This window comes from Bradyrhizobium sp. USDA 4461 (assembly GCF_054055655.1).
In genome coordinates this window covers 845305-955902 of record NZ_JBSRXM010000001.1, presented here as the reverse complement: position 1 = coordinate 955902, position 110598 = coordinate 845305, and the positions used below count along the sequence as shown (strand labels likewise).

General features: G+C 65.3%; 106 protein-coding genes, 2 pseudogenes and 1 riboswitch (2 of these 109 cut by a window edge). Of the genes and pseudogenes, 44 read left to right on the top strand and 64 right to left on the bottom strand.

From position 1 onward, the window contains the following. Together ACVINW_RS04560 and ACVINW_RS04555 are read left to right on the top strand one after the other, a co-directional pair. Window positions 1–649: the 3' portion of an acyltransferase family protein gene (locus ACVINW_RS04560; RefSeq protein WP_456750201.1), read on the top strand. It extends 521 nt beyond the left edge of the window; 649 of the gene's 1170 nt are visible here — the last part of the coding sequence; its start codon lies off the left edge, out of view; the stop codon is at window positions 647–649. A gap of 129 nt (window positions 650–778) precedes the next feature. After that, on the top strand, window positions 779–1921 hold the full coding sequence (locus ACVINW_RS04555; protein ID WP_456750200.1) for an acyltransferase family protein: 1143 nt from the start codon (window positions 779–781) through the stop codon (window positions 1919–1921). A 53-nt stretch (window positions 1922–1974) separates the two neighbouring features. Here ACVINW_RS04555 and ACVINW_RS04550 read toward each other — a convergent pair whose 3' ends face one another. After that, window positions 1975–2460, bottom strand: coding sequence for a putative quinol monooxygenase (locus tag ACVINW_RS04550; protein WP_456750199.1), 486 nt, complete (start codon window positions 2458–2460; stop codon window positions 1975–1977). Window positions 2461–2860: 400 nt separating this feature from the next. Here ACVINW_RS04550 and ACVINW_RS04545 point away from each other — a divergent pair, with 400 nt between their 5' ends. From ACVINW_RS04545 to ACVINW_RS04530, 4 genes are all read left to right on the top strand, one after another. Further along, window positions 2861–4099: an FAD-binding protein gene (locus ACVINW_RS04545; RefSeq protein ID WP_456750198.1), complete on the top strand. Its 1239-nt coding sequence runs from the start codon at window positions 2861–2863 to the stop codon at window positions 4097–4099. After that, on the top strand, window positions 4096–5412 hold the full coding sequence (glcF, locus tag ACVINW_RS04540) for a glycolate oxidase subunit GlcF (protein WP_456750197.1): 1317 nt from the start codon (window positions 4096–4098) through the stop codon (window positions 5410–5412). Before ACVINW_RS04545 ends, glcF begins: the two co-directional genes overlap by 4 nt. Window positions 5413–5640: 228 nt before the next feature. Beyond that, on the top strand, window positions 5641–6018 hold the full coding sequence (locus ACVINW_RS04535) for a histone (protein WP_456750196.1): 378 nt from the start codon (window positions 5641–5643) through the stop codon (window positions 6016–6018). A gap of 399 nt (window positions 6019–6417) precedes the next feature. Next, a complete protein-coding gene (locus ACVINW_RS04530) occupies window positions 6418–7407 on the top strand; it encodes a TorF family putative porin (protein WP_456750195.1) in 990 nt (329 codons plus the stop codon). A gap of 265 nt (window positions 7408–7672) precedes the next feature. Here the strand turns inward: ACVINW_RS04530 and ACVINW_RS04525 are convergent. Beyond that, window positions 7673–9419, bottom strand: a pseudogene (locus tag ACVINW_RS04525) (ABC transporter ATP-binding protein/permease). A gap of 307 nt (window positions 9420–9726) precedes the next feature. On the opposite strand from ACVINW_RS04525, the gene ACVINW_RS04520 reads away from it, so the two are divergent. Together ACVINW_RS04520 and ACVINW_RS04515 are read left to right on the top strand one after the other, a co-directional pair. Further along, window positions 9727–11397 carry an L-lactate permease gene (locus tag ACVINW_RS04520; RefSeq protein ID WP_456750194.1) on the top strand — a complete coding sequence of 557 codons (1671 nt, stop codon included), beginning with the start codon at window positions 9727–9729 and terminating at the stop codon, window positions 11395–11397. 147 nt (window positions 11398–11544) lie between these two features. Then, entirely contained in the window at window positions 11545–11961 is a 417-nt protein-coding gene (locus ACVINW_RS04515; protein ID WP_456750193.1) for an META domain-containing protein, read from the top strand. 16 nt (window positions 11962–11977) lie between these two features. Here ACVINW_RS04515 and ACVINW_RS04510 read toward each other — a convergent pair whose 3' ends face one another. Then, on the bottom strand, window positions 11978–12619 hold the full coding sequence (locus ACVINW_RS04510) for a hypothetical protein (protein WP_456750192.1): 642 nt from the start codon (window positions 12617–12619) through the stop codon (window positions 11978–11980). Between the two features lie 231 nt (window positions 12620–12850). On the opposite strand from ACVINW_RS04510, the gene ACVINW_RS04505 reads away from it, so the two are divergent. Continuing rightward, the gene (locus tag ACVINW_RS04505; RefSeq protein WP_456756297.1) at window positions 12851–13315 is read left to right on the top strand and encodes a GNAT family N-acetyltransferase; all 465 of its coding nucleotides are present in this window, start codon (window positions 12851–12853) and stop codon (window positions 13313–13315) included. 111 nt (window positions 13316–13426) lie between these two features. Here ACVINW_RS04505 and ACVINW_RS04500 read toward each other — a convergent pair whose 3' ends face one another. The 3 genes from ACVINW_RS04500 to ACVINW_RS04490 all read right to left on the bottom strand — a co-directional run bounded on the left by ACVINW_RS04500 (window position 13427) and on the right by ACVINW_RS04490 (window position 15954). After that, window positions 13427–13891 (bottom strand): ester cyclase, encoded by a 465-nt coding sequence (locus ACVINW_RS04500; RefSeq protein WP_456750191.1) that lies wholly within the window; start codon window positions 13889–13891, stop codon window positions 13427–13429. A gap of 198 nt (window positions 13892–14089) precedes the next feature. Then, entirely contained in the window at window positions 14090–15289 is a 1200-nt protein-coding gene (locus ACVINW_RS04495; protein WP_456750190.1) for a hypothetical protein, read from the bottom strand. Between the two features lie 188 nt (window positions 15290–15477). Continuing rightward, window positions 15478–15954, bottom strand: a complete 477-nt coding sequence (locus ACVINW_RS04490; RefSeq protein WP_456750189.1) for a MarR family winged helix-turn-helix transcriptional regulator — start codon at window positions 15952–15954, stop codon at window positions 15478–15480. A 97-nt stretch (window positions 15955–16051) separates the two neighbouring features. Here ACVINW_RS04490 and ACVINW_RS04485 point away from each other — a divergent pair, with 97 nt between their 5' ends. Continuing rightward, complete coding sequence (locus tag ACVINW_RS04485; protein WP_456750188.1) at window positions 16052–16420, top strand: antibiotic biosynthesis monooxygenase family protein; 369 nt, start codon at window positions 16052–16054, stop codon at window positions 16418–16420. 158 nt (window positions 16421–16578) lie between these two features. Here the strand turns inward: ACVINW_RS04485 and ACVINW_RS04480 are convergent, their stop codons facing one another. The 3 genes and pseudogenes from ACVINW_RS04480 to ACVINW_RS04470 form a co-directional block, all read right to left on the bottom strand. Beyond that, complete coding sequence (locus ACVINW_RS04480) at window positions 16579–16869, bottom strand: hypothetical protein (RefSeq protein WP_456750187.1); 291 nt, start codon at window positions 16867–16869, stop codon at window positions 16579–16581. 91 nt (window positions 16870–16960) lie between these two features. Continuing rightward, window positions 16961–18609 (bottom strand): annotated as a pseudogene (gene groL, locus ACVINW_RS04475) (chaperonin GroEL). A 162-nt stretch (window positions 18610–18771) separates the two neighbouring features. Continuing rightward, on the bottom strand, window positions 18772–19068 hold the full coding sequence (locus ACVINW_RS04470; RefSeq protein ID WP_456750186.1) for a co-chaperone GroES: 297 nt from the start codon (window positions 19066–19068) through the stop codon (window positions 18772–18774). Between the two features lie 330 nt (window positions 19069–19398). On the opposite strand from ACVINW_RS04470, the gene ACVINW_RS04465 reads away from it, so the two are divergent. After that, the gene (locus ACVINW_RS04465) at window positions 19399–19917 is read left to right on the top strand and encodes a hypothetical protein (protein ID WP_456750185.1); all 519 of its coding nucleotides are present in this window, start codon (window positions 19399–19401) and stop codon (window positions 19915–19917) included. Between the two features lie 184 nt (window positions 19918–20101). Here ACVINW_RS04465 and ACVINW_RS04460 read toward each other — a convergent pair whose 3' ends face one another. Together ACVINW_RS04460 and ACVINW_RS04455 are read right to left on the bottom strand one after the other, a co-directional pair. Beyond that, on the bottom strand, window positions 20102–20878 hold the full coding sequence (locus tag ACVINW_RS04460) for a protein phosphatase CheZ (RefSeq protein WP_456750184.1): 777 nt from the start codon (window positions 20876–20878) through the stop codon (window positions 20102–20104). A gap of 61 nt (window positions 20879–20939) precedes the next feature. Continuing rightward, on the bottom strand, window positions 20940–21203 hold the full coding sequence (locus tag ACVINW_RS04455; protein ID WP_456750183.1) for a hypothetical protein: 264 nt from the start codon (window positions 21201–21203) through the stop codon (window positions 20940–20942). Here ACVINW_RS04455 and ACVINW_RS04450 point away from each other — a divergent pair. Continuing rightward, entirely contained in the window at window positions 21187–21987 is an 801-nt protein-coding gene (locus tag ACVINW_RS04450) for a L,D-transpeptidase (protein WP_456750182.1), read from the top strand. The two genes, ACVINW_RS04455 and ACVINW_RS04450, sit on opposite strands and share 17 nt — an antisense overlap. Before the next feature lie 167 nt (window positions 21988–22154). Here the strand turns inward: ACVINW_RS04450 and ACVINW_RS04445 are convergent, their stop codons facing one another. The 6 genes from ACVINW_RS04445 to ACVINW_RS04420 form a co-directional block, all read right to left on the bottom strand. After that, window positions 22155–22991 (bottom strand): DUF2076 domain-containing protein, encoded by an 837-nt coding sequence (locus ACVINW_RS04445; protein WP_456750181.1) that lies wholly within the window; start codon window positions 22989–22991, stop codon window positions 22155–22157. Between the two features lie 227 nt (window positions 22992–23218). Beyond that, complete coding sequence (locus ACVINW_RS04440; RefSeq protein ID WP_456750180.1) at window positions 23219–24061, bottom strand: ChbG/HpnK family deacetylase; 843 nt, start codon at window positions 24059–24061, stop codon at window positions 23219–23221. Further along, complete coding sequence (locus ACVINW_RS04435) at window positions 24058–25104, bottom strand: glycosyltransferase family 2 protein (protein ID WP_456750179.1); 1047 nt, start codon at window positions 25102–25104, stop codon at window positions 24058–24060. Before ACVINW_RS04435 ends, ACVINW_RS04440 begins: the two co-directional genes overlap by 4 nt. A gap of 139 nt (window positions 25105–25243) precedes the next feature. Continuing rightward, a complete protein-coding gene (hisG, locus tag ACVINW_RS04430; RefSeq protein WP_456750178.1) occupies window positions 25244–26221 on the bottom strand; it encodes an ATP phosphoribosyltransferase in 978 nt (325 codons plus the stop codon). Further along, window positions 26218–27381 carry an ATP phosphoribosyltransferase regulatory subunit gene (locus tag ACVINW_RS04425; protein ID WP_456750177.1) on the bottom strand — a complete coding sequence of 388 codons (1164 nt, stop codon included), beginning with the start codon at window positions 27379–27381 and terminating at the stop codon, window positions 26218–26220. The genes hisG and ACVINW_RS04425 overlap by 4 nt, the downstream gene beginning before the upstream one ends. 300 nt (window positions 27382–27681) lie before the next feature. Beyond that, a complete protein-coding gene (locus tag ACVINW_RS04420; RefSeq protein WP_456750176.1) occupies window positions 27682–28458 on the bottom strand; it encodes a 16S rRNA (uracil(1498)-N(3))-methyltransferase in 777 nt (258 codons plus the stop codon). A 446-nt stretch (window positions 28459–28904) separates the two neighbouring features. Here ACVINW_RS04420 and ACVINW_RS04415 point away from each other — a divergent pair, with 446 nt between their 5' ends. After that, a complete protein-coding gene (locus tag ACVINW_RS04415; protein WP_456750175.1) occupies window positions 28905–29645 on the top strand; it encodes a hypothetical protein in 741 nt (246 codons plus the stop codon). A 10-nt stretch (window positions 29646–29655) separates the two neighbouring features. Continuing rightward, a complete protein-coding gene (ubiA, locus tag ACVINW_RS04410; protein WP_456750174.1) occupies window positions 29656–30588 on the top strand; it encodes a 4-hydroxybenzoate octaprenyltransferase in 933 nt (310 codons plus the stop codon). A 178-nt stretch (window positions 30589–30766) separates the two neighbouring features. On the opposite strand, the gene ACVINW_RS04405 is transcribed toward ubiA, so the two are convergent. Next, window positions 30767–31291 carry a DUF6101 family protein gene (locus tag ACVINW_RS04405; protein WP_456750173.1) on the bottom strand — a complete coding sequence of 175 codons (525 nt, stop codon included), beginning with the start codon at window positions 31289–31291 and terminating at the stop codon, window positions 30767–30769. Window positions 31292–31565: 274 nt separating this feature from the next. On the opposite strand from ACVINW_RS04405, the gene ACVINW_RS04400 reads away from it, so the two are divergent. From ACVINW_RS04400 to lpxK, 6 genes are all read left to right on the top strand, one after another. Then, window positions 31566–32954, top strand: a complete 1389-nt coding sequence (locus ACVINW_RS04400; RefSeq protein WP_456750172.1) for a TldD/PmbA family protein — start codon at window positions 31566–31568, stop codon at window positions 32952–32954. Further along, entirely contained in the window at window positions 32941–33750 is an 810-nt protein-coding gene (locus ACVINW_RS04395; protein ID WP_456750171.1) for an inositol monophosphatase family protein, read from the top strand. Before ACVINW_RS04400 ends, ACVINW_RS04395 begins: the two co-directional genes overlap by 14 nt. A 160-nt stretch (window positions 33751–33910) precedes the next feature. Then, window positions 33911–34159, top strand: coding sequence for a DUF4170 domain-containing protein (locus ACVINW_RS04390; RefSeq protein WP_050628541.1), 249 nt, complete (start codon window positions 33911–33913; stop codon window positions 34157–34159). Then, complete coding sequence (locus tag ACVINW_RS04385; protein WP_456750170.1) at window positions 34156–34869, top strand: lysophospholipid acyltransferase family protein; 714 nt, start codon at window positions 34156–34158, stop codon at window positions 34867–34869. Before ACVINW_RS04390 ends, ACVINW_RS04385 begins: the two co-directional genes overlap by 4 nt. Further along, entirely contained in the window at window positions 34832–36166 is a 1335-nt protein-coding gene (locus ACVINW_RS04380; RefSeq protein ID WP_456750169.1) for a 3-deoxy-D-manno-octulosonic acid transferase, read from the top strand. The genes ACVINW_RS04385 and ACVINW_RS04380 overlap by 38 nt, the downstream gene beginning before the upstream one ends. Further along, window positions 36159–37181 (top strand): tetraacyldisaccharide 4'-kinase, encoded by a 1023-nt coding sequence (gene lpxK, locus ACVINW_RS04375; protein ID WP_456750168.1) that lies wholly within the window; start codon window positions 36159–36161, stop codon window positions 37179–37181. The genes ACVINW_RS04380 and lpxK overlap by 8 nt, the downstream gene beginning before the upstream one ends. Before the next feature lie 14 nt (window positions 37182–37195). Here the strand turns inward: lpxK and ACVINW_RS04370 are convergent, their stop codons facing one another. Further along, window positions 37196–37417 (bottom strand): DUF2093 domain-containing protein, encoded by a 222-nt coding sequence (locus ACVINW_RS04370; RefSeq protein WP_456750167.1) that lies wholly within the window; start codon window positions 37415–37417, stop codon window positions 37196–37198. A 229-nt stretch (window positions 37418–37646) separates the two neighbouring features. Here ACVINW_RS04370 and ACVINW_RS04365 point away from each other — a divergent pair, with 229 nt between their 5' ends. Next, window positions 37647–38435, top strand: coding sequence for a dienelactone hydrolase family protein (locus ACVINW_RS04365; protein WP_456750166.1), 789 nt, complete (start codon window positions 37647–37649; stop codon window positions 38433–38435). On the opposite strand, the gene xseA is transcribed toward ACVINW_RS04365, so the two are convergent. Beyond that, the gene (gene xseA, locus ACVINW_RS04360; RefSeq protein WP_456750165.1) at window positions 38432–40051 is read right to left on the bottom strand and encodes an exodeoxyribonuclease VII large subunit; all 1620 of its coding nucleotides are present in this window, start codon (window positions 40049–40051) and stop codon (window positions 38432–38434) included. The genes ACVINW_RS04365 and xseA overlap by 4 nt on opposite strands. Before the next feature lie 165 nt (window positions 40052–40216). Between xseA and purD the strand changes: the two genes are divergently transcribed. Further along, window positions 40217–41500 carry a phosphoribosylamine--glycine ligase gene (gene purD / locus ACVINW_RS04355; RefSeq protein ID WP_456750164.1) on the top strand — a complete coding sequence of 428 codons (1284 nt, stop codon included), beginning with the start codon at window positions 40217–40219 and terminating at the stop codon, window positions 41498–41500. 95 nt (window positions 41501–41595) lie between these two features. On the opposite strand, the gene ACVINW_RS04350 is transcribed toward purD, so the two are convergent. Next, window positions 41596–42828 (bottom strand): acyl-CoA dehydrogenase family protein, encoded by a 1233-nt coding sequence (locus ACVINW_RS04350; protein WP_456750163.1) that lies wholly within the window; start codon window positions 42826–42828, stop codon window positions 41596–41598. A 116-nt stretch (window positions 42829–42944) separates the two neighbouring features. On the opposite strand from ACVINW_RS04350, the gene ACVINW_RS04345 reads away from it, so the two are divergent. After that, the gene (locus ACVINW_RS04345; protein ID WP_456750162.1) at window positions 42945–43850 is read left to right on the top strand and encodes an alpha/beta fold hydrolase; all 906 of its coding nucleotides are present in this window, start codon (window positions 42945–42947) and stop codon (window positions 43848–43850) included. Between the two features lie 216 nt (window positions 43851–44066). On the opposite strand, the gene ACVINW_RS04340 is transcribed toward ACVINW_RS04345, so the two are convergent. After that, entirely contained in the window at window positions 44067–44525 is a 459-nt protein-coding gene (locus ACVINW_RS04340) for a nucleoside deaminase (RefSeq protein ID WP_456756296.1), read from the bottom strand. A gap of 129 nt (window positions 44526–44654) precedes the next feature. Between ACVINW_RS04340 and ACVINW_RS04335 the strand changes: the two genes are divergently transcribed. Further along, window positions 44655–46739 carry a pseudouridine synthase gene (locus ACVINW_RS04335; RefSeq protein WP_456750161.1) on the top strand — a complete coding sequence of 695 codons (2085 nt, stop codon included), beginning with the start codon at window positions 44655–44657 and terminating at the stop codon, window positions 46737–46739. A gap of 6 nt (window positions 46740–46745) precedes the next feature. Next, window positions 46746–47300 carry a 16S rRNA (guanine(966)-N(2))-methyltransferase RsmD gene (gene rsmD, locus ACVINW_RS04330; RefSeq protein ID WP_456750160.1) on the top strand — a complete coding sequence of 185 codons (555 nt, stop codon included), beginning with the start codon at window positions 46746–46748 and terminating at the stop codon, window positions 47298–47300. Window positions 47301–47437: 137 nt separating this feature from the next. Here the strand turns inward: rsmD and mutL are convergent, their stop codons facing one another. After that, window positions 47438–49249 (bottom strand): DNA mismatch repair endonuclease MutL, encoded by a 1812-nt coding sequence (gene mutL / locus ACVINW_RS04325; RefSeq protein WP_456750159.1) that lies wholly within the window; start codon window positions 49247–49249, stop codon window positions 47438–47440. A gap of 232 nt (window positions 49250–49481) precedes the next feature. Here mutL and ACVINW_RS04320 point away from each other — a divergent pair, with 232 nt between their 5' ends. Next, a complete protein-coding gene (locus ACVINW_RS04320) occupies window positions 49482–49793 on the top strand; it encodes a ribbon-helix-helix domain-containing protein (protein WP_456750158.1) in 312 nt (103 codons plus the stop codon). Window positions 49794–49864: 71 nt separating this feature from the next. Here the strand turns inward: ACVINW_RS04320 and ACVINW_RS04315 are convergent, their stop codons facing one another. Genes ACVINW_RS04315 through ACVINW_RS04300 form a run of 4 tightly spaced genes read right to left on the bottom strand, consistent with a single transcriptional unit; the run spans window position 49865 to window position 52755 of the window. Next, window positions 49865–51433, bottom strand: coding sequence for a GMC family oxidoreductase (locus ACVINW_RS04315; protein ID WP_456750157.1), 1569 nt, complete (start codon window positions 51431–51433; stop codon window positions 49865–49867). 23 nt (window positions 51434–51456) lie between these two features. Then, window positions 51457–52005: a gluconate 2-dehydrogenase subunit 3 family protein gene (locus ACVINW_RS04310; RefSeq protein WP_456750156.1), complete on the bottom strand. Its 549-nt coding sequence runs from the start codon at window positions 52003–52005 to the stop codon at window positions 51457–51459. 33 nt (window positions 52006–52038) lie between these two features. Then, window positions 52039–52434, bottom strand: coding sequence for a VOC family protein (locus tag ACVINW_RS04305; RefSeq protein ID WP_456750155.1), 396 nt, complete (start codon window positions 52432–52434; stop codon window positions 52039–52041). After that, a complete protein-coding gene (locus tag ACVINW_RS04300; RefSeq protein ID WP_456756295.1) occupies window positions 52435–52755 on the bottom strand; it encodes a c-type cytochrome in 321 nt (106 codons plus the stop codon). Between the two features lie 415 nt (window positions 52756–53170). Here ACVINW_RS04300 and ACVINW_RS04295 point away from each other — a divergent pair, with 415 nt between their 5' ends. Further along, window positions 53171–53485 carry a hypothetical protein gene (locus ACVINW_RS04295; protein WP_456750154.1) on the top strand — a complete coding sequence of 105 codons (315 nt, stop codon included), beginning with the start codon at window positions 53171–53173 and terminating at the stop codon, window positions 53483–53485. Window positions 53486–53536: 51 nt separating this feature from the next. Here the strand turns inward: ACVINW_RS04295 and arfB are convergent, their stop codons facing one another. From arfB to ACVINW_RS04255, 8 genes are all read right to left on the bottom strand, one after another. After that, window positions 53537–53956, bottom strand: coding sequence for an alternative ribosome rescue aminoacyl-tRNA hydrolase ArfB (gene arfB / locus ACVINW_RS04290; RefSeq protein WP_456750153.1), 420 nt, complete (start codon window positions 53954–53956; stop codon window positions 53537–53539). A gap of 202 nt (window positions 53957–54158) precedes the next feature. After that, window positions 54159–55526, bottom strand: coding sequence for a M16 family metallopeptidase (locus ACVINW_RS04285; protein ID WP_456750152.1), 1368 nt, complete (start codon window positions 55524–55526; stop codon window positions 54159–54161). After that, on the bottom strand, window positions 55523–56911 hold the full coding sequence (locus ACVINW_RS04280) for a M16 family metallopeptidase (protein ID WP_456750151.1): 1389 nt from the start codon (window positions 56909–56911) through the stop codon (window positions 55523–55525). Before ACVINW_RS04280 ends, ACVINW_RS04285 begins: the two co-directional genes overlap by 4 nt. Window positions 56912–57066: 155 nt before the next feature. Beyond that, complete coding sequence (locus ACVINW_RS04275) at window positions 57067–57798, bottom strand: hypothetical protein (RefSeq protein ID WP_456750150.1); 732 nt, start codon at window positions 57796–57798, stop codon at window positions 57067–57069. A gap of 100 nt (window positions 57799–57898) precedes the next feature. Then, window positions 57899–58396: a signal peptidase II gene (gene lspA / locus ACVINW_RS04270; RefSeq protein WP_456750149.1), complete on the bottom strand. Its 498-nt coding sequence runs from the start codon at window positions 58394–58396 to the stop codon at window positions 57899–57901. A gap of 162 nt (window positions 58397–58558) precedes the next feature. After that, on the bottom strand, window positions 58559–61594 hold the full coding sequence (gene ileS / locus ACVINW_RS04265; protein ID WP_456750148.1) for an isoleucine--tRNA ligase: 3036 nt from the start codon (window positions 61592–61594) through the stop codon (window positions 58559–58561). A gap of 389 nt (window positions 61595–61983) precedes the next feature. Beyond that, window positions 61984–62511 (bottom strand): sugar O-acetyltransferase, encoded by a 528-nt coding sequence (locus ACVINW_RS04260; protein WP_456756294.1) that lies wholly within the window; start codon window positions 62509–62511, stop codon window positions 61984–61986. 17 nt (window positions 62512–62528) lie between these two features. Continuing rightward, window positions 62529–63524: a bifunctional riboflavin kinase/FAD synthetase gene (locus ACVINW_RS04255; protein ID WP_456750147.1), complete on the bottom strand. Its 996-nt coding sequence runs from the start codon at window positions 63522–63524 to the stop codon at window positions 62529–62531. Window positions 63525–63737: 213 nt separating this feature from the next. Here ACVINW_RS04255 and ACVINW_RS04250 point away from each other — a divergent pair, with 213 nt between their 5' ends. Beyond that, window positions 63738–64133, top strand: coding sequence for a response regulator (locus ACVINW_RS04250; RefSeq protein WP_050402761.1), 396 nt, complete (start codon window positions 63738–63740; stop codon window positions 64131–64133). Between the two features lie 676 nt (window positions 64134–64809). Here ACVINW_RS04250 and ACVINW_RS04245 read toward each other — a convergent pair. The 7 genes from ACVINW_RS04245 to uvrC form a co-directional block, all read right to left on the bottom strand. Next, window positions 64810–65664: a TIGR01459 family HAD-type hydrolase gene (locus tag ACVINW_RS04245; protein ID WP_456750146.1), complete on the bottom strand. Its 855-nt coding sequence runs from the start codon at window positions 65662–65664 to the stop codon at window positions 64810–64812. Window positions 65665–65778: 114 nt separating this feature from the next. Further along, entirely contained in the window at window positions 65779–67191 is a 1413-nt protein-coding gene (locus ACVINW_RS04240; RefSeq protein ID WP_456750145.1) for an EAL domain-containing protein, read from the bottom strand. A gap of 153 nt (window positions 67192–67344) precedes the next feature. Continuing rightward, the gene (gene prmB / locus ACVINW_RS04235; protein ID WP_456750144.1) at window positions 67345–68304 is read right to left on the bottom strand and encodes a 50S ribosomal protein L3 N(5)-glutamine methyltransferase; all 960 of its coding nucleotides are present in this window, start codon (window positions 68302–68304) and stop codon (window positions 67345–67347) included. Continuing rightward, window positions 68304–68771: a molybdenum cofactor biosynthesis protein MoaE gene (locus tag ACVINW_RS04230; RefSeq protein ID WP_456750143.1), complete on the bottom strand. Its 468-nt coding sequence runs from the start codon at window positions 68769–68771 to the stop codon at window positions 68304–68306. The genes prmB and ACVINW_RS04230 overlap by 1 nt, the downstream gene beginning before the upstream one ends. Before the next feature lie 8 nt (window positions 68772–68779). Then, entirely contained in the window at window positions 68780–69031 is a 252-nt protein-coding gene (moaD, locus tag ACVINW_RS04225) for a molybdopterin converting factor subunit 1 (protein WP_456750142.1), read from the bottom strand. Next, window positions 69028–69642, bottom strand: a complete 615-nt coding sequence (gene pgsA / locus ACVINW_RS04220; RefSeq protein ID WP_194458636.1) for a CDP-diacylglycerol--glycerol-3-phosphate 3-phosphatidyltransferase — start codon at window positions 69640–69642, stop codon at window positions 69028–69030. Before pgsA ends, moaD begins: the two co-directional genes overlap by 4 nt. Window positions 69643–69834: 192 nt before the next feature. Beyond that, window positions 69835–71943: an excinuclease ABC subunit UvrC gene (gene uvrC, locus ACVINW_RS04215; protein WP_456750141.1), complete on the bottom strand. Its 2109-nt coding sequence runs from the start codon at window positions 71941–71943 to the stop codon at window positions 69835–69837. A gap of 263 nt (window positions 71944–72206) precedes the next feature. Here uvrC and ACVINW_RS04210 point away from each other — a divergent pair, with 263 nt between their 5' ends. After that, window positions 72207–72830, top strand: coding sequence for an outer membrane protein (locus ACVINW_RS04210; protein ID WP_456750140.1), 624 nt, complete (start codon window positions 72207–72209; stop codon window positions 72828–72830). Between the two features lie 275 nt (window positions 72831–73105). Here ACVINW_RS04210 and ACVINW_RS04205 read toward each other — a convergent pair whose 3' ends face one another. The 4 genes from ACVINW_RS04205 to ACVINW_RS04190 form a co-directional block, all read right to left on the bottom strand. Next, the gene (locus tag ACVINW_RS04205) at window positions 73106–73318 is read right to left on the bottom strand and encodes a cold-shock protein (protein WP_016844477.1); all 213 of its coding nucleotides are present in this window, start codon (window positions 73316–73318) and stop codon (window positions 73106–73108) included. Between the two features lie 263 nt (window positions 73319–73581). Beyond that, window positions 73582–74442, bottom strand: coding sequence for a 23S rRNA (adenine(2030)-N(6))-methyltransferase RlmJ (locus ACVINW_RS04200; RefSeq protein WP_456756293.1), 861 nt, complete (start codon window positions 74440–74442; stop codon window positions 73582–73584). A 171-nt stretch (window positions 74443–74613) separates the two neighbouring features. Then, a complete protein-coding gene (locus ACVINW_RS04195; RefSeq protein WP_456750139.1) occupies window positions 74614–75300 on the bottom strand; it encodes a ribonuclease T2 family protein in 687 nt (228 codons plus the stop codon). Window positions 75301–75417: 117 nt separating this feature from the next. Next, complete coding sequence (locus tag ACVINW_RS04190) at window positions 75418–75894, bottom strand: hypothetical protein (protein WP_456750138.1); 477 nt, start codon at window positions 75892–75894, stop codon at window positions 75418–75420. Between the two features lie 167 nt (window positions 75895–76061). Here ACVINW_RS04190 and ACVINW_RS04185 point away from each other — a divergent pair, with 167 nt between their 5' ends. From ACVINW_RS04185 to ACVINW_RS04175, 3 genes are all read left to right on the top strand, one after another. Beyond that, window positions 76062–76361, top strand: a complete 300-nt coding sequence (locus tag ACVINW_RS04185; RefSeq protein ID WP_456750137.1) for a hypothetical protein — start codon at window positions 76062–76064, stop codon at window positions 76359–76361. A 44-nt stretch (window positions 76362–76405) separates the two neighbouring features. After that, window positions 76406–76936 (top strand): DUF3617 domain-containing protein, encoded by a 531-nt coding sequence (locus ACVINW_RS04180; protein WP_456750136.1) that lies wholly within the window; start codon window positions 76406–76408, stop codon window positions 76934–76936. Between the two features lie 725 nt (window positions 76937–77661). Further along, entirely contained in the window at window positions 77662–79962 is a 2301-nt protein-coding gene (locus ACVINW_RS04175) for a TonB-dependent siderophore receptor (protein ID WP_456756292.1), read from the top strand. A gap of 62 nt (window positions 79963–80024) precedes the next feature. Here ACVINW_RS04175 and ACVINW_RS04170 read toward each other — a convergent pair whose 3' ends face one another. From ACVINW_RS04170 to ACVINW_RS04160, 3 genes are read right to left on the bottom strand one after another with little or no spacing between them, the layout of a single operon-like run. After that, window positions 80025–81410 carry an ATP-binding protein gene (locus ACVINW_RS04170; RefSeq protein WP_456750135.1) on the bottom strand — a complete coding sequence of 462 codons (1386 nt, stop codon included), beginning with the start codon at window positions 81408–81410 and terminating at the stop codon, window positions 80025–80027. Between the two features lie 9 nt (window positions 81411–81419). Continuing rightward, a complete protein-coding gene (locus ACVINW_RS04165) occupies window positions 81420–82124 on the bottom strand; it encodes a response regulator transcription factor (protein WP_456756291.1) in 705 nt (234 codons plus the stop codon). Between the two features lie 20 nt (window positions 82125–82144). Beyond that, complete coding sequence (locus ACVINW_RS04160; RefSeq protein ID WP_456750134.1) at window positions 82145–82693, bottom strand: MarR family winged helix-turn-helix transcriptional regulator; 549 nt, start codon at window positions 82691–82693, stop codon at window positions 82145–82147. A gap of 330 nt (window positions 82694–83023) precedes the next feature. On the opposite strand from ACVINW_RS04160, the gene ACVINW_RS04155 reads away from it, so the two are divergent. From ACVINW_RS04155 to ACVINW_RS04140, 4 genes are all read left to right on the top strand, one after another. After that, on the top strand, window positions 83024–84103 hold the full coding sequence (locus tag ACVINW_RS04155) for a branched-chain amino acid aminotransferase (RefSeq protein WP_456750133.1): 1080 nt from the start codon (window positions 83024–83026) through the stop codon (window positions 84101–84103). A gap of 144 nt (window positions 84104–84247) precedes the next feature. After that, window positions 84248–85762, top strand: coding sequence for a histidine--tRNA ligase (hisS, locus tag ACVINW_RS04150; RefSeq protein ID WP_456750132.1), 1515 nt, complete (start codon window positions 84248–84250; stop codon window positions 85760–85762). A 113-nt stretch (window positions 85763–85875) separates the two neighbouring features. Next, window positions 85876–86079: a tautomerase family protein gene (locus ACVINW_RS04145; RefSeq protein WP_018269806.1), complete on the top strand. Its 204-nt coding sequence runs from the start codon at window positions 85876–85878 to the stop codon at window positions 86077–86079. 164 nt (window positions 86080–86243) lie between these two features. After that, window positions 86244–86654 carry a thioesterase family protein gene (locus tag ACVINW_RS04140; RefSeq protein ID WP_456750131.1) on the top strand — a complete coding sequence of 137 codons (411 nt, stop codon included), beginning with the start codon at window positions 86244–86246 and terminating at the stop codon, window positions 86652–86654. 197 nt (window positions 86655–86851) lie between these two features. Here ACVINW_RS04140 and proC read toward each other — a convergent pair whose 3' ends face one another. Together proC and ACVINW_RS04130 are read right to left on the bottom strand one after the other, a co-directional pair. Then, window positions 86852–87727: a pyrroline-5-carboxylate reductase gene (gene proC, locus ACVINW_RS04135; RefSeq protein WP_456756290.1), complete on the bottom strand. Its 876-nt coding sequence runs from the start codon at window positions 87725–87727 to the stop codon at window positions 86852–86854. A 121-nt stretch (window positions 87728–87848) separates the two neighbouring features. Further along, window positions 87849–88349, bottom strand: coding sequence for a type III secretion system chaperone family protein (locus ACVINW_RS04130; RefSeq protein ID WP_229185331.1), 501 nt, complete (start codon window positions 88347–88349; stop codon window positions 87849–87851). A 443-nt stretch (window positions 88350–88792) separates the two neighbouring features. Next, window positions 88793–88945, top strand: a riboswitch (FMN riboswitch). 78 nt (window positions 88946–89023) lie between these two features. Between ACVINW_RS04130 and ACVINW_RS04125 the strand changes: the two genes are divergently transcribed. Both ACVINW_RS04125 and ACVINW_RS04120 read left to right on the top strand, forming a co-directional pair. After that, the gene (locus tag ACVINW_RS04125) at window positions 89024–89605 is read left to right on the top strand and encodes a 6,7-dimethyl-8-ribityllumazine synthase (protein WP_456750130.1); all 582 of its coding nucleotides are present in this window, start codon (window positions 89024–89026) and stop codon (window positions 89603–89605) included. A gap of 121 nt (window positions 89606–89726) precedes the next feature. After that, the gene (locus ACVINW_RS04120; protein WP_456750129.1) at window positions 89727–90533 is read left to right on the top strand and encodes an SDR family NAD(P)-dependent oxidoreductase; all 807 of its coding nucleotides are present in this window, start codon (window positions 89727–89729) and stop codon (window positions 90531–90533) included. 268 nt (window positions 90534–90801) lie between these two features. Here the strand turns inward: ACVINW_RS04120 and ACVINW_RS04115 are convergent, their stop codons facing one another. From ACVINW_RS04115 to ACVINW_RS04090, 6 genes are all read right to left on the bottom strand, one after another. Next, window positions 90802–91755 (bottom strand): ribose-phosphate pyrophosphokinase, encoded by a 954-nt coding sequence (locus tag ACVINW_RS04115; RefSeq protein ID WP_028344316.1) that lies wholly within the window; start codon window positions 91753–91755, stop codon window positions 90802–90804. Between the two features lie 178 nt (window positions 91756–91933). Next, window positions 91934–92554 (bottom strand): hypothetical protein, encoded by a 621-nt coding sequence (locus ACVINW_RS04110; protein WP_456750128.1) that lies wholly within the window; start codon window positions 92552–92554, stop codon window positions 91934–91936. 183 nt (window positions 92555–92737) lie between these two features. Continuing rightward, a complete protein-coding gene (pgeF, locus tag ACVINW_RS04105) occupies window positions 92738–93505 on the bottom strand; it encodes a peptidoglycan editing factor PgeF (RefSeq protein WP_456750127.1) in 768 nt (255 codons plus the stop codon). After that, window positions 93502–94560 carry a class I SAM-dependent methyltransferase gene (locus ACVINW_RS04100; RefSeq protein WP_456756289.1) on the bottom strand — a complete coding sequence of 353 codons (1059 nt, stop codon included), beginning with the start codon at window positions 94558–94560 and terminating at the stop codon, window positions 93502–93504. Before ACVINW_RS04100 ends, pgeF begins: the two co-directional genes overlap by 4 nt. Window positions 94561–94644: 84 nt before the next feature. Then, window positions 94645–95487 (bottom strand): prolipoprotein diacylglyceryl transferase, encoded by an 843-nt coding sequence (lgt, locus tag ACVINW_RS04095; RefSeq protein WP_456750126.1) that lies wholly within the window; start codon window positions 95485–95487, stop codon window positions 94645–94647. Window positions 95488–95502: 15 nt separating this feature from the next. Next, window positions 95503–96237, bottom strand: a complete 735-nt coding sequence (locus ACVINW_RS04090) for a dienelactone hydrolase family protein (protein ID WP_456750125.1) — start codon at window positions 96235–96237, stop codon at window positions 95503–95505. Between the two features lie 177 nt (window positions 96238–96414). Between ACVINW_RS04090 and ACVINW_RS04085 the strand changes: the two genes are divergently transcribed. From ACVINW_RS04085 to ychF, 4 genes are all read left to right on the top strand, one after another. Then, on the top strand, window positions 96415–96675 hold the full coding sequence (locus tag ACVINW_RS04085; RefSeq protein ID WP_038388183.1) for an accessory factor UbiK family protein: 261 nt from the start codon (window positions 96415–96417) through the stop codon (window positions 96673–96675). A gap of 268 nt (window positions 96676–96943) precedes the next feature. Beyond that, window positions 96944–97669, top strand: coding sequence for a 50S ribosomal protein L25/general stress protein Ctc (locus tag ACVINW_RS04080; protein ID WP_456750124.1), 726 nt, complete (start codon window positions 96944–96946; stop codon window positions 97667–97669). Between the two features lie 55 nt (window positions 97670–97724). Continuing rightward, window positions 97725–98327, top strand: coding sequence for an aminoacyl-tRNA hydrolase (pth, locus tag ACVINW_RS04075; RefSeq protein WP_456750123.1), 603 nt, complete (start codon window positions 97725–97727; stop codon window positions 98325–98327). A gap of 57 nt (window positions 98328–98384) precedes the next feature. Beyond that, the gene (gene ychF, locus ACVINW_RS04070; RefSeq protein WP_456750122.1) at window positions 98385–99482 is read left to right on the top strand and encodes a redox-regulated ATPase YchF; all 1098 of its coding nucleotides are present in this window, start codon (window positions 98385–98387) and stop codon (window positions 99480–99482) included. 271 nt (window positions 99483–99753) lie between these two features. Here ychF and ACVINW_RS04065 read toward each other — a convergent pair whose 3' ends face one another. After that, window positions 99754–100029 (bottom strand): metal-sensitive transcriptional regulator, encoded by a 276-nt coding sequence (locus tag ACVINW_RS04065; protein WP_456756288.1) that lies wholly within the window; start codon window positions 100027–100029, stop codon window positions 99754–99756. 65 nt (window positions 100030–100094) lie between these two features. Here ACVINW_RS04065 and ACVINW_RS04060 point away from each other — a divergent pair, with 65 nt between their 5' ends. Continuing rightward, window positions 100095–102485 (top strand): heavy metal translocating P-type ATPase, encoded by a 2391-nt coding sequence (locus ACVINW_RS04060; protein ID WP_456750121.1) that lies wholly within the window; start codon window positions 100095–100097, stop codon window positions 102483–102485. Window positions 102486–102590: 105 nt separating this feature from the next. On the opposite strand, the gene ACVINW_RS04055 is transcribed toward ACVINW_RS04060, so the two are convergent. The 3 genes from ACVINW_RS04055 to trxB all read right to left on the bottom strand — a co-directional run bounded on the left by ACVINW_RS04055 (window position 102591) and on the right by trxB (window position 105931). Next, window positions 102591–103505, bottom strand: coding sequence for a 4-hydroxy-tetrahydrodipicolinate synthase family protein (locus ACVINW_RS04055; RefSeq protein WP_456750120.1), 915 nt, complete (start codon window positions 103503–103505; stop codon window positions 102591–102593). Between the two features lie 537 nt (window positions 103506–104042). Continuing rightward, window positions 104043–104963 (bottom strand): LysR family transcriptional regulator, encoded by a 921-nt coding sequence (locus ACVINW_RS04050; protein ID WP_028344089.1) that lies wholly within the window; start codon window positions 104961–104963, stop codon window positions 104043–104045. A 2-nt stretch (window positions 104964–104965) separates the two neighbouring features. Next, window positions 104966–105931 (bottom strand): thioredoxin-disulfide reductase, encoded by a 966-nt coding sequence (gene trxB, locus ACVINW_RS04045; protein ID WP_456750119.1) that lies wholly within the window; start codon window positions 105929–105931, stop codon window positions 104966–104968. 281 nt (window positions 105932–106212) lie between these two features. On the opposite strand from trxB, the gene ACVINW_RS04040 reads away from it, so the two are divergent. Further along, window positions 106213–106692 (top strand): Lrp/AsnC family transcriptional regulator, encoded by a 480-nt coding sequence (locus ACVINW_RS04040; protein ID WP_028333106.1) that lies wholly within the window; start codon window positions 106213–106215, stop codon window positions 106690–106692. A gap of 307 nt (window positions 106693–106999) precedes the next feature. Here ACVINW_RS04040 and ACVINW_RS04035 read toward each other — a convergent pair whose 3' ends face one another. The 3 genes from ACVINW_RS04035 to carB form a co-directional block, all read right to left on the bottom strand. Then, window positions 107000–107395, bottom strand: coding sequence for a DoxX family protein (locus ACVINW_RS04035; protein WP_456750118.1), 396 nt, complete (start codon window positions 107393–107395; stop codon window positions 107000–107002). Window positions 107396–107747: 352 nt separating this feature from the next. After that, window positions 107748–108221, bottom strand: a complete 474-nt coding sequence (greA, locus tag ACVINW_RS04030; protein WP_456756287.1) for a transcription elongation factor GreA — start codon at window positions 108219–108221, stop codon at window positions 107748–107750. A gap of 197 nt (window positions 108222–108418) precedes the next feature. After that, window positions 108419–110598 carry the 3' portion of a carbamoyl-phosphate synthase large subunit gene (gene carB / locus ACVINW_RS04025; RefSeq protein ID WP_456750117.1) on the bottom strand. Its footprint extends 1285 nt past the window's final position, so 2180 of the gene's 3465 nt are visible here — the last part of the coding sequence; its start codon lies off the right edge, out of view; it ends in the stop codon at window positions 108419–108421.

Below are 110598 nucleotides of genomic sequence, written 5' to 3'. Positions count from 1 at the left end.
CTGCTTCAACCGGGTGGCGTATCTCGCGTTCATGGTGAGCGCCCAGATCGCTCTGGTCGGCTACGACATCGCGCGCTGGGACGAGGTGCCGATCCAGCTTCGCCCGCATCTTCTGGTGTTCTGCTTCCTTGCCGGCGTCGGGTTCTACCTCTGGCGCGACAAGGTGCCGGTCCACCGGACCTTGTGCCTGTTCGCGCTGGTGCTGTGCGCCGCCGCCTTGGCGACCGGACGCGGCGACGCGCTGGCGCCGGTGCCGGCCGCCTATATCGCCTGCTATTTCGGCGTGATGAACCCGCGGCGGAGCTGGATCGTCTCGTCGGGCGATTACTCCTACGGGCTCTATCTCTACGGCTTCGTCATCCAACAATGCGTCGCCGCGTTCGGCCCGCCGGTGCAGCACTGGTATCTGAACGTCCTGATCAGCCTACCGCTCGCCTTCGGTGTTGCGGTGGCGTCCTGGCATCTCGTCGAGAAGCATGCGCTTCGGCTTCGTGGCCGGGTCGAGATATTCGAGACCGTGGCGCTGTCGCGGATTTCGATCGTCGGCTTCTGGCGCAAATCGCACGACCAGGCCGAACGAGAGGCTGTCGTCCAGCCCGGGCCGATCAATCCAGTTCGACCGATCGTCCTTCCGGCCGGTAACTCCTAACTATTGCTTGATGCTAATCCGGTGACGCATCACTTGGATTGCGCTCGTCCGCATCTGCACGCTTTGCGTTTATACCTTGTTAGCTTGTTTCTGGATAGTTGCTAATGGATTAGTTGTTTTGGAAGCGCAATGCAACCTGTGTTCAGTCTGGCCGATCAGTTAGCTCTTTCGCGCTGTCGGCCCGCGGGCTTCGACTATCTGCGCATCGCGCTGGCGGCCACCATCATCTGCCTGCACAGCGCGAACGTCGTCTTTGGCACCGAGCGGGCGATGGAGATCCTGGGACATATCCGCATCGGGTCCGCAATGGTCCTTGCGCTCTTCTTCGCCTTGAGCGGGTTTCTGGTGACTGCGAGTTTGCTGAGGTGCAAGAGCCTGATTTCATTTCTCGGCCTGCGCGTGCTTCGCATTTTGCCCGCACTTGCAGTCGAGACGATACTCTCGGCTATCATCATCGGCCCGATCTTCACTGTGCTTCCGCTCGCGCAGTATGTCGCCGACCCGAAGTTTTATGCCTATTTTCACAATATCATCGGCGACATCCACTATGAGCTTCCGGGCGTCTTCCTGCGCAATCCGGTACCTTTTGCGGTGAATGCGCAGCTTTGGACGATTCCGTACGAGCTGTGGTGCTACGTGATCCTGGCACTGCTCGCCGTGACCACGATCTGCTTCAACAGGGTACTTTATCTGGTGTTTCTGGTGCTCGCCCAGATCGGTTTCGCCTACCACGATATCTACCATTCGGACCTACAATATCTTCATCTTCGTCCGTCGCTTCTCGTGTTCTGCTTCCTTACGGGTGTCGGCTTCTATCTCTGGCGCGACAAGGTCCCGTTCAACCGCACCGCGTTCCTGTTCGCGTTGACGCTGTGCGCGGCCGGGATGGCCACTGGATACACCGATGCGTTCATTGTTGGGCCCACCGCCTATGTCGCGTGCTATCTCGGGCTCATGAATCCGCGGCGAAGCTGGATCGTGTCCGGCGACTACTCGTACGGGATGTATCTCTACGGAGTCGTCGTCCAGCAGTGCGTTGCTGCGGTGGGTGCTCCGGTTCAGCATTGGTATCTGAACATCCTGATCAGCCTGCCGATTGCCCTCGGCGTCGCGTTCGTGTCCTGGCATCTCGTCGAGAAGCCTGCGCTTCGGCTCAGGGCGCAGGTCGAACAGATCGAGGCGGCGGTGCTCTCCCGGATTTCGATCGCAACCTTCTGGCGCAAATCGCCCGAGTTGGATCCGACGCTCGGCAGCAGCCGCGCGCCGGTCTGACATTGCACCGCAGGGGAGGACATGCGTCACAAGCCCTCCCGCGGCGCCGTGGGTCACAGCAGCGCGTATTGCGTCCGCTCGCGCTTGGCGAGCAGCGGCAATGCTTGTTCGGCAATGTAGGTCTTGAAGTAGGCGCTCTCCGCATGCGCCTTGAATGCCGCCTCGTCCTGGAACAATTCGTAGAACAGGAATTGCGCCGGGTTGTCCTTGCCGCGGCCGATCAGGAACAGCTTGGTGCCGGGGTCTTTCTGCGCCTCGGGCAGGAAGCCGTCGAGAATTGCCGCGACCTTGTCGGCCTCTCCCTCCTTGGCTTCCCATTGCGCCACCACCAAGAGGCCGGCGGTGTTGATTGCATCGCTGATGGTTCGTGTGCTCATCGCATAGTGCTTCATTGGCAGTCCTCCGTTGCTTTGCTCCGGTCGAGCTTGCGATCCGGCCCACGGCGAAATGCCGGCGATCGCCATGATCGCGGCGAACCAGCCGATGGCCGATCGTCGGGTAGGCATCATCGCCGTGGTGGTGACTTGCGAACGTTTCATGATCGCCTCCAGTTGATCCGCGCCAACCGGCTTGCCGGGGCCGCAACCCGAGAGATAGGGGATCGCTCGGCGAACCCGGTTCGGTGACGGTCGAATTGTCGATGTCGTGAAAAGAGTTCGACGATGACCGAAGTGTCGCGGCAGGAGAGGGGGGCACGCCGATACCGCAACCGCCGGCCAAGCCCGGCTCGAGCCGTTCAGTTCCGGCATCGCCAAGGTGGAGACGTCAGGCGCGGCGAATTCCTGAGCTGGCGGGACGTTCCGGGCGGGGCCGGCTCGGCGGCCGTTCCGCGGCGGAAGGCAGTTACCCTGCCGTCCCGTCGCGATCACTCGTCGCATTCAGAGGCCTGCTCGGCACGCGCATTTGATTTTGGAGTCAAATTTCGATACCGCCTAGCGCGTGGAAACGCTTAGGGTCAGAGACGGCAAGGACGTCGAAGAGGTGGTGCGCGCGGCTGTCGCCAGCGAGCAGCCGCTCGAGGTCATCGGACATGGATCGAAGCGCGCCATCGGCCATCCGATGGCGACCAATGCGGTGCTCGACGTCTCCGTGCTGAACGCGGTCACCGCCTATGAGCCGAACGAACTGATCATCACCGTCGGGGCCGGCGCGCCGCTCGCCGACGTGCAATCCCTGATCGACGCCAAGAACCAGCAATTCGCCTTCGAGCCGATGGACACGTCCGCGCTGCTGGGCAGCGCGGGAGCCGGCACGATCGGCGGCATGATCGGTGCCGGCCTTGCGGGTCCGCGCCGCATCAAGGCCGGTGGGATCAGGGACCATCTGCTCGGGGCGCACGCGGTGTCCGGGTTCGGCGACAGTTTCAAGACCGGTGGGCGGGTGGTGAAGAACGTCACCGGCTATGATCTCTGCAAGCTGCTCACCGGTTCCTGGGGCACGCTCGCGGTCATGACCGAGGTGACGCTGAAGGTGATGCCGAAGCCGGAAGCCGAGCGGACGCTGCTGCTGCGCTCGCTCGACGACGTCACCGCCAACAAGGCGATGACGACGGCGCTGGGGTCGCCCTTCGACGTCTCCGGCGCGGCGCATCTGCCCGGCTCAGTGCTGCGCTCCGGAACCGGCGCGCTCGCGGTCCTCGCAGTTGCCGGCCAGGCCGTCACGCTGGTGCGGCTCGAGGGGATTGCGGCGTCGGCGGCGCACCGGGCGGCTTCGCTCACGCAGGCGCTCTCGTCCTACGGGGCGGTCGACGTCCTCGCCGACGAGACCTCGGTTTCGATCTGGAGCGCGCTGCGCGACGTGGCGCCGTTCGCGGCGAGCGGCGCGCTCGGCGCCTGGCCGGTGTGGCGCATCGTTTGCCCGCCGGCCATCGGCGGCGCGCTCGGAGAGGGGCTGGCGCGCTCGACCGGCGGCGAGGTGATCTACGATTGGGGGGGCGGCCTGATCTGGGCTGCCGTGCCGCCGAGCGCCGACGCGCAGGCCGCGCTGGTCCGGGGCCAGGTCGCCGCGACCGGCGGGCACGCCAGCCTGATCCGCGCCACCGAGGATGTGCGCCGTGCGGTCGATGTGTTCCAGCCGCAGGCGGCCGGGCTTGCCGCGCTCGGCGAACGCATCAGGGCGAGTTTCGATCCGAGGTCGATCCTCAACCGCGGCCGGATGACGCGAGGCAGGGCTGCATGAAGACTGAATTCTCCCTGGCGCAGCTTGCCGATCCCGACATCAAGGAAGCCGACAAGATCCTGCGCGCCTGCGTGCATTGCGGTTTCTGCACCGCGACCTGCCCGACCTATGTCCTGCTCGGCGACGAGCTGGATAGCCCGCGCGGCCGCATCTACCTGATCAAGGAGATGCTGGAAAAGGACCAGCCGCCGACACCTGAGGTGGTCAAGCATATCGACCGCTGCCTGTCGTGCCTCGCCTGCATGACCACCTGTCCGTCGGGCGTGAACTACATGCACCTCGTCGACCAGGCCCGGGTCAGGATCGAGCGGGACTATCAGCGGCCGCTGACGGAGCGGCTGCTGCGCTCGGTGCTCGCCTTCGTGTTGCCGCGGCCGGGCATGTTCCGGATCAGCATGATTCTGGCGAGGCTTGCCCGTCCGTTCGCAGCCCTGCTGCCGACGCCGTCGGTCGGTGCGTCGAACCCGGGTCTGCTGCGGCGGATCAAGGCGATGCTGGCGCTCGCGCCGCACGGCCTGCCGCAGCCGGGGCCGTCTGCCGGAACCGTGTTTGCGCCGATCGGCCGGCGTCGGGGCCGGGTTGCGCTGCTGCAGGGCTGCGCGCAACAGGTGCTGGCGCCACGCATCAATCAGGCCGCGATCAGCGTGCTGACCCGGCATGGCGTCGAGGTGGTGCTGGTCAAGGACGAGCAATGCTGCGGCGCGTTGACCCATCACATGGGGCAAGACGACGACGCATTGGCGCGCGCGCGGGCCAACGTCACGGTGTGGCAAAGGGAAGCGGACACCGAAGGGCTCGACGCGATTCTGGTGACGACCTCGGGCTGTGGGACAGTTGTCAAAGACTACGGCTACCTGCTGCGCGAGGACAAAACATTCGCGGAGCCGGCCAGGCGAATCTCGGCGCTGGCCAAGGATATCACCGAGTATCTCGCGGGCCTCGAGCTCGTGCCTTCAACGCAGAAAGGCGACATCACCGTCGCCTATCACTCGGCTTGTTCGTTGCAGCATGGACAGAAAATCACTCAACTTCCGAAAGAATTGCTTTCCAAGAATGGATTCGTGGTGAAAGATGTACCCGAGAGCCATTTGTGTTGCGGTTCGGCGGGGACCTACAACATTCTCCAGCCCGACATTGCGAGCAGATTGCGCGATCGCAAGGTCGCCAATATTGCGCTTGTCAAACCGGACATGATCGCTGCGGGCAATATTGGCTGCATGGTTCAGATTGCCGGCGGTACGTCAGTTCCTGTGGTGCACACGATTGAGCTTCTCGATTGGGCGACAGGAGGTCCCCGGCCAGGATTGAATTGATCGACTGCCACTCGAGCATGATCCGGACCTCAGCCTTGCCCTGACGCAATTTGTCTGACGCAATCTGAAGGACCGGCGCTTCCTCAGCCACAGACGCGAAGCGATCGCGCGGCCATCATGCCCGACAAGCGTAGCGGAGTGTGCCTCTCCCCGAGGTGCGGCTGCGGTCCGGCAAGCGATCACTTCAATGCGCCCGGTGGACCACATAGCGGCAACAGGAGGACCACGATGGCGAAGTCGAAGAAGGCGAAGAAAAGCAAGAAGGCCAAAAAGGCCAAGAAGGCAGTAGCGGCGAAGAAGAAGTCCGCGAAGAAGTCGGCCAAGAAGACTGCAAAGAAATCGGCGAAGAAGACTGCCAAGAAGGCAGCCAAGAAAGCCGCCAAGAAAACCGCAAAGAAAGCTGCTCCGAAGAAGGCCGCTGCCAAGAAGGTCGCGAAGAAGGCTGCCAAGAAGAGCGCTCCGAAGAAGGCCGCCGCGCCGAAGCCGGCCGCCCCCGTCGCAGCTCCCCCGGCGCCCGAGCCTGCCCCGCAGCCGGCCTCGAGCTGGGCGACGCCGAGCCACGAACCTGCCCCGAGCTGGGGCACCTCCGAGGGCGAGCACCACTAACCGAACCTGGTTCGATCCCGGACCGGTTCAAACCGATCGAAGCCGCAGCGGACGCCGCTGCGGCTTTTTCCATGCCCGGGATTCCGCCCGTGCTTTTGCGGGCACGGCGATTCGTCCCAAACGCTGTCAGATCCGGTGGGGCTGTTGCCTTGTCCCCACGTCAGGGGGCTCCTCAACCGGAGCGGGAGCATCAACCTTGTGGTGCAAATGCAACACCTACGGACCAACGTGCGGCGAAACAGCCGGAACGCCTAAAAAGTCGGCAGCTGCATGTCTTTTTGGCTTCACGGTCCCGTGCACGGGCCTCAGATTGGCGACACGCGATTTAGTTGCAGTCCGTTATCGCGCGCCCTGGGGGCACCGGAGCTGGGCTGTCTGGAACAGTAGATGGGGATCGTCATGAAGAAACTGGCTTTGTTAGCAACGGCGCTAGCAATGATTTCGAGCACGGCAATGGCAGCTGACATGGCGGTGAAGGCCGTCAAGGCGCCGCCGCCCGCTCCCTTCGATCCCTGGGATATCGCCTTCGGCGCCGGCATCATGAGCGACTACATCTTCCGCGGCGTCACCCAGTCGAACCACAATCCGTCGGTCACCGCCTATTTCGAGCCGCGCTACAACGTCAACAAGGACCTGCAGCTCTACATCGGTACCTCGACCGAAAGCATCTCCTTCGCCAACCGCGCCGCCGCCGAAGTCGACGTCTACGGCGGTATCCGCCCGACCTTCGGCGCCTTCGCCTTCGACATCGGTGTCTGGGGTTACCTGTATCCGGGTGGAACCTGCTACTTCGGCGCGCCCACCGACACCGCCGGCAATCCGCTCAGCAACCAGTGCGCCACCAACTTCCTGACGAACGGAAACGTCATGAAGAAGGACGTTTCGTTCTTCGAAGTCTACGGCAAGGCGACCTGGACCATCAACGACAACTGGGCGTTCACCATCAACGAGTACTACTCGCCGAACTTCCTCAACACCGGCGCCTGGGGCAACTACTCGTCGATCATCGGCAAGTATACCGCGCCCAGCACTGTGTTCGGCACCAGCGGCGTCGGCATGTATGTGTCGGGTGAGTTCGGCCGGCAGTGGCTCGGCACCTCCGACAGCTTCTACGGCGTCCCGGCATTCCCGAACGGCATCAAGTATGCCGACTACAACACCTGGAACATCGGCATCGGCTTCACCTACAAGGTGTTCACGCTCGATCTGCGCTATTCCGACACCGACCTGTCGAAGGGCAATTGCAGCGCCTTCACCAGCGACTTCACCGCCGGCGGCACCACCAACGTCACCCCGATCAATCCGGGCGGCACGGGCTCCAACTGGTGCGGCGCGGCGGGTATCGCCAAGCTCTCGGTCGACCTGACCGCGATGTCCAACCTGAAGTAATCTCTCCTTCCGGAGATCGAGAGGGCGGCAGAGCAATCTGCCGCCCTTTTTGTTTTTGGTGGGTCAGGGCCGCGGCTCAGGTCTCACCTTCCCGCCGGGGAGAGGTCGGCGCGAAGCGCCGGGTGAGGGCTCTCGCTCTCTCGATAGACCGTCGCCCCTCACCCGATTTGCGCTGGATGATGCTTCGCATCACCAGGGCAAATCACCTCTCCCAAGGGAGAGGTGAACCGCGCCCGTGGTCAGTTTGATTCAATCTCACGACGCGCTACGACGCCGCCACCTTGACCGTGTCACGCAGGGCGAAGCGATCGCCGTCGCGGACCAACGCGACGTTGCGCTGGTGGAAGGCGTCGAGCGTCGAGCGGTGGCCAATCGAAACCACCGTGGTATCGGGCAGCTTCTCGGCGATCAGCTTGTAGAGTGCGGCTTCCGACGGCTCGTCGAGCGAGGCCGTAGCCTCGTCCAGGAACAGGAATTGCGGCGCATGCAGCAGCGCCCGCGCGATGCCGAGCCGCTGTTGCTCGCCGAGCGACAGCATCCGATTCCAGTGCGCCTGCTCCTCGAGCCGCGCTGCGAGCTGCGGCAGTCCGACCGCGGTGAGGACGTCGCGGACCCGTCCCGCGTCGAATTGCGGAGCCTCGCCCGGATAGACGACGGCGTCATGCAGCGAGCCGATCGGCAGATAGGGACGTTGCGGCAGCATCATCAGTTTGGCATCGGCCGGGATCTCGACCGCGCCGCTGCCGAACGGCCAGATGCCGGCCACCGCGCGGAACAGCGTCGACTTGCCGGCGCCGGACGGGCCGGTCACCAGCGTCCGCTCGCCGGGGCGGAAGCTGAAATGCTCGGCGGCGACCAGCGGCGTTCCGTTCGGCAGCTTGACCAGAAGCTGCGGCAGGGCGATCTCGCTGCCGGCGGCCGGCTTTTCGTGAATCGCGGCGGGATCGTCGGCCAGCTTTTCGGCGGCCCTGATCGAGTTCTCGAAGCCGTCGAGACGGGTGACGGTCGCGCGCCATTCGGCCAAGGTGCGGTAGGCCGTGACGAAGAACGAGAGCGCATCCTGCACCTTGCCGAATGCCTCGGCGATCTGGATCAAAGCGCCAAGCTGGACCGTCTTGCTGGCGAAATAGGCCGGGCCCGCCAACGCGAACGGAAACACCGCTGAGGCCTGCGCATAGCTGCCTGTGAAGGCGGTCAGCCGCTTGGTCCGGCTCATGATGCCGTACCAGTTGCCGATCACGCGGCTGAAGCGCTCCGACAGCCGCTCCCGCTCTGCACCCTCGCCCTTGAGCAGCGCGATCTGTTCTGAGTTCTCGCGCACCCGCATCAGGTTGAAGCGGAAATCCGCCTCCAGCCGCTGCTGGTCGAAGTTGAGATTGACCAGCGGCGAGCCGATCCACTGCGTCAGCATCGTCCCGAGCACGGCGTAGATGATCGCGCCCCAGACCAGGTAGCCCGGAATCGAAACGTCGACGCCGAACAGCAGCAGCGGGCAGGATCGCCGACAATCCCCACAGGATCACCACGAAGGACGCAAGCGAGACGATCGAGTTCAATAGCCCGATGCTGATCGCCAGCGTTTGGCCAACGAACAGCTTGACGTCGTCGGTGATGCGCTGGTCGGGGTTATCGGCGGCATCGCCGACGAGTTGCATGCGATAGTGGTTGGCGCCGCGGACCCATTCGCGGAGATATTTGCCGGTCATCCAGTTGCGCCAGCGGATCTGCAGCCACTGGTTCAGGTACAGCTGATAGATTTGAAGTATCACCGAAGCTGTGGCGATCAGGGTGAACACGAGCAATTCGCGTTTGAACGTGCTCCAGTCCTTGTCCTGAAGCGCGGTGTAGAAGCGGTTGCGCCATTGGTTGATCAGGACGTCGAGCCCGACAGACACCAGCTCCATCACGATCAGCGTCCCGAGCAGGATGCGGCCCGCCCATTTGTCCTCGGAGTTGAAATAGGGCGAGGCGATGCGCCACACCGTCGCGAGTGTCGAGCGGATGTTGTTCACAGATTATCGTCTCCGGGGAAGGGGCCGCAAAGGCCTGAAGAATCGGGACAATCGGAGTTAGCCTCGACTAAAGTCGTAGGTCTGGCATGCAAGCGTTGGCTTGTCCCGGCGATCGAGTCAACCCTAGCATGACGGCAATGGCGAGGGACGGGGGACCTTCGATTTTTCGCGAGGATGTGAGCGATCCTTACCGATCGTTCATTCGCGACCCGGGGCTGTAGTTTTCCGACGGACTCCCGCAATCGCACCAGCGCGCCTGCCGGCACCGAGGCCGGTGCGCTGCATAAGAACATGGGGAGGACCCGAGATGAACACCTGGAATCAGATCTACAATCCGCTGGGCAATGCCGGGCTGTCGACCATAGCTGCCGCCGTTCCCGTGGTCACGCTGCTGGTCTTGATCGCCAGCGGCAAGGTGAAGGCGCATATCGCGGCCATCATCGCCGTGATCGTGACCAATCTGATCACGATCTTCGTCTTCACGATGCCGGCCGGCATGTCGATCCGCGCATCGATCCTCGGCATCGTGACCGGGTTCTTTCCGATCGGCTGGATCGTGCTCAACGTCATCTTCCTCTACCAGGTCACGGTGAGATGCGGGAAGTTCGAGCTGCTCAAGCGTGCGGTCGGCGGCGTCACCGAGGACCGCCGCTTGCAGCTGCTCCTGATCGCGTTCTCGTTCGGCGCCTTCTTCGAGGGCGCCTCGGGCTTCGGCACCCCGGTCGCGATCACCGGCGCGGTGCTGATCGGGCTCGGCTTCTCGCCGCTCGCGGCCTCCGGCCTGTCGCTGATCGCCAATACCGCCCCGGTCGCCTTCGGCGCGTTGGGCACGCCGATCCAGGGCCTTGCCTCAGTCACCGGCCTCGACCCCTATATCCTCGGTGCGATGGTCGGCCGGCAGCTGCCGCTGTTCTCGCTGATCGTGCCATTCTGGGTGGTATGGGCGTTCGCGGGCTGGCGCGGCATGAAGGAAGTGTGGCCGGCGATCCTGGTCACCGGCGTATCGTTCGCGATCCCGCAATATGTGATCTCCAACTACATCAATCCCTGGATCGTCGACATCGGCGCCTCGCTGATCTCGATGGGTGCGCTGATCCTGTTCCTCAAGGTCTGGCAGCCGCGGCAGCTCTGGCTGTCGCCGGCGCTGCGCGGCCGCGACGAATCCGCGGCGACGATGCAGGCCGCTCCGCCGCTCGACAAGACGCCGCTGACCCAGGGCGAATTGTGGAGCGCGCTGTTGCCGTGGATCATCGTCTGCATCCTGATGCTGATCTGGGGCAACGGCGCCTTCAAGGCCTGGGCCAACGCCAACTTCACCTGGAACTACGCGGTCCCCGAGCTCGACAAGCTGATCTTCAAGGTGCCGCCGGTGGCCGCCAAGCCGACGCCGGAAGGCGCCGTGTTCAGCTTCACCTATCTGTCGTTCACTGGCACCGGCATGCTGATCGCCGCGATCATCTCAGGCCTCTTGATGGGCTTCTCGCCTGCCAAGCTGATCGCCGAATATGGCCGCACCATCCGCCTCTGCGCGATCTCGCTGATCACGATCTCGGCGATGCTGGCGATCGGCACGCTGACCCGGCTGTCCGGCGTCGACGCCACGCTCGGCCTCGCCTTCGCGGCGACCGGCGTGCTCTATCCGTTCTTCGGCACCTTGCTCGGTTGGCTCGGCGTGGCGTTGACCGGATCGGATACCGCGTCGAACGTGCTGTTCGGCAATCTGCAGAAGATCACGTCCGAGCAGCTCGGCCTGCCGCCGGTGCTGATGGCGGCGGCGAACTCATCCGGCGGCGTGATGGGCAAGATGATCGACGCGCAATCGATCGTGGTCGCCTCCACCGCGACCAACTGGTACGGCCACGAAGGTTCGATCCTGCGCTACGTGTTCCTGCACTCGATCGTGCTGGCGTGCCTGGTCGGTGTGTTCGTGACCCTGCAGGCCTATGTCTATCCGTTCACGGCGATGGTTCTGAAATAACGCGGCGAGGCATCGCCCGAACCAGCATCCCCGCGGGTTGAGAGCCCGCGGGGATTTTGCTTTTCAAGCGGTTTTTCTCGCGCGGCCCAGCTGGCCAAGCGCGGCCTCGTCCCATAGAAGGGCGGCGTCGCAATCCCAGGGAATGGCATGATGTCGATGAAGCGGAGTCTGAACGGCGGCATGGCCGCGCTGGCGGTCGTTGCAGCCGCGCTTGCGTCGGTTCCGGCGCAGGCCCAGGAAGAATTCCCGTTCGGCTTCGTGATGACGCTCGACGCCGCGCGCATGCCGGGCTCCAAGCGGATTCCCTCGATCGAGATCGGCGACAATGGCGAGGTGATCCTCGAGCTGTGGTGCGACGGTGGCAAGGGCCAGTTCTCGGTGGCCGGCAACACCATCGTGTTCGTTCCCGGCACGATGGAGAACCGCAGCTGCACGCCGGAACGGGCGCAGGCCGACAAGGACCTGCTCGCGGCGCTCAGCGACATCACGAGCTGGCGGCGGCAGGGTGATCAGGTCACGTTCATCGGAGCGAAGCAGCTGCGTTACGTGATCAACAGCAATTGAGGCGCACCCTCGCCGCTCAGGGCGTTGCGACCAATCCGCTCGCGGTGGCGACGATCCAGCGGTTGCCCCAGCGCACGATGGAATCGACCCGGCCGAGACCCGGGACGACGTCGCCGCGCGCAGCCATCTTGACGCCTTCCGGTCCCTCGAGCACGGCGGTGCCGTCGCGGACCTCGACCACCGACCATCCGGGGATGGTGCTCGGTCGCGTTTCGGGGGCCGTTGCCAGGGGCTGCTTCGGCCCCAGCGCCATGGCTTGCGCGTTCAGCGTCGTCGGTGCGGCACCGAGCACCTGCGGACGCGGACTGGCAACGGATTTGGGAATGCTGCCGGTGACTGATGGATCCGCGTTGGATGCCGTCCGCCGCGGGCTCTCGCTCCGGCCTTCCGTTCTTGGGCTCGGCCGCGCCTCTGCAAGATGCGGGGCGGGCGCTTCCTTCTGGGCTACCGGGACCGTGGCAGGAGTTGTGAAGAAGTCGTGCCAGTTGGCGCCCCCGGTCCATCCCAGCACGAAGGCTGCGGCGAGCGCGGTGGCTGCCAGCAGCGCGGTGCCGATGCGGTCGGCGAACGGCTCCCGCAGCAGCAGGGCGGCGTCGTGATTTTCGCCTGAGACGTCCCAGAGGTCCGCCGTCTGCGCCGGCGAATGACCCTCCGTCACATCCGTTGGCCAGATGCTCCCAGGACTGATCGGCTCGCGGTCTTGCATGGCGTGACCTGTGTTCGGTGACGCAAAGGATGATCCTCGAAACTAAATCGAGCCTTAATTTTCGGTGACCGAACTGCGGCAGCAGCAAGTCTTTTGGTCGCAGGGTCCCGTAGATTGACGGGGACGGGGCGGCGGCCGACAGTTGGCCTCGATCCGGCCAGCCGGCTGCGAACCGTGTCCAAAATGCGCAAGCCCGACGTCAGCATCGGCCCCGAAGACCCGACGCAGCCCGAGGTCCGGCGGTTGATCGCGTTGTCGGATGCCTATCTGGCCGCGTTGTACCCGCCCGACAGCAACCACCTCGTCGGCGCCGCATCGCTCGCCGTCCACGGCACGGTGTTTCTGGTCGCGCGGCGCGATGGCGAGGCGCTCGGCCCGATCGCCTTCCGCATCATCGCGCCCGGGCATGCCGAGATGAAGCGGATGTTCGTGCGTGCCGACGCGCGTGGAGCCGGGCTCGGCCGCCGCCTGCTCGAAGCGCTGGAAGCGGTTGCGCGCAGCCGGCAGATCGCACGCCTCAGCCTGGAGACCGGAATCCGGCAGCCGGAAGCGATCGCGCTCTATCGCGCCGCCGGCTACCAGGACTGTCCGCCGTTCGGCGATTACGCGCCCGATCCGCTCTGCCTGTTCATGACCAAGCACCTCTGACCGCAGCGGGTGCGTGCCGCACCCGGCGGTCGTTTCCGGCCGGGCACTGCACCCGGAGATGCAATGCCGGCCCAGCAGCGTTGGAGTGTGTTCAGCCGGCGACGCGTCGGTTCAACCCGCGTAGCCACTCTGCTCGGGCAGGCGGATGAGGCCGAGTTGCAGCATCGCGGTGATCGCGTCTTCCTGTCCGAGCTCTTCGGCGATCCGCCCGTCCCGCACGCGCAGCACGGTGGTGCCGGCGAACGTCATCTTGCGGCCGGACGCTGCGGGCAGCGAGCCGAGGCGGAAGTCGCTGAAGGCGGGTCCGGTGTGAGTGCCGCCGCCTTCCCAGCGGCCGACGACGAGATCGCCTTCCGCAACGAGGTCGCCGACGCCCCAGAAATTCAGATCCGGAAACGCCTCGCGAAACTCCGTGATGAACTGCGTGACCGCGGCGCGGCCCTTCTTCGGCTCGTGCATCGGGTAGTGCACCACAATGTCCGGCGTCGCGAGCTCCTCGATGATGTCCGGATTCCACGGGTTGCCCCAGAAGCCCGTGAACCATCGGCCGACCACATTCTTGTTTTGCTCTGACATCTCGTCGTCTCCATTTGCGCGTTGCCGGCATCGCGACCGGCGCTGTGGCGATGCGCGCATTAGGCAATGTGAGACGCGTGTCGCACCACCCGATTCCGGATCGGGTGTGCTGTCAGCATTCAGGCGAAATTCCGCTTGGTCGAGTTGATGCTTGGCGACGCTTCGCGAACGTCGTCGCGCGATCGGGAAGCGGGTGGCTCAGTGCCACACCGACTTGTCGGCGTCCCAGCGTTGGCCCTTGAACTCCTTGAGCAGCGCGTCGATCGCGCCGTTGTCGTCCCTGGTCTCGCTGCCTTCCTCGTCGCTGCTGGAATCGTCGGACAGGTTCAGCTTGGCGCCGGCGCTGTCGTCCGAGGTCGAGACGGTCGGGCTCGAGACCCACAGGATCAGCTTGTCGGAGCTGCCGGGCTTCTCCGGCGAGACAAGCGCGGTGATCTCGTAATTCTGGGTGAGGCCGAGCGCCGGATAGATCGCGCTGGGCCGCTTCAGCACCAGCTTGAGCTTGCCGGTGTTCGCATTCCAGGTCGCCGAGGCGGGTTTTGCGGCAAGCGTCTTCGCCAGCACGCCTGATATCGCGGTTGCCAGCTTGTCCTTGTTGATCTTGTCGCCGCTGGTCCAGTCGCTAGCGGCAAAGCGGATGGTGCGGTCCATCTCGACCACGCCGCTGGTCCAGCCGGCCGCGGTCACGCCGGGCACCGACTTCGCCTTGGCGAGCAGCGCGCCGGCGTGCTCGGGATCGACGGTGAGGTTGATGGTCTGCTCGCCGGAACGCATGGCATCGCAGGTCACCGACAGGCTCGATGTGCCGATCTCGACGGCCTCGCCCTTCAGGCTCTTGAGGAAATCGGCCGCCGCATCGAGCTTCACCCGCACCCCGATCGATTCCGGCGAGACGTCGGTGAAATCCTTCGGCTGCGGCGTGATGCCGTCCTCGGTGGCCTGGTTATCCTGGAATTCCTTCTCGCTGAGATCCGAATTGTCGGTCGAGGCGACCTCGGTGACGGTCTGGCCGATCGTGATCTGGCCGCGGAACTCAAACCCGTCGCCGTTTTGCTTGCGGTTCAGCTTGATGGTGACCGGCTGCTTGTCGGCGACGCTCTGGGTGGTGCCGGACAGCGTCTGGCCGTTGATGGTGAGGTTGGCGACGAAGCGGTCCTTGCGGTCCGAGCCCTTGTCGGCGGGATAGCAGACGTCGAGCACCGCCGCGGTCACGGTCTTGCCCAGCCGCGTCTCCTTCAGGACGACGTCGGCATTGCCGTCCATCAGGCCATCGATCGAGGTGAAATAGCGCGTCTCGGGGCCGCCCGCCGGCGTCGCCTTCGATTGCAGTTTGATCTGGGCGACAGCAGGGGCCGAGGCGACGGCAAGACCGAGCAGCAGGAGCGGGAGCGCGCGCATACGATAAGTCCTCGAAGGGCAGAATCGGTTCCGTCGTAACTAGCAAACCTCCATGTCATTGGCCAAAAAAGAAGGCCGCCTGACGGCGGCTATCAATTTCGAACGATCTGACCTTTGGCACTGGCATACCCGCCCGCAGAACGGCGTCGCCGATGTGCGGGCATGACGAACGGAGACGGGGCTCCGCGTCACGCACGATCATTAAGTTCCTCGCCGTTTTCCAGCCTGCCGCGCAGCGTGCTGACGACGCGCCTCATGGCTTCGATGTCCTTCATCGATAGTCCGTCGGCGAGGCCGTTCACCCAGGGCAGTTGCAGGCGCATCGCCGCATCGAAGGCCTGCTGCCCCTTGTCGGTCAGCACGACGAGCTGGGCACGGCGATGATGCGGGTTGGTCTCGAATGTGACGAGCCCGTCCCGTTCGAGGTCGTTGACGATCCGCTGCACGTTCTGTCTGGCCGCGCCGAGGTCGCGCGCCAGCCACGCCACCGGTTGCGGGCGCTCGGTGGCAACGATGGCGCCGAGGATCTGCCAGCGCGCGCTGGTCAGCCCGAGCCCGGCCACCAGCCGGTCGCCCGATGTGAACAGCAGGCTGTTCAGCCGGAACAGGTCGAGAATCAAGCTGCTCAGGGCTTCGCCCGCCGGCGTTCGTTTTGCATGAGGCATTTGTCACCATATATACGTATTGACATCATAGTGTCAATTATATTATGCACCCATCACAGCGAAATGACATCATAACACCATATCAACGGAGCCACCCATGCCGCAGATGCGCCCCCTCGACCCCGCTTTCCCGATCGATCGCCAGCTCGCGGTCGATGCCGGCAACATCGTGCTGGTCAACCTGTTCACCCTCGATGCGGCCGACGAGGACACCTTCCTGAAAGCCTGGCAGGACGATGCCGCGATCATGAAGCGGCAGCCCGGCTTCATCTCGACCCAGCTGCACCGCGCGCTCGGCGACAGCCCGGCCTATCTGAACTACGCGGTCTGGGAATCCACCGCCGCCTTCCGCGCCGCGTTCATGAACCCCGAGTTCAGGGCCAAGCTGTCGGCCTATCCCGCCTCGGCGGTGGCGTCGCCGCATCTGTTCCAGAAGGTCGCGGTGGCTGACATCTGCGGGGCTTAGACATGTATCCGTGGCCGACCTCGGTCATCCCCGTCATTGCGAGCGAAGCGAAGCAATCCATCGTGCCGCATATGCGGAAGCGTGGTTGCTTCGTCGCTACCGCTCCTCGCAATGACGGAGCTGCAGATAATCCACCCCGCGATCGAGTCAAAGACCGCTCAACTATGCACCAGCATGCCGACACCAAGCGTGGCGGCGGCAGCCAGGAAGGTGATGTCCAGGAAGCGCAGCGGCGCTTTTGGACGGCGACCGGCAGAACCGGACATGACGTAGTAGAGGCCGTAGGCCGCGGCGACAACGGCAAACGTCAATGTCTGCCGGATCCAGAACGTCAGGACGACCGCAAGATCATCGATTCTGTTCTGGGCATAGGCGCCGAGCGCGAGCGTTGCGCCGATCGCGTAGAACAGTGCCAGCGTTGATGTCAGTGATTTGGCGTCGCGGGACATCCGATGATCCTTACAGCTCGCTCGTCACCAGACTGCAAAAAAGAAGGCCGCCCGGAGGCGGCCTTCGATCTCGACATTGAGCGCGATCGGCTCAGAAGCCGCCCATACCGCCCATTCCACCCATGCCGCCGCCGCCCGGCATCGCCGGCGCCGCGTCCTTCGGCACCTCGGCGACCATGGCCTCGGTGGTCACCAGCAGGCCGGCGACGGAAGAAGCGTCCTGCAAGGCGGTGCGCACCACCTTGGCGGGGTCGATGATGCCCTTGTCGACCATGTCGACATAGTCCTCGGTCTGGGCGTCGAAGCCGAAGGTCTCCGACTTGTTCTCGAGGATCTTGCCGACCACGATCGAGCCCTCGACACCGGCGTTCTCCGAGATCTGGCGGATCGGAGCTTCCAGCGCCTTGAGCACGATGTTGATGCCGGCCTGGACGTCGGCATTGTCGTTGGAGAGGCGGCCGACCGCCTTCTTGGCGCGCAGCAGGGCGACGCCGCCGCCCGGCACGATGCCTTCCTGCACCGCGGCGCGGGGTCGCGTTCAGCGCGTCCTCGACACGGTCCTTCTTCTCCTTGACCTCGACCTCGGTCGCGCCGCCGACCTTGATGACGGCAACGCCGCCGGCGAGCTTGGCGAGGCGCTCCTGCAGCTTCTCACGGTCGTAGTCCGAGGTGGTCTCCTCGATCTGCGCCTTGATCTGGCCGACGCGGGCGTCGATGTCCTTCTTCTTGCCGGCGCCCTTGACGATCGTGGTGTTCTCCTTGTCGATCACGATCTTGCCGGCGCGGCCAAGCATGTTGACCGTGACGTTCTCGAGCTTCATGCCGAGGTCGTCGGAGATCAGCTGACCGCCGGTCAGGATCGCGATGTCTTCCAGCATCGCCTTGCGGCGATCGCCGAAGCCCGGCGCCTTGACGGCGGCGACCTTGAGGCCGCCGCGCAGGCGGTTGACCACCAGGGTTGCCAGCGCCTCACCCTCGACGTCCTCGGCGAGGATCAGGAGCGGACGGCCCGACTGCACCACGGCTTCCAGCACCGGCAGCATCGCCTGCAGGCCGGACAGCTTCTTCTCGTGCAGCAGGATGTAGGCATCCTCGAGCTCGGCGGTCATCTTCTCGGCGTTGGTGATGAAGTAGGGGCTGAGATAGCCGCGGTCGAACTTCATGCCCTCGACGATGTCGACCTCGGTCTCGAGCGACTTGTTCTCCTCGACGGTGATGACGCCCTCGTTGCCGACCTTCTGCATCGCCTGCGCGATCATCTTGCCGATCGCGGTGTCGCCGTTGGCCGAGATGGTGCCGACCTGGGCGACCTCGGAGGAGGCGGCGACCGGCTTGGCGCGCTTCTCGATGTCCTTGATCACGGCGGCGACGGCGATGTCGATGCCGCGCTTGAGGTCCATCGGGTTCATGCCGGCGGCGACCGACTTGGCGCCCTCGCGCACGATCGCCTGCGCCAGCACGGTCGCGGTGGTGGTGCCGTCACCGGCGGTGTCGTTGGTCTTGGAAGCGACCTCGCGCAGCATCTGCGCGCCCCATGTTCTCGAACTTGTCGTCGAGCTCGATCTCCTTGGCGACGGTGACGCCGTCCTTGGTGATGCGGGGCGCGCCGAACGACTTCTCGATGACGACGTTGCGGCCCTTCGGGCCGAGCGTCACCTTGACGGCATTGGCGAGCACGTCGACGCCGCGCAGCATGCGGTCGCGGGCGTCTCCGGCGAATTTTACGTCCTTGGCAGCCATTGTTTTGAACTCCTGGGAAAAGCGTCATCGCTTGCATAACGGCTTTGCCGTTATTGCTCGAGGAGCGGGCCCTTGGCCCGCGTCTCGAAGAATGAATTGTGGATGCTCACCCTTCGAGACGGCAGCTTCGCTGCCTTCTCAGGGGGGCGGAGAGAGGCGCGATCAGGCCAGCACGCCCATGATGTCGGACTCCTTCATGATCAGGAGCTCCTCGTTGTCGAGCTTGACCTCGGTGCCCGACCACTTGCCGAACAGCACGCGGTCGCCGACCTTGAGGTCGATCGGGATCAGCTTGCCGGCCTCGTCGCGGCCACCCGGGCCGACGGCGACGATCTCGCCCTGCGACGGCTTCTCCTTGGCCGAGTCCGGAATGATGATGCCGCCCTTGGACTTCTCCTCGGCATCGATACGCTTGACCACGACGCGGTCGTGCAGGGGGCGGAAATTGGATTTAGCCATGACGTTCCCTCTTGAAGGTCCTCTTGGAGGCTCGGTTTCAGGTCCGGTTCATCGAGACCGGCGTTGAATGCCGGCCCGGTCGGCGCTGGGCAGGACGCCCAACGCATTTAGCAATCGTGGTGCAAGAGTGCTAATTGTGGGCCGGGGAATATGGCTTGGCGCAGTTTCTGTCAAGCAAACGGGTTAAGGCCTTGGTGAGGCCAATATAGGATGGTGGACCAGAAACCAAATCGTAGCGATGACGTAATTTTGTCAGACGTCATTGCTCCGTCTTAAGTTTTACGCTTGGCTGCATGACGGGTGCGGCCGGGACATAGTCGGGGGATACACATGATCAGGTCACTCAACGCGCGATTGGTCGCACGGTTCGCGGCTGTTTCGGCGCTGACGACACTTTTGGGGGCGTGCGGCAGCATGAGCCTGCCGTCGCTGTCGTCGAACCCCGAGCCGGCACCCGTCGAACCGGGCGTGGCCCCGGAGATGCCAGCCTCGATCCGCGCCGACGAGATCGTCGGCCGCTGGGGCCTCGCCTCATTCCAGAATCCCGCCGACCGCGCCCGCACCGAGGCCGCCGCCCGCGGCCAGTGCAAGCAGCCCTACGTGATCGGTGCCGGCCAGAACGGCGGCGTCATCATGCATCTGGCCGACCAGGCCACCCCGCAGGAACTGCGGCTGAAGGGTTCCCCGAGCGGCAAGAACTATATCGGCCCGCCCGGACCCGTGCCCGGCGAGCAGGACCGCGAGATCCTCTCGTTCGACGGCCGGGTCATGATCACCCGCTTCGTCGACAAGGACGCCGCCACCCGCTACGGCAACATGGTCTATGTCCGCTGCGCGCCGCGGGCGTAACGATCGCTGTCATTCCGGGGCGATGCGAAGCATCGAACCCGGAATCTCGATGTAATAAGGTCTCGATGTAACCCAACTTCGAGATTCCGGGTTCGGTCCTGCGGACCGCCCCGGAATGACGGACCAAATCAAACAAAAACGCCGGCCTTGGGGCCGGCGCTTTGTATTCTTCAGATGTGATCACTCAGTTGAACATCGCGTCGATGTCGTCCTGCGAGGCGTGGCCGGCGTCGCCGTCGAGCTTCGGGCCGTTGAGCAGGCGGGCATCGCCCTCGCGGGTGTCGACGATCGCAGGGACATGGCTCTTGATGGCGTCGACGCCGCCCCAGATGTTCATCATCTCGTTGATGTGCTGCTCGATGAACTTCATCGTCTGCATCACCTTGTTGATGCGCTGGCCGGTGAGGTCCTGGAAGTTGCAGGCCTCGAAGATCGAGACCACGCGCTCCTGGATATCTTCGCTGAGCAATTTCTGCTGGTCGGGGGTGACGTTCTTCGACAGCGCGGTCGCGGCCTGGTCGATCGCCTCGACCGCCTCGAGGATCTGCTGGGTCGCCTGTTCGGTGCCGCCGACCACGGCGCCGAGCTCGCCATTGACCTTGGCCATCTCCTCGCCGTTGAAGCTCTTGCCATGCAGCACGGCGATTTCGCGCTTGGTGCGGCTGATCGCGTCATGGATCAGGTCGAGCTCGACCTTGAGCTTCTCGCACTGCTCGACCTGCGCGCGGTAGGTCTCGAGCAGCGCGTGGGTCTCGGCGACTTCGCGGGCGACGGCGGCGTCGACGCTGTCCCCGGTGCGCTGCGCCGGTGCTGCGGCCATCTGGGCGCGGATCGAGCGAAGCTCGGCCATGATCTCGCGATGCATCGGACCGAGATCGGCGCCGCCGGCAACTTCCGGCTCCGGCATCACGACTTCGCCCATCGCCTGTTCGACACGAAAACGCTTACGCTTCACTGACATGATTTTCATTCCCGCCCCTTCACTGAAGTCCGTTCTAGACAGGGCCGATTTAACGTCAGGTTCACGCCGGAACAGATTGACCACGCGGCGCGCGGCGGCCGCGATACCAGCGATTAACCATGCCGCCGCGGCGTTCACGCAAAATAAACGCTGTCCGGCAAAACCGCGCGTCCTTGTCGGGATGGTGAATCGAAACGGCCGTTACGTTTACCAAACCGATGCGGTTTTCATTGCTTATTGACCACGTGCAACGGCGCAGCGCGCGCCTCGCGCAGTCAGTCACGACGAAACCAGTACAGAGTACGTCGATGTTCAGGAAAACCACGCTTGCGCTGCTCGCCGGCGCTTCTTCGCTTGTTGCAATTCCCCAATATGCCATAGCGATCGACGCGGCGGCTCAGCCCGAGCCCACCGTGATCTACGCCAACCAGGGTGCAGCGCAGCCGCCGATGCGCACCGCCTATGTGCAGCCGCAGCTCTCCAACATGGGCGGCGGCTTCATCGAATTCCTGTTCGGCGATGCGCCGTCGTCGCAGGGTTATTCGCCGCAGTATCAGCAGCAGCCCGGCTATTACGGCAACCGCCAGCTGCCGCCGATGGATCCGCAGCAGCAGATGATCCGTCAGCAGGAGGAGGCCGCGGGCGATCCGACCCAGCGTCCGTTCGATCCGCGTTATGAAAAGCAGCTGGTCGACTACAGCGGCAAGGAAAGCGCCGGCACCATCGTCGTCGATACGCCGAACAAATTCCTCTATCTGGTCCAGGGCGACGGCCGCGCGCTGCGCTACGGCATCGGCGTCGGCCGTCCCGGCTTCACCTGGGCCGGCACCAAGACGATCTCGGCGAAGAAGGAATGGCCGGCCTGGACGCCGCCGCCGGAAATGCTGGCGCGCCGTCCCGATTTGCCGCGGCACATGGAAGGCGGCCCGGAGAATCCACTCGGGGCGCGCGCGATGTATCTCGGCTCCTCGCTCTATCGCATCCACGGCTCCAACGAGCCCTGGACCATCGGCACCAACGTCTCGTCCGGCTGCATCCGGATGCGCAACGAGGACGTCATCGACCTCTATGGCCGCGTCAATGTCGGCGCCAAGGTTGTCGTGATGTGAGTGTGTCGTCTACGTAGCCCGGATGAAGCGCAGCGAAATCCGGGACGGCGCCGCGGCTAGCTAGACCTGCCCCGGATTACGCTTCGCTCCATCCGGGCTACGAGCAATCAAATAAAAACGGCCGCTCGATCAGAGCGGCCGTTGGTGTTCAGGCGCCACGCATACGCTTACGCGTAGTTGCTGTCGTCGTCTCCGCCGCCGTCGTCATTGTCGAAGTCGTCGGAATCGTGGTCGTTGCTGTTGTAATTGTCGTCGTTGTTGTTCGAGGCCTGATCGAACAGGCCGGAGCGCGAGCCGCCGTCGCGGCTGGAGCCGATGTCGTTGACCCCGGCGTCGCGGGCGAGGTCGCTCGCCGACTGGTCGCCGCCCCAAGGGCGCGAGCCGCCGCCGAAGGTGCCGGCGTCCGCCAGCGATTGGTGACCGCCGCCACCCATCATGCCGCGGATGCTGGAGAGCAACAGCCCGCCGCCGACCACGCCGGCCGCGGCCGCAGCCGCCGTGCCGAGGAACGAGCCGCCACCGCTGCCGGGCGCGCCGCCGCCGAAAGCCGGGGGCTGCGGGCCGCCGTAAGGCTGGCCGTATTGCTGGGGCGGCTGGCCATAGTTCTGGCCATAGCCGCCGCCGGCCTGCTGCATCGCCTGGCCCGAGTTCCAGACCGGGCGGCTGCCGCCGATATCAGGCGCGCGCACCGGCGGCACCGAACCATGCGACTGGCCCTGTCCCTGGCCGAAGATCGCATCGCGCATCGAATCGAGGAAGCCGCCTTGCTGTTGCGCCGGTTGCTGCTGGCCGACCGCGGCCTCCAGTTCCTGGATCCGGTCATGGGCGCGCTTCAGCGCCTCGTCCTGCACCAGGGCGGTCTGCACCAGCGCGTAGACCGCATTCGGCGCATTGCGCAGGCCCTGCATGATCGCGGACATGGCCTCGCTGTCGCGCGGGGCATTCTCCAGCTTGGCGAGCCGGTCGAAGAGATCGTCGATCAATTGGCGTTCTTGCGGTGTCATGGCGTTCTCCATCGCGTCGATCGAATCGGCGCGCGGCTGATGTAGGACGAGGTTTGTGGCGCAAGGAGTGGGGGCCAGAATTAAATTTATGTATGCGACAATACGACCGGCGGATTTTTGTGAACCCAAAGCGTTTTCGAGCGAAGTGGATACCCGGTTCGCACAGCAATCAAGTTTACGCAGATTGCGTAGACTTATCTGCGGTAGAAAACGCGTCAAAACAAGGGTCAGGCCAGTGTAACTTTATTCAGGGTGAGCAAGGCGGCGAAATCGTCGCTTGCCAGATAGGCATGCTCGGCCTCGCGCTGCGTCGTCAGCGGATCGAGGCTTTTCAGCGTGTCATCGACGAAACCGGGATGGCACATCACGAGCCCGTCCTCGGGCAGGCCCTCGAGGAAGCCGCGCATCAAGCCTGCGAAATCGGTCTCGCGTGTAAAGTCATAGGCGCCGGCGAAGGCCGGGTTGAAGCGCAGGCCGGAGCGCTGCGCCTTGATGCGGAATTGCGTGCTGAGCACGTTCAGCACCAGCGCCTTCGGCGCCGCGAGCTGCCGCGCCAGCGGACCTTCGCGGCCGCATTGCCGCACCCAGGCGTCGGGCGCGCGCTCCTTTACGGCGCGCAGGAAGCCGTCGCGCACCTGCGGGAACAGCTGCGCGTGCTGATGGCCGTCGACAAAATCGGGCGCGCGGCCGAACCAATCGTGGAACGCGTCGAGCTGCGCCAGCACCTCGGCATGAACCAGCTCGGCGTCGAGCCGATGCATCAGCCCGGCGCGCAACAGCCGCGGAAAGGGCAGGAACATGTCGCCGTCGAGCGGGCGGAAATGCATCGTCAGCGGCCGGAACGGCGCGGTCAGCGTCACGTGCAGCCCGATCGCGCAGCGCGGACTTTTCGCGACCGACGCCCTGAGCGCAGCTGCGGCTTCCCGGCCGATCGCCGGCGTCACCATCATCACCGAGGCCGCGTTGAGCCGGCCGCGCTCGATCAGGTCGCGGATCGCGCGGTTGACGCCGTCACTCAAGCCATAATCGTCAGCACACAGCCAGATCCGGCGCGGCGCAGGTTCGCTCATTCGGCAGCGGTCCGCTCGGAGGCAGCTTGCGCCGTGCTGCCGTCGGCGTGCTTCTCGGTATGCTCGGCGACGAAGTAGATCGGCCGCGCCTTCAATTCGGAGAGGATCTTGCCGATATATTCGCCGACGATCCCGATCATGATCAGCTGCACGCCGCCGATCGTCATCATGCCGATCATCAGCGACGGATAACCGGGGACCTGCTTGCCGGTGGTCAGCACCTCCCACAGGATCGACAGACCGAACAGGAAGGCGACGCCCGCGAGCAGCGCACCGAGCAGGCTGGCAAAGCGCAGCGGCGCCACTGAGAACGAGGTCAGGCCCTCGATCGACAGGCCGATCAGCCGGCCGGCATTGAAGGTGGTGACGCCATGCGCACGCGGCGCCGGTTCGTAGTCGACGCGGATCTGCTTGAAGCCGATCCAGCTGGCGAGGCCCTTGAAGAAGCGGTTGCGCTCCGGCAATTGCCGCAAGGCGGCGGCCGCGCGCGGCGACAGCAGGCGGAAGTCGCCGGCATCCTCGGGGATCTGCTGCCGCGCGCCCCAATTGATCAGCGCGTAGAAGCCGCGCACCGACAGCCGCCGCAGCACCGATTCATTGTCGCGATGCGCCTTCGCCGTGTAGACCACGTCGTAGCCGTCATCGATCCAGTGCGCGACCAGCTGCTCGACCAGGGTCGGCGGATGCTGGCCGTCGCCGTCCATGAACAGCACCGCGCCGCGGCGGGCGTGATCGAGGCCGGCCATCAGCGCCGCCTCCTTGCCGAAATTGCGCGACAGCGACACCACCTGCAGGTCGAGCCCATCGGCGGGCAGGCCGCGCGCGATCGCGAGCGTAGCGTCGGCGCTGCCGTCGTCGACATAGACCACCTCGCAGCCGAGGCCGTAGCGGGCGCGCAGCGAGCGGGCGAGGTCGACCAGCCGTTGGTGCAGCGCGCTGAGCCCGGCGGCCTCGTTGTAGACGGGCACGACGATCGACAGACCCTGCGCGGCGGCGGTCTTGGCGGTTGTGGTCAGGCTGGAAACGTCAGAGCCCAGCATCATCGGTCAGGTTCCAGAACTTGAGCGTTTTCCAGCGAAGCGCACGTCCGGCTCGCATGAGGAAAACGCGTCAAAACGAAATTTCATGAACACAATATGGTACCGACCGCCGGCTGTCGCCAACATGAACAGCCCTGTCGACTCATTGTCGCAGGAACATCTCAAGCTTGGCGAACAGCGGATTCTCGCGGTCGAACACGTAGTCCAGCGACACCACCGAGACGGTCTCGGCGCCGTGCTCGCGCAGGAAGCTGCCGAGCGCGTAGAGCTTGCCCGGTGGGCAGTGCAGCGTAAGCATGCCGGACGAGGTCGGGCCGCCGAACGGGGCGACCACGCCGAACCGGTTGTGGGCCTCGGACAGCAGCGCGTCGTTGCAGCCGGCGAAACGGGTGCGGACCTCGCGATACTTGCTGGCGCGGGCACGCGCGGCGATGTGGTCGAGGATGACGCGCGCGGTCTCGCGGGCGCCGGTCGACCAGTCGGCGTCCTTTGAGGCCACCAGATTGGCCTGGCTGCGCAGCATCACGCCGTCGTCGAGCACCTTGAGGCCGTTGGCGGCGAGCGTCGCCCCTGTGGTCGTGATGTCGACGATCAGCTCGGCGGTGCCGGCCGCGGGCGCGCCCTCGGTGGCGCCGGCGCTCTCCACGATGCGGTAGTCGCCGACGCCATGTTTGGCGAAGAAGCCGCGCGTCAGGTTGATGTATTTGGTCGCCACCCGCATGCGGTGATTGTGCTGCTCGCGGAAGCCCGAGGCGACATCGTCGAGATCGGCCATCGTGCGCACGTCGATCCAGGCCTGCGGCACCGCGACCACGACATTGGCATAGCCGAAGCCGAGGCCTTCGATCATCAGCACGCGCCTGTCGGGATCGGGAATGCTCTCGCGCACCAGATCCTCGCCGGTGACGCCGAGGTGCACGGCGCCGCGGGCCAGATTGGCCGCGATCTCGCTCGCCGACAGATAGGCGATCTCGACATTGTCGACGCCCGGGATGATGCCGCGATAGTCGCGCGCGCCGCCGGCCTTCGACAAGGTCAGCCCGGCGCGGGCAAAGAAGCTTTCGGCGTTTTCCTGCAGGCGTCCCTTGGAGGGAACCGCGACGACGAAGGGCGTGCTCATTGGGCGCCTCCGCGCAAGGCCTTGCCATGCCGGGTCATCGCCTCGATCCAGACCGAGAAGCCGACCGCGGGGATCGGGCTCGCTGATCCGAGCTGCGTCATCAGCCCATCATAGCGGCCGCCCGCGACCAGCGGCTCGCTGCCATTGCCCCTGGCGTGCAGCTCGAATTCGAAGCCGGTGTAATAGTCGAGACCGCGGCCGAACGCGGTCGAGAACCGCGTCTTCTGTGTGTCGATGCCGCGCGCGGCCATGAAGCCGACCCGGCTCTCGAGCTGGTCGATCGCGGCGGCAAGATCGAGCTTGGCCTCGGCAGCGAGCGCGCGCAGCTGCGCCACCGCATCGTCGGGATCGCCGGAAATGGCGAGGAAGCGCTTGATGATGGCGACCGCGTCGCGCGGCAGCGCGCCGGCCTTCAGCGTCGATTGCTCGAGAAAACGGTCGGCGATCTCGGCCACCGAGCGGCCGCCGACATTGGTGGTGCCGGCGATCGACATCAGATCGGTGACCAGCGCCAGCGCCGCCTTGCGGTCGGAGCCGGCGAGCGCGGCGAGCACGCCCTCATATTCGTTGCGGCCCGGCGCGGTCGCCAGCGTCAGCTGCTCGATGTCGTCGGTCAGCGAAACCTTGCGGTTGAAATCCTTGATCAGCCGGCGGCGCCACACCGGGTAGAGCTCGAGCGCGTCGATCAGCGCGTTGAACAGCGCGACGTCGCCGGTGCGGATATCGACATCGGTCAGGCCAAACGCCGTTGTCGCCTCCAGCGCCAGCGCCAGCATCTCGGCGTCGGCCGCGGCGCGGTCCTGGCGTCCGAACGATTCGATACCGGCCTGCATGAACTGGCTGGGCTGGCCGTCGCGATAACGGAACACCGGCCCGAGATAGCTGAAGCCGGCCGGCTGGCCGGCGCGCGTGGAGGCGAGGTAGTCGCGCGCCACCGGGATCGTGAGGTCCGGGCGCAGGCAGAGCTCCTCGCCGCTAGAGTCGGTCGTCAGATATAGGCTCTTGCGGATGTCCTCGCCGGAGAGGTCGAGGAACGGCTCGGCCGGCTGCAGGATCGCGGGTTCGGACCTGAGGTAACCGGCCTGCGCGAACGAGGCCAGCAGCGCATCCGCCCAAGAGGCGGATCCGGCGGCGGATCGTGGTGCGGCAGCTTCGGTCATCTCGACGTCCAATGGCCTCGCAATCGCGTTTCGAGGCCGGTTCCATGGATGGTGTTGGCGGAGCCATTAGCATGCCCGATCCGTGGTTTCGACAGGGATCAGCCAAGTGGCTTAATGATTGGGTTCGTTAACGATTTTGCGACGGCTTGGCTAGGGGCAGATGTCTGCCGTCACCTTCCATCGCATAGCGCGCCTGAAGGCCCGTCATCCTGAGAGGTGCGAGCGCAGCGAGCCTCGAAGGATGAATCGGCCACTGGCCGGGCCGTGCATCCTTCGAGGCTCGCCGAAGAGGCTCGCACCTCAGGATGACGGGGAGGTGGTGTTTGGTCCATTTCCCCGCCAATCGCCCAGCGCCGCCTGCACCAGCGCCAGCGCGGCGACGGCGGCGGTGTCGGCGCGCAGGATGCGCGGGCCCAGCGCAAGGCGGAGGATGCTGGGCTGGCGCAGCAGCAGCGCGCGCTCCTCCTCGGCGAAGCCGCCTTCGGGACCGATCAGGACATCGATCCCAGTATTCACCGCCCTTGCCGCTTGCAGCGCCCGGATCGGGTTCGCGACCTCGGCCGCCTCGTCGCAGAACACCAGCAGCCGCGCCGGGGTGCGCCCCGCCAGGAAACGCTCGAGCGGCAGCGGATCGGCCACCTCGGCAAGCGAGATGATGCCGCATTGCTCGGCGGCCTCGACTACATTGGCGCGCATCCGCTCGCCATTGACCCGCGACACCTGCGTGAAGCGCGTCAGCACCGGCACCAGCCGCGCGGCGCCCATCTCGACCGCCTTCTGCACCATGTAGTCGAGCCGGGCATGCTTCAGCGGCGCGAACACGCAAGTGACGTCGGGCAGGCGGTCCTGTACGCGGGTCAGTGCCGATATCGCCAGCGTGTCGGGCCGCTTGCGGCCACCAATCTCCGCGCGCCATTCGCCGTCGCGGCCGTTGAACACCAGCACGCTGTCGCCGGCGCCAAGCCGCAGCACGTTACCGAGATAATTGCTCTGGTCGCGCTCGAGCGTGACCGTTGTACCAGTGCCGAGCGGGGCGTCGACAAACAGGCGGGGGCTGCGAAAATCGTGTTCGGGCATGTTCTGGGTTTCCTGCGGCGTTCTAGCCCGGCGCGGCAGGTTAACCAAACCGGGTGACACCGTAGTCCCTCGGACTCGTCAGGAACCCGGCGGCCGACTAGTAAGGGGCTGTCGATATTATTGCTTCTGTCACCAGTACATTATTGGAAGTCCAAGGGGTCGCTTGCACGCGACCCCTTTTGCTTTTGGGCACGCATGCACGGCCGCGGGTGTCATCAAAAATCCTGTTCAGGCATCTTTGATGGTCCGGTTTTACCGCCGGTCGCCGCCTAAAGGCTTCAAATCCGGGAACAATTTAATGTGGGCGGTGTGGCCCTACGCCGCGCTGTCGCCCAAATCCACGGGTTGTTAAGGCGTCACAGGAATCGTAAAACGCCCCCAAAATTCGTTGCTTCGTTTTTGTTGCGCTGGGGTTGCCTGGACCTTTTGCCGGAGAAACACCCTCGATGATCCGCCGCCTGATCGTGCTGACCGTTGCTGCGACCGCCCTGTCGGTGGGGCACGCCGCTGCCCAGAGCGCTTTTCCGGCTCCGCTGCCCAACCAGCAGGGGCAGGCCGGCACGGCCTCGGATCCCGCGTTCCCGCCGGTCAACGGTGCACGTCCCGCCAGCCGGGCCGGCACCGCCTCGGATCCTGCATTCCCGCCGGTCAACGGCGCGCCGGCGGCCAGGGTCGGCGCGGCGCCGTCGCCATTTCCGAGCGGTGGCGCGGCTCCGATCGCCGGCGGCGGTCTGTCGTCTCCGCCGCCCCCGCCGGGCGCCGGTGCGGGTGGCGAGGCTGACGCCTGCATGAAGAATTTCGTTCCGCTGCGCGAGGATGCGGAAAAGCGCGGCAAGGCGATCAAGGCCGCAAGCGATCGCCACGCCAGCCCGCAGGAGGCCTGCAAGCTGATCGGCAATTACAGCCAGGCCGAGATCAAGATGATCAAATATGTCGACGTTAACGCGGCCAAGTGCGGAATTCCGCCGCAGATCGCCGACCAACTCAAGAACGGTCACAAGAATACCGAAGCGCTGCTGAAGAAAGTCTGCAACGTCGCCGAGCAGGCGGCGGCGCAGCCGCGCGGGCCTGCGGGGCCGTCGCTGAGCGACGTGCTCGGTTCGTCCGCCTCGCTGCCGGAAGCGACCCCGACCAAGAAGGGCGGCAGCACCTTCGACACGCTGAACGGCAACGTTCTCACCCGTTGATGGATCACCCATGAGCGACGTATCCGCCCGCGTTGCCGACTCCACGGGCAACTGGGTGGATACCCATGCACCGGTCTGGTCGCGGCCCTATCTGCGGCTGGCACGCTACGACCGGCCGATCGGCTCCTGGCTGCTGTTGATGCCATGCTGGTGGTCGGCGGCGCTCGCCGCCGGCGTCGCACACGACGTCCGCTCGCTGCCGCTGGTCGTGCTGCTGTTCTTCATCGGCGCCTTCGTGATGCGCGGCGCCGGCTGCACCTGGAACGACATCACCGATCGCGATCTCGACGCCAGGGTCGAGCGCACCCGGTCGCGGCCGATCCCGGCCGGGCAGGTCACCGTGGCGCAGGCGGTGATGTTCATGGTGCTGCAGGCGCTGATCGGGCTTGTCGTGCTGCTGCAGTTCAATCGCTTCGCGGTGCTGACCGGCATCGCCTCGCTCGTGATCGTCGCGATCTACCCGTTCATGAAGCGGATCACCTGGTGGCCGCAGGTCGTGCTCGGCCTCGCCTTTTCCTACGGCGCCCTGATGGGATTTGCGGTGACGCTCCAACGCATCGACACTGCGGCGATCGCGCTCTACGCCGGATCGATCGCCTGGGTGATCGCCTACGACACCATCTATGCCCACCAGGATGCCGAGGACGACGCGCTGATCGGCGTCAAGTCCACCGCGCGGCTGTTCGGTGCCCGCACTCATCGCGCGCTGATGATGTTCTACGGTCTCGCCGTGCTGCTGATCGGCACGGCATTCGCGCTGGCCGGCGCGCGCTGGCCGGCCTGGATCGGCCTTGCGGCGTTTGCGCTGCATCTTGTCTGGCAGGTCCGCCGGCTCGACACCAGCGATGGCGCGCTCTGCCTGCGCATCTTCAAGTCCAACCGCGACGCCGGCTTCATCCTGTTCGCGAGCCTGGTCGTCGACGCCGTGCTGCGCGCGGGGTAGCTCTCAATCCGTCGTCATTCCGGGGCGCGCGAAGCGCGAGCCCGGAATCCATCGGGCCGCAATACTCGTGGTGAAATGGATTCCGGGCTCGCGCCAAGTGGCGCGCCCCGGAATGACGGAGTGATGTCTTGAGTGGCGAACCACCTCACCGTCGTGAAGCTTGAAGCGCGAAACGAACTCAATCCCGCGCGATGATCTCGCGCTCGTCGCGATGCACGCTGGCTTCGTTGTGCTGGACGCCGGCGCGGCGGCGGACCAGGAATTTCGGGCGGCGGGCGCGGATTGCGTTGCGGCGACGGCGGCGCGGGGAAGGCGTTCGCGGTGCCGGCTCGGTCAGTTGCGGCAGGCGGAAGATGTCGCTCCAGGTCTGCCAGGCGGACGTGATCTCCTCGGCATCCGAGCTCGTGCCGAGCGGAATGGTGAGGGCGGGATCGCGGTGGACCAGCACCAGCATCTGCGCATCGTCGATGCCGCGGATTGCGACGCCGAGGAAATCGCTGACCCGAACATTGATTGCCATCCGCATGCCGCGAACGGCACGGCGCAGCACGACATGTTCGCGGTGAAGCTCGACCTGCCGCGTGCCGCCATCCGCGCGCGAATCCTGCGCGTGGAAGGAGAGCGGAAGGGAAAGAGGGTCGAGCCGCATTGCGCAGCTCGACCCGGCGGAATTGATTCCGCTTGTTGGTGTTTGACGCCTCAAAGCTCTGTCTCCCCGCCGGGATTATGTTCCCGGTCGATGGGTGAGAGCCTAGCCGAACGATCGCCGTTCCAGCTTAAAAAGCCTGGTTAATCTCTCCTCACCTCGTGCCATGATTGACAAGAGGTTGGCCCGCATGATTGACGAAGCCTTGCCCCGATCACTCAAATCTTTGTTGCCCGCGGGTGCAAAGTGCTTGAAATCCCTGTGAATCCGGCACATCTGGTGTGGTCTGTTACTTCGTTCCGGGCTCCCCTCAATCCGCAGGAATTCGTTCGTGAACTCTTCACCATCTGAATCGCGACACGGTGATACCTCCGATTTGTTCGATCAATCCGCGCTCAGCGACCTCGCGCAGCGCCTGGTCGATGCCGCCAAGCGCGCGGGCGCCGATGCCGCCGATGCCCTCGCGGTGCGCGGCGTCTCGCAAGGCGTCGAGGTGCGCGACGGCCGTGTCGAGGAGACCGAGCGCTCCGAGGGCGACGACGTCGGCCTGCGGGTCTTCGTCGGTCAGCGCCAGGCGGTGGTGTCGACCAATGAGGTCTCCGGCGAGGGGATCGCAAAACTCGCCGAGCGTGCGGTGGCGATGGCGCGCGTCGCGCCCGACGACAAATATGTCGGCCTCGCCGATCCCGCGCTCCTCGCGCATGATTTCCCTGATCTCGATCTGCTCGACCGCAAGGTCCCGACCACCGCCGAGCTCGAGCAGCGCGCCATCGAAGCGGAGGCTGCCGCGCTCGCGGTCAAGGGCGTCACCAAGTCCGGCGGTGCGTCGGCTTCCACCGGGATCGGCGGCATGGTCCTGGTGACCTCGACCGGCTTCCACGGTTCCTATCTGCGTTCCAGCCACGGCATCTCGACGACGGCGATTTCCGGCGAGGGTACCGGCATGGAGCGCGATTATGATTTCACCAGCGCGCCGCATGCCTCCGATCTCGATTCACCCACGACCGTCGGCCGCAAGGCCGGCGAGCGCGCGGTGGCGCGGTCCAATCCGCGCAAGGTCGAGACCTGCAAGGTGCCGGTGGTGTTCGATCCGCGGGTTGCCGGCTCGATCGTCGGCCATCTGGTCGGCTCGATCAACGGCGCTTCGATCGCGCGCAAGACCAGCTTCCTGAAGGACAAGCTTGGCGAGCAGCTGTTCTCCAAGGATATCCGCATTATCGACGATCCCCTGCGCGTGCGCGGCCTGCGCTCGCAGACTTTCGACGCCGAGGGCGTCAAAGTGAAGAGGATCGCGCTGATCGACGAAGGCGTGCTGACGACCTGGGTGCTGGACTCCGCGACCGCGCGCGAGCTCGGCCTGGTCACGACAGGGCATGCGCATCGCGGCGTGTCGTCGTCGCCGTCGCCCGGAACCTACAATCTGCATCTCGAACCGGGTGCGGTGACGCCGAAGGAGCTGATCTCCGACATCAAGCAGGGCTTCTATGTGACCGACCTGATCGGGTCCGGCGTCAACGGCGTGACCGGAGATTACAGCCGCGGCGCGTCCGGCTTCTGGATCGAGAATGGCGAGATCACTTATCCGGTCAGCGAGGTAACCATCGCCGGCCATCTGCTGCCGATGTTCAAGTCGCTGGTCGCCGCCAACGATCTGGAGTTCCGCTACGGCGTCAATTCGCCGACGCTGCGCATCGAGGGCCTGACGCTTGGCGGACGCTGATACGGACGACTGGACCAAGGCGCGCGACGCCGCCTTGCTGACGCGATCGGTGCAGGAGGCGGGGCGGCTCGCGCTGTCGCTGTTCCGCACCGAGTTGAAGAACTGGACCAAGGGCGCGTCGTCGCCGGTCTCCGAGGCCGACATCGCGGTCAACGACCTGCTGGAGCAACAGCTGCGTTCGGCAACGCCCAGCTATGGCTGGCTGTCGGAGGAGAGCGCCGATAACGAGACGAGGCTCGGCAAGCGCTTCACCTGGATCGTCGATCCGATCGACGGCACCCGCGCCTATCTCGCAGGCCGCGAGGATTGGTGCGTCAGTGTGGCGCTGGTTGAGAACGCATCTCCGGTGCTCGCGGCGGTGTATGCGCCGGTGAGCGAGGAGTTCTTCTTCGCCGCCCGTGGGCAGGGCGCCACCCTGAACGATAGCGCCGTGCACGCAACCGCAGGCACCGAGTTCAATTTTCCCCGCATGGCCGGACCGAAGCCGCTGGTGCAGCGGCTCAGCCCGACCTCGGACGAGATCACGCTGTTTCCGCGGATCGGATCGCTGGCGCTTAGGCTTTGCCGTGTAGCACAAGGTCGACTTGACGCCGGCTTTGCGGGCGGGCAAAGCCGCGACTGGGATCTTGCCGCTGCGAATTTGATCGTGCAGGAAGCGGGTGGTAAGATGACGGAGCTCTCGGGGGACACGATTGAGTACAATCGCCGGGAGGTAACGCATGGGGTGCTGGTGGCAGCGGGACGCGAACGTCATGCACGCATTGTCGAGCATTTTCGCAGCCGCCCATTGCCGTGAGGCTCTACTGCATTGCCAATTGTGACAATCAGACTTGTTGCGACAGAGCCGTGACGACCAGACTTTCGACGATCAGACGATCAGACTTTGTGACGACCAAGACCTGTGACGACCAAGACTTCACTTCTTTGCCGGGCATCTCGTTAGGATAACCACCATCATGTCAGACAATGCCCAGCCGCAGCTGCTTCACCTCGTCATCGGCGGCGAGTTGACCGATCTCGAGCACAACACCTTCAAGAACCTGGACGAGGTCGAGATCGTCGGCGTGTATCCGAACTACGCGACCGCCTACGCGGCCTGGAAGGCGAAGGCGCAGGCGACCGTGGACAACGCCCAGATGCGCTATTTCGTCGTTCACCTCCACCGGTTGCTCGATCCTGAGCAGGACACAAAGCATTCCCATTGAAACGACTTTTTCGCGATCTGCTGCGCAGCGGCTTCGTGCAGCGCGCGCTGGGGGTGCTTGCGGCCGAGTACCTGCGGCTGGTGTGGTACACCAACCGCTTCAGCTACCAGCCGCATGACGTGTACGGGATCGTCGAGCCATTGATGCCGGCGATCTTCGTGTTCTGGCACGGCCAGCATTTCATGACGCCGTTCATCAAGACCAAGGAGAGCTATCGCGCCAAGGTCCTGATCTCCCGCCACCGCGACGGCGAGTTCAACGCGCTGGCGGTGGAACGGCTCGGCATCGGGACCATCAGGGGTTCCGGCGACCATTCCGGCGCGTTCCATCGCAAGGGCGGCGTCGGCGCCTTCCTGGAGATGGTCCGGGCGCTGGAGGACGGCTGCAACATCGCAACCACCGCCGACGTCCCGAAGCGGGCGCGGGTGGCGGGACTCGGGGCCATCATGCTGGCGCGGGAGAGCGGCCGGCCGATCGTCCCGTTTGCGATGGTCACCAGCCGATTCATCCGGTTGAAAAACTGGGATTCGTCCACCATCAATTTGCCATTCGGGCGCGGCGCAGTGGTAGGTATTGAGCCGGTCTATGTGCCGCCCGATGCCGACGCCGCGACGATGGAAAAGCTTCGGCAGCACGTGGAGGATTTGCTCAACGAAGCGACCCGGCGCGCCTATGCCGCCGTCGGGCGGCCGGAGGCAACGCTTGGCTAACTCGCTCCCGATGACGTTGCGTGTCTACCGCAAACTGTCGTCCGCGATGGTGCCGGTCGTGCCTGCCCTGATCAAGCGGCGGCTCAAACTCGGCAAGGAAGATCCCGAACGGGTCGGCGAGCGACGCGGCATGAGCGCCGATACCAGGCCGCAGGGCCCGCTGGTGTGGATCCACGGTGCCAGCGTCGGCGAGGTGCTGGCGGCGGCCGGGCTGATCGAGCGGCTGCGCGCGCTCAATCTGCGCATCCTGCTCACCTCGGGGACGGTGACCTCGGCCGCGATCGTGGCCAAGCGCTTTCCGCCCGACGTGATCCATCAATATGTGCCGTACGACTCGCCGCGCTATGTCGCGCGCTTCCTCGATCACTGGCATCCGTCGCTGGCGCTGTTCATCGAGTCCGATTTGTGGCCGAACCTGATCCTGTCGAGCGCGGCGCGGCGGCTGCCGATGGTCCTGATCAACGGGCGGATGTCGCAGCGCTCGTTCCCGCGCTGGCGCCGCCTCTCCAACACCATCGGAGCGCTGCTCGGGCGGTTCGACATCTGCCTCGCGCAATCGAACACCGATGCCGAACGCTTCGCGGCGCTCGGCAGCCCCAATGTCGTCGTCACCGGCAATCTCAAGCTCGACGTCGCGGCGCCGCCGGCCGATCCGGCCAAGCTGGAGCGGCTGATGTCGGTGACGCGCGGCCGCGCGATCGTGGTCGCCGCATCGACCCATCCCGGCGAGGAAGAGATCCTGATCGAGGCGCACACGTCGCTCGCCAAGTTCTTCCCCGGGCTGCTCACGGTGATCGTGCCGCGGCACGCCCATCGCGGTGAGGCGGTCGCACAACTCGTGACCGATGCCGGCCTGCGTCCCGGCCTGCGCTCGCATGAGGATCTGCCGGTCGCGACCACGGATATCTACGTCGCCGATACGATGGGCGAGCTCGGCCTGTTCTATCGCCTGGCACCGATCGTGTTCATGGGCGGCTCGCTGGTCGCGCATGGCGGCCAGAACCCGATCGAGGCGATCAAGCTCGGCGCTGTCATCGTGCACGGTCCGCACGTGTTCAACTTCACCGACGTCTATGCGGCACTCGATGACGGCGGCGGCGCGCGGCGCGCCGACGATCGCGACGCGCTGGTCAAGCAGCTCGGCCAGTTCCTCGCCGATCCCGCGGCACGCGATACGTCGTTGGCGGCCTCCGAGCGCGTGGTCGAGCAGCTCGGTGGCGCGCTGCAGCGCACGGTGACCGCTCTCGAGCCCTATCTGTTGCAGTTGCGGCTCGAGATGGGAGCCGCCAATGCGTGAGCCGGGCTTCTGGCACCGGCCGCCGTCCTGGATCGCGTTTCTGTTGAGCCCTCTTGCCGCGCTGTACGGCGCGGTCGCCGCGCGGCGGATGCAGCGCTCCGGCAGCGATGCCGGCATTCCCGTGATCTGCGTCGGCAACTACCATGTCGGCGGCGCCGGCAAGACGCCGACGGTGCTGGCGCTGGCACATCTGCTGCGCGAGCTCGACGAGCGGCCGGTGGTGCTCAGCCGCGGCTATGGCGGCAGGCTCGCCGGCCCGGTCAAGGTCGATCGTCACCGCCACACGGCGGCCGATGTCGGCGACGAGCCGCTGATGATGTCGGCGAATCTACCTGTCGTGGTGTCGCGCGACCGCGCCGCGGGCCTGGCGCTGGCGCGGGCGCAGGACGCCAGCGTGATCCTGATGGATGACGGCTTCCAGAATCCGTCCGTCATGAAGGATTGCTGCCTGATCGTGATCGATGCCACGCGCGGCGTCGGCAACGGCCGCGTGATTCCGGCCGGCCCGTTGCGCGCGCCGCTGTCGCCGCAGCTGGAGCGCACCGACGCGCTGATCGTGGTGGGCGAGGGGAGCGCGGCGCAGCACATTGCGGCCGATCTTGCGTCCCGCGGCAAGCCGGTGTTGTCCGCACGCCTGAAGCCGGACCAGGCTTCGCTGGCGGCGCTAAACGGGATGCGTGCACTCGCCTTTGCCGGCATCGGCGATCCCGCGCGCTTCTTCAACACGCTGCGCTCGAGCGGCGTCGACGTGGTGCAAAGCAGGGCTTTCCCCGATCACCACGCCTTCAGCAAGGCGGAAATCGAGCAGCTCGCTGCGGATGCGAAGCGTGACGCCTTGACGCTGGTGACGACGGAAAAGGATCTGGCGCGCTTGCGTGGTCCGGACGGGACGCCGGCCTGGGCGCAGGCGATCGTGCCGTTCGCGGTGACGCTGCAATTCGAGGATGCGGCCGCACTGCGGCGCTGGGTGTCGGATCAGCTGTTCAGGGCAAGGGACAGGAGGTTGCGCAAATGAACCCGGCCTTGCGCCTACGCCTTGACCATGTCCGGATGGTGGCGCTGCAGCACGGCGGTCGGGGTGGCATAGGCCTCCTGCAGGTCAACGCTCCAGTACTTCAGCTCGTCGAGCGGGATCCGGACGTCGGTGACGGCACAACGCACGAAAGTGCCGGGCGAGATCACGCGGAAATCGCCGTCGAGATATTGCACCTGCGCTTCGCCATGGCCCGAGGGACCGAACTTGTTCAGCACGTCTAGACTCTCCGCCTTGCCCCTGATGAGGCAGCCTTAAATGGTCATCAAGCCGTCTATCACAGATAGGGGGGCATGTCCGCCCGTTAAACCACCGACTTGTGATGATTTGGCGGCAGAGGCGCATGGTAGCATTGCAGCCGTGGTCCGCTGTGTTTGCAGCGCCATAACGAGCCGGCCGGATCGGATGCGCCTCACCTCAGTTTTCATGTGCCTGGCGATGCTTGCCATGCCGGCCGCGGCCGCGGCGCCGCTTCCGGCCCCGCACCAGGTCGAGATCCCCGAAGGCAGCCTCACGCTGCACGCACAGCTCTACCGGCCCGACGGCGACGGCCCGTTCCCGACCGTGATCGCGCTGCACAGCTGCGGCGGTCTCGCCGGCCGTTCCGAGCAGGTCGCCCCGCGCTATCGCGACTGGGCCGAGCAGTTGCTCGCGTCAGGCCATGCGGTGCTGCTGCCGGACAGCTACGGCTCGCGTGAGCTCGGCCCGCAATGCCGCATCCGGGAGCATCAGGTCCAGACCCGCCGCGCGCGGGTCGCCGATATCAACGCGGCGCGGCAGTGGCTGGTGCAGCAGAAATGGGTGGCGAAGAGCCGTATCAGCCTGATCGGCTGGGGCAATGGCGCCGCCGCCCTGCTGTGGGCGGTACGGCCGCAGATGTGGTCGCGCAACGTCGAGCCGGATTTCCGCTCGGCGGTTGCGTTCTATCCGGATTGCCGCACCTCGTTCGGCCTCGGCTGGAGTGCGCGGGTTCCGACGCTGGTCCTGATCGGCGCGCGCGACGATGTCACGTCATCGTCGGCCTGCCATCAGATGGTCGACGGCGCGCATGGCCGCAGCGCGCTGGCGAAGATCGTGGTCTATCCCGACGCCTATCACGACTTCGATCGCGCCAATCTGCCGCTGCACGCGGTCGCGGCCTCCGATGTCGACGTCGCCGAGCGCGGCCATATCGGCACCGACGCGGACGCGCGCAAGGACGCGCAGAAGCAAGTCGCCGAGTGGCTGTCGCGCTAAAATAAACTGCCCTGATCGACCGGCTTGGTGACGCGCTTCGGCGCCGCCGGCTTTGCCTCGCGCGGAGGCTTCGGCGCACTCTCCGCTGGCACCGTCGCTTGGAGCTGATCGGCATTCGTGGTGGCGGCGACGCGGCCGTCGGCGAACTCGATCGACAGGCTGGCGTTGGGGCCGACCGCCGCGGCGGAATGCAGCGCGTGTCCGTGCGCGTCGCGCACCAGCGCGAAGCCGCGCGCCAGCACGCCGCGATAGGACAGCGCCGACAGCAGCTGGCTGCGATGGGCGACCCGCGCCTCAAGCCGCTGCAGCGTCGCCAGCAGCGCCCGGCGGGCGCGCTCGGCGAGGCGGTGGGTGCGCTCGAGATCGCGCGCGATCGCGTTGCGCTGGGCCTGCGCATTGGCGAGCCTGGAGGCCTTGAGCCGGATCTCCAGCCCATTGAAGCGCTCCCGCCTGCGATGCAGCAGCGCGCGCGCCGACAGCGCGATACGCTCGCCTGAGACCGTGAGCCGCTGCCTGGCATGCGCGACCTGGCCGCGCAGCACGCCGATGGTCAGCCGCGAACTCGATGCGGCAAAGCGGCGGAAATGCGCGTGCGTGTTGGCCTTCAGCCCGCGCGGCAATCCTGCGGCGAGATGATCGAGCCGCTGCCGCGGGATCGCCAGCAGCTCGTTCGCTGCCGGCAGCGCCCGCGCCGCGGCGCGCAGCTCGGTGCGGCGGGCCTCCTGGGCGCGCTGCCAGCACACCATGGTGCGGCGGGCGAGCGCGGCAACCTCGACGAACAGCTCGCTCCGCACCGGCACCGCCATTTCGGCGGCGGCGGTCGGCGTCGGCGCGCGCTTGTCGGCGACGAAATCGATCAGCGTGATGTCGGTCTCGTGGCCCACCGCCGAGATCAGCGGGATATGGCTCTCGGCCGCGGCGCGGACCACGATCTCCTCGTTGAACGACCACAGGTCCTCCAGCGAGCCGCCGCCGCGCGCGACGATCAACAGATCGGGCCGCGGAATCCGGCCGCCCTCCGGCAGCGCGTTGAAGCCGCGGATCGCGGCCGCGACCTGCTCGGCTGAGCCGTCGCCCTGCACCTTGACCGGCCAGACCAGCACCCGGCGGGGGAAGCGGTCTTCCAGCCGATGCAGGATGTCGCGGATCACCGCGCCGGTCGGCGAGGTGACGACGCCGATCACCTCGGGCAGCCAGGGCAGCAGCTGCTTGCGGGCCTCGTCGAACAGGCCCTCGGCCGCGAGCTTCTTCTTGCGCTCCTCCATCAGCGCCATCAGCGCGCCGACGCCGGCCGGCTCCAGCGAATCGATGACGATCTGGTACTTCGAGGAGTTCGGATAGGTGGTCAGCTTGCCGGTGGCGATGACCTCGAGGCCCTCCTGCGGCTTGAACCGCATCCGGGCATGGGCGAACTTCCAGATCACCGCCTCGATCTTGGCGCTCTCGTCCTTCAGCGCGAAATAGCAGTGGCCGGAGGAGTGCGGCCCGCGAAAGCCCGTGATCTCGCCGCGGACGCGGACATGGCCGAACCGGTCCTCCACTGTCCGTTTCAGGGCGGAGGAGAGTTCCGAGACGGTGAATTCAGGCGCGTTGACGAGATTCGGAGCAGCGGTCATCTGGTCTATAGAATCGGGGTTTTCGACCCCGTGTGCAAGGCCCGGCCGCCGTGTTTCCGGCGTCGAATCACATATCCACATCTGATCGAACCGCGTGTTGCCGCGGTCGGGGAGCGTGCTAAACCGGACCAAACGGCGTTACAACCCCTCTGATCGGCGACACAGATGAACATCCTTCTGCTCGGTTCCGGCGGCCGCGAACATGCGCTGGCGTGGAAGATCGCCGCATCCCCGCTGGTGACCAAACTCTGGTGCGCGCCGGGCAATGCCGGGATCGCGCGCGAGGCCGAATGCATCGCGCTCGATGTCGCCGATCATGCCGCCGTGATCGAATTCTGCCGGCGCAACGCGGTCGATCTGGTGGTGGTCGGTCCGGAGACACCGCTTGCCGCCGGGATCGTCGACGACCTCACCGCTGAGGGCATCAAGGCGTTCGGGCCGAGCAAGCAGGCCGCGCAGCTCGAGGGCTCGAAGGGCTTCACCAAGGATCTCTGCAGCGAGTTCGACATTCCGACCGGCGCCTATCGCCGCTTCGACAATGCCAGGGACGCGACAGCTTATGTCCGCGCCCAGGGGGCGCCGATCGTGGTCAAGGCTGACGGGCTCGCCGCCGGCAAGGGCGTCGTGGTGGCGCAGACGCTGGCTGAAGCGGAAGCCGCGGTTGCGATGATGTTCGAGGGCGCGTTCGGCTCGGCCGGCGCGCAGGTCGTGATCGAGGAATTCCTGTCCGGCCGCGAGATCAGCTTCTTCGCGCTGTGCGACGGCGAGACCGCGATCCCGCTCGCCACCGCGCAGGACCACAAGCGGGTGTTCGATCACGACAAGGGGCCGAACACCGGCGGCATGGGCGCCTATTCGCCGACGCCGTTCGTGACGCCTGAGCTGCACGAGCAGATCATGGCGCGCATCATCCTGCCGACGGTGGCCGGGATGAAGAGCCGCGGCACGCCGTTCAGGGGCGTGCTCTATGCCGGCGTGATGCTGACCGCGCAGGGCCCGAAGCTGTTCGAATACAATGTCCGGTTCGGCGATCCCGAGTGCCAGGTGCTGATGCTGCGGATGATGTCCGACATCGTGCCGGCGCTGCTCGCCTCGATCGATGGGCAGTTGAAGAATTTCGATCTGCGCTGGTATCCCGACCCGGCGCTGACCGTGGTGATGGCGGCCAAGGGCTATCCCGGCGACTATATCAAGGGCACGCGGATCGACGGGCTCGATGACGCCGCTGAGGTCGATGGTGTCGAGATCTTCCACGCCGGCACGGTCGCGAAGGATGGCGCCATCCTTGCCAACGGAGGCCGCGTGCTGAACGTCTCTGCGATGGGCAAGACGGTGACCGAAGCACGCGACCGCGCCTACCAGGCCGTCGATCGGATCAAATGGCCCGACGGCTTCTGCCGCCGCGACATCGCCTGGCAGGCGGTGGAGGCGGAGCGGGCGAAGGGTTAGCCACCCACCGTCATTGCGAGGAGCGAAGCGACGAAGCAATCCATCCCCGCGTGGAGAAGTGGATTGCTTCGCTTCGCTCGCAATGACGGCGGGGGCTACAGCAGATCGCCGCCCGCGGCGCTTGCCGTGGTGCCGTGCTCGCGGAACGCCTTGATGACGTTCTTGCCGATCTTCCACTTGTGCACTTCATCCGGGCCGTCGACCAGCCGCTGCGAGCGCACCTGGGTATACCATTTCGCCAGCGGCGTATCCTGGCTGAAGCCGAGCGCGCCGTGCAGCTGGATCGCGGTGTCGATCACCTTGTGCACCATGTGGGCGTGGAAGATCTTGGCGATCGAGTTCTCCTGGCGGATGTCCAGCCCTTTCTCGGCCTTGTAGGCGATGTGCAGCAGCATCAGCCGGCCGATATAGAGCTCGCTCGCGCAGTCGGCGAGCATGAACTGCACCGCCTGGCGGTCGGCCAAGAGCTGGCCGAAGGTCGAGCGCTTGGTGACATGGGCTGCCGCCATGTCGAGCGCGCGCTGCGCCTTGGCGACGTTGTGCATGCCGTGGCGCAGCCGGCCATAGGCGAGGCGGTGCTGGCCCATGTTGAAGCCGTTGCCCTCGCCGCCGAGCAGATTGTCGGCCGGCACTTTCAGGTCCTTGATCTCGATCTCGGAATGGCCGCCATGGATCACGTCGTCATGCGGGCCCTCGATCGCCATGTTGGCGACGTTGCGCTTGATGCGGTAGCCGGGGTTGGGCAGCTCGACGATGAAGGTCGAATATTGCTTGTGGCGCGGCGCGTTCGGATCGGTCTTCGCCATCACCAGTGCAAGGTCGGCGACGCTCGCCGACGAGGAGAACCATTTCTCGCCGTTGAGGATGTAGTTCTCGTTGCCGTCCTTCACCGCCGTGGTCTGCATCCCGGTGGCATCGGCGCCGGCGGCCTTCTCGGTCATCGAGAAGCAGATCCGCTTTTCGCCGTTCAGGAGAGGTTTCAGGAATTTCTCCTTCTGGTACTCGGTGCCGTGCGCCAGGATCGTCATCATCGAGGCGTCGTCCGGCCCCTGCGTGTTCATCGAGAGCGCACCCAGCATGCTCTCGCCGAGCTCCATCTGCACCAGCGCATTGGCCAGCGGGCCGAGGCCCATACCGCCATACTCCTTCGGCACGAACGGGCACCACAGGCCCTGCGCGCGGGCCTTCTTGCGCAGCGGTTCAAGCACCTCGGCAAGCGGCTTGGTGTCGAGTTCCTTTTCTGCCGGAATGCATTCGTCGTGGACGAATTTGCGTACCTTCTCGCGGATCGCCTTGGCCTCGGCGGGAATCTCAAAATCGATCGACATGGCACTTCCTCGTTTCGTGTTGTTGTTGGCAGGACCTCAGGATGGCATAAACCAGGCCAGCGGCAACGCCGAACAAAGTTTGAAGCACGGCGCACGCGACCCGGGAGGAGCTACCGATGCCTGATCTCGCTGATCTTTTTCCCGGCTACGAGTCGAAATGGATCAATACCTCGCAGGGCCGCATCTTCGCCCGCGTCGGCGGCAAGGGGCCGCCCTTGCTGCTGCTGCACGGCTTCTCCTCGACCCATGTGATGTGGCACACGGTGGCACCGAAGCTCGACGACACCTTCACGCTGATCATCGCCGACCTGCCGGGCTACGGCTGGTCCGACATGCCCGACAGCGACAAGGACCATACGCCCTATACCAAACGGGCCTGGGCCAAGACCATGATCGAGGCGATGGAGCAGCTCGGCCATGTGCATTTCGCGCTCGCCGGCCACGACCGCGGCGGCCGCGTGTCGTATCGGCTGGCGCTCGATCATCCCGGCCGGTTGTCGAAGCTCGCGGTGCTCGACATCGCGCCGACCTATGATTACTGGCAGAGGCTCAATCGCCTGTCGGCGCTGAAGATCTACCATTGGGCGTTCCTGGCGCAGCCTTACCCGCTGCCGGAGACGCTGATCTCCAACAACGGCGAATTCTTCCTCAAGGAGAAGATGGCGAGCCAGACCCGGACCAAGACGCTGGAGGCGATCGATCCGCGCGCGCTCGCGCATTACCTCGCGCCGTTCCGCGATCCCGCCCGCATCCACGCGATGTGCGAGGACTACCGCGCCGGCGCCTATGCCGATTACGAGATCGACAAGGCCGACGTCGACGCCGGCAACAAGATCACGATTCCGATGCTGGCATTGTGGGGCGATGCCGGCGTCGCCAGCGCGGCGACGACACCGCTCGACACCTGGAAGACTTGGGCCACCAATGTCAGTGGCGCGCCGGTGCCATCAGGGCACTTCCTGCCCGAGGAAGCGCCCGACGCGACCGCAAAGCTGCTGCGGGAGTTTTTCCTGGCTGCATGATCCGTCATCCTGAGGAGCGCGGAACGCGCGTCTCGAAGGATGCACGGCCCGGCTGGTGGCCGTCGATCCTTCGAGACGCCGCTTCGCGGCTCCTCAGGATGACGGGATCAACAGCGGCGAGCTTCGTAGCCCGGATGAAGCGGAGCGAAATCCGGGGTCGTCTCCGCAGCGCAATCTTTCCGGATTGCGCTACGCTCCATCCGGGCTACGCGAGCGTCACCGCCGCTCCCTGAAGAACTCGCGCAGCAGCCGCGCGGCCTCGCTCTCGCCCACCGCGCCGTAGATCTCCGGCACGTGGTGGCAGGTCGGCTGGGCGAAGAACCGGACACCGGACTCGACCGCGCCGCCCTTGGGATCCGCGGCGCCGTAATACAGCCTCCGAATGCGGGCGAAGGAGATCGCGCCGGCGCACATGGTGCAGGGCTCCAGCGTGACGTAGAGGTCGCAATCGACCAGTCGCTCGGTGCCGATGGCCTCTGCCGCCTGCCGGATCGCCAGGATTTCGGCATGCGCGGTCGGGTCGCGGTCGGTCAGCGTCCGGTTGCCGGCAGTGGCGATCACCTCATATCCCCGCACAATCACGCATCCGATCGGAACTTCGCCCGATTTTCCGGCATTTTCCGCGGTCTTTAGGGCCAAATCCATGAAAGAAGGGGCCGACATGCCTCGTATCATCGGAAGAAACCTGCTAGTAGCGTCGCCTTCAGCAAAAGTGGATGCCGGTTTTGCGTCAAACGCTGCCACGAGGGCGCGTACGGCCCGGTGACCCTTGCAACCCCAATTGAACGTCCAGTGAGAACATTCATGCCCCGCGACAGCGACAAAAACAACGATTCCCGCGGCCGGCGTGATCGGCCGGGCGGTGGCGGCCGAGACCGCGCCGGCGGCGGCAAGGGCCGCTCCGGCGCCGCCCGCGGACCCGACAAGAAATTCGCCAAGCGCGGCTTCGGCGGCAAGGACTTCGCCGGCAAGGGCGATGGCGAGAAGCGGCCGTACCGTCGTCGCGAGGACGGCGATGCGCCGCGCCGCGATTTCGGCGACAAGCCCCGATTCAGCCGTGACGACCGCCCTCGCGGCGATCGGCCGTTCCGCGATCGGACGACGCGTGACGGCGATGGCGAGCGGCGCACCTTCAAGCCGCGCGGCGAGCGCCGCGATTTCGAGGCAGGCGATCGTCCACAGCGCGGCGAGCGCGGGAGCTTCCGTTCAGAAGGCCGGTCGTCCGACCGCAAGTTCGGTGAGAAGCGATCCTATGGCGATCGCGAGAAGCGTCCCTACACGCCGCGTGGCGAGCGCGACGGCGAGAAGAGGTCCTTCGCGCCGCGCGGCGAGCGTGCCGAGCGCAAGTTCGACGACAGGAAGTTTTCCCGCGGCGATCGCGACAAGGGGTCGTTCCGCGACAAGGGCGAGGGCCGCCCGTTCCGCCGCCGCGAGGAGGGCGATGCACCGCGCCGCGATTTCGGCGATCGGCCGCGTTTCAAGCGCGACCGCGACTTCGAAGGCCGGGACCGCGGCGACGAGAAGCCGTGGCAAAAGCGGGATCGCAAACCGCGCGAGGATCGCGGTGGCGATGAGCGTCCGCGCTTCTCGCGGTCGCGCGACGATCGTGGCGGCGGCGAACGTCCGCGGTTCTCCAGATCCCGCGACGATCGTGAGCAAGGTGATCGGCCGAAGTTCAGCCGGCCGCGCTGGGATCGTCATGACGAAGACGGCAGCCGCGACAATCGTCGCCGCGAGCGCCCCGAAGGCCGCACCGACTGGCAGGAGCATCCGCGCAGCGAGGGCCGCTTCTCCGATCGTCCGCGCCGCGACAATGAGGACGACAGCAGGATCTTTGCCAAGCGCCCGGCCTTCGGCGGCCGCGGCGCCTACCGTGAACGCGCCACTGACGACCGCCGCGAGCGCCCGGAGCCGAAGCCGAAGAAGTCGGGCGAGCGCATCGCCAAGGTATTGGCGCGCGCCGGCCTTGCTTCGCGCCGCGATGCCGAGGAGATCGTCACGCAGGGGCGCGTCACCGTCAACGGACGCGTGATCAACTCGCCGGCGCTCGACATCACCGACAATGACGTCGTGGCGGTCGACGGCAAGCCGTTGCCGCCGCGCGAGCGGACCCGGCTGTTCATGTATCACAAGCCGCGCGGGCTGATGACGACGCATGCCGATCCCGAGGGACGGCCGACTGTGTTCGACAATCTGCCGGAAGGCTTGCCGCGGCTGATCTCGATCGGCCGGCTCGATTTCAACACCGAGGGCCTGCTGCTGCTGACCAATGACGGCGGCCTGGCGCGGACGCTTGAGCATCCCGACACCGGATGGCTGCGGCGCTACCGCGTGCGCGCACACGGCGAGGTGACGCAGGCGCAGCTCGACCAGCTCAAGCACGGCGTCGAGGTCGACGGCGTCAAATACGGCCCGATCGAGGCGACGCTGGAGCGCGACCAGAGCTCCAACGTCTGGGTGGTGTTCGCGATCCGCGAGGGCAAGAACCGCGAGGTGCGCAACGTGATGGCGCATCTCGGCCTCGAGGTGAACCGCCTGATCCGGATCTCCTACGGCCCGTTCCAGCTCGCCGAGCTCGAGGAGGGCAAGGTCGAGGAGGTCAAGACGCGGGTGCTGCGGGAGCAGCTCGGCGAGAAGATCGCCAAGATCGCAGGCGCCGATTTCACGCGGCCGGAGCAGCGTGACGCCAGCGACGATGCGCCTGCCAAGAAGCCCAAGGCCAAGCGCGAGACGATCAACGACCGCAAGGGCCGCCGCGTGCTGGTACAGCGCACCGGCAGTGACGAAGCGCGCGCGCGCAACGAGGACGAAGCCAACGGTTACGGCCCGCCGCGCCGCCCCAAGCGCGGCTATCACGGCAAGCGCGATCTCAAGCCGCGGGACGAGTAACGGTCGATGCGCGTCGTCGGGGGCAGGCTGAAGGGCCGCAATCTCGCCTCGCCCTCGGGCCGCGAGATCAGGCCGACCGCGGACCGCCTGCGCGAGTCCGTGTTCAACATCCTCGTGCACGCCTACGACAATCCGATTGAGGACGCGCGCGTGCTCGATCTGTTCGCCGGCACCGGCGCACTCGGCATCGAGGCGGCCTCGCGCGGCGCCAGGTTCACGCTGTTCGTCGACAATGGCGCCGAGGCCCGCGCCTTGCTGCGCAACAATGTCGAGTCGCTCGGCCTCGGCGGCACCACCAAGGTCTATCGCCGCGACGCCACCGATCTCGGGCCGGCGCATCCGGTCGAGCCGTTCTCGCTGGTGTTTTTCGATCCGCCCTATGGCAAGGGCCTCGCCGAGAAAGCGCTCGCCTCGCTGCGCGACGGCGGCTGGCTGACGCCCGGCGCCCTGCTGGTGGTGGAGGAAGCGAAGGCCGCTTCATTCGCGGCGCCCGAGGGCTTCGAGGAGCTCGAGCGGCGCGCCTATGACGACACCGAGTTCGTGTTCTTGCGCAAAGCGTAACGTTGCCGCTTGTTATGCCGTCATCACCCGCGAAAGCGGGTGATCCAGTAATCCAGAGACGCCGCTGCTCGAATCGAAAAGCCGCGGCGTACTGGATCGCCCGGTCAAGCCAGGCGATGACCGCTGAGTAAGGGGACTTACCGCCGCCCGAACAGCTTCTCGATATCGCTCAGCTTCAATTCCACATAGGTCGGACGGCCGTGGTTGCACTGGCCGGAATTCGGGGTGTCTTCCATCTCGCGCAGCAGCGCGTTCATCTCTTCCGGCTTGAGTCGCCTGCCGGCGCGGACCGAGCCGTGGCAGGCCATGGTGGCGGCGACGTGCATCAGCCGGCGCTCCAGCGGCAGCGCCTCGTCCCATTCGGCCATGTGCTCGGCGAGATCGCGCAACAGGCCGGCGGCATTGGCCTTGCCGAGCAGCGAGGGCGTCTCGCGCACCGCGACTGCGCCGGGGCCGAAGGACTCGATCGCGAGCCCGAACGAGGCCAGTTCCTCGGCGCGGTCGAGCAGTTTCTCGACGGTCGCCTCATCGAGCTCGACGATCTCGGGGATCAAGAGCATCTGCCGCTGCACGCCGTTCTTCGCCAGCGAGGCCTTCAGTCTCTCATAGACGATGCGCTCATGCGCCGCGTGCTGGTCGACCACGATGAGGCCGTCGCGGGTCTGCGAGACGATATAGGTCTCGTGGATCTGGGTGCGCGCCGCGCCGAGCGGACGGTCGAGCAGGTCGGGCGCGGGTGCCGCCTCGAAGCGGACATCGGCGGTCGGAGCGCCGACGTCGAAGGCCGCCTGCCCGGGCTCGGCGAAGGCGGCCGCGCCTTCGAAGCTGCGCATCGGACCAGCCGGATAGGACGGCGAGCTGCGCCAATCCCAATTGCCCGGGCGCGGCGGCGTGAAGGCGGGACGGAAGGCCTGCAACGTCGCGCCGTCGGCGGTGTTGGCCGCGGTGCGCCGGCCCTCGCGCGCGAGGCCTTCCTTCAGCGCGTGCACGATCAGCGCGCGCACCAGGCCGGCATTGCGGAAGCGCACCTCGGTCTTGGCCGGATGCACATTGGCGTCGACCTCTTGCGGGTCGCAGGTCACGAACAGCGCCACCACGGGATGGCGGTCGCGCGGCAGATAGTCGGAATAGGCCGCGCGCACCGCGCCGAGGATCAGCTTGTCGCGCACCGGGCGGCCGTTGACGAACAGATATTGCCCGAGCGCATTGGCGCGGGTCAGCGACGGCGCGGCGGCAAAGCCCTCGACCACGACGCCCTCGCGCTCGGCTCGCACCTCGATCGCGCTGGCGCGGAAATCCGCGCCGAGGATATCGCCGAGCCGGGTCAGCCGGCCGGCCGCGCCGGGCAGGGCGGCGGCCCAGGTCACCGGCGCGCGCTCCTCGCCGGCCAGCGTGAAGGCAATGTCGGGACGCGCCATGCCGAGGCGCCGCACCACTTCGCGGATCGCCTCCGCCTCGGTGCGGTCGGTCTTGAGGAATTTCAGCCGTGCCGGTGTCGCGTAGAACAGTTCGTTGACCTCGACGCGGGTGCCCTGTCCGAGCGCGGCCGGCATGATCTCCGATTTCTCGCCGCCCTCGACCGAAAGCGACCAGGCATGCGGCTCGCTGGCATGCCGCGTGGTGATGCCGAGTTTTGCCACTGCGCCGATCGACGGCAGCGCCTCGCCGCGGAACCCGAGGGTGCGGATGCGCAGCAGGTCTTCGTCGTCGAGCTTGGAGGTGGCGTGGCGGTCGACCGCGAGCGCGAGGTCTGATCGCGTCATGCCGCCGCCGTCGTCGGTGATGCCGATCCGGCGCCGCCCGCCGCCATCGGTGAAGACGTCGATCCGGCTGGCGCCGGCGTCGATCGCGTTCTCGACCAGCTCCTTGACCACGCTCGCGGGGCGTTCGACCACCTCGCCGGCGGCGATGCGGTTGACGAGCTGTTCGGGAAGCTGGCGGACGGGCATGGATTGCGCGATTGGACGGGGCTCGAGGGCTTTGCGCCATTCTAATCGGCCCGCCGGCCAAATGCATGGGGCGACCCGCTCATCGCGGCCTTTAGCTGGGGATGGAGGCGGCCTATCGCCTTGAAGACGCTCACCTTCGCGTGTGTGCGCGCTACATCCTACGTGGCGATTGTGGGGCCTCCCGCGCGGGTATATCGTTTAGAAAAATCATAATTCGATCGGGAGGATAGCCATGTGCCATTTGTTCTCGCACCAGCCGCAGCGAAACTACGAATCGCAGACCCGGTCACTGCGGATCGGCGGCCATTGCACCTCGATCCGGCTGGAGATGTCGTTCTGGGACACGCTGGAGGAGATCGCGGCGAAAGAGGGGATGAGCGTCGCCAAGTTCGTCACCACGCTGTATGGCGAGGTCCTCAACCACCACGGCGAGGTCAACAATTTCGCATCGCTGTTGCGCTGCTGCTGTCTGATCTATCGCTCGCAGAGCACGGCTTCGGCTCCCGCATTCCAGGGCCAGCCCATCCTCGACGCCGCCGAATAGGCTTTCGGATTCATTACACAAAAAGGCAACGGCCTTGTCCTGGCGGGACAAGGCCGTTCGAGTTTGAGGGATCATATCTCCTTGCGCTGCATCGCGCCGGCGATGTGGTCGGCCTGCCGGATCGCCAGCGACACGATGGTCAGCGTCGGGTTGCACGCCGCGCCTGACGTGAACTGGCTGCCGTCGGAGACGAACAGGTTCTTGATGTCGTGGCTCTGGCCGAACTTGTTGACCACGCCGTCGCGCGGCTTCTCGCTCATCCGGTTGGTGCCCATGTTGTGGGTCGAGGGATACGGCGGCGTCGGATAGGTCACGGTGGCGCCGACCGCCTCATAGACCGCGGAGCCCTGCTTGTAGGCGTGGTCGCGCATCGCGATGTCGTTCGGATGATCGTCGAAATGCACGCTGGCGACCGGCATGCCGAACTTGTCCTTGATGGTCGGATCCAGCGTGACGCGGTTGGTCTCCTGCGGCATGTCCTCGCCGACCAGCCACATGCCGGCCATCCGCGGATAGCCTTCCATCGCGCTGGTGAAGCTGCGGCCCCAGGCGCCGGGATTGAGGAACGCGGCCATGAAGGGCAGGCCGAGCGACAGCGTCTCCATCTCGTAGCCGCCGACGAAGCCGCGCTTCGGGTTGTTGGCGGCCTCGTCGCGGATGATGCCGGCCATCGTGGTGCCGCGATACATGTGCACCGATTTCTCGAAGCTCGCATAGACGCTGCCGGTCATGTGCCGCATGTAGTTGCGGCCGACCTGGCCGGATGAGTTGGCGAGGCCGTCCGGAAACATGCTGGAGGCGCTGTTGAGCAGCAGCCGCGGGCTCTCGATCGAGTTGCCGGCGACCGCGACCACGCGCGCCTTCTGCCGCTGCATCGCGCCGGTCGCATCGGCATAGACCACGCCGGTGACCTTGCCGGATTGGTCGTGCTCGATCTTGATCACCATGCTGCCGGGGCGCACTTCGAGATTGCCGGTGGCTTCGCCCTTCGGGATCTCGGTGTAGAGCGTCGACCATTTGGCGCCCGACTTGCAGCCCTGGAAGCAGAAGCCGATCTGCTGGCAGGAGCCGCGGCCGTCGCGCGGCTCGCTGTTGATCGCCATCCGCCCGGTGTGCACTTCCTTGTAGCCGAGCTTCTTGGCGCCGGCCTCCAGCACCTTGAAATTGTTGTTGCCGGGCAGTCCGGGGATGCCGTTGGTGCGGGTGACGCCCATCTTGTTCTCGGCCTTGGCGTAATACGGCTCCATCTCGGCGAGCGTGATCGGCCAGTCGATCAAATTGGCGCCGGGGATGCTGCCGTAAGCCGACTTGATCTTGAACTCGTGCTCGTCGAAGCGCAGCGAGGCGCCGGCCCAGTGCACGGTGGAGCCGCCGACCGCCTTGACGATCCAGGCCGGAATGTTGGGGAAGTCCTTGTGAACGCGCCAGCTTCCGGACGTCGTGCGCATGTCCGACCAGGCGAGCTGGCCGAAGCTGTCCCATTCATCGTTGATGAAATCCTGATTCTCGATGCGCGGCCCGGCTTCCAGGATCACGACCTTGACGCCCTTCTGGGCCAGCTCGTTGCCGAGCGTTCCGCCGCCGGCACCGGAGCCGACGATCACGACAACGCCGCTGTCATTCAGATCGAATTTTGCCATTGTGTCCTCCCGACATTGTCCGTTCAGGCCTTCGGCAGCCAGTCGATATCGGCGAAGCCGCGCTTGATGTAGCCGCCATGCTCGGCGGAGGAACCCTCGTAGCCGAACCGCGGCCAGACCTCCTTGTTGTTGTAGAGCGAGGCGATCAGATCGCCGCGGATCTTCTGGAAGAATGCGCTCTCCTCGATCCGTTGCAGCAGCGCGACGCGATCGTTTTCCCAGGAAACCTGCACGTAGGGCATCTTGTGGCGGTCGTTGGCCTCCTGATCGAGCCGCGCGACGCCGTCATTGATCAGCGATTTGACGGCCGGATCCTTGGCCGCCTTGTCATCCCACGGCTTCACCGCCGTGATGTAGTAGCTGTCGCCGAGGAAATCGTGCGGATAGATGTCGCGCGCCATCTTCAGCAAGGTCTTCATGGTCGCCGGCGTCAGCGTGCCGGCCTCATCGGCCCACGCATCGGTGATGCCAAGCCCGGTCGATGTCGCGATCGCGACCGCGGGTGCCGTGGCGGCGGCGCCCTTGAGAAACACACGCCGGTCATATTTGCTGCGTCGATCGATTTCTCTCATTGGTTTCCTCCATAGACATTTTTTGTAATTGGATCAGCCGAACCGCCCGCCGCGCTGGATCACCTCGATCTTGTAGCCGTCGGGATCTGCGACGAAGAAGAAGCGCGCCAGCGTCTTGCCGTCGTGCTTGAAGTCGCGCAGCGGCCCGGGCGACAGCTTCTCCTGCTCGAAGCGCGCGTGCTCGGCGTCGACGTCGTCGACGACGACGGCGAGATGGCCGTAGCCGTCGCCGAGCGTGTAGGGCTCCTTGCGATCGAAATTGACCGTGAGCTCGACCTCGAACGGCGAGGACGGATGCCGCAGATAGATCAGCGCAAAGTCTGGAAAGCGCAGATTGTCCGCGATCTCGAGGCCGAACGCGCGATGATAGAAGTCGAGCGCCTTGGCCTCGTCGAACACGCGGATCATCGAATGCACGGGCTTTGCCATTCAGTTCAATTCCTTCAAATAGGCGATGATCATGGCGCGGGTTTCCGGCTTGGCTTGCCGATAGGCCATCACGGCGCCGGGGATCACCTCTTGCGGATTGGTCAGCCAGGCATCGAGCCTGGCGTCGTCCCAGACGAAATCGGCCTTGGCGAAGCCGGCGGAATATTTGAAACCGTCAGCCTGGCCGGCATGGCGGCCGACGACCTTGTAGAGCGACGGTCCTTGCCGCAACGGATCCGACGCATTTGACGTGTGGCAGGTCGCGCATTGCTGCTTGAACAGCGTCGCCCCATCGGGCGGTTTGGCGGCGGGCAGCGGCATCTGCGCATTCGCGATTTGCACTGCAAGCATTGCGCTGCAAAATCCCAGCGCCCAAGATCCCAGCGCAAACGTCCAGCCTGCCGTCCATCCTGCACGCAGCTTTGTCATATGCATCACCGCCTTTGTGCGATGACTGTAGGAGGCCGACATCGGCCGTTGGTAGTAGCGGGCTGTTTCACAGCAGAACAAAGCTGGGCGATGATCTGGCGCGGAACCGTTGGTTGCCGCATATGCGGACGACAAATCCGCAAAATGACCGCGAAATCCCTGCACGATCACCACACGACGCAGCTTGCATTGCGTGTGCGCCGTTTGCGGAAATTCAGTCTCGCGCGATGGGGTCTTGGGTCGGCGCTGCAAACGGCGCGCACCTGCGCCGCTCCGTCCATCGTCAATCACAGTCCAGGAGAAATGGATGACGTTTGCAAAAACCAGCGTGCTCGCCCTTGCCATCTCGGCCGCCATCGCCGGTCCGGTCCTGGCACAGGGAACGGCCACCCCGAATACCCAGCTTCGCGGCGGTGCAGCGGGCAGCGGCACCATCCAGCAGGGCGGCGGCATGTCCGGCAGCGGCGATGAGGAGATGGCGGCGCAGCCGACCTCGCCGAGCCAGAAGAGCGGTGCCACAGTCAAGTCGGGCAGCAAGGGAACGGTCGGCAGCAGCAGCGGCCACGCGACGTCACCGAAGTCCGGTGGTTCCGAGATGGCGCCGGGAGCGAAGAAGTACTGAGCGTTTTCGGATTCCGGATGCAGCGCCGCGTATGCGCTGCATCCGCAGTCCTTAGTCGTCGAAACGGCGGGTGCCGCGGCCGGCCTTGATGTCGCTGCGGCGCTTCTTGCCTTCGAGCCGGCGCTGCTTGGAGCCGAGCGTCGGCCTGGTCGGCCGCCGCGGTGTCGGCCGCACCATCGCCTCCTTCAGCATTTCGAGCAGCCGCTCGATCGCATCGGCGCGGTTGCGCTCCTGGGTGCGAAACCGGAACGCCTGGATCACGATCACGCCGTCCTTGGTCATGCGGCTGCCGGCGAGCCGCGCCAGCCGCTGCGCCGCGTCCGGCGGCAGCGCGATCTTCGCCGTGTCGAAGCGGAGCTGTGCCGCGGTCGAGACCTTGTTGACGTTCTGTCCGCCCGGACCGGAGGCGCGGACAAACACGATCTCAATGTCGGTTTCGTCGATCGTAAGGTCGCGGGACACCCGCAGCATGACGTCACCCGGTGGAGGGAAGAATCGGCAGGCCGCAGGATAGCGGGTTTGTGCCGGGCGTGCTTGCGCTGCGTGGATGCAGCGTTGGTTGGGGCTGCGGTCGGCGTGCGCGGCTTACCCCTCTCCTCCCCCCTTGCGGGGGAGAGTGGGGAGAGGGGTGGCCACAACGGTGGTGCGAAGAAGTGGGCGCGCCGAGAGCGCGTTAGTTGGCTGCCTTCGGCGGTGCCGACACGGGCTGCGCGGCGGCTTGCGGGGCGCGGCCGACGATTACGGTGAGCAGGCCATCGCCCCAGAGCTTCTTGGACACCCGCTTGACGTCGTCGAGCGTCACCGCATCGACGATGGCGCTGCGCTTCTCGATGTAGTCGATCGGCAGCTTGTCGAGCTGGTATTGCAGCATCGCCTGCGCGAGCTTTGAGGAGGTGTCGAGCGCCAGCATCTGCGAGCCCTTCAGATAGGACTTCGCCTCGTCGAGCTCCTGCTGGGTCGGACCTTGTTCGGCGATCCGGCGCACCTCCGCATCGATCGCATCGACGGTCTCGCCGGCGCGGTCGGCGCGGGTGCCGGTGTTGCCGATGAACAGCGCGGAGTGGTCCATCCAGACCAGCGCTTCATAGACCGAATAGGCCAGCCCGCGCTTCTCGCGCACTTCCTTGTAGAGCCGCGACGACAGCCCGCCGCCGCCGAGAATGTGGTTCACCACATAGGCCGCCATGAAATCCGGGTCGTGCCTGGCGATGCCGGGGCCACCGAAGGTGACGACGGTCTGCGGCACGTCGAGCGGCACGAAGGCGCGCTGCGGCGGCTTGGTCGCCACCACATCGGCGATCGGCGTCAATTCGGCCTTCGCCGGCAGGGCGCCGAAGGTCTTGTCCAGCAGCTTGCCGAGCGTATCGGGATCGACGTCGCCGACCACCGCGATGCGCAGCGTGTCCTTCGCGATGATGCGGCCTGTATAGTCCTTCAGGTCCGATATCTCGATTGTCGGCACGCTTTCCAGCGTGCCGGTGGCCGTCCGGGCATAGGGATGATCGCCGAAGGCGAGCTCGAGGAACTTGCGGCCGGCCAGCGAGGACGGATTGGTGGATTCGCGACGCAGGTTCGAGATCACCTGGGCGCGGATGCGCTCGACGTCCTTCGGCTCGAAGTGCGGCGAGGTCAGCGCCATCCGCAGCAGGTCGTAGGCTTCGTCCTTGTTGTCCTTGAGCATGCGCAGCGAGCCGCGGAATTGATCGCGGTTCGACTGGAAGCTGAGCTCGATGGCGCGGCGCTCGAGCCGCTCATGATAGGTCTTGGAATCGAGATCGCCGGAGCCCTCGTCGAGCAGGTCGGCGACCAGATTGCCGACGCCGGGCTTGCCGGGCGGATCTTGGCTGGCGCCGCCGCTGAAGGAATATTCCATCGCGATCAGCGGCACAGTCGCATCCTGCACGAACCACGCCTCGATGCCGCCGGGCGAGACCAGCCGCTGGATCTTGGCCGCGGCCTGCGAGGGTGCCGATGTCAGCGCCAGCAGCGCGGCGCTGGCGCCGCCGATCAGCGCCGCACGGCGGGTGAGGGAATAGGTCACGAGCGCTTCTCCTCGCGTTTCGGCGCAGTATCCTTGATCAGATAGCCGGTCACCGACCGCTTCTTGTCGAGCCAGGTGGCGGCAGCGGTGCGCACCTGATCGGCGGTGACGGCGCGAATCCGGTCCGGCCAGTTCCTGATGTCGTCGATACTGAGCCCGGTGGTCAGCGCGCCGCCATACCAGCGCGCCAGCGTTGCCTGGTTGTCCTGGGCGTAGATCGCTTCCGCAATCAGCTGGGTCTTGACCCGCTCGAGATCCTCGGCGCGTGCGGGGTTCTGCGCGAGATCGGCGATCACCTTGTCGACCGCGTCCTCGATCTGCGCGAACTCGACGCCGGGCTTCGGCGTCACCGAGATCGAGAATTGCGACGGATCGAGCGCGGTGCCCTGGTAGCCGGCGCCGGCCGAGATCGCGAGGCCCTTGTCGATCACCAGCGTGCGATAGAGGTAGGAGTTGGCGCCGCCGCCCATCAATTGCGCGAGCACATCGAGCGCCTGGCTCTCGCCGGCTGCCGCCGTCGTCGCCGAGGGCACCAGATAATAGCGGCGCAGGCTCGGCTGTTCGACGCGCGGATCCGACAGCGTCACGGTGCGCGGCGCGGCCGGCGTCGGCTCCTGCGGCCGGACGCGCTTCTCGGCAATCGCCTTCTGCGCCGGGATCGGGCCGAAATTCTTCTCGACCAGCGGGCGGATATCCTTGACGTCGACGTCGCCGGCGATGACCAAGATCGCGTTGTTCGGCGCGTAGAAGCGGCGGTAGAAAGCGAGCGCATCCTCGCGGTCGAGCTTCTCGATCTCCTGGTGCCAGCCGATCACCGGCCGGCCGTAGGGATGGTTGAGATAGAGCGCGGCCATGATCTGTTCGGTCAGCCGCGCATCCGGGTTGTTGGCGACCCGCATGTTGTATTCCTCGAGCACGACGTCGCGCTCGGGCAGCACGTTCTCGTCCTTGAGGATCAGGCCGGTCATGCGGTCGGCCTCGAACTCCATCATGGTCGGCAACTGCTCGCGCGGCACGCGCTGGAAGTAGCCGGTGTAGTCGTTGGAGGTGAAGGCGTTCTCGTTGCCGCCGACGCGCAGCACGGTCTGCGAGAACTCGCCGGCCGGGTGCTTCGACGTGCCCTTGAACATCAGATGCTCGAGGAAATGCGCGAGGCCCGATTTCCCCGGCGTCTCGTCGGCGGAGCCGACCTTGTACCAGATCATCTGCGTCACGACGGGCGTGCGGTGATCGGGGATCACCACGACCTGCAGGCCGTTGTCGAGCGTGAAGCTGGCGGGACGTTCCGAGGTGACGGTGGTCTGGGCGCGGAGGCTGGCGCCCGACAGCGGGATGGTTGAAACAAATGCGGCGGCGAGCAGGGCAATCGATCGGCGAGAGCGCATCATGATCCTTGTGAAAGCCCGGCCACATGGTCGGGGCGCGAAAGCAAGCCATCGTACACGGTCGTGCCCGTGCCGGTCGTCACGAAGCGGAGAAAGCCGCGTCCCTTCGCATTAAGCTTTGCTCATGTCAGGCTCCGCCGAGGCGGGCCACGCCATCACTGGAGCGGCTTGCCGGTCATCACGTCGTATTGGCCTTCTTGCCCCTTCGGCATCATCGGTCCGGTGCCATAGGCGAAGCCCGACGACGGCGTCTGATAGCCGGGCGGCGGTTCGGTCAGGGATTCGCGGGTCGGCTCGCCCTTGAACGGCTTGGACTCGCTGCTGTTGCCCTTGAACATGCCGAGCAGGCCGCCGGTGTAGCCGAGCTGGTTCGGCATCAGCGACGGATTCGTGTTTCCGCCGGGCTCGAGCGGCTCCTTGCGGCCGTCGGTGGCCGTCTGCTGCTTGCGGCCGGCCTCGATCTCGGCCGGGGTCAACGCCACCGCCGACTGCCACGGCTCCTTCTTGACTTCCTTCTTGCGCGCGGCAATCGCAGCCTTGCGTGCGGCGATATCGGGGTCCTTCGGCCAGTTCGGCGCATTGACCTGGGTGGCCGAGGAGGGCGGCGGCAGATCGAGCTTCGGCGGCACCACCAGCGGCGAGCGCTCGCGGTAGTCGATGCCCTTGCTGGCCGCGCTCTTGGCGCCGAGCCCGGTCATCAGATTGTCGACGATCCGCTCTTCGAAGGTCAGTCCGTCATCGCCGTCATCGTCATCGTCGCCGGCGCGCACGGGGCCTGCCGTCATGACCAGGCCGATCCCGGCCGCGATGAACGCCAGGCGCAGGCCGCGCATCAGCGGCAGGCGGGACGTCTCGATCAGGTAGCCGCGGGTTTTGGTGTTGCGCATCGCGCTCTTCCCATCTCAAAATTCGCCAAAGCGATCACTGGCTTAGCGCGCAGTTCCGCTGGGTGCAGGTCAACCGCCGACCGGCTCGTATCGGCCGGGATCAGGGCGCTTTTACGGCGGGGGTCCCCAGCACGGAATCATACAATAGGGCTGCCACACCGGCAACGATCGCCACGTCGGCGAGGTTGAAGATGTACCAATTGAAGGTTTTTCCGCCGATCTCGACATGAAACAGGGCAAAATCGACCACCGCGCCATAGGCGAAGCGGTCGATGCCGTTGCCGATGGCGCCGCCGATGATCAGGCCCAGCGAAACTGTCGCAAGCCAAGTCCGCGACCGCGCCATCCAGATCGCCAGCGCGATCACGGCGGCGGCCTTGATCACCATCAGCAGGATCTGGGCGGATGGGGTCTCGCTCTGGAACCAGCCGAAGCTGATGCCGGGATTCCAGGCCAGCACCAGGTCGAAGAACGGCGTCACCCGCACCGGGCCGTGATGCACGATATCGAGGACATGGAGCAGCCAGAGCTTGGAGGCCTGGTCGGCGATCAACGTTGCGATGGCGGCGATCACGCCCGCGCGGAGCGGAGAGGTCATTGGCTGGCTGCCGCCACAGAGCACTCTGTCGTCCTCGCGAAAGCGGGGATCCATAGCCACCGGCGGATGTTGTTTGAGGGGCTTGGGGTCATCGGTAGCGGTTCACGTCGAAGGCCGGTGGTTATGGGTTCCTGCTTTCGCAGGGACGACGATGGATGGATATCAGGCGCTAACCCCAAGCGCCTTCCATTCGCGCAGCGCTTGCGCGTCGCGCGGCGAGACGTCGGGATATTCGGGATCCTCGCCGACCGTGGGGAGGATCTTCCACGATCGCGCGCATTTGGTGCCGACCGCCTTCTCGACGACGACAGCAACGCCGGGCACCGCATCGAGGCGGAAGGCGCCCGTCGGCGCCTCGCCCTCGCGCACCTCGTAGTTCGAGGTGATGCAGACCTCGGCGAGGTCGATGCCGAACAGCGTGGCCAGCATCTCGCGGTCGGCGACGTAGATCACCGGCGATGCCTCGAGCGAGGAGCCGATCCGCTTGGCGGCGCGCTCGAGCTCCAGCGCGCCGGTGACGACGCGGCGGACGTTGCGGATGGTCTCCCATTTCGCAGCAAGCGCGTCGTCGCGGAACTGCTCGAGACCTTCGGGGAACAGCGTGAGATGCACCGAAGGCTCGGCGTTCGGCCGGTACATCCGCCAGGCTTCGTCTGACGTGAAGCTCAGGATCGGCGCCAGCCATTTCAGGATCGCGTCGCAGAGCAGGTCGATCGTGGTCAGCGCCGCCTTGCGCGCCATCGAGGACGGCGGATCGCAATACAGCGTGTCCTTGCGGATATCGAAATAGAACGCCGACAGCTCCGAGTTCATGAAGGCCGCGAGGCTTGCGACCACGGTCTTGTAGTCGAATGCGGCATAGGCCTGGCGGATGGTCTCGGCATGGCCGGCCAGCTCGTGCAGCATCAGCCGCTCGAGCTCGGGCATCTCGGCAACGGCGACCTTCTCGGTCGGCTTGAAGTGATGCAGCGTGCCGAGCATCCAGCGGATCGAGTTGCGCAGCTTGCGATAGGTCTCGATGGTGTTCTTCAGGATCTCCGGACCGATGCGCTGGTCGTCGGCATAGTCGGTGGCGCAGACCCACAGGCGCAGGATATCCGCACCGGAATCCTTGATCACCTTCTGCGGCTCGACGGTGTTGCCGAGCGATTTCGACATCTTGCGGCCGTTCTCGTCGAGCGTGAACCCGTGGGTCAGCACGATGTCATACGGCGCGCGGCCGCGGGTGCCGGCGCTTTCCAGCAGCGACGAGTGGAACCAGCCGCGATGCTGGTCGGAGCCTTCCAGATACATCACGGTGTCATCGCCGCCATCGATCTTGCGGACGATGTTGCCGAGCGTCGGGAAGTGCTGGCGATCCTCCAGCACGAAGGCGTGCGTGGAGCCGGAATCGAACCAGACGTCGCAGATGTCGTCGACCTTTTTCCAGTTCTCGGACGCGCGATCCCCAAGGAAGCGCTCGCGGGCGCCGTCCATGTACCAGGCGTCGGCGCCTTCCTCCATGAACGCCTCGGTGATGCGCTGGTTGACGACCTCGTCCTGCAGGATCTCTGCCGAGCCGTCGGCATTCTCGCGCACGAACACCGCGATCGGCACGCCCCAGGCGCGTTGCCGCGAGATCACCCAGTCCGGCCGGTTGGCGATCATGCCGTTGATGCGGTTCTCGCCGGCCGGCGGCACCCATTGCGTGACCGAGATCGCGTGCAGCGCGCGGGCGCGCAGCGTGTCGCCCTTCTTCGCATGGCCGTTCTCCGCGATGGGCGTAGCCCCGGGCTTGCCCGGGGCGTCCAAGATGGGTTTATCCATCGCGATGAACCATTGCGGCGTGTTGCGGAAGATCACCGGCTTCTTGGAGCGCCAGGAATGCGGATATTGGTGCTTGAGGCGGCCGCGCGCCAAGAGCTTGCCGGCCTCGACCAGGGCCTTGATCACGGCCTCGTTGGCGTCGCCCTTCTCGCCCTTGTCGTTGAGCACGCGCTTGCCCGTGAAGCCCGGCGCCTGCGCAGTATAGGCGCCGTTCTCGTCGACCGTATAGGGGATCGCGGTCGGAATGCCGCGCGCATCGAGCTCGCGGGTATTGGCCGTCCAGACGTCGAAGTCCTCGCGGCCGTGGCTCGGCGCGGTGTGCACGAAGCCGGTGCCGGTGTCGTCGGTGACATGCTCGCCTGACAGCAGCGGCACGGTGAATTCGTAGCCGCCGCCAAAGCCGCGCAGCGGATGGGCGCATTCCACCGCGTCCAGGGTGTCGCCCGGAATATCGCGCACCTTCTCATAGGAGGTGACGCGCGCCTGCTTGAACACTTCTGCGGCAAGCGCATCGGCGAGGATCAGGAGATCGCCGGTCTTGGCCCAATTGTCGGCGGGCGCATCCGTCACCTTGTAGAGGCCGTAGGCGATCTTCGGCGAGAACGAGATCGCGCGGTTGCCGGGCAGCGTCCACGGCGTGGTGGTCCAGATCACCACCGAGGCATCGGCAAGCGCGCCATGCGCCGGCGAGGTGACCGGGAATTTCACCCAGACCGTATCCGAAGTGTGGTCCTCGTATTCGACCTCGGCTTCGGCGAGCGCGGTCTTCTCGACCACGCTCCACATCACGGGCTTGGAGCCGCGATACAGCGTGCCGTTGGCGGCGAACCTCATCAGCTCGCGGGCGATCTGTGCCTCGGCCGGATAGCTCATGGTCAGGTAGGGGTGGGCCCAGTCGCCGATGATGCCGAGCCGCTTGAACTCCTCGCGCTGCACGTTGATCCAGTGCGTCGCGTAGGCGCGGCATTCCCTGCGGAACGCGACCATCGCGGCGGAATCGCGGAAGTCGGGCTTCTGCTTGCCCTTGGAACGGTAGTTCTCCTCCTCGATCTTCCATTCGATCGGCAGGCCATGGCAGTCCCAGCCCGGCACGTAGTTGGAGTCGAAGCCGAGCATCTGCTGGCTCTTGGTCACGACGTCCTTGAGGATCTTGTTCAGCGCGTGCCCGATATGGATGTTGCCGTTGGCATAGGGCGGGCCGTCATGCAGCACGAATTTGGCGCGGCCCTCCGCTTCCCGGCGCAGCTTGTCGTAGAGGCCGATGTCGTTCCAGTATTTCAGGATTTCCGGCTCGCGCTGGGGCAGGCCGGCGCGCATCGGGAATTCCGTCTGCGGCAGGTAAAGGGTCTTGGAATAGTCGTTAGCGTCGGTCTTTTGCGGCTTGTCGGACATGAAAGCTCTGATTTGGCAGGTGCGGGCGCGGATACGCGATCAATCGCGGGTGAAAACGGCGAAAGTCCCGGTCTTGCGCCGAGCCGTCAGGCTCAGGCGGAAGCCGGGCCGCTAATCGGTATGATGCGCCGCGAAAACATGGGGTTTCCATAGCAGCCGGACGGGGAAATCGCAAAGCCCCGATTGCCCCGCGGCTGTTCCGAGGAGGCGCCCCTTAGCGAGCACCCTTCACCCGTCACCCAGAGGTGCGAGCTCTTGCGAGCCTCGAAGGGTGCACGGCCCCGCTGGTGGCCGTCGACCCTTCGAGGGCCGCTGAAGAAGCGGCCACCTCCAGCGACAAAGGCGAAGCCTTTGCGCGGGGGTGACGGGTCAAGAACCGCATGTGCCCGCTACCCAGCCCGCGGCCGGGCCGGATTGCCGGCCACGACCGCGCCGGGGGCGACGTCCCGGGTCACCACGCTGCCGGCCCCGACCAGGGCGCCGTCGCCGATGGTGACGCCGGGCAGGATGATGGCACCGCCGCCGATCCAGACGTCGCTGCCGATCCGGATCGGGCGGCCGAATTCGAGGCCCGCGCGCCGGGTTTCGGCATCGCGCGGGTGGTCGGCGGTATAGATCTGCACCGCGGGGCCGATCTGAGTGCGATCGCCGATTGTGACCGCGACGACGTCGAGGATCACGCAATTGAAGTTGAGGAACACGCCGTCGCCGAGGCGGATATTCGTGCCGTAGTCGCAGAAGAACGGCGGGCGGATCACGGCATCCTTACCGACGCCTGCGAAGCGCTCGGCGAGCAGCGCATGCAACTCGGCCGCCGAACAGGCGCCCGACGCATTGTAGCGGGCCATCCAGTGTTCCGCCGCGGTATGGTCGGCGGCGAGCTCCGCATCCGGGCGATACAGCTCGCCCGCCAGCATTTTCTCTTTCTCTGTCTTCAACCAATCACTCCGAGCTGCGGGAACGCGTCCGGCGCGGCGGCGAGAAGCGCGCGCGCCTTGGCGCTGTCGTCATCCATCTGGCGTATCAACGCCTCGATGGTGTCGAATTTCAGCTCTTCGCGAATGAAACCGATGAATGCGACATCGAGGACCGTGTCGTAGAGATCGCCCTTGAAATCGAACAGGAACACTTCGAGCAGCGGCGCACCGTTGTCGAACGTCGGACGGCGCCCGAAGCTTGCGACGCCGTCGAACCGCACCTTGTCGTTCTCCTTGTCCTCACCTTGGGCCTTGCCGACCCGCACCGCATAGATGCCGTGCTTGAGGCCGCAATGCTTGTCGAGGCGGATGTTGGCGGTGGGATAGCCGAGGTCGCGGCCGCGCTTCTCGCCATGGATCACCTTGCCGGTGACGAACCATGGCCCGCCCAGCATCGTGGTGGCATCGCTGACCTGGCCTTCGGCGAGTGCCATGCGGATGGCGCTGGAGGAGACCGGGCGCTCCTCGATGTCGACATGGGCCTGCACGTCGACCTCGATGCCGAGCCGCGGCGCTTCGCTGACCAAGAGGCTCGGCGAGCCGACCCGGCCCTTGCCGAAATGGAAGTCGTAGCCGACGGCAATGCCGCTGATGCCGAGCCGTGCGATCAGATCATGGTGAATGAAATCCTGCGCCGTGGTCCCGGCGCGCGCCTTGTCGAAGGTCATCACCACGGCACCGGCGAGCCCGGTGGCTGCGAGCAGGCGCAGCTTGTTGGTCTCGTCCGTGAGACGGAATTGCGGAGTGTTCGGGCTGAAGAAGCTGCGCGGATGCGGCTCGAAGGTCACGGCGAGCGCGGGCACGCCGCGCGCTCTGCCCATCGCCAGCGCCGCGCCGATCACGGCGCGGTGACCGAGATGGACGCCATCGAAATTTCCCATCGCGACCACGGCGCCCTTCGGAATGGCGCTTTCGGGCGTGGTGTCGCGGATAACTGTAAAGCCGGTGCTCATGTCAGGTGTTCTTCAAGGATTCTTAAGCATGATTGGTGCGCGGCGGACCGTGACGCGGCGGCCGCGTGGAAGTCAAGCTTAGCGAAAATCGCGTCAAATCCGTAACAATCCGGGTTCAGCCGGTTAACGCGCTGTTTAACGCCTGCTGTTAGTCGTTGGCGGAAAGCTGCGTTCGTGCAGAAGCCAAGTTGCGTCAGTGTTTTGGGGGAAAAGATGGCGGTTGATTTGTCCATGCCGGTTCTGGTGGTTGATGATTACAGCACCATGATCCGCATCATCCGGAATCTTCTCAAGCAGCTTGGATTCGAGAACATCGACGACGCCTCCGACGGCTCCGCGGCACTCAACAAGATGCGCAGCAAGAAGTATGGCCTGGTGATTTCCGACTGGAATATGGAGCCGATGACCGGCTACGATCTGCTCAAGGAAGTCCGCGCCGATCCCAATCTCGCGACCACGCCCTTCATCATGATCACGGCGGAATCCAAGACCGAGAACGTGATCGCGGCCAAGAAGGCCGGCGTGAACAACTACATCGTCAAGCCGTTCAACGCCGCCACGCTGAAGACCAAGATCGAGGCGGTCTTCCCCGATATGGCGACGGCGTAAGACGCGCGTCCATCGTCGCATCAACTGAAATTTACGTCATGCCCGGGCTCGTCCCGGGCATTTTGCGCCTTTGGGGGTCGCCGGCTTCGCACTGGAACGTTGACTGACAACACCGCATGTTGCCGGCACGACAAAACCCCGAGTGATCACCAAAACCCGCACAGGCTACGAGATTTTCGTAAAGTAGGACAGCCGCCGCCATTTGGTCGCCTTCGCTGGCTCGCCTAAGCAGGCAACGAGCCATGCCAAGGACGCCGAAGTTGAGTACGGCATAAGGAAGCCCAAGAAGGGTCCGAAGCGTAAGAAGTGCCTGCTAAGCGCCTAGAGAGCCCAAGCGGCTCATCGATATCGATACCGGCGACGTTCCTGAGTGCGCTCATACCGCTGAGGAGCAGGGAAAGGCCGGCGGCGAGAGCGCTTTGGAAAATGGATGGGACGGCGCAGGCAGAAAGCCAATCTGCCAAAAAGACGGAAGGCAATCACCGAGTTCGCTGCCAAATCAATGGCGGGGCTAGACTAAGCTTCCGAATCCTTCGTTCGCATGTTTTTTGCCGTTACGACAAATGACATGACCGGCAGCGGAGGAGACCCTAGGTTCACCCCAACCCTCTAAGAGCGAGCTTCGCTCGTCTCGACCCCGTGAAGAACGGGGAGAGGGAGCGCAGAGAGTTCGCCGTTACCACTTCAGTTCGCGCATCAGCGCCCGCGGCGGATGGCCGAACAATTCCTTGATCGAGGCCGCATCGAGCTGCTCGATACCCTCGAACTGTTCGGAATGGATGCCGCGGGTGACGAACAGAAGGTCGATGCCGAAGTTGTGGGCGCCGGTGAGGTCGGTGCGCACGGAATCGCCGATCGCCAGCACGCGGCCGAGTTCGGTCGGATGGCCGCGGTGCTCGGTGGCCAGCGCCATGGCGCGCTCGTAGATCGGCCGGTGCGGCTTGCCGTAGAAGATCACCTCGCCGCCGAGCTCGCGATAGAGTTCGGCGACCGCGCCGGCACAGTAGATCAGCCGGTCGCCGCGCTCGACCACGATATCAGGATTGGCGCAGACCAACGTCAGCTTGCGCGCGAGCGCCTTCATCAGCGTGTCGCGATAGTCCTCGGCGGACTCGGTCTCGTCGTCGAACAGGCCGGTGCAGATGATGTAGTCGGCCTGCTCGAGCGGCACCATGGTGGCGTCGAGGCCGCGATGGATCGAGCTGTCGCGCTCCGGACCGATCCAGAAGATCTTCTGGCCGGGATGGTCAGCCACGAAATGCCGCGTCAGGTCGCCCGAGGAGACGATCGCGTCATAGGTCTCGTCCGCGACGCCGAGCTTGCGCAGCTGGCGCTGCACGGAATCGGCCGGGCGCGGCGCGTTGGTGATCAGGATGACGGTGCCGCCCTGCTTGCGGAAGGTGTGCAGGGCCTCGCAGGCCTCGGGAAAGGATTCGAGACCGTTGTGCACGACGCCCCAGATGTCCGACAGCACGACGTCGACGTCGCCAGTGAGGTCGCGCAGCCGCTCCACGAAACGCAGTGAATTCATGACGCGATCCGCCGGCTCGAGCCGCCGTTCCGATCAAATCGGAACGGCGCTCGCGACTCTTGCTTTGACGTGTTTTCTTTACGCGAACCGGCGCCCACTTCGCTCGAAAACGCTCTAATTCGGGCCGAGCGCGCGGCGCGCCAGTGCGGCGCTGCCGGTTGCGCGCGGCGGCGCTGCGGGGCTGGAGACGGATGCGGATGTGCTGGCGCCATTAAGGTCCTGGGGGTTGGCCTGCGGAGCCTCGGCGGTAGCAGATGCCCCCTCCGGCCGCAACGGCCGCGGCGGCGCGAACAGGAAGCCCTGGCCGAACCGGACATCGTAGTCGAGCAGATCGACCACCGAACGCTCGCCCTCGATCCGTTCCGCGATCAGGTCGATGCCGTAGCGGCCGAGCAGGTCGGAAAGGTCGGACGGATGGATATCCGACGTCGCGCCCCGGTCGGCGTCGAGCAGCAGCGTCGCCGGCACCTTGATGAAGCGGACGCCGCGGTCGGCGAGCTCGCGCGGCTCGAGGCGGAGGTCGCTGACATGGTCGATCGAGAAGCGGAAGCCGCGCTGCGCCAGCGCCGCGAGGTTCTCGCTTTCGACCGGACCGAGATGGCGGAAGGTCGCCTGCTTGAACTCGAGCACGAAGGACGGCGCCAGCGCGCGGTTGGCTTCGAGGAAGTCGAGGCATTGGCTGAAGTGCGCCGGGCTCGCGAGCGTCGACGCCGAGACGTTGCAGAACACGCCGACATCCTTGCTGCGGATCATCAGGCGGCGCAGCACCTGGACGCAGCGGAGCATCACCATGTGGTCGATACGGCCGATCAGGCCGGCAGCCTCGGCGGCCTCGATGAAATCGTCGGCCGCAAGCACCTGGTCGCGCTCGTCGCGCAGCCGCGTCACTGCCTCGTAATAGCGCACCTTGCGCTGCGGCAGCGTCACCATCGGCTGCAGGTAGATGTCGAGGCGGTTGGCGTCGATCGCCTGCTTGATCGCGCCGACCAGCTGGCTCTGGGTGCGCGAGATCGCCGGCGCAGGCGCGGGGGGCGGTGCCGGCGCAAACACCGCGGTCGGAGCCGGCGCGGCCGGTTGCAGCAGATCGTCGCGCGGCGCGGCGACCGGCTGCACTGCCGGGCCTGCCGCCAGGAGATCCTCATGATGGGCGACGGATGCCGCGAGCTGCCGCACCAGGCCGCCGAGTTCGCTGATCTCGCCGGCCATGCCCTGCATCCGGTCGGCGCCGGTGGAGTTGGCCGAGGCGACCCGGCCTTCGACCGCGGCCAGCCGGCGGCCGAATTCGGCGACCTGGCGGGCGAGGTCGGCGGTGCCGCGCGACAGATCCGCGATCTGGCCGCCGACATCGCTGCGGTCTCGCAACCGCATCGAGACTGCATTGTAGAGGATCAGGCAGGTGAGGGCGGTGAGCGCCACGATCGCCGATTCCGATCCGCTGATGCCCGCCACCGAATACAGCACGAAGCCGAGCGAGGCTGCGACCAGCACCATGCAGATGGCGATGAAGATCGTCGAAATGCGAATCATGTCGCGCGCCCGCGCCCTCTCTCCGAACGTCCCCGGAGCGCGACCTTAGCACCATTGTTGATTCGACGGGCGAGCGATCTTCGGAACCGGCTGGAACTGCACACGATTTTCGCCCCACCCAGATCGGGCTCCGTCGATCAACGGAGTCAGCGGTCAGAGGTCGGCGGCGGCGATCCAGAACACCTCGCCCTCGGAGTCCTCGGTGTCGAGCCAGAGCAGCGGCAAATTGGGGTAGGCGGCCTCGAGATTGTCGCGGCCGCGGCCGATCTCGCAGAGCAGACCGCCCTGCGGCGTGAGGTGTTGCCTGGCCTGATCGAGCAGGCGGCGGACGATATCGAGCCCGTCGGCGCCGCCGTCGAATGCGATCTTCGGCTCGGCGCGGCATTCGCGCGGCAGCGCCGCCATGCCGTCGGCATCGACATAGGGTGGGTTCGAAATGATCAGGTCGTAGCGCTTGGCGCCGAGCGGCTTGAACAGGTCGCCGCGGTAGAGCGTCAGGCGATCGTCGAGGCCGTGATCGGCGACGTTGCGCGCGGCGACTTCGAGCGCATCCTTTGAAATATCCACGGCGTCGACCGCGGCATTGGGAAAATGCCGAGCGGCCAGGATCGCAAGGCAGCCGGAGCCGGTGCAGAGGTCGAGCACGCTGTCGACGTCGGCGGGATCGCCGATCAGCGAGGTGCCGTCCTCGTCGCCGCCGAAATGCGAGTCCAGCAATTCGCCGATGAAGGAGCGCGGCACGATGGTGCGCTCGTCGACATAGAACGGCAGGCCCCGCATATAGACCTTGTTGACGAGATAGGCGGCCGGCTTCCGCGTTGTGATCCGCCGCTCGATCAGGTCGAGAATCTGCTTGCCTTCAGCGAGGGTGACGCGCGCGGTGGCAAAATTCTCGAACTGGTCGGGATGCAGATGCAGCGTCTCGCAGATCAGGAACGCGGCTTCGGCGACCGGATCGGTGGTGCCGTGCGCGAATACGAGCTTGGCGGCGTTGAAGCGGCTCACCGCGTAGCGCAGGAAATCGAACAGGGTATGAAGCTCGCCGGCGCCGACCTTCGGAGGTTTGGGCGCGGCTGGGCTGCGCCTGGCCGGCGCTTTGCTGCGCTTGGCCATCAGGATTTGGTCCAGCGCGCGGCGGCCGCGTCGTCATGGTCGCGCGCTTCGATCCAGCTGGCGCCGCGCGCGCTTTCCTCGCGCTTCCAGAACGGCGCGTTGGTCTTCAGATAGTCCATCAGGAACTCGGCTGCCTCGAACGCGGCCTGCCGGTGCGCCGAGGCGGTCACGACCAGCACGATGTTCTCGCCCGGCGCGATGCGGCCGAAGCGATGGACGACGGTGAGGCCCTGCAACGGCCAGCGCGCCAGTGCCTCGTCGGCATGGCGCGCGATCTCGGCTTCCGCCATGCCTGGATAGTGCTCGAGCGTCAGTGCCGCGATCGGCTCACCCTGTTCGCTGCCGCGGCAGATGCCGCTGAAGCTGACCACCGCGCCGACATCGGTGCGGCCCTTGCTCAAGGCCGCAATCTCCTGTGCGACGTCGAAGTCGGCTTGCTGGATGCGAATGGTCGCTGTGACAGTCATTGGAAGATTTAACCGCCGGTCATCGGCGGGAAGAACGCGATCTCGCGCGCGCCGGAGATCGCCGCATCCGCCTTGACGTGGGCATGGTCGATTGCAGCGCGGATCACCGTAGGCTTCTCGAACGCGTAGGCGTAGGCGTCGTCGCGCGCAGCAAGCCAGCCGATCAGCTCGCCGATGGTGCGCACCTCGGCCGGCGGCTCGACGATCTCCTCGGCCTTGCCGATCCGTTCACGCACCCAGGCGAAATATTTCAGCTTCATCCCTCATCCTCCTTGATGAGGTGGTGGATGCCGGCGCGGAAGTAATCCCAGCCGGTGTAGATCGTGAAGATCGCCGACATCCACAGCAGCACGATGCCGATCAACGTGGTGGCCGGGAACACCTGCTCGCCCGCCTCGCCGGCGATCAAAAAGCCGATCGCCACGAGCTGGATCGTCGTCTTCCATTTCGCAAGCTTGGTGACGGGCACGCTGACGCGGAGCCCCGCGAGATATTCGCGCAGGCCCGAGACCAGGATCTCGCGGCACAGGATCACGATCGCGGCCCACAGCGTCCAGCCATGGATCGAATTGTCGGCGGCCAGCATCAAGAGGCTGGAGGCGACCAAGAGCTTGTCGGCGATCGGGTCGAGCATCCGGCCGAATGCGGACTGCTGGTCCCACATCCGGGCGTAATAGCCGTCGAGATAGTCGGTGATCCCCGCCGCAATGAACACGGCCAGCGCCACCCAGCGCAGCCACAACGGGCCGTCCAGGATCGACTGCCAATAGACGCAGCCAATCACCACCGGAATGGCGGCGATCCGGGCGTAGGTCAGGATATTCGGGAGGGACAGGGTCTTGGTCTGTCCCCGGGTCGTGGCGATGTTCATCCGTTCTACCAATACCGCTGAAGCGAGAAGGTCAACCGTGCGGGCGCCAAAGCGCGGCGAGATTACGCGGAATCATCATGGCGCCTTAGCTCGTTGTTTAAGCATGATCTTTTCGTAACATTGCCGCACGCTTTGCCGCATCATGCCCTAGATGCCCCGTCGCAGGCGACGCCCTGATGACTCGCCTTTGGTTTAACCCGGCTGGGCGTGGAAAAACTCGAAAATCTTGCGGGCGCTCTCGGCGCTGACGCCGGGAACCTTGCCGAGGTCGGCGATCGAGGCCCGCTCGATCTCCTTGAGCGTTCCGAAGTGGTGCAGCAAGGCACGTTTGCGCGACGGGCCGATGCCCGGGATCTCCTGCAAGCCGGCCTCGCGGATGTCCTTCTTGCGCAGCTTGCGGTGCGAGCCGATCACGAAGCGATGGGCCTCATCGCGCAGCCGCTGGATGAAATACAGCACCGGATCGCGCGGCTCCAGCTTGATGGCCTCTCGGTCCGGCATGAACAGGGTTTCGCGACCGGCATCGCGCTCCGGTCCCTTGGCCACCGCCATCAGCGAGACCTGGGTCAGCCCGAGGGTCTCGAAGATCTCCCGGACCGCGTTGAGCTGGCCGCGGCCGCCATCGATGATCACGAGGTCGGGCCATTGCGGGAACGAGTCGTCGTCCGTCTTGTCGCTTTCCCTGGCCTTGGCAGCGTCCTTGGCGGCATCGCCCTCCGGCGGCTTCACGAGCCGCTTGAAGCGGCGCTCCAGCACCTCGCGCATCATCCCGTAATCGTCGCCGGGCGTCAGGCCCTCGGACTTGATGTTGAACTTGCGGTACTGGTTCTTCATGAAGCCGTCGGGTCCGGCCACGATCATCGCGCCGACTGCGTTCGTGCCCTGGATGTGGCTGTTGTCGTAGACCTCGATGCGCTTCGGCGTGCGCGGCAGGCCGAGCGTGGTGACCATGCCCTCCAGCAGCCGGCTCTGGGTTGCGGTGTCGGCGAGCTTGCGGCCGAGCGCCTCGCGCGCATTGGTCAGCGCGTGGCCGATCAGCTCCTTCTTCTCGCCGCGCTTGGGCACGGAGACCTCGACCTTGGATCCGGCCTTCACCGACAGCGCGTCGGCGAGCAGCGCGCTCTCCTCGATCTCGTGCGACAGCAGGATCAGCTTCGGCGGCGGCTTGTCGTCGTAGAATTGCGCGAGGAACGACGACAGCACCTCCTCCGGCGTAAAACTCTTCTCGGCCTTCGGGAAATAGGCGCGGTTGCCCCAGTTCTGGCCGGTGCGGAAGAAGAACACCTCGACGCAGGAATAGCCGCCTTCCTGGTGGATCGCGAACACGTCGGCCTCTTCGACCGTACGCGGATTGATGCCCTGCTGCGACTGGATCGCCGACAGCGCCGCGAGGCGGTCACGGTACAATGCCGCGGTCTCGAACTCGAGCTCGCCGGAGGCCTTCTCCATCTCGGCCGCGAGCAACTCCTTCACCGCGTGGCTGCGGCCGGAGAGGAACTCGGTCGCTTCGCGCACCAGCTCGCTATAGCCGGGAAAATCGATCTCGCGCGTGCAGGGGCCGGCGCAGCGCTTGATCTGATAGAGCAGGCAGGGCCGGGTGCGGCTCTCGAAGAAGCCGTCGGTGCAGGAGCGGATCAGGAAGGCGCGTTGCAGTGCCGTGATCGTGCGATTGACCGCGCCGGCATTGGCGAACGGGCCGAAATAGCGGCCGGGCCTGGACTGCGCGCCGCGATGCTTGAGGATCTGCGGCGCCCAATGGTCGCCCGAGATCAGGATATAGGGAAACGACTTGTCGTCGCGCAGCTGCACATTGAAGCGCGGGCGGAGCTGCTTGATCAGATTGGCTTCGAGCAGCAGCGCCTCGGTCTCGGTCATGGTCGAGACGATCTCGACATGGGTGGTCGCCGCGATCATGCGCAGGATGCGCGCCGGCAACGGCGCATTGGCGCGCGCATAGGACGATAGCCGCTTTTTGACGTTCTTCGCCTTGCCGACGTAGAGCACGTCATTGGCGGCATTGAGCATGCGGTAGACGCCGGGCGAAGTCGGGGCGAGGCGCACCGCGTTCTCGATCGCGGCGTGCCCGACCGACAGGGTTCCCTCGGCGACCGCCTCGACGGTGTCCTCGGACGCCTCGGGCAGGCGCGCGTCATCCTCCTCCTCGGCGGCGGAGGTTTCGGGATCGACGTCGCTGGTGTCGAGCGTCAGGTCGTCCTGCGGCAGATCGGACTTTGAACCGCGCCGTGGCTTGTCGGCAGCTTTGGAGGTCGGCGCCGGGCGCTCGGGAGAATCGTGAACCATGGGCCGTAAACTAAGCGCTTGGGGGACCGCTCGCCAGCGTTGGCGGCATCGGAAAACAGCCCCGATCGCAGCAGGTTACCAACCCTGCGCCGTGGCAGCAGCTGGCGGGTAACACATTGTTAAGACTGATGAGCGGGCCGGTAACCGGGCTTAACAGCCCTTTAACTCAAAACTCTCGATAAACCTTAGCGAAAAAAGTGGAATTCCGTAACCACGCAGGCCCCGGCCTGCGGGCTGCGGCAGTTGCGTGGTGGAGAGTACCCATGACCCGGTTTGTTGCGCGTGCGCTGGCACTGATCGTCGCAGGCTGGACGACCTCGGCGGCGGCGGCCGACCTCAATTATGGTTCGCCCTACACCGTCTATCAGCCGCTCAATGCCTATAGCTGGGCCGGCCCCTATCTCGGCGGCAATGCCGGCTATGGCTGGGGCTCGGTAGAGAACAACCCGACCAAGCCGTCCGGCTTCGTCGGCGGCGTGCAGGCCGGCTACAATTTCCAGAACGGCTCTCCCTGGGTGTTCGGTCTCGAGGCCGATATCCAGGGCACGACTGCGGACGACCGGTTCGCGCCCTGGAAGTTCTCCAACCCGTGGTTCGGCACGGTGCGCGGCCGCGCCGGCTATGCGGTCAACAACGTGCTGTTCTACGCCACCGGCGGTCTCGCCTTCGGCGAACTGCGCGGCGAGACCTTCGGCATCACGGAGTCCCACACCAACGCGGGCTTCACCGTCGGCGCCGGCGCCGAAATGGGCTTCGCCCCGCATTGGAGCGCCAAGATCGAGTATCTCTATGTCGATCTCGCCAACAGCAACTTCACCATCACCGGCGGCGCGTCGAACGGCTACAGCTTCAGCCTGGTTCGCGCCGGCATCAACTATCACTTCTGAGAACAAGAAGACGTCGACCATCAACTCCCGGCTGCGCCCTGCGCGGCCGGGTTTTTCTTTGTGCCGACGATCTGCATATTGCGCGCAGCAGCATGCACGCCGCCCCGTTCGCGAAGCCGACCAGCCGGCCGCACGCTTTGAGCGTGCGGCACGGCCAGTCGCGTCCGCATCATGCAGGGTGGTCATGCAGCGAGCGCGCGCCGCGCGCTCCGCAGTCAACTCACACGCAACGCTTCAGTCGGTGGTCATCACGAGCCGCGCACCGCGAGCGCTCATCATGAAACCACCAGGTTGACCGCCTTCGGGCCCTTGCCCTTCTTGTCCGGCTCAACCTCGAACGTAATGCGTTGTCCTTCAGTCAGGTCCTTCAATCCTGCCCGCTCGACAGCGGTGATGTGAACGAACACATCGCGGCCGCCATCATCAGGCTTGATGAAGCCGTAGCCACGCTCTCCGTTGAAGAACTTGACTGTCCCAGTCATGGCCATCGGGAAAACTCCTCCCCCGTATTGCTCCACCGCTACGCGCACGTCGCGTAGCGGTTGACCGACATTCGCTTGTCGGAAGCTTGGCCACCTGAGCAGGCCGGCGTCACGCCGCCGGTCTGCCTGGATTTTATTTCGGCCTTGTCACTCCGCCGCAACCATTCGCGGAAGCGGAACGTAAAGCCAGTCGTAACAGGATGAGCATAATACGGTTCCGCGCAAATTGCCTATGCTCAAAATCGAACTTTTCAGTGGGTGCTTTTCGATCAAGCTTTAGGCGTCTCTAGTTTGAAGCGCGCCGCGCCGCCTTGACCGAGCGGCTTCTCGAGTTCGGGCAGGATGATCTTCAGCTCGCCCGCGAGCGTCCACGGCGGATTCACTATCAAAAGGCCGGTGGAAACGAGGCCTGCGCCCGCTTCTTGCGGCGCCACACTGAATTCCAGACGCAAGCATTTTCCGGCAGGTCGGCTGCTCATTGCAGCAGCAGCCACGCTGCGCGCGAGCTCGTCGGTGGCCCTCCGGGTTTTTACGGGGTACCACAAAAGATATGCACCGGTCGGCCACTTCGCGAACGCCTCCGTGAAAGCGCGGGCCAGCCGCTCGAACTCGTCCTTCGCTTCGAATGGCGGATCGATCAGCACCAGGCCACGCCGCTCGTTCGGCGGCACGAATGCTGGCAACGCGGTCCAGCCGTCGAGATCGACGACGCGCGCCTGCGCATCACGCCGCAACGCGTCGATCAGTTGCTTGCGTGCGGTCGGTTCGATCTCGCAGGCCGTGAGACGATCCTGAGGGCGCAGCAGCGCCCGCGCGATCAGCGGCGAGCCGGGATAGGCTTTCAACTCGCCGCGCGGATTGAATGCCCTGACGATGTCGAGATAGGGCGCGATCAACGGCAGCGCCTTGTCGGAGAGTCGCGCCTGCATCAACCGCGCGATGCCGCTGAGCCATTCGCCGCCGCGCTCGGCTTCGCTCGATGTCAGGTCATAGAGGCCGGCGCCGGCATGGCTGTCGATGACACGGAACGGCGCCTGCTTCTCCTGCAGATAGGTCAGCATCCGCACCAGCACGATGTGCTTGATAACATCGGCAAAGTTGCCGGCATGAAAGGCGTGGCGGTAGTTCATGCGGTTATCGCGCTGCGCTCCGAGAGGGATGCGCATGTTGTACTTCGTCATGCCCGGGCTTGTCGCGGGCATCGACGCCTGATCTTGCCGGATTCGCGAGGGCGAGAATGGCCGGAACAGTCAGCGCGGACGCTGCGCGGCGCGCCTCCGCCCGGCCATGACGGGGAGGGATCAGCCGCCGCGCACCGGCGGCATCAGCACCTGATCGCGGCGGCAGGCGCGGCGATCGATTTCCTCGCAGGAGCGGAATTGCAGATCCTTGCTGAGGCAGATCCGCACCTCGCTGAGGCGCCGGCTGTCGCAGGTCACCGAGATCGCGGAGTTGCTGAGTCCGGGATTGGCCTTGATGAAGGCCGTCTCCAACTCGTCGGGCGCGATCGTCTTCGGTTCCGTCAATTGCAGGAATTCCTCGGGGATCTTCACCGCGGCGCGGGCCTTGCGGATCGCTTCGAAATAGGCGCGCTCGCCGAGGCCGGAGCAGGTGCCGTGCTTGTCCCACTCGTTGTAGATCAGCCCGGGCGCCGGCATCAGGTCGAGCATCGAGGTCATGATGTTGCGGGCCAGCCGCGGCGAGGGCCGCTGGCAGTATTCCGGGAAGCCACGTTCATATTGCGGCCACAGCCCGTGCACCACGAAGGAGTAGGGCCGGCCGCCACACTGTGCCTGGGTCCCGCGGCCATTGTTGCCCCGCTCGCTCGCCGCCTCGCAGAACGAAGGCGACCATGACAGCGACAGCACATAGAAATCGAATTCGCCGGGCGCGTTCTGGCGGCGATCCTGGGCCGAAGCCCCAACCGCGCCACAGAGAGCAACGACAGCGGAAATCAGGAATCGGGAAATTGTGTCCAACCGAGGCATCAAACGCTCCCCCTCACGCGATCGTCCCGCAGCCTAACAGGCATTTGGAACATTTCAAGAACAAAAGCCGCCGGCTTTGATGGCGGCGGCTTCTGTTTCAGCAATCTGGTCGGGCTATCAGGGCCGGGCGGCCTTGCACGACGGGTTGTAGGCCCAGTTGCGGTCGAGCCCGGCGACACACCATTCGACGCCCTGGTCGATGCCGGCAAAGCCGCCGTCCTCGATGATCGAATAGTGCACCTTGCGCACCTTGCCGTCGCTCAGCAGCGCATCGCCCGAGCAATAGCGGCGCGGGATATTGTCGGACTGCCAGGGGCGGAAGGCGGTTTCGTGGATCCGGCTGAAGCCGGTGATGACCAGCGGCGAATTCCAGAAGGTGGCTTCCTTCTCGTGGAATTGATCGCTGATGGTCGCCAGGGCCTTTTCGCAGGGGGCGACATTGCCGTCATAGCGCGGGCCCGACAGCCAGAAATTCAGTTCGAACGGATTGGCGGCCTGCGCCGTGCCCCCGAAAGCCAGCGTGCCGGCCACGAGTGCGGCGCCGAGGCCAAGCGTGCGGCCTAGTTTGTTGCGGGAGTTGAACAGGTTGCGCATGGGAATCCACCCGATTATCCGATGCGGCGGACGGTGCCGCGAAGCCCCGGCGAGGTCAAGTGCAGCGCGGCAACACCTGTCGAGAAGTCCACTTCCGGCTGCCGGCTCGTTCTTTTCACGGTCGCCGGCGCACTCTATGTTGGGCCTCAAGCGAAATGGAGTCTGCGATGCGAACGAAATTGGCCGCGTGCCTGGTTGCCGTTAGCGGGATGCTGGCCGTTGGTCCGGCGCAAGCCGATTGGCTGCAGCCGGTGCCGCCGTTCAAGGGCAATGATACCGGCGGTATCATCGCCTATTCGCTGGCGGCCCAGACCGATGCCCGGCAACTCGCCGTCGACCACTGCGCCTCCTACGGCAAGGTGGTCAAGTTCCTGGCAGTGCAGCGCTACCCGGGCGGCTACATCTCCTTCGCCTGTCGCTGGGTGCCGTATGGCACCGCCGAAAGGCCGGTACGCGCGCTCTACTGAGCGCGCCCTTAAATCCTCCGATCGTTCAGCCGGGAGCCGACCGCATGACCCGACAGCTTGCCTTGATTGGTTCTGCTGTATGCCTCGTCCTGTCCGCTGGCGCGGCAAGTGCCGTCGACCTGCCGATTCGCAAGGCCGGGCTGTGGGAGATGAAAATGGTGCGCACTGGCGGGCCGATGCCGGAAATCACCATGCAGCACTGCACCGACGAGACCACCGACAAGGAGATGAGCGCCGCGGCCTCGCCGATGGCCAAGGAGGTCTGCTCCAAGCAGGACGTCCAGAAGACCGCGACCGGCTATGTCAGCGACAGCGTGTGCAGCGTCGCCGGCATGTCGATGCAGAGCCATGCCGAGATCGTCGGCGATTTCAATTCCGCCTACACAGTGAAGAGCACCTCGCATGCCGAGGGCGGTGCGGCCGGCGCCCGCGACACCACGATGACCATCGAGGCGAAATGGCTCGGCGCCTGCAAGGCCGACCAGAAGCCCGGTGACATCATCATGCCCGGCGGCATGAAGATGAACGTCAAGGACATGGAAAAGCTGAAGAGCCTCCTGCCCAAGCAGAAGTAGGGCGCCGCGCATTCGGTTGCGCGCCTACGACCCCTGATGCCGAGTGGTTGTTGCACTTCGCATCTCCCTCGTTGCTAGCAGTTCGCGACGAGAATTGCGGAGCAATCTTGTGCTGAGGGGGGTGTGCAATCCATCCGATCCCTCCCCTGAGGAGCGCCACCGGGTCCGCGCAGAGCGCGGCCCGATGACAGGCTCCGCGCGCACCTTCAGGATGACGGTATGGGAACTTGTAGCGAGCGGCCTCCCACGCCGTCGTCCTGGCGAAAGCTCATAACCACCGAATTCGATTGAGAGCGCGTAGTGGCCCAGCGTCGCACGACAGCAAGCGATTTGGGTAATGGGCTTTCGCAGGACGACATTGAATACAATCGCACTCTCTCAGGATGACGGTTCACCGCCGCGCGTTCGTGCGCTCCTTGGCGCGATGACGTCGACGGGATGCGACATCATTGAGCGATCGGCTGCGCGTTTCGCGTTCGAGCGACGACGCGCGTCGCATTCGCTGCAAGCTCGCTGCGACAACGTGTCGTTTTGAATCGTTCAAATGCGTACATCTTGAATCGTTCCAGTGTTTCGCATCGTGTGCGCTTCAAGCAATTCTATTTTGCGCGTGTGGAATTTCGCGCACCCCATCGATAGAAGTCCGCCGCAATCGATGTCGCGGCATGAGGAAGGTGCGCCTCGATCGAGATCAGTCTGGGCGTGTGGGGATTTGTTCGGTGGGAATGATTTGGTATCGAAGCAAGCGCGGCTTGCTTGGATCAACGGCTGCGATCAATGCAGCGTTTCTTGGTTCGGTGATGCTTGGAGCAGCGGGTGCGAACGTCGCCAGTGCTCAGGCGCAGACCAGTCCTCCACAAAACAATGCCAACGTGCTTCCGGCCGTGACAGTGGAGCAGCCCGGTGCGCCGAAGAAGCGCGCTGCGGCGGCTTCCAGTCAGAGCACCAGGTCTTCGCGCGCGGTCGCGGCGAGCCGACGCAGCCGTGTTGCGACACCCGGCCAGAGCCAGGCGCCGCGCTCGCAGGGCACCGCAGGCAATATCGGTACGACGACCGGTTACGTCGCAACCGGCAGCAGCGCCGGCACCAAGACCAACACTGCGCTGATCGAAACGCCGCAGTCGCTTTCGGTCGTGACCCAGAAGGAGCTCCGGGATCGCAACGTTCAGACCCTCAAGGACGCCGTCAACTACACGCCCGGCGTGACGACCACGGCGTTCGGCTACGATCCGAGGTTCGACAGTTTCTACATCCGCGGTTTCGATGCGACCTATACCGGAATCTATCGCGACGGCCTGCGCCAGGGCGGCGGCAACTTCGCGATCCCGAAGATCGAGCCATACGGTCTCGACAGCGCGTCGATCCTGCGTGGTCCGGCCTCGGGCCTCTACGGTCTCGGTTCGCCCGGAGGCATCGTGGATGTCACCACCAAGCGGCCGACCCTGACGCCGTTCGGCGAGGTGCAGCTGCAGGCCGGCACTTACGATCGCTACCAGGGCAGCTTCGATCTCGGCGGCCCGGTGCCCGGCAGCGATCAACTGTACTACCGGCTGACGGGTTTGCTGCGCGAGGCAAAGACCTGGTATCCCGGCAACGACGACGATCGCACCTACATCGCGCCGGCGCTGACCTGGCGGCCGGACGCCGATACGTCCTTCACCATCCTCAGCGAATACCAAAGCAGCCGAACCGCCGCCAGCATCGGCAATTTCCGCACGCCCGACGGACAATTGACCAACATCTACTCGAATGATCCGGCGTTCAGCGCGATGGATCAGAAGCAGTATCGCATCGGCTATGCGTTCGAGCACAATGTCGACGACGTCTGGACGGTGCGGCAGAATTTCCGTTTCTATCAGGTCGACACCGACGCGAAATACACCCAGATCGATTCGATCGACTATGGCACCAATCTCGCGTCGCGCTCCGCCTGGCGGATCCTGGATAGCTTCAACACGGTCACGCTCGACAACCAGGCCGAGGCCAAGTTCATGCTCGGCGCGGTCAAGAACACGGTGCTGTTCGGCGTCGACTACGGCCATTCCTACTACAACGACAAGATCGGTTACGGCGCGGCGCCGGACCTCAATCTCCTGACGATGAACTACGGCGCGCAGGCGATCGCGACGCCGGCGTTCTCGATCTTCAACAAGCAGTCGACCGACGAGGTCGGGGTGTATGCGCAGGAGCAGGCCAAGCTCGGCGGCTTCGTTCTGACCCTCAATGGTCGCCAGAGCTGGGTGTCGCAGACCACGACCGCGGGCCTCGACGGCGTGCCGTCGACGCAGAAGGCGGCCGCCTTCACCGGCCGTGCGGGCCTCGCTTACGTCTTCGACGACGGCATCGCGCCCTATGTCAGCTATGCGACGTCATTCGCACCGCAGGTCGGCGTCGACGTATCCGGGACACCGTTCAAACCGACCACCGGCGAGCAGAAGGAAATCGGCATCAAGTACCAGATGCCGCAGCTTCCGGTGCTGTTGACCGCGGCGGTGTTCGACATCACGCAGGACAATGTGCTGCGCACCGATCCCAACAACATGGCGTTCCAGGCCGCGACCGGGCAGGTCGAATCCAAGGGCGTCGAGCTCGAGGCGAAGCTGGCGCTCAAGCAAGGATTCGATCTCACCGCGGCCTACACCCATCTCAACGTCGTGATCACGCAGGGCAATCCGGACACGACCGGCAACGAGCTGTCGGGCATTCCGCGGAATTCCTTTGCCGCCTTCGGCAAATACACCTTCCAGTCCGGCGTTCCCGTCGAGGGGCTCGGGCTTGGCCTCGGCGTCCGCTATATCGGGACCAACTTCGGCAACGACCAGAATACATTCCAGAATGCGGCGACGACGCTGTTCGATGCCGTGATCGACTACGATCTGGGCAAGCTCGACCGGCGATTTCTCGGCGCCACCGCGCGCCTGAACGCGACCAATCTGTTCGACACGCAGTACCAGACCTGCCAGTCCGGCTATTGCTATTCCGGCGAACGACGGCAGGTCATCGGCACGTTGTCTTATCGCTGGTAGCTCTTGTTGTTCGGATGCGTTCTTCACGCGAACCGGCGTCAACTTCGCTCGAAAACGCTGTGCTACACCGGCACCCGCACCGTGGCCCGCAGGCCGCCCATCGGGCTCTCGCTGAGCAGGATGTCGCCGCCATGCGAGCGCGCGATGTCGCGGGCGATCGCGAGCCCAAGCCCGCTGCCGCCCTCGTCCTGGTTGCGCGCATCGTCGAGCCGCAGGAACGGCTTGAACACTTCCTCGCGCATGTTGGCGGGGATACCGGGGCCGTCATCGTCGACCGTGATGTTGAGGTAGCGGTGGTCGCGTTGGCCGGTGATCGAGATCGTGTTGGCATGGCGCGCCGCATTCGACACGAGGTTGGCGAGGCAGCGCTTGAACGAGGCCGGCTTCACCGTCACGATCGGCAGGCCGTGGAACGCGACGGTTGCGGTGTGGCCGTGGCGCTCGGCGTCGCTGCGCAATTCCTCCAGCGCCATCGCCATGTCGGTCGGCTGCGCGACCTCGCCGGAATCGCCGCGTGCAAACGCGAGGTAGTCCTCCAGCATCATCGACATCTCGTCGACGTCCTTGCGCATCGCGTCGATCTCGGGGCCTTCGCCGATCAAGGCGAGCTCGAGCTTGAAGCGGGTCAGGATGGTGCGCAGATCGTGCGAGACGCCGGCGAGCATCGCGGTGCGCTGCTCGATCGAGCGCTCGACGCGCGCCTTCATCTCGATGAAGGCCTGCGCCGCGCGCCGCACCTCGCGCGCACCGCGCGGCCGGAAATTCGGCGCCTCGCGGCCCTTGCCGAAGCTTTCCGCGGCGTCGGCGAGCCGCAGGATCGGCTTGATCTGGTTGCGCAGGAACAGTACGGCGACGATCAGCAGGATCGTCGAGGTGCCGAGCATCCAGAAGATGAAGATCTCCGAATTGGAGGCATAGGCCGCGCTGCGCTGGGCGAAGATCCGCATCACGGAATCGTCGAGCTGCACGCGGATCTCGACCAAATTGGACTTGCCGACAGTGTCGATCCAGAACGGGCGGCTGATCTGGCGGCCAAGCTGCACCGACAGGGTCTGGTCGAGCAGCGAGAAGAACGGCTTCGGCCCCGGCGGCGGCATGTCGCCGGCGGGGAGGAAATCGACCACCAGCTGCAGCTTCTGGGCGATGCCGCGCAGCTGCGCGCGATCCTTGTCCTGCGGATAGATCTTGTAGACGTCGATCAGCGCGGCAATGTCGGACACCACCGCGGCCGACAGGCGCCGCGTCACCGTGTTCCAGTGCCGCTCCATGAACACGAACGCCACAACGGTCTGCAGGATCACCATCGGCACGATCATGATCAGCAGCGCGCGGGCGTAGAGGCCCGTCGGCATCCAGCTCTTGAACGCGTTGCCCATCCAGCCGTTCGCCTTCGAGACGCGCTGCGAGGCGTTCTTGATCAGGGTCAGGCCGGAATCGAGCGTGCTCATGGCTGGATCTTACGGCGAGGCGACCAGTCGATAGCCGATGCCGCGCACCGCCTGCAGGAACAGCGGATTGGCCGGATCGTGCTCGATCTTGCGCCGTAGCCGGTTGATCTGCACGTCGACCGCGCGTTCGTTGACGGTGCCGCCGGAGGTCAGCGCGGCGCGCGGCACGGTCTCGCCGGGCGCGCTGGCGAGGATGCGCAGCATCTCGCGCTCGCGGTCGGTGAGATGGACGATCTCCTCGCCCTGGCGCAGCTCGCTGCGCTCGATGTGGAAGATGTAGGGGCCGAACGCGATCTGCTCGACGGTGACGACCTGCGGCGGCGCCGTGCGCTTGAGGATGTTGCCGATGCGCAGCACCAGCTCGCGCGGCTCGAACGGTTTTGCCACGTAGTCATCGGCGCCGATCTGCAAGCCCTCGATGCGGGCTTCCGCCTCATGCCGGGCGGTCAGCATGATGATCGGCACCGTCGAGGAGGTGCGGATGAAGCGGGCGAGGTCGAAACCGTTCTCGCCGGGCATCATCACGTCGAGGATCAGGAGGTCGAAATGCAGTCCGAGCAGCTTGGCGCGCGCATCGGTGGCGCTCATTGCCGTCGTGACGCGATAGCCTTCGCCGGAGAGAAAGCGCGACAGCAGGTCGCGAATACGGCGGTCGTCGTCGACCAGAAGCAGATGCGGCGCGTCGTCGGCCGGCTCGATCGGCGCGCGCATCATGGTTGCAGCCTGCACCAGGTTCACTCCCTTGCTTTCTTGCCGCCGCCGAAGATCGCTTCGAGCACCTTGTCGGGGTCGTCGCGATCGATCATCGCGCGGAGGAATTGGCGAACCGTCTCGATGCCGGCCGGATCGATGCCGGCGACGGCGCGGTTGATGCGGTCGGTCTGCAACCCTGCGAGCTTGGCGACCAGCGCCTCGCCTTTCGGCGTCGCGTAGAGCAGGCGCTGCCGGCGGTCATTGTTGCCGGTCTTCTGCACGATGTAGCCCTCGTCCAAGAGTTGCTTGAGCACCCGCCCGAGCGATTGCTTGGTGATGCGCAAGACGTCGAGTAGGTCGGCGACCTTCAGGCCGGGGTAGCGGGTGACGAAGTGGATGACGCGGTGGTGGGCGCGGCCGAAGCCGAACGCCTCCAGCTCCTGGTCGGCGTCGCCGACGAAGTCGCGGTAGGCGAAGAACAACAGCTCGATGATGTCCCAGCGCAGGTCGCGCCCGCCCGCCGCAGAAGCGTGGTCATTTCCCTGCGAATCGGGCTTGGCAGCCATGCCTGAGAAATTTATGTCAGTCATATTGACGTATCTTGGGTTCAATGTTACAAAACTGCCTGTCACGACGAAACATTAGGTCGTTTTGTCCCTGACAGCGTTTGAGACGGCCTGAAAGAGCCTGTGAGGCGGTTTGGGCCGCAAATTGGACTACCGTGCGATTGTCGAGCGGCATTTCGGCAAACATACTGGACTTCAGCACTCCGCAAAAGCATGTCTAGCCGGCATGTTGGCGATGGAAACCGGCCCCGCGGCCGGAGGTGGTGAGGTCCGGACCAGCCGAGCCGTGAGGCTCCGGGGGAAACAGGCCGGCGCCCGACCTCGCGCCGGTTCCGACAGCGGAAAGCAAGAAAAATGACTTTGAAATTCGACATCCAGCCTTCGCCGAACGCGACGTCCGACAAGGACCGCGCAGCGAAGCTCGTGGACCCGGGCTTCGGCCGCGTCTTCACCGATCACATGGCGATCGTGCGCTACAGCCAGAGCAAGGGCTGGCATAGCGCCCGCGTCGAGGCCCGTGCGAATTTTCCGCTCGATCCGGCCGGCGCGGTGCTGCACTACGCCCAGGAAATTTTCGAAGGTCTCAAGGCCTACAAGCGCGACGATGGCGGCATCAACCTGTTCCGCCCCGACGCCAATGCCCGCCGCTTCCGCGATTCGGCCGATCGCATGGCGATGGCGCCGTTGCCCGAGGATCTGTTCATCGAAGCGGTCGAGCAGTTGGTGCGGATCGATCGCGCCTGGATCCCGGGCGGCGAGGGCAGTCTCTATCTGCGGCCGTTCATGATCGCGAGCGAGATCTTCCTCGGCGTCAAGCCATCGGCGGAATACATCTTCTCAGTGATCGCCTCGCCGGTCGGCTCCTATTTCAAGGGCGGCCCGGCACCGGTGTCGATCTGGGTGTCGGAGAATTACACGCGCGCCGCGATCGGCGGCACCGGCGCCGTCAAGTGCGGCGGCAATTATGCCGCGAGCCTGCGCGCGCAGGCCGAGGCGATCGAGCGCGGCTGCGACCAGGTCGTGTTCCTCGACGCGGTCGAGCGCCGCTATATCGAAGAGCTTGGCGGCATGAATATCTTCTTCGCATTCGACGACGGCTCGCTCTCGACGCCGCCGCTCGGCACCATCCTGCCCGGCATCACCCGCGACTCGATCATTGCGCTCGCCAAGGACTCCGGCACAAGCGTGCGCGAGGAGCCCTACACGATCCAGCAGTGGCGCGCGGATGCCGCCAGCGGCAAGCTGAAAGAGGCGTTCGCCTGCGGCACCGCGGCCGTGATCTCGCCGATCGGCAAGGTCTGCTCGGCGAGCGGCGACTTCCAGATCAGCGGCGGCGTCGCCGGCCCGGTCGCCATGGGCCTGCGCAAGAAGCTGGTCGACATCCAGTACGGCCGCACCAACGACCCGCATAACTGGATCAGAAGCGTCCAGTGACGGACGCCACATCATTCCGGGGCGATGCGTAAGCATCGAACCCGGAATCTCGAGATTCCGGGTTCGCGTCTTTCGACGCGCCCCGGAATGACAGCCCTGGACGCACCGGTTGCCGCGTTGCGCGCCGGCTGGTAAATGCCGCCAATGGCCGAGAAACCCAAAAAACCCCAGAAACTGAAGGCGCGCCTGCCGCGCGGGCTGGAAGATCGCGGCCCGGCTGCGATCAATGCCACGCGGGCGATGGTCGAGAAGATCCGCGCCGTCTACGAGCTCTACGGCTTCGAGCCGGTGGAGACGCCGGCGATGGAATATACCGATGCGCTCGGCAAGTTCCTGCCTGACCAGGACCGTCCCAACGAGGGCGTGTTCTCGTTCCAGGACGATGACGAGCAGTGGATCTCGCTCCGCTACGACCTGACCGCGCCGCTGGCGCGCTATGTCGCGGAGAACTTCGACGCGCTGCCGAAGCCGTACCGGTCGTATCGTTTCGGCTATGTCTTCCGCAACGAGAAGCCGGGTCCCGGCCGGTTTCGCCAGTTCATGCAGTTCGATGCCGACACGGTCGGTTCGGCGACGCCGGCGGCCGATGCCGAGATCTGCATGATGGCAGCCGACACGATGGAAGCGCTCGGCATTCCGCGCGGCTCCTATGTCGTCAAGGTGAACAACCGCAAGGTGCTCGACGGCGTGCTCGAGGCGATCGGCCTCGGCGGCGACGACAATGCAGGCCGCAGGCTTACCGTGCTGCGCGCGATCGACAAGCTCGACAAGTTTCCCGCCGACGAGGTCCGCAAGCTGCTTGGTCCCGGACGATGGGATGGCGGCGAAGAGGGCAAGGGCGACTTCACCAAGGGCGCCGAGCTGAGCCCGGCGGATGCCGATATCGTCCTCGCCGTCACGCAGCAGCGCGACGATTGGAAAGATGCCATCGCTGCGGCCGAGACCTATTTGGCGAAGAGTGAGGTTGGTCAGGCCGGCGTGAGCGAGCTGGAAGAGATCGCCAAGCTGGTCGCGGCGTCCGGCTATGGCGCGGACCGAATCCGCATCGATCCCACCGTCGTTCGTGGCCTCGAATACTACACCGGCCCGGTTTACGAGATCGAGCTGCTGCTCGACACCAAGGACGAGAAGGGCCGCCCGGTGCGATTCGGCTCGGTCGGTGGCGGCGGCCGCTATGACGGCCTGGTCTCCCGTTTCCGCGGCGAGCCGGTACCGGCGGCCGGTTTCTCGATCGGCGTGTCGCGGCTGCAGGCCGCGCTGACGATGCTCGGCCAGCTCGACGCGAGGGCCGTGTTCGGCCCCGTCGTCGTCACCGTGTTCGATCGCGACCGTGTCGCCGACTACCAGAAGATGGTCGCGCAGCTGCGCAAAGAGAATATTCGCGCTGAGCTCTATCTCGGCAATCCGAAGAACATGGGCAACCAGCTCAAATATGCCGACCGCCGCAATTCGCCCTGCGTCATCATCCAGGGCTCGGATGAGAAGGCGCGCGGCGAGGTGCAGATCAAGGACCTGATCGAGGGCGCCAAGGCGGCGGCCGCGATCGCCTCCAACCAGGAATGGCGCGAGACGCGTCCGGCGCAGTTCTCCTGTGCGGAGGCCCAGCTGGTCGCCAAGGTCCGCGAGGTCTTGGCGCGGCACGACGTGAACTGGGGATAGCTGGTTTGTCATGCGCGGGCTTGACCCGCGCAGCCATCTTCAAAAAGATGGCGCGCCAGCCAGGCCGGCAGACGACCGGTTTGCGCGTCAACAACAACCAGGGAGAACTTCCGATGCCTGAGATCACCGTGAGCATGGCCGCCGGCCGCACCGACGAGCAGAAGCTCGGCATGATGCGCGACATCACCCAGGCGCTGGTGAAGAATCTCGGCGTCGATGCCGATGCGGTCGTGATCCAGATCAATGAAGCGCCGCTGCATCACAAGATGAAGGGCGGCAAATCCTTCGTCGAGCGCGCGGCCGCGGCGAAGAAATAGCCCGGCTTTCTCCACGGGTCGTCCCTGCGAAAGCAGGGACCCATAACCACCGGTGACAGTGGTTGCGCTCGCTGGGGCTCCAGCCGTCGATCAATTGATATTTGTGGTTATGGGTCCCGGGTCGCGCTTCGCTTGCCCGGGACGACAGTCGTTTTGAGGCTTCCATGGATGCACGCGACTTCATCAAGATCGGCATGAGCGCCGAGCGCATGCTGGTGGTGCCGCCGGAGCGCACGGTCGGGCATTTCGTGCCCGGCATGCCGATGGTCTATGCGACGCCGATGATGATCCTCGACATGGAGATGGCGTCGGGCGATGCCATCCGCGACGCGTTGCAGCCCGGCTGGGTCACGGTCGGCACTGAGGTCGACATCCGCCATCTCGCGGCGGCGCTTGTTGGCGCCACGGTGCGGACCACCTCAAAGGTGATCGCGGTCGAGCGCCGCGTGATCCGCTTCGAGGTCGAGGCCTTTGAGGGCACGCGCAAGCTCGGCGAAGGCCGCCACGCTCGCGGCTTGATCAATGTCGAGAGCTTTAACAAGCGGCTGGCCGGGATGTCGGGGCAGGCTTCGTAAGAGCACCGCAGGGTGGGCAAAGCGAGCGTGCCCATTTTCGTTTGCTGCTCGCAATCACGCTACAACACTTGTTCGGACGGCATCCTGAGGAGCGCGCAGCGCGTCTCGAAGGATGGGTCACGGGCCGTGCACCCTTCGAGGCTCGCTCCGCGAGCACCTCAGGATGACGGGACGAGGAGTGATCGGGTAGCGAGAAATTACTTCGCCAATTCCTTCGAGCGCTGTGTCGCGGCGGCAACCGCGCGGGCCATCAGCGGCTGTAGGCCGTCGCTTGCCATCAGCACTTCGAGCGCCGCGGCGGTGGTGCCGCCGGGCGAAGTGACGTTCTGCCGCAACGTCGCCGACGGCTGATCGGAGCGATGCAGCAGTTCGCCGGAGCCGGCGACGGTGGCGCGCGCCAGCGTGGTTGCGAGTTGCTCGGGCAGGCCGGCGGCAACGCCGGCGCGGGCGAGCTCCTCGGCGAGCAGGAAAACATAGGCCGGGCCGGAGCCGGAGACAGCCGTCACCGCGTCCATCAGGCCTTCGTCGTCGACCCATTCGACCAGCCCGGTTGCCTTCAGCAGCGCATCGGTCATCGCGCGCCGTGCGGCAGTGACGCGCTTCGACGGCACCGCAACCGTGATGCCGCGGCCGATCGCCGCCGGCGTGTTCGGCATCGCGCGCACCACCGCGCCCCCGACCACCTCTTCCAGCGCCGCGATGGTCGTGCCGGCCATGATCGAGACCACGAGCGTCGAGGGGCCGACGAGCGCCTTCAGTGCGGCGCCGGCATCGCGGAACGATTGCGGCTTCACCGCGACCACCAGCGTGTCGACCGTACCGAGCTCTCTCGCCTGCGGATTGAGGCGCACGCCCTTCGCGGCCAGCGCGGAGATCTCGGGCGACAGATGCGGATCGATCACCGCGACCTGCTTGGGTGCGAGGCCCTGCGCGAGCCAGCCGGTCAGCATGGCGCCGCCCATCTTGCCCGCGCCCGCGAGCGCGATGGTGCCGGAAGTATTCGTCAATGCGCTGCTTGTGCTCACGGGAGGCTCCACAAACTCTGTGTCGTCCCTGCGGAAGCAGGGACCCATAACCACCGGAGGTTCTAGTGAAGCGAGAACCGAGCCACAAGCAGTTTACTCAACCACTGGGGCCGCGGAGTATGGATCCCTGCTTTCGCAGGGACGACATCGAATATGTGGAACGAAACCCTTACGCCTCGCCCTCGGTATCGAACATCGCCGCCGCCATCGCCTCGGTGGTCGACTTGCCGGCCCACACCACGAACTGGAACGCCGGATAGTAGCGCTCGCAGGCGTGGATCGCGTTGACCACCATGGCCTCGCATTGCGAGGTGGAGGCGGTGAGGCCGCCGGGCAGCACCAGCGCCTGACGATGCATCACCATGCCGGTGTGGGTCCAGAGGTCGAAATGGCCGACCCACAATTGCTCGTTGATCGCGGCGACCAGCCGCTGCACTTCGGCGCGGCGCGCCTGCGGCATCTTCATGTCGAAGGCGCAGGCGAGATGCAGCGCCTCGATCTCGCCCATCCAGGTGAACGAGAGCTGATAGTCGATCCAGTCTCCCTTGGAGACGATCGTCACCTCGTCTTCGCCGGAACGCTCGAACGCCCAGTTGTTGTCGGTGGCGATATCCTCGACCACCGCAAGCGGGTTGTTCCGGGAATCGATAATGCTTTCGAGGAGGGACATGCCGTCTCGGACCTTATTCTTATGATCGCTTGATACGCACACGGAAGCCGGCACTTGCGACATACTGCGTCGTGGCCGAGTACAGCTCCTTGACCGGGCTTCCGGATGCCCCTGGACCTGACGCCGATGAAGTGATGTGATTTGCGGAATCCGCGCAACCGCACGCCGAGTCCGTCCACAGCCAAAGCGCGCATCGTCCACAGCTGATCTCCGCCACATCTGTGATTTGGAGAACAAATCGGAATCTTCGCATTCGAGTAACGGTTTGTTAACCATTTGCGGCCGCTTCGCTGCACGTGTGAATCAGCGCTTTGGCCCCTCCGGTCCCGGCCCAGAGCCGCAACGCGGGCATGGGGACATGCCGTTTCCCCATGCCAAAGGACCTTGCCCCGCTGTCGCGGTTTGGTCATATTTCGTCTCAGGCACGTCCATCCCGGGCGTGCCGATGTTCTCAGGGCGGGGTGAAAATCCCCACCGGCGGTAAGGGCGATGAGCCCAAGCCCGCGAGCGCCTCGTTCCGCGAAGCGGGACAAGGGTCAGCAGATTCGGTGCAACTCCGAAGCCGACGGTTACAGTCCGGATGAAAGAGAACGGTTGCGGCAGCCAACGCGATTTTCGCGTGGGCTCGTGTCGTTGTCCGTATGCCCTGATTCTGGTCCTGAAAGAGGAAAGCCATGAATCAGATGTTGCAAGACACTGAAGTTCAACACGCCGAAGTCCAAACATCCCCAGCAGAAAGCGCTCCCGACACGCCGGCAACTCCGCCGGTGCCGGAGCATCCGCATTTCGCCAAGCCGCAGCGCGTTGCCTTCGTGCAATCGTCCTGGCATCGCGACGTGGTGGAGGAGTGCCGCATCTCCTTCCTGAAGGAGATCGAGGCACGCCACATCACCAATGTCGACGTGTTCGAGGTGCCTGGCTCGTTCGAGATCCCGCTGCATGCGCAGCTGCTGGCGAAAACGCGGCGCTACACCGCGATCGTTGCGGCCGGCCTCGTCGTCGATGGCGGCATCTACCGCCATGAATTCGTCGCCGACACCGTGATCAAGGCGCTGATGGATGTGCAATTGCGCACCGAGGTGCCGGTGTTCTCGGCGGTGCTGACGCCGCAGCAATTCCACGAGACCGAGGTGCATTACGAGTTCTTCCGCAAGCATTTCGTGATCAAGGGGATCGAGGTCGCGGAAGCCTGCGCCAACACGCTGCACAGCCTGGAGCGTTTGCGCGGCCAGGTCGCGGCGGGGATTCCCGGGTAACGCGTCGGAGCTTCGAAGGTCTAACACAAAAGCGGTCCCGGCATGCACGCCGGGATCGCTCTCGCCCGCCGCATGTTCGGCTATGCTCGCAGGCATAAATCAAAACGCGCGGGAGGTGCCCATGACCGAACACCATTCTTCCGACTGGCTCGGTCTGTCGGGCCGCGTTGCCGTCGTCACCGGCGGAGGCGGCGGCATCGGCCGCGCCACCGCGGTCAGCTTCGCGCGGGCCGGCGCCAAAGTCGCTGCGCTCGATCGCGACGAGCGCTCCCTTGCGGAGACCAAGGCCAAGCTGCGCGAGTTCGGCGACGGCCATCTCGTCGCAAGCTGCGACACCACCAGCGAGGACAATGTCGCAGACGTCGCCGACACCGTCGCGCGCACGCTTGGTGGGTGCGACATTCTGGTCAACACTGCGGCCGTGCTGCGTCCCGGCGGGCTCGACACGCTGCCGCTCGCCGAATGGAACGCGGTGCTGGCGGTCAATCTCACCGGCTATTTCATCTGCGCGCAGGCGTTCGGCCGCCAGATGCGCAAGGCCGGGCGCGGCAGCCTGATCCATGTCGCCTCGATCGCCGCCAGCAATGCGCAGGGGCAGAGCGGCGCCTACAGCGTCAGCAAGGCCGCCGTCGTGATGCTCTCGCAGCAGCTCGCTGCCGAATGGGGGCCGCACGGCATCCGCAGCAATGTGGTCAGCCCCGGCCTCGTCGTCACGCCGATGAGCCAGGCGTTCTACGATACGCCGGGAGTTACCGAGCGGCGCACCGCCGTGGTGCCGATGCGCCGGATCGGTGCGCCGCAGGACATGGCGGACGCGACGTTGTTCCTAGCCAGCGACCGCTCATCCTACGTCAATGGTGAGGAGATCATCGTCGATGGCGGCTATGCGCGGACGCTGATGAGCCACGTTCCGCGGCCGGGGTTTTAAGAAGGCCGCATCTGCAAATTCAATGTCGTTCCGGCCTTGAGCCGGGAGCCATAACCACCAATGCGAATTGATTTACGACGCTGGGGCCCCAGCGCGCTTCAACAACTCGATCCTGTGGTTATGGGTCCCTGCTTTCGCAGGGACGACAGCAGCGAGTTAATCAAACTACGCCGTAGGGTGGGCAAAGCAATAGCGTGCCCACATGCCAAGCGCGGGCTTGATGGTGGACACGGCCAATCGCGCCTTTGCGCACCCTACAGAGCCGTCATTAGTCGAATAGGCTGGAGACCGACTCTTCCGCGGCGGTGCGGCCGATCGCTTCGGCGATCAGGCCGGCGATCGAGATCTGGCGGATGTTCGGCGCCTTGTTGACGGCTTCCGTCGGCAGGATCGAGTCGGTGATGACCAGCTCCTTCAGCCGCGACGAGGCGATGCGCGCGGCGGCGCCGCCCGACAGCACGCCGTGGGTGATGTAGGCCGAAACCTCCTTGGCGCCGTGCGCGATCAGCGCCTCGGCCGCATTCACCAGCGTGCCGCCGGAATCGACGATGTCGTCGACCAGGATGCAGTTGTAGCCGGCGACGTCGCCGATCACGTTCATCACTTCGGACTCACCGGGGCGCTCGCGGCGCTTGTCGACGATCGCCAGCGGGGTGTTGATGCGCTTGGCGAGGCCGCGGGCACGCGCCACGCCGCCGACGTCGGGCGACACCACCATCACCTTGGCGAGGTCGAACTTTTCCTTGATATCGCGCACCATCAACGGCGCAGCGAAGAGGTTGTCGGTCGGGATGTCGAAGAAGCCCTGGATCTGGCCGGCATGCAGGTCGAGCGTCATGACGCGGTCGACGCCGGCGTGCGAGATCAGGTTGGCGACGAGCTTGGCCGAGATCGGGGTGCGCGAGCCGGACCGGCGATCCTGCCGGGCATAGCCGAAATACGGCACCACCGCGGTGATGCGGCGCGCCGAGGAGCGGCGCAGCGCGTCGGTGATGATCAAAAGCTCCATCAGATTGTCGTTGGCGGGAAACGACGTCGATTGCAGGATGAACATGTCCGAGCCGCGGACGTTCTCCTGGATCTCGACGAAGATCTCCATGTCGGCGAAGCGCCGGACCACGGCCTTGGTCAGTTCGATGCCAAGGCCCTTGGCGATGTCCTGCGCCAGCGCAGGATTGGAGTTGCCGGCGACGAGCTTGATTGATCCGTTCTTTGCCGACATCGATGCTTCCCCCCGCGCCTTGCTGGATACGACGTTCAGCATCTCAAGTCCTTACAGAACCGGCGGGTTTTCGGTGCGCGAGGGAATATCAGGCAGGCGGCCGCGCTGGCAACCCATTAGCCCGTCTTCACTGCGTTTTCCTGGGCAAAAAACGCCTTTTCCCGGGAGATACCGGGGGTTAGTCGGCGGAATAGCTGAGCGCCACGGTCTCGGCGGGCGCCGGGGCGCTGACCATCGCCGGCCCGCGCAGGTCGGGAGCCGCCGGGGCCGGCGCCGGGCCATCGGCCGGACCGCCATTGATCATGCTGGTAAGGCCACTGAGGCCGGCCTGGGCGATCCTGCGCAGCACCAGATCGTCTGCGGCGGCCCAGGCGTCGCGGCCGGCCTTGCCGGCAGGTTCTTCGCCGGAGAGCCGCAGCGCACGTTGCTGGTTGCCGTCGTAGACGTCCCACACCCACGCGATCATGGTGCGGCCGCGCACCACCTGCGCCGACAGATAGCTGCGCACGCGATAGGCCGCGGTGCCCTGGCGCGACACGATCGACAGGCTGCGCAGCTTGGATTCGCTGTCGAGCACGCCGACCATGCGGTCGAACACCTGGGGGGGCGGGCCGTCGATCGATTCGAACGCAACGGTCGCGCCGCCGCCGCTCGCCGGCGTTGCCATGGCGTAGGAGTCGGCCACGTTGCCGCCGGCCGCGCAGCCGCCCAGCGCGCATGCGATCGCCAGCCATCCGGCTGCGACCGCGGCACGTACGACTGTCCCAGTTTGAAACTGGTGATTTGACGCTTCCCTCATTGCGTCCTGCGATATCGTTAAAACGGCTTAACGTCTAGGGCAGGACGGCCACAGCCCTTAACCGATCCAGGGGTTGCGCCACGGGGTTTCGGATTTCCTTGCTCAGTCAGAGAGATGGTGCCGCATGACCTCGCGGCCGGTTCGCAATGCTGGCCTCGTCTGATGGCGATCGGACGCGCGGCGTCAGCCTTCCAGCGCGATGGCGTGCACGTGCCGGCCGTAATCGGCTTCCTTGCGGTGGACCGAGCGGCGGTAGCTGAAGCAGCGCTCGTCGGAATAGGTGTCGATGCCGAGATCGTCGATCATCAGCACGCCGGCATTTTCCAGCCGCATCCGGATGAAGCCGGCGAGATCGAACATCGCGTGGCCGTCGCGTTCGCCGGGTAGGAAGAACAAGCCGCTCTCGGCATCGGCCTCGATGAAGCGCTCGACGAATTCGTTGCCGACCTCGTAGGATTCCTTGCGGATCAGCGGGCCGATCGCGGCGACGATGCCGCCGCGCTCGGCGCCGAGCTTCTCCATCGCATCGATGGTCGATTCCAGCACGCCGGTCAGCGCGCCCTTCCAGCCGGCATGCGCCGCGCCGATCACCCGTGCATTGGGATCGACGAACAGGATCGGCCCGCAGTCGGCGGTCGTGACCGAGATCGCAAGCCCTTCGGTGCGGGTGACGAGCGCGTCCGCCTTCGGACGTGGCGCGCCGTTCCACGGGCGGTCCACGACGACGACGTCGGGCGAGTGCACCTGATGCACGCTGATCAGATGATCGAGCGGTACGCCGAGCTGCTCGGCCATCCGCCGCCGGTTCTCCGCGACCTTGGCCGGATCGTCGCGCGAGCCGAGCCCGCCATTGAGGCCGGCATAGACGCCCTCGGAGACCCCGCCCTCGCGCGAGAAGAAGGCATGGCGCAGGCCCGGTATGGCCGACAGCAGCGGTGATCCCAATGTCATTGTTCGGTCTCGTCAGGCTGATCGCTGAGGCCAGCGATCGAGGTGAGGCGCGGGTCGGAGATGGCCATGACCTTGAACATCGAGCCCATCCCGCCGCGCCCGGGCTCGGTCAGCCGCTTCAGCGCGCCGGCAATGTCGGCGGACATTTCGGGGCTGGCTTTCGCCATCAGTCCGGCGGCGCGGGCTTCGACGCCGAGCCGCTTGAGGAAGTCGCCCTGCGTCGCCGGGCCGTGGACCTGCGCGCCGACATCCTCGGCGGCGCGTGCCAACGCCTGGAAGTCGACATGCGCGGTGACGTCGGCCTGTCCCGGGTTCTTCAGCGGGTCGGCGAAGCTGTGGCGTGCGATCGCCTGGAAGGTGTCGCCGGCATCGCTGCGCAGGTGGCCGTAATCGATGATCAGCGCGGCGCCGTCCTGGTCGCGCACCCGGGTGGCGAGCTTCATGACCTCGTTGTCGGGCCGCCATTCGAACACCGCATTTAGCGGCGCGGCGCGCACCAGCGGCGGCAGCAGCACCTCGAAGTGCGGTGTCGGTTCGGGAGCGGGGGCGAAATACAAATTGCCATTGGCATCCATCCCGACCGTGCGCTCGTGCCAGCCGGTCTCGCGGCGGACCATCTGGTGGATCGGCAGCACGTCGAAATACTCGTTGGCGAGGATCACCGCCGGTCCTTCGGGCACGTCGTCGATGCTGTCGTGCCAGGTGATGTCGCGCACGCCGTTCAGCGTCGCCTGCTGTTTCTCGCGCAGCACCGGATTGACCTCGACGAGGTGAATGCTGAGCGACTGGTACAGCGGCGGCAGCACGCGCAGCGCGCGCAGCGCGTCCGACATCATGGTGCCGCGGCCGGGCCCGAGCTCGATCAGGCGGAACGTCTCCGGCGAGCCGATCGCACGCCAGATCGAGGCGCTCCACAGCCCGAGCAGCTCGCCGAACATCTGGCTGACCTCGGGCGCCGTTGTGAAATCGCCCTCGCGGCCGAGCGGATCGCGCGACAGGTAATAGCCGTACTGCGGGTGCATCAGGCACAATTCCATGTAGCGCCAGACCGGCATCGGCCCGGACAGCTTGATCAGCCTCCTGATCTCATCCAGCAGCGGGGAGGGTTCGCTCACGGCCTTCCTTGGATTGCACTTGCGTCACGTTGCATTCGGCGCCGGCCCGTTCGCCCTGCGGCGGACGGCGGACGTGATGATGATAGCGCCCACGATAATCATTGGCACCGACAGCAGCATCCCCATGGTTAATCCGCCCCACAGGAATCCGAGCTGCGGATCGGGCTCCCGGAAGTGCTCGCCGATGATTCGGGCGATGCCGTAGATGGTGATGAAGCTGCCGAGGATCAGGCCGGGCCGCTTCAGTGCGCCCAGCCGGATCATGATCGCCAGCGCCGTGAACAGCACGATGCCCTCGAGGCCGGCCTCATAGAGTTGGCTCGGATGGCGCGGCAGCGGTCCGCCATTGGGGAAGATCATCGCCCAGGGCAGGCTCGGATCGGCGTGCCGGCCCCACAATTCGCTGTTGATGAAATTGGCGAGCCGGCCGAGGAACAGTCCGATCGGCGCCACCGCGGTTGTGATGTCGCCGAGCGACAGGATCGGGATGTTGTTGCGGCGGGCAAACAGCATCACCGCGGCGACGCAGCCGAGGAAGCCGCCGTGGAACGACATGCCGCCCTTCCACAGCTCGAGAATCTCGGACGGATGCGCCATGAAGAACGGCAGATTGTAGAACAGCACGTAGCCGGTGCGGCCGCCGACGATGATGCCGATGGTGACCCAGAGGATGAAATCGTCGAGCTGCGGCAGCGTGATCGGCACCTCGCCGCCCCACAGCCGCTGCTTCTTGATCAGCGAGCGGGCGTAGATCCAGCCCAGCACGATGCCGACGATATAGGCCAGCGCATACCAGCGGATCACGATCGGCCCGAGCGCGAGCGCGACGGGGTTGAACACCGGGAAGTCGATCAGCAGGAACGGCATCGTGCAGGTTGAGGCTCAGTTCACGAGGTTGCGCCGGTAGAGCGCGAGCAGCCGCTCCCAATGGCGTTCGGCGGCGTCGCGGTCATAGACCGGGCGCTTGGGGAAGGCAAAGCCGTGATGCGTGCCGGGATAGACCTCGACCTCGTTGCTCGATCCCTTCATGCCGGCCTTGACCTGCTCGATGATTTCCCGAGGCGCGTAGATATCGGTCTCGGCGCAGGCGAAATAGAGTTCGGCCTTGGTCTTTTGCGCGGCAAGGTGCGGGCTGTCGGGCTGGTCGGTCGCCAGATGCGTGCCGTAGATCGAGGCGGCGGCCTTGACCCGATCGCCGAAATGCGTCGCCGCGTTCACCGCATAGCGGCCGCTCATGCAATAGCCGACGGTGCCGATGATGTCGGTGTTGGCAGCCTTCTGGGTCTCGGCATAGGCGAGCAGGCCTTTGGTGTCTTCCATCACCAGCGGGATGTTGATGGAGTTCATGTATTCGAACATGCGCTTGCGCTCGGGCGCGTCGGGGTCGGGCGGTATCGGACCGAGCTCCATCACGCCGGACCGATAGTACAGATTGGGCAGCATCACATAATAGCCAGAGGTGCCGAGCCGGCGCGCCATGTCGCGCAGCTCCTCGCGGATCGCCGGTGCGTCCATGTAGAAGATCACGACCGGGAAGGGGCCGCCGCGCTCGGGATGGGTGATGAAGGTGGTGGTCTTGCCGTCCTTGGTCGGGATCTCGACGGTCGCTTCGATCATGGCGTTTCTGCTCGCGTTATGTGTGCGATTTCTGTTGTGAGTTCATACGATTGCAAGGAAACCGGAGCATGACAAGGCGGGCTCACGGGAGGCCTGCCATTCGCGGCGGACTTGAACCGGATGGCTGACATCGCCATTGTCTTATCGCGATTCAGTGAACGCGGAGAGTTTTGCGACATGACCCAGACCAGCAACCGGTTTTTCGACGAGATCGGCCGTCTGATGAACGACGCCGCCGGCGCCGCCCAGGGCGTCAAGCGCGAGGTCGACACGGTCATGCGCAATCAGGCCGAACGGATCCTGCGCGATCTCGACGTGGTCAAGCGCGAGGAGTTCGACGCGGTCAAGGACATGGCCCGCCTGGCGCGCGAGGAGAACGAGGCGCTGAAGGCAAGGATCGCGGCGCTGGAAGCCAAGCTCGGCGGTTCGGCGGGTTAGTTAGCCGCTTCTGTAGCCCGGATGAAGCGCAGCGAAATCCGGGGGCGCCATCCCAAGATCGACTCCCCGGATTGCGCTTCGCTGCATCCGGGCTACGTTCCCGCCGTGGGGCCAAGCAAGAAAAATCCCTGCATTTCCTTGTCATTTCGGCCCTTTGGGGCTAAAAGCCCGCCACGTCCGCGGCCCCCGCACCCCTGGAGGCTTGCTGTGGACTTGAGCATGGGCCGCGCTGCGGCCTTTAACTTTTTAAATACAAGGACTTAACGCTATGGCGACCGTCAAGGAATTGAAGGCGACCGCGCGTCCGAAGAGCGGCAAGGGGGCCGCCCGGGCAGAGCGTCGCGCCGGGAGAGTTCCCGGAGTGATCTACGGAGACAACCAGCCCCCCGTCACCATCTCGGTCGACGACCGTGAACTGCGCCAGCGCATCCTGGCCGGCCGGTTCCTGACCACGCTGTTCGATATCGATGTCGAGGGCAAGAAGCACCGCGTGATTCCGCGCGACTACCATCTCGACCCGGTGAAGGACTTCCCGCTCCATGTCGACTTCATGCGGCTCGGCGAAGGCGCGACCATCCGCGTCAGCGTGCCGCTGCACATCGTGAACGGTGAAAGCTCGCCGGGCGTCAAGCGCGGTGGCACCGTCAACATCGTCACCCACGCGCTCGATCTCGAGTGCTCGGTGGACAACATTCCGCAGTACATCGAGGCCGACGTCGGCGCGCTCGAGATCAGCTATTCGCTGCATCTCTCCGACGTCAAGCTGCCGAAGGGCGTGAAGTCGCTGACCCGCGAGGACGCGACCCTCGTCACCATCGTGCCGCCGTCCGGCTACGCCGAAGAGCAGAAGGCCGCGGCTGCGGCGGCTGCTGGTGGTGCTGCGGCTCCGGCCGCGGGTGCTGCGGCTCCGGCTGCTGCCGCTCCGGCTGCGGGCGCTGCGGCTCCGGCCGCGGGTGCCAAGGCTCCCGCCGGCGGTGGCGACAAGAAGAAGTAATCGATCAGGTCGGCGCGCGATCCTCTGATGGCGCGCCGATTCGGGATGCCGCGCCATGCGCCTTTTTGTCGGTCTCGGTAATCCCGGTGCGAAATACGCCAGCAACCGACACAATATCGGTTTCCTGGCGGTCGATGAGATTGCACGGCGTCATGGTTTCGCACCATGGCGCCGTCGCTTTCAGGGCGAGACTGCCGAAGGCGCCATCGATCGTGAGAAGGTCGTGCTGCTGAAGCCGACCACCTTCATGAACGAGTCCGGACGCGCGGTGCAGGAAGCGGCAAACTTCTTCAAGCTGGTGCCCGCCGACGTCACCGTGTTCCAGGACGAGCTCGAACTGCCGCCCGCCAAGGTGCGGGTCAAAGTCGGCGGCGGGATCGCCGGCCATAACGGGCTGCGCTCGATCTCCGCGCATATCGGCAACGACTATCGGCGGGTGCGGCTCGGGATCGGTCATCCCGGCGTCAAGGAGCTCGTGCACAGCCACGTGCTGTCGGACTTCGCGAAAAGCGACCGGGCGTGGGTGGAGGCCTTGTGCCAGGCCATCGCCGACAATGCCGGCCTGCTGGCTGCGGGACACGACGCCTCGTTCGCCAACAAGGTGCATCTGACGATGCAGGCCAAGGGATTTTTCGACACCAAGGACGAGGGGCCCTAGCGGACCCTCGCCACTCAGTTCAGCCGCGCAGCGTGTGCGCGAGAGATCGGGACGAACATGGGATTCAAATGCGGGATCGTCGGGCTGCCTAACGTCGGCAAGTCGACGCTGTTCAATGCGCTGACCGAGACGGCGGCCGCCCAGGCGGCGAACTATCCGTTCTGCACCATCGAGCCGAATGTCGGCGAGGTGGCGGTGCCCGATCCGCGGCTGGAGAAGCTCGCTGCGGTCGCGAAATCCGCGCAGATCATTCCGACCCGGCTGACCTTCGTCGACATCGCAGGGCTGGTCCGCGGCGCGTCGCAGGGCGAAGGCCTCGGCAACCAGTTCCTCGCCAACATCCGCGAGGTCGATGCCATCGCCCACGTGGTGCGTTGCTTCGAGGATTCCGACATCACCCATGTCGAAGGCAAGATCGCGCCGCTCGCCGACATCGAGACCATCGAGACCGAGCTGATGCTGTCGGACCTCGACAGCCTCGAGAAGCGCGTCGACAATCTCGCCAAGAAGGCCAAGGGCAACGACAAGGAAGCCAAGGAGCAGCTCGAGCTGGTCAACCGCGCGCTCACATTGCTGCGCGACGGCAAGCCGGCCCGCGGCATGGAGCGCAAGCCGGAGGAGGAACGTGCGTTCCGCATGCTCGGGCTGTTGACCTCGAAGCCCGTGCTCTACGTCTGCAACGTCGAGGAAGGCTCGGCCAAGGACGGCAACAATTTCTCCAAGGCGGTGTTCGAACGCGCCAAGGAGGAAGGTGCGGTCGCGGTCGTGATCTCGGCCAAGATCGAATCCGAGATCGCGACGCTGTCGCGTGCCGAGCGCGCCGAGTTCCTGGAGACGCTGGGCCTCGAAGAGGCCGGCCTCGATCGGTTGATCCGCGCCGGCTACCAATTGCTCGACCTCATCACCTACTTCACCGTCGGCCCGAAGGAAGCCCGCGCCTGGACCATCGACCGCGGCACCAAGGCGCCCGCCGCCGCCGGCGTGATCCATACCGATTTCGAGAAGGGTTTTATCCGCGCCGAGACCATTGCCTACGACGACTACATCGCCGGCAACGGCGAAGCCGGCGCGCGCGATGCCGGCAAGTTGCGGCTGGAAGGCAAGGAATATGTCGTCGCCGATGGCGACGTGATGCATTTCAGGTTCAATACCTGAGCAGCGATTTCGGGCTCGCTTTCTCCCAAGTCGTCCCGGCGAAGGCCGGGACGTGAGGCGCCGCTCTATCCCCACGTCGTCCCGGGCAAGCGAAGCGCGACCCGGGACCCATAACCACAGGGTGGTGTTGTTGAAGCGAGCTGTGGCCCCAGCTCGCTTCATCCCCACGTCCTGTGGTTATGGGTCCCTGCTTTCGCAGGGACGACACTGAATATGTAGAGGCGCTGCTGACTTTCCATCAGCGCGACTGGCGTGCCGCAATCAACCAGCTCTACCGATCCGCCCGCCCGATCACATCCATCAGCTCGGCGATCTTGCGCCGCTGGTCGGCCTTGTCGCCGGACGAAATCGCGTGCTCCACGCAATGCGCCACATGATCGCGCAGGACCTCTTCCTCGACGCGGCGCAACGCCGCGCGCGCGGCTGCGATCTGCGTCACCACGTCGATGCAATAGCGGTCGTCCTCGACCATGGCGGCCAGCCCACGGATCTGACCCTCGATCCGTTTGAGCCGTTTTAGACAGGATGCCTTGACCTCGTCTCTCATAGGCCTCATATACCCCCCTAGGGTATGTAAATCAAGAGGCCGGGATATCGGCCGGGAAGAGTTTCGTGGCACAGGCAAAGCACGACCACTCGCACGCCGATCATCATCATGGCGCGGCCGCGCAGTCCTGCTGCGGCGGCAAGCATGATCACGGCGCGACGCCGGCCGAGGCCGCGTTCGCGATCGATCCGGTCTGCGGCATGAAGGTCAACCCGGCGACCGCCAAGCACCGCTTCAGCTACAAGGGCGAGGAGTACCTGTTCTGCAGCGGCCGCTGCCGCGAGCGCTTTGAGGCCGAGCCCGAGAAGTATCTCAAGCCGCGCGAATCGGAGCCTCCGATGCCGGCCGGCACGATCTACACCTGCCCGATGCATCCCGAGGTGCGCCAGGTCGGTCCCGGCTCTTGCCCGATCTGCGGCATGGCGCTGGAGCCCGAGCAAGTCTCGCTCGACGACGGACCGGATCCCGAACTGATCGATATGACGCGGCGGTTCTGGATCGGTCTTGCGCTCACCTTGCCGGTGTTCGTGCTGGAGATGGGCAGCCATCTCGGGCTGATGCATCTGGTGCCGATGGGCTGGTCGAACTGGATCTCGTTTGTGCTGGCGACGCCGGTCGTGCTGTGGGCCGGCGCGCCGTTCTTCGCGCGCGGCTGGCAGTCGGTCGTGACGCGCAATCTCAACATGTTCACGCTGATCGCGATGGGCACCGGCGTCGCCTATGCCTACAGCGTGGTTGCGACCCTGGCGCCGCAGCTGTTCCCGCCGGCATTCCGCGACATGCATGGCGCGGTCGCGGTGTATTTCGAGGCAGCCGCCGTGATCACGGTGCTGGTGCTGCTCGGTCAGGTGCTGGAGCTGCGCGCCCGCGCGCAGACCTCGGGCGCGATCCGGGCGCTGCTTGGGCTCGCGCCCAAGACCGCGCGCCGCATCACCGATCATGGCGACGAGGATATCGAGATCGACGCCATCAAGGTCGGCGATCGCCTGCGCGTGCGCCCCGGCGAGAAGGTGCCGGTCGACGGCGTCGTGATCGAGGGTCGCGCCATCATCGACGAATCCATGGTGACCGGTGAATCGATGCCGGTGACGAAGGCGGAAGGCGCCAACGTGATCGGCGGCACCGTCAACCAGAGCGGCGGCGTCGTGATGCGCGCCGAGAAGGTCGGCCGCGACACCATGCTGTCGCGGATCGTCGACATGGTGGCGAAGGCACAGCGTTCGCGCGCGCCGATCCAGCGGCTCGCCGATCGCGTCGCCGGCTGGTTCGTGCCGGCGGTGGTCGCCGCCGCCGTGTTCGCCTTCATCGCCTGGTCGGTGTTCGGTCCCGAGCCGCGCCTGACCTTCGCGCTGGTCGCGGCCGTCACGGTGCTGATCATCGCGTGCCCCTGCGCGCTGGGGCTCGCGACGCCGATGTCGATCATGGTCGGTGTCGGCCGTGGCGCGCATTCCGGCATCCTGATCCGCGACGCGCAGGCGCTGGAGCGGATGGAGGCGATCGACACGCTGGTGATCGACAAGACCGGCACGCTCACCGAGGGCAAGCCGAAGGTCACCCGCATCATTGCCGCCGAAGGCGTTGACGAGAGCGATCTGCTGCGCCTGGCTGCAAGCGTCGAGCAGGGCAGCGAGCATCCGCTGGCGCAGGCGATCATCGCGGCAGCCAAGGAGCGCAAGATTTCAATATCCGCCGTCGGCGATTTTGCCTCGCCCTCCGGTAAGGGCGCGACCGGCCTCGTCGAGGGCAAGCAGGTTGCGCTCGGCAATTCGGTGCTGATGGGCGAGCTGAAGATCGCCACGTCAACGCTGGATGAGGCCGCCGAAGTTGCGCGGCGCGACGGCGCGACCGCGATCTATGTCGCGGTCGATGGCCGTATCGCCGGCGTGATCGCGATCGCCGATCCGGTCAAGTCGTCGGCTGCGAATGCACTGCAGGCACTGCGCGGTGAAGGTCTGCGCATCGTGATGCTGACCGGCGACAACGAGACCACCGCGCGTGCGGTGGCGAAGACGCTTGGCATTGACGAGGTCGAGGCCGGCGTGCTGCCGGAGCGCAAGAGCGAGGTCGTGCAGCGGTTGCGCGGCGAGGGCCGCATTGTCGCGATGTCCGGCGACGGCGTCAACGATGCGCCGGCGCTCGCCGCCGCCGATGTCGGCATCGCGATGGGCGGCGGCACCGATGTCGCGATCGAGAGCGCCGGGATCACGCTGCTCACCGGCGACCTGACGGGTCTGGTCCGGGCGCGGCGCTTGTCGGTCGCGACCATGCGCAACATCCGCCAGAACCTGGCCTTCGCCTTTGTCTACAACGCCGCCGGCGTGCCGATCGCGGCCGGCGTGCTGTACCCGTTGTTCGGCATCCTGCTGTCGCCGATGGTCGGCGCCGCCGCGATGGCGCTGTCCTCGGTCAGCGTGATCGGCAACGCGCTCAGGCTGTCGCGGGTGAAGCTGGATTGAGGCAACGAGATCGGTAGCCCGGATGCAGCGAAGCGAAATCCGGGGTCGTCACCTCACGGTGAGACCGGCCCCGGATTTCGCTTCGCTGCATCCGGGCTACAAGAGTCACGCCGGCAGCAGCAGTTGCGCGCGGCGCTCCATCTCGGCATCGAGCCAGCTTGCGAGATCCCCGCTCACCTCGACCATCGGTAGCCGCACCTCGGGGCTGTCGATCAGCCCCTGCCGCCACAGCCAGTGCTTGGCCGGCGCGGGGCTCGGTTCGGCGAACAGCAGCCGCGTCAGGCCGACGACGCTCTGCCACGCAGCCAATGCCGCGTCGCGCTTGCCCTGCTGCAGCAGCGTGCGGATCGAGGCAAAAATGTTGGTCTCCAGATGCGCGGAGAGCAGGATCGCGCCGTCGGCGCCGTCCGAGAGCGCATCGAAGGTTTGCGCATCCTCGCCGGTCAGCACGCGGAAGCCGGCCGGCCGCCGGTTGAGGAAGTCGATCGATTGCGCACGGTCGGCGCTGCAATCCTTCATGCCGGCGATGTTCGGATGGTCGGCGAGCGTCAGCAGCGTCTCGTTGGTCAGGTTCACCGCCGTGCGATAGGGGATATTGTAGAGCACGATCGGCCACGACGCGTGATCGGCAAGCGCGTTGAAGTGCTGCAGGAGGCCGCGCTGCGAGGGCCTGGTGTAGTAGGGGCTCGCGATCAGATAGCCGTTGATCGGCCAGTCGGCCGTGTCGTCCAGCGCGTCCTTCATCTTGGCGGTCGAGGCGCCGGAGAGCCCGAGGCAGACCGGTAGATGGCGGGAGCTGGCACTGAGCTCGTCGAGCACGACGCTGACCAGCCCCTCCATCTCATCCGTGCTCAGCGCCATGCCTTCACCGGAGGTCGCGCCGAGGATGAAGCCGTCGACGGGCCCGCTGGCGTAATGCCGCACGAGGCGGCGAAGCGACGTGGCGTCGAGTTCGCCGCCGCGGAACGGCGTGATCAGGGGCAGCCAGAGGCCCTGCAATTGCTGGTGTAGCTCAGTCATGTTCCATCTCCTCAGAGGACAAAGCCGGAGACGGGACCAACAAAAAACCCCGTCCAGGCGGCGGGGTTTCGGGATCGGTTTGAATGCGAAGGTGATCTTATCGCGCGCGATCTCGTGTCCCCGGGAGGGGAGCTTTTTTCGACGAGAGAGCGGCGCACGAAGTCGTGATCATGCGATCATGATGCTGCGCTGCGAGGTTGTTGTCAATGCACACGCTGACCGGGACGTGCGGCACGTTTTTGCATGACATTGAGGTGAAAGGGCATACGGATGAAAAAAAGCCGGGCTCGAGTGAGCCCGGCTTAAGGTATTGGCCACGTGAGGCCGACACAATCACCTTCCAAGAGGGATTACTGAACTTCCGCGCCACTGGAGGAGGGGGACATATGCGCGACGCGACCGCTCAGCGTGTCAACACTATGATCCCCATCGACGGCATGCAGCAACTATCCAGGTCGCATGTCAGTCATGCGGAGATTCAGGGGCCTGTCGGGGCCGCGCGGCAAGCCCATAACCCGGCCCGTAAGGCCGGCTTAATCAGGACGGCCAGCGCTGTGCCTTGCTGACCACGAAGTCGCGGAACACCTGCACCCGGGCCACTGTCTTCAGCTCTTCCGGATAGACGAAGTAGGTGTCGAGCGCGATCGAGTCGGACTCGCCGAACAGCTGCACGAGGTTGTTCTGTTCGACCAGATAGTCCGGCAGCGCGGCGATGCCGAGGCCCTGCTGGCAGGCGCGCACCAACCCCAGGATGTTGTTGACCTTGAAGTAGGGTTCGCGCGGACCGGAGCCGTTGCGGCCGGCATCGATCAGCCAGCTGCGGTTCTGCAGATGCGGCGGCACCTGCGAGTCGCCGAGCATGATGATGCGGTGCGAGTCGAGATCGTCGAGCGTCCGCGGCGTGCCGAAGCGTTTGATGTATTCCGGCGAGCAATAGGCGTGGAAGCCGATCGAGAACAGCTTGCGCTGGATCAGGTCCGGCTGGGTCGGCTTGCGGGTGCGGATCGCAACGTCGGCCTCGCGCATCGACAAATCGAGATCCTCGTCGGTGACGATCAGCGAGATCCGGATGTCCGGGTAGAGCGCGGTGAATTCGTCGAGCCGGGGGATCAGCCAGTTGATGCCGAGCGCCGGCGGGGTCGTGATCTTGAGGTCGCCGCTCGGCCGCTCGCGGCTGTCGGTGAGCTTGGCGCGCGCCGCCTGCAACTGCATGAAGACGTCATGCGCGGTGCGGAACAGGAGGTCGCCCTGTTCGGTGAGGATCAGGCCGCGGGCATGGCGGTGAAACAGCGAGACCGAGAGCTCCTGCTCCAGCGCGCTGACCTGGCGGGAGACCGCCGATTGCGACAGGCCGAGCTGCTCGCCGGCATGCGTGAAGCTGCCGGCCTCCGCCGCTGCGTGAAAGACCTTCAGCTTGTCCCAATCCATATCCGTAAATCCGTCGCGAGATCGTGCCATGATTATTCCGCCGCTGCGCGATCGCTCGCGCGAAGAGCCAGGAAGCGTTCGGCCTCGAGCGCAGCCATGCAGCCGAGGCCGGCCGCGGTGACCGCCTGCCGGAAGGTTTCGTCCGCCACGTCGCCGGCCGCGAACAGGCCGGGCACCGAGGTCGCCGTCGAGTTCGGCGCCACCTCGACATAGCCCGACGGTTTCAGCTTGATCTGGCCTTTGACGAGCTCGGTCGCGGGCGCATGGCCGATCGCAATGAACACGCCGTCGGTCTTGAGGTCGGTCAGCGCGCCGGTCTTGACGTTCTTCAGCCGCACATGGGTGACCTTGTTCGGGTTCTCCGATCCGCAGATCTCATCGATCGCGGAGTCCCACACCACGTTGATCTTGGGATGCTTGAACAGGCGCTCCTGCAGGATGCGCTCGGCGCGGAAATGATCGCGGCGATGCACGATGGTGACCTGCGAGGCATGGTTGGTCAGGTACAGCGCTTCCTCGACCGCGGTGTTGCCGCCACCGACCACCACGACGTCCTTGCCGCGGTAGAAGAAGCCGTCGCAGGTCGCGCAGGCCGACACGCCGCCGCCCTGGAACTTCGCTTCCGAGGGCAGCCCGAGCCAGCGCGCCTGGGCGCCGGTGGCGAGGATCACGGTCTCGGCGAGATAGACGTCGCCGGAATCGCAGGTCAGGCGAAACGGGCGCTGGCCGAGTTCCAGCTTGTTGACGAGGTCGGTGACGATCTTGGTGCCGACATGGGCCGCCTGCTTCTCCATCTGCTCCATCAGCCAGGGGCCCTGGATCACGTCGGCGAAGCCCGGATAGTTCTCGACGTCGGTGGTGATGGTGAGTTGCCCGCCCGGCTGGATGCCTTGGATCAGGATCGGTTCGAGCATCGCGCGTGCCGCGTAGATCGCTGCGGTGTAACCGGCGGGGCCGGACCCGATGATGACGACCTTGGCGTGGACAGGCGCGGGCATTAGCTGATCCCTCTCTGCTGGGGACTTTGACGGGGACTTGTGTGGGAAGCACCCCGGAGCGGGTCACGGCGGTGCCAAAAGTGTCAAATCCAAGTCTAGGATATCTGGGAAGCTATGCAAGATTTGCAATCCATGGCGGCGATTTTTCCCCGGAACTGAAGTCACTTTCGCGAAATCGTGCGCTGCACGCGCAATAAAATTGCGCAACGCCGACTGGCTGGGCTATGAGAGTTGCCGGCGGATCTGCCCAACCTTCCAAACTCCTAGGGAACCGTAGTCGCGTGTCGAAGAACCTTGACGAGATCGACCTCAAAATCCTCGCCGAGATCCAGGCCGATGGCCGAATCACCAATGTGGAACTCGCCAAACGCGTCGGCATCTCGCCGCCGCCCTGCCTGCGCAGGGTCCGGGCGCTGGAAGAGGAAGGCTACATCCAGGGATACCGCGGCCTGCTCGATCCGCGCCGCCTCGGCTACGACGTCACCGTGTTCGCCTCGGTGCATCTGTCGAGTCAGGCCGATGCCGATCTGCGCGCCTTCGAGAATTTCGTGCGCGCCGAGCCGCTGGTGCGCGAATGCTGGATGCTTTCGGGCGAAGTCGATTTCATCCTGAAATGTGTCGCGCCCGATATGGCGACGTTCCAGGATTTCGTCACCCACCTCACCGCCGCGCCGCATGTGCGCAACGTCAGGACGTCGCTGGTGCTGCACAACTCGAAATATGAGGCGGCGGTGCCGCTGGGCGTAAAGGTGGCGGGCTAACCGCGTTCATCGTCATTGCGAGCGAAGCGAAGCAATCTACCTGCCCGCATGTGCCGAGCGATGGATTGCTTCGTCGCTTTAGCCCCAAATTTGCTCTGCAAGTTCGTCGCGAGCTCGTCGCCATGACGAGTGAGTTCGACGATTGCCTTTCGGCTGATCGTCTTCTTATCCCTCTCCCTGAAAGGGGGAGGGCTGGGTGGGGGTCAAGCCGCGGGCGAGAGCGCCTTCGTGGAAGCAGATCCCCACCCGGCTTGCGCTTTCAGCGCAAACCGACCTTCCCGTTGCAAGAGGAGGTGAGATCGCGCCGTTACCTCTTGCCCATCGCAGCGTCGACGCTGATCGGGCCGGGGCCCGAGGTTGCGAGATAGAGGCAGGCAAAGCAGAGCGCGATCGCCAGACTGCCGTTGTTGAGCAGCGGATAGAAGCCTTTTGGGAAATGGCCGATGAAGTAGGCGAAGGCCATTTCGCCTGCCAGGATGAACGCCACGATCCGCGAGAACAGCCCGATCATCAGCAGCCCTCCCAGGATCAACTCGAGAGTGCCGGCCGCTCCGATCAACGAGAACAGTTCAACTTTCTCGAACATCGTTCCGGGCGGGAATTTGAGCAGCTTGGCGACGCCAAACTGAAACAGCAGCAGGCCCGTGATGAACCGAAACAGGCTGAGTGCCAGCGGCTGAAGCTTTGAAAGTGTCTGGTCCATTGTCATTTACCCCCTGTTTGACACACTGGAACGTTGCACGATGCAGAAACACACGGTGTCCGCCACCGGAGTGTGATGTCAACACCTTGCGTCCGGAATCATTCCTCGCGTCGTGGCGCTTGCGAGAGAATGCAACGGTGAGACGGCGACGCGCAGCGATGCGTGTTGCGACGCAATCATCCAGGCGGACCCGGTCCCCCGACATGATTATACTGCATAATCATGTCATGGCCTCACTGGCATGCCGTGCAGCTGCTCTCCACTCACATTGCTGTCAGACGCGGCCAAAACGCAGGCACAAAAAAAGCCGCGTGCTGGACGCGGCCTTTTTGCATCAGTCACGTCAAAGTAACTACCGCCATTCGACCTTGGTGATCTCGTAGGCCTTGGCGCCGCCCGGCGCCATCACTTCGACGGTGGCGCCCTTCTTCTTCCCGATCAGCGCGCGCGCGAGCGGCGAGGTGATCGAGATGCGGCCTTTCTTGGCGTCGGCTTCGACCTCGCCGACGATCTGCCACACCGCCTTCTTCTCGGTGTCCTCGTCGATCAGCGTCACGGTGGCGCCGAACTTGATGGTGTCGCCGGACAGCTTCGAGATGTCGATGATGTCGGCGCGCGCAAGCTTGTCCTCGAGCTCGGCGATGCGGCCCTCGTTATGCGACTGCTCTTCCTTTGCGGCGTGATACTCGGCGTTCTCCGAGAGATCGCCGTGCGAGCGCGCTTCCGCAATGTGTTCGATGATGCGCGGACGATCCTCCGACTGGCGTCGCTTCAACTCGTCCGTCAGCGCGGCGTATCCGCCCGCGGTCATCGGAACCTTATCCATCATCTTCGTCCTTCTTCGTGCGCGCCCGGCGGCCGTGCACGAATATCCAGTTCAGCTAACGCAGGAATCAGGGCGTGAGTGCGCCCGGAAGCCCAGTGATTATCGGCCCCGCTAAGGGCCGTGACAACAATCCAAGCGCGCGGTGAGTTCCAGCCATTCGGCTAATTGACCGCTTCGAGCCTTCAGCCGGGCAGCGGTCAGCTTTCGGAAAAGTAACTCTGAAGCGTGCGGACCTCAAGGTCCCCGTCCCGATAGGCCCGGATCCCCCGTGCGGCGGCCACCGCGCCTGAAAGAGTGGTGTAATATGGCACTTTATGCAAGAGGGCAGCCCGCCGCAGCGAACGGCTGTCGGCCAGCGCCTGCGGACCTTCGGTGGTATTGAAGACCAGCTGGACGTCACCATTGGTGATGGCGTCGACGATGTGCGGACGGCCTTCGAGCACCTTGTTGACCTTTTCCGTCGGCACGCCGTTGTCGCTGAGGTAGCGTTGCGTGCCTGAGGTCGCCATCACCTTGAAGCCGAGCGAGTGCAACAGCCGCACCGCATCCGCGATGCGCATCTTGTCGTCGCCACGAACCGAAACAAACACCGTGCCCTGCCGCGGCACGCGCGTGCCGCCGCCGAGCTGGCTCTTGGCGAACGCGACCTCGAAGGAGCGGTCGATGCCCATTACCTCGCCGGTCGAGCGCATCTCCGGTCCGAGCACGGTGTCGACGCCGGGGAAGCGCGCGAACGGGAACACCGATTCCTTGACGCCGACATGGTCGAGCTTCTTCTTCTTCAGCTTGAAGTCGGCGAGCTTCTCGCCGGCCATGATCCGCGCCGCGATCTTGGCGACCGGCATGCCGATCACCTTGGCGACGAACGGCACGGTGCGGGACGCGCGCGGGTTGACCTCGAGCACGTAGATCTCGCCGTCCTTGATGGCGTATTGCACGTTCATCAGGCCGACCACGTCGAGCCCGAGCGCGAGTTCGCGGGTCTGCCGCTCCAGCTCCTCGATGGTGCCGGCGTCGAGCGAATGCGGCGGCAGCGAGCAGGCGGAGTCGCCGGAGTGGATGCCGGCTTCCTCGATGTGCTCCATGATGCCGACGATGAAGGTGTCCTTGCCGTCGCAGAGGCAGTCGACGTCGACTTCGGTCGCATCGGACAGATAGCGGTCGAACAGCAGCGGGTTCTTGCCGAGCACGGTGTTGATCTGCCCGGTCTTGTCGTTCGGATAGCGCGCCTTGACGTCAGCGGGCACCAGCTCCGGCAGCGTTCCCAGCAGGTAGTCGTTGAGCTGGGTCTCCTCGCGGATGATCTGCATCGCGCGGCCGCCGAGCACGTAGGACGGGCGCACCACCAGCGGCAGATCGAGATCGGTGGCGACCAGGCGGGCCTGCTCGACCGAATAGGCGATGCCGTTCTTCGGCTGCTTGAGGCGCAGCTTGTCGAGCACGCGCTTGAAGCGGTCGCGGTCCTCCGCGAGGTCGATCGCGTCGGGCGAGGTGCCGAGGATCGGCACTTCGGCGGCTTCCAGCGCGCGGGCAAGCTTCAGCGGGGTCTGGCCGCCGAACTGCACGATCACGCCGTGCAGCGTGCCGTTCGTGCGCTCGGTCGCGATGATCTCGAGCACGTCTTCGGCGGTCAGCGGCTCGAAGTAGAGCCGATCGGCGGTGTCGTAGTCGGTCGACACCGTCTCCGGATTGCAGTTGACCATGATGGTCTCGTAGCCGGCGTCCTCGAGCGCGAAGCAGGCATGGCAGCAGCAATAGTCGAACTCGATGCCCTGGCCGATGCGGTTCGGCCCGCCGCCGAGGATGATCACCTTCTTGCGATCCGACGGCGCGCTCTCGTCGGCAAGCGCGCCCGCGAACGGCCGCTCATAGGTCGAATACATGTAGGCGGTGGGCGAGGCGAACTCCGCCGCGCAGGTGTCGATGCGCTTGAACACCGGACGCACCCCGAGCGCATGGCGCTTGGCAGTGACCTCGGCTTCGGTCTGCTCCGTCAGCACGGCGAGCCGCGCATCCGAGAAGCCCATCGCCTTCAGCATCCGCATCGAGAATGCGTTGGCCGGCAGGCCGCTGCTGCGGACCTTGTCCTCCATCTCGACGATGCCGCGCAGTTCGGCGAGGAACCAGCGATCGATCTTGCAGGAGTTGAAGATCTCCTCGTTCGACCAGCCGAGCCGCATCGCCTGCGCGACCTGCAGCAGGCGGTTCGGCGTCGGGGTGCCGAGGGCTGCGCGGATCGCGTTCTTGTCGTCGCTGCGGCCGAGGCCCTCGATGTCGATCTCGTCGAGACCGGTCAGCCCGGTCTCCAGGCCGCGCAGCGCCTTCTGCAGGCTCTCCTGGAAGGTGCGGCCGATCGCCATCACCTCGCCGACCGACT

Coding starts and splice junctions, on each gene's coding strand:
- ACVINW_RS04555 (WP_456750200.1), top strand. CDS start 779: ATGCAACCTGTGTTCAGTCTGGCCGATCAGTTAGCTCTTTCGCGCTGT.
- ACVINW_RS04550 (WP_456750199.1), bottom strand. CDS start 2,460: ATGAAACGTTCGCAAGTCACCACCACGGCGATGATGCCTACCCGACGA.
- glcF (WP_456750197.1), top strand. CDS start 4,096: ATGAAGACTGAATTCTCCCTGGCGCAGCTTGCCGATCCCGACATCAAG.
- ACVINW_RS04535 (WP_456750196.1), top strand. CDS start 5,641: ATGGCGAAGTCGAAGAAGGCGAAGAAAAGCAAGAAGGCCAAAAAGGCC.
- ACVINW_RS04530 (WP_456750195.1), top strand. CDS start 6,418: ATGAAGAAACTGGCTTTGTTAGCAACGGCGCTAGCAATGATTTCGAGC.
- ACVINW_RS04520 (WP_456750194.1), top strand. CDS start 9,727: ATGAACACCTGGAATCAGATCTACAATCCGCTGGGCAATGCCGGGCTG.
- ACVINW_RS04515 (WP_456750193.1), top strand. CDS start 11,545: ATGATGTCGATGAAGCGGAGTCTGAACGGCGGCATGGCCGCGCTGGCG.
- ACVINW_RS04505 (WP_456756297.1), top strand. CDS start 12,851: ATGCGCAAGCCCGACGTCAGCATCGGCCCCGAAGACCCGACGCAGCCC.
- ACVINW_RS04500 (WP_456750191.1), bottom strand. CDS start 13,891: ATGTCAGAGCAAAACAAGAATGTGGTCGGCCGATGGTTCACGGGCTTC.
- ACVINW_RS04495 (WP_456750190.1), bottom strand. CDS start 15,289: ATGCGCGCGCTCCCGCTCCTGCTGCTCGGTCTTGCCGTCGCCTCGGCC.
- ACVINW_RS04490 (WP_456750189.1), bottom strand. CDS start 15,954: ATGCCTCATGCAAAACGAACGCCGGCGGGCGAAGCCCTGAGCAGCTTG.
- ACVINW_RS04485 (WP_456750188.1), top strand. CDS start 16,052: ATGCCGCAGATGCGCCCCCTCGACCCCGCTTTCCCGATCGATCGCCAG.
- ACVINW_RS04480 (WP_456750187.1), bottom strand. CDS start 16,869: ATGTCCCGCGACGCCAAATCACTGACATCAACGCTGGCACTGTTCTAC.
- ACVINW_RS04470 (WP_456750186.1), bottom strand. CDS start 19,068: ATGGCTAAATCCAATTTCCGCCCCCTGCACGACCGCGTCGTGGTCAAG.
- ACVINW_RS04465 (WP_456750185.1), top strand. CDS start 19,399: ATGATCAGGTCACTCAACGCGCGATTGGTCGCACGGTTCGCGGCTGTT.
- ACVINW_RS04460 (WP_456750184.1), bottom strand. CDS start 20,878: ATGTCAGTGAAGCGTAAGCGTTTTCGTGTCGAACAGGCGATGGGCGAA.
- ACVINW_RS04450 (WP_456750182.1), top strand. CDS start 21,187: ATGTTCAGGAAAACCACGCTTGCGCTGCTCGCCGGCGCTTCTTCGCTT.
- ACVINW_RS04445 (WP_456750181.1), bottom strand. CDS start 22,991: ATGACACCGCAAGAACGCCAATTGATCGACGATCTCTTCGACCGGCTC.
- ACVINW_RS04440 (WP_456750180.1), bottom strand. CDS start 24,061: ATGAGCGAACCTGCGCCGCGCCGGATCTGGCTGTGTGCTGACGATTAT.
- ACVINW_RS04435 (WP_456750179.1), bottom strand. CDS start 25,104: ATGATGCTGGGCTCTGACGTTTCCAGCCTGACCACAACCGCCAAGACC.
- hisG (WP_456750178.1), bottom strand. CDS start 26,221: ATGAGCACGCCCTTCGTCGTCGCGGTTCCCTCCAAGGGACGCCTGCAG.
- ACVINW_RS04425 (WP_456750177.1), bottom strand. CDS start 27,381: ATGACCGAAGCTGCCGCACCACGATCCGCCGCCGGATCCGCCTCTTGG.
- ACVINW_RS04420 (WP_456750176.1), bottom strand. CDS start 28,458: ATGCCCGAACACGATTTTCGCAGCCCCCGCCTGTTTGTCGACGCCCCG.
- ACVINW_RS04415 (WP_456750175.1), top strand. CDS start 28,905: ATGATCCGCCGCCTGATCGTGCTGACCGTTGCTGCGACCGCCCTGTCG.
- ubiA (WP_456750174.1), top strand. CDS start 29,656: ATGAGCGACGTATCCGCCCGCGTTGCCGACTCCACGGGCAACTGGGTG.
- ACVINW_RS04390 (WP_050628541.1), top strand. CDS start 33,911: ATGTCAGACAATGCCCAGCCGCAGCTGCTTCACCTCGTCATCGGCGGC.
- ACVINW_RS04380 (WP_456750169.1), top strand. CDS start 34,832: ATGCCGCCGTCGGGCGGCCGGAGGCAACGCTTGGCTAACTCGCTCCCG.
- lpxK (WP_456750168.1), top strand. CDS start 36,159: ATGCGTGAGCCGGGCTTCTGGCACCGGCCGCCGTCCTGGATCGCGTTT.
- ACVINW_RS04365 (WP_456750166.1), top strand. CDS start 37,647: ATGCCGGCCGCGGCCGCGGCGCCGCTTCCGGCCCCGCACCAGGTCGAG.
- xseA (WP_456750165.1), bottom strand. CDS start 40,051: ATGACCGCTGCTCCGAATCTCGTCAACGCGCCTGAATTCACCGTCTCG.
- purD (WP_456750164.1), top strand. CDS start 40,217: ATGAACATCCTTCTGCTCGGTTCCGGCGGCCGCGAACATGCGCTGGCG.
- ACVINW_RS04350 (WP_456750163.1), bottom strand. CDS start 42,828: ATGTCGATCGATTTTGAGATTCCCGCCGAGGCCAAGGCGATCCGCGAG.
- ACVINW_RS04345 (WP_456750162.1), top strand. CDS start 42,945: ATGCCTGATCTCGCTGATCTTTTTCCCGGCTACGAGTCGAAATGGATC.
- ACVINW_RS04340 (WP_456756296.1), bottom strand. CDS start 44,525: ATGATACGAGGCATGTCGGCCCCTTCTTTCATGGATTTGGCCCTAAAG.
- ACVINW_RS04335 (WP_456750161.1), top strand. CDS start 44,655: ATGCCCCGCGACAGCGACAAAAACAACGATTCCCGCGGCCGGCGTGAT.
- rsmD (WP_456750160.1), top strand. CDS start 46,746: ATGCGCGTCGTCGGGGGCAGGCTGAAGGGCCGCAATCTCGCCTCGCCC.
- mutL (WP_456750159.1), bottom strand. CDS start 49,249: ATGCCCGTCCGCCAGCTTCCCGAACAGCTCGTCAACCGCATCGCCGCC.
- ACVINW_RS04320 (WP_456750158.1), top strand. CDS start 49,482: ATGTGCCATTTGTTCTCGCACCAGCCGCAGCGAAACTACGAATCGCAG.
- ACVINW_RS04315 (WP_456750157.1), bottom strand. CDS start 51,433: ATGGCAAAATTCGATCTGAATGACAGCGGCGTTGTCGTGATCGTCGGC.
- ACVINW_RS04310 (WP_456750156.1), bottom strand. CDS start 52,005: ATGAGAGAAATCGATCGACGCAGCAAATATGACCGGCGTGTGTTTCTC.
- ACVINW_RS04305 (WP_456750155.1), bottom strand. CDS start 52,434: ATGGCAAAGCCCGTGCATTCGATGATCCGCGTGTTCGACGAGGCCAAG.
- ACVINW_RS04300 (WP_456756295.1), bottom strand. CDS start 52,755: ATGCCGCTGCCCGCCGCCAAACCGCCCGATGGGGCGACGCTGTTCAAG.
- ACVINW_RS04295 (WP_456750154.1), top strand. CDS start 53,171: ATGACGTTTGCAAAAACCAGCGTGCTCGCCCTTGCCATCTCGGCCGCC.
- arfB (WP_456750153.1), bottom strand. CDS start 53,956: ATGCTGCGGGTGTCCCGCGACCTTACGATCGACGAAACCGACATTGAG.
- ACVINW_RS04280 (WP_456750151.1), bottom strand. CDS start 56,911: ATGCGCTCTCGCCGATCGATTGCCCTGCTCGCCGCCGCATTTGTTTCA.
- ACVINW_RS04275 (WP_456750150.1), bottom strand. CDS start 57,798: ATGCGCAACACCAAAACCCGCGGCTACCTGATCGAGACGTCCCGCCTG.
- lspA (WP_456750149.1), bottom strand. CDS start 58,396: ATGACCTCTCCGCTCCGCGCGGGCGTGATCGCCGCCATCGCAACGTTG.
- ileS (WP_456750148.1), bottom strand. CDS start 61,594: ATGTCCGACAAGCCGCAAAAGACCGACGCTAACGACTATTCCAAGACC.
- ACVINW_RS04260 (WP_456756294.1), bottom strand. CDS start 62,511: ATGCTGGCGGGCGAGCTGTATCGCCCGGATGCGGAGCTCGCCGCCGAC.
- ACVINW_RS04255 (WP_456750147.1), bottom strand. CDS start 63,524: ATGAGCACCGGCTTTACAGTTATCCGCGACACCACGCCCGAAAGCGCC.
- ACVINW_RS04250 (WP_050402761.1), top strand. CDS start 63,738: ATGGCGGTTGATTTGTCCATGCCGGTTCTGGTGGTTGATGATTACAGC.
- ACVINW_RS04245 (WP_456750146.1), bottom strand. CDS start 65,664: ATGAATTCACTGCGTTTCGTGGAGCGGCTGCGCGACCTCACTGGCGAC.
- ACVINW_RS04240 (WP_456750145.1), bottom strand. CDS start 67,191: ATGATTCGCATTTCGACGATCTTCATCGCCATCTGCATGGTGCTGGTC.
- prmB (WP_456750144.1), bottom strand. CDS start 68,304: ATGGCCAAGCGCAGCAAAGCGCCGGCCAGGCGCAGCCCAGCCGCGCCC.
- ACVINW_RS04230 (WP_456750143.1), bottom strand. CDS start 68,771: ATGACTGTCACAGCGACCATTCGCATCCAGCAAGCCGACTTCGACGTC.
- moaD (WP_456750142.1), bottom strand. CDS start 69,031: ATGAAGCTGAAATATTTCGCCTGGGTGCGTGAACGGATCGGCAAGGCC.
- pgsA (WP_194458636.1), bottom strand. CDS start 69,642: ATGAACATCGCCACGACCCGGGGACAGACCAAGACCCTGTCCCTCCCG.
- uvrC (WP_456750141.1), bottom strand. CDS start 71,943: ATGGTTCACGATTCTCCCGAGCGCCCGGCGCCGACCTCCAAAGCTGCC.
- ACVINW_RS04210 (WP_456750140.1), top strand. CDS start 72,207: ATGACCCGGTTTGTTGCGCGTGCGCTGGCACTGATCGTCGCAGGCTGG.
- ACVINW_RS04205 (WP_016844477.1), bottom strand. CDS start 73,318: ATGGCCATGACTGGGACAGTCAAGTTCTTCAACGGAGAGCGTGGCTAC.
- ACVINW_RS04200 (WP_456756293.1), bottom strand. CDS start 74,442: ATGAACTACCGCCACGCCTTTCATGCCGGCAACTTTGCCGATGTTATC.
- ACVINW_RS04195 (WP_456750139.1), bottom strand. CDS start 75,300: ATGCCTCGGTTGGACACAATTTCCCGATTCCTGATTTCCGCTGTCGTT.
- ACVINW_RS04190 (WP_456750138.1), bottom strand. CDS start 75,894: ATGCGCAACCTGTTCAACTCCCGCAACAAACTAGGCCGCACGCTTGGC.
- ACVINW_RS04185 (WP_456750137.1), top strand. CDS start 76,062: ATGCGAACGAAATTGGCCGCGTGCCTGGTTGCCGTTAGCGGGATGCTG.
- ACVINW_RS04180 (WP_456750136.1), top strand. CDS start 76,406: ATGACCCGACAGCTTGCCTTGATTGGTTCTGCTGTATGCCTCGTCCTG.
- ACVINW_RS04175 (WP_456756292.1), top strand. CDS start 77,662: ATGATTTGGTATCGAAGCAAGCGCGGCTTGCTTGGATCAACGGCTGCG.
- ACVINW_RS04170 (WP_456750135.1), bottom strand. CDS start 81,410: ATGAGCACGCTCGATTCCGGCCTGACCCTGATCAAGAACGCCTCGCAG.
- ACVINW_RS04165 (WP_456756291.1), bottom strand. CDS start 82,124: ATGATGCGCGCGCCGATCGAGCCGGCCGACGACGCGCCGCATCTGCTT.
- ACVINW_RS04160 (WP_456750134.1), bottom strand. CDS start 82,693: ATGACTGACATAAATTTCTCAGGCATGGCTGCCAAGCCCGATTCGCAG.
- ACVINW_RS04155 (WP_456750133.1), top strand. CDS start 83,024: ATGACTTTGAAATTCGACATCCAGCCTTCGCCGAACGCGACGTCCGAC.
- hisS (WP_456750132.1), top strand. CDS start 84,248: ATGGCCGAGAAACCCAAAAAACCCCAGAAACTGAAGGCGCGCCTGCCG.
- ACVINW_RS04145 (WP_018269806.1), top strand. CDS start 85,876: ATGCCTGAGATCACCGTGAGCATGGCCGCCGGCCGCACCGACGAGCAG.
- ACVINW_RS04140 (WP_456750131.1), top strand. CDS start 86,244: ATGGATGCACGCGACTTCATCAAGATCGGCATGAGCGCCGAGCGCATG.
- proC (WP_456756290.1), bottom strand. CDS start 87,727: ATGGGTCCCTGCTTCCGCAGGGACGACACAGAGTTTGTGGAGCCTCCC.
- ACVINW_RS04130 (WP_229185331.1), bottom strand. CDS start 88,349: ATGTCCCTCCTCGAAAGCATTATCGATTCCCGGAACAACCCGCTTGCG.
- ACVINW_RS04125 (WP_456750130.1), top strand. CDS start 89,024: ATGAATCAGATGTTGCAAGACACTGAAGTTCAACACGCCGAAGTCCAA.
- ACVINW_RS04120 (WP_456750129.1), top strand. CDS start 89,727: ATGACCGAACACCATTCTTCCGACTGGCTCGGTCTGTCGGGCCGCGTT.
- ACVINW_RS04115 (WP_028344316.1), bottom strand. CDS start 91,755: ATGTCGGCAAAGAACGGATCAATCAAGCTCGTCGCCGGCAACTCCAAT.
- ACVINW_RS04110 (WP_456750128.1), bottom strand. CDS start 92,554: ATGAGGGAAGCGTCAAATCACCAGTTTCAAACTGGGACAGTCGTACGT.
- pgeF (WP_456750127.1), bottom strand. CDS start 93,505: ATGACATTGGGATCACCGCTGCTGTCGGCCATACCGGGCCTGCGCCAT.
- ACVINW_RS04100 (WP_456756289.1), bottom strand. CDS start 94,560: ATGCCGGTCTGGCGCTACATGGAATTGTGCCTGATGCACCCGCAGTAC.
- lgt (WP_456750126.1), bottom strand. CDS start 95,487: ATGCCGTTCCTGCTGATCGACTTCCCGGTGTTCAACCCCGTCGCGCTC.
- ACVINW_RS04090 (WP_456750125.1), bottom strand. CDS start 96,237: ATGATCGAAGCGACCGTCGAGATCCCGACCAAGGACGGCAAGACCACC.
- ACVINW_RS04085 (WP_038388183.1), top strand. CDS start 96,415: ATGACCCAGACCAGCAACCGGTTTTTCGACGAGATCGGCCGTCTGATG.
- ACVINW_RS04080 (WP_456750124.1), top strand. CDS start 96,944: ATGGCGACCGTCAAGGAATTGAAGGCGACCGCGCGTCCGAAGAGCGGC.
- pth (WP_456750123.1), top strand. CDS start 97,725: ATGCGCCTTTTTGTCGGTCTCGGTAATCCCGGTGCGAAATACGCCAGC.
- ychF (WP_456750122.1), top strand. CDS start 98,385: ATGGGATTCAAATGCGGGATCGTCGGGCTGCCTAACGTCGGCAAGTCG.
- ACVINW_RS04065 (WP_456756288.1), bottom strand. CDS start 100,029: ATGAGAGACGAGGTCAAGGCATCCTGTCTAAAACGGCTCAAACGGATC.
- ACVINW_RS04055 (WP_456750120.1), bottom strand. CDS start 103,505: ATGACTGAGCTACACCAGCAATTGCAGGGCCTCTGGCTGCCCCTGATC.
- ACVINW_RS04050 (WP_028344089.1), bottom strand. CDS start 104,963: ATGGCACGATCTCGCGACGGATTTACGGATATGGATTGGGACAAGCTG.
- trxB (WP_456750119.1), bottom strand. CDS start 105,931: ATGCCCGCGCCTGTCCACGCCAAGGTCGTCATCATCGGGTCCGGCCCC.
- ACVINW_RS04035 (WP_456750118.1), bottom strand. CDS start 107,395: ATGGACCAGACACTTTCAAAGCTTCAGCCGCTGGCACTCAGCCTGTTT.
- greA (WP_456756287.1), bottom strand. CDS start 108,221: ATGGATAAGGTTCCGATGACCGCGGGCGGATACGCCGCGCTGACGGAC.